Origin of the sequence: Paenibacillus sp. MMO-58 (genome assembly GCF_037146255.1) — a bacterium.
Classification (GTDB): domain Bacteria; phylum Bacillota; class Bacilli; order Paenibacillales; family Paenibacillaceae; genus Pristimantibacillus.
On record NZ_JBBCVY010000007.1, the window covers coordinates 1 to 115,343 of the forward strand.

At 53.3% G+C, this 115,343-nt stretch carries 107 protein-coding genes, 1 pseudogene and 2 riboswitches (1 of these 110 running past the window's edge); of the genes and pseudogenes, 24 read left to right on the forward strand and 84 right to left on the reverse strand.

Annotated elements, in window-relative coordinates; all coding sequences use genetic code 11:
- The 38 genes and pseudogenes from WFJ73_RS20245 to WFJ73_RS20430 form a co-directional block, all read right to left on the reverse strand.
- A pseudogene (locus tag WFJ73_RS20245) lies at window positions 1–399 on the reverse strand (NADH-quinone oxidoreductase subunit C); the annotation flags it as partial.
- Window positions 396–914 (reverse strand): NuoB/complex I 20 kDa subunit family protein, encoded by a 519-nt coding sequence (locus tag WFJ73_RS20250; protein WP_127497877.1) that lies wholly within the window; start codon window positions 912–914, stop codon window positions 396–398. The pseudogene WFJ73_RS20245 and the gene WFJ73_RS20250, both read right to left, overlap by 4 nt.
- The gene (locus WFJ73_RS20255; protein WP_336774778.1) at window positions 899–1,309 is read right to left on the reverse strand and encodes an NADH-quinone oxidoreductase subunit A; all 411 of its coding nucleotides are present in this window, start codon (window positions 1,307–1,309) and stop codon (window positions 899–901) included. Before WFJ73_RS20255 ends, WFJ73_RS20250 begins: the two co-directional genes overlap by 16 nt.
- A 429-nt stretch (window positions 1,310–1,738) precedes the next feature.
- A complete protein-coding gene (locus WFJ73_RS20260; RefSeq protein ID WP_336774779.1) occupies window positions 1,739–3,961 on the reverse strand; it encodes a methyl-accepting chemotaxis protein in 2,223 nt (740 codons plus the stop codon).
- A 207-nt stretch (window positions 3,962–4,168) separates the two neighbouring features.
- Window positions 4,169–6,220 carry a Fe(3+)-hydroxamate ABC transporter permease FhuB gene (gene fhuB / locus WFJ73_RS20265; RefSeq protein WP_336774780.1) on the reverse strand — a complete coding sequence of 684 codons (2,052 nt, stop codon included), beginning with the start codon at window positions 6,218–6,220 and terminating at the stop codon, window positions 4,169–4,171.
- A complete protein-coding gene (locus tag WFJ73_RS20270) occupies window positions 6,220–7,251 on the reverse strand; it encodes an ABC transporter substrate-binding protein (protein WP_336774781.1) in 1,032 nt (343 codons plus the stop codon). Before WFJ73_RS20270 ends, fhuB begins: the two co-directional genes overlap by 1 nt.
- 175 nt (window positions 7,252–7,426) lie before the next feature.
- Window positions 7,427–8,242, reverse strand: a complete 816-nt coding sequence (locus WFJ73_RS20275; RefSeq protein WP_336774782.1) for a tyrosine-protein phosphatase — start codon at window positions 8,240–8,242, stop codon at window positions 7,427–7,429.
- A gap of 143 nt (window positions 8,243–8,385) precedes the next feature.
- Window positions 8,386–8,784 (reverse strand): F0F1 ATP synthase subunit epsilon, encoded by a 399-nt coding sequence (locus WFJ73_RS20280; protein ID WP_132308774.1) that lies wholly within the window; start codon window positions 8,782–8,784, stop codon window positions 8,386–8,388.
- Between the two features lie 24 nt (window positions 8,785–8,808).
- Complete coding sequence (gene atpD, locus WFJ73_RS20285; protein ID WP_336774783.1) at window positions 8,809–10,212, reverse strand: F0F1 ATP synthase subunit beta; 1,404 nt, start codon at window positions 10,210–10,212, stop codon at window positions 8,809–8,811.
- Window positions 10,213–10,251: 39 nt separating this feature from the next.
- Window positions 10,252–11,112 (reverse strand): ATP synthase F1 subunit gamma, encoded by an 861-nt coding sequence (gene atpG, locus WFJ73_RS20290; RefSeq protein WP_336774784.1) that lies wholly within the window; start codon window positions 11,110–11,112, stop codon window positions 10,252–10,254.
- A 303-nt stretch (window positions 11,113–11,415) separates the two neighbouring features.
- Window positions 11,416–12,930: a F0F1 ATP synthase subunit alpha gene (atpA, locus tag WFJ73_RS20295; protein WP_336774785.1), complete on the reverse strand. Its 1,515-nt coding sequence runs from the start codon at window positions 12,928–12,930 to the stop codon at window positions 11,416–11,418.
- A gap of 24 nt (window positions 12,931–12,954) precedes the next feature.
- Window positions 12,955–13,494 carry a F0F1 ATP synthase subunit delta gene (locus tag WFJ73_RS20300; protein WP_336774786.1) on the reverse strand — a complete coding sequence of 180 codons (540 nt, stop codon included), beginning with the start codon at window positions 13,492–13,494 and terminating at the stop codon, window positions 12,955–12,957.
- Window positions 13,491–13,973, reverse strand: a complete 483-nt coding sequence (gene atpF, locus WFJ73_RS20305; protein ID WP_015847363.1) for a F0F1 ATP synthase subunit B — start codon at window positions 13,971–13,973, stop codon at window positions 13,491–13,493. Before atpF ends, WFJ73_RS20300 begins: the two co-directional genes overlap by 4 nt.
- 127 nt (window positions 13,974–14,100) lie before the next feature.
- The gene (gene atpE / locus WFJ73_RS20310) at window positions 14,101–14,325 is read right to left on the reverse strand and encodes a F0F1 ATP synthase subunit C (RefSeq protein WP_015847364.1); all 225 of its coding nucleotides are present in this window, start codon (window positions 14,323–14,325) and stop codon (window positions 14,101–14,103) included.
- A gap of 74 nt (window positions 14,326–14,399) precedes the next feature.
- Window positions 14,400–15,164, reverse strand: a complete 765-nt coding sequence (atpB, locus tag WFJ73_RS20315) for a F0F1 ATP synthase subunit A (protein ID WP_015847365.1) — start codon at window positions 15,162–15,164, stop codon at window positions 14,400–14,402.
- Window positions 15,164–15,574, reverse strand: a complete 411-nt coding sequence (locus WFJ73_RS20320; RefSeq protein ID WP_015847366.1) for an ATP synthase subunit I — start codon at window positions 15,572–15,574, stop codon at window positions 15,164–15,166. The genes atpB and WFJ73_RS20320 overlap by 1 nt, the downstream gene beginning before the upstream one ends.
- Entirely contained in the window at window positions 15,574–15,849 is a 276-nt protein-coding gene (locus WFJ73_RS20325) for an AtpZ/AtpI family protein (protein WP_336774787.1), read from the reverse strand. The genes WFJ73_RS20320 and WFJ73_RS20325 overlap by 1 nt, the downstream gene beginning before the upstream one ends.
- A 188-nt stretch (window positions 15,850–16,037) precedes the next feature.
- Window positions 16,038–17,186, reverse strand: a complete 1,149-nt coding sequence (wecB, locus tag WFJ73_RS20330; RefSeq protein ID WP_336774788.1) for a non-hydrolyzing UDP-N-acetylglucosamine 2-epimerase — start codon at window positions 17,184–17,186, stop codon at window positions 16,038–16,040.
- Between the two features lie 86 nt (window positions 17,187–17,272).
- Window positions 17,273–17,902 (reverse strand): uracil phosphoribosyltransferase, encoded by a 630-nt coding sequence (upp, locus tag WFJ73_RS20335; RefSeq protein ID WP_127497908.1) that lies wholly within the window; start codon window positions 17,900–17,902, stop codon window positions 17,273–17,275.
- A 170-nt stretch (window positions 17,903–18,072) separates the two neighbouring features.
- The gene (locus WFJ73_RS20340; RefSeq protein ID WP_015847370.1) at window positions 18,073–19,035 is read right to left on the reverse strand and encodes an ABC transporter ATP-binding protein; all 963 of its coding nucleotides are present in this window, start codon (window positions 19,033–19,035) and stop codon (window positions 18,073–18,075) included.
- Complete coding sequence (locus WFJ73_RS20345) at window positions 19,032–20,039, reverse strand: ABC transporter ATP-binding protein (RefSeq protein WP_336774789.1); 1,008 nt, start codon at window positions 20,037–20,039, stop codon at window positions 19,032–19,034. Before WFJ73_RS20345 ends, WFJ73_RS20340 begins: the two co-directional genes overlap by 4 nt.
- A gap of 11 nt (window positions 20,040–20,050) precedes the next feature.
- Window positions 20,051–20,989, reverse strand: a complete 939-nt coding sequence (locus tag WFJ73_RS20350) for an ABC transporter permease (protein WP_336774790.1) — start codon at window positions 20,987–20,989, stop codon at window positions 20,051–20,053.
- A gap of 3 nt (window positions 20,990–20,992) precedes the next feature.
- Complete coding sequence (locus WFJ73_RS20355; protein WP_336774791.1) at window positions 20,993–21,925, reverse strand: ABC transporter permease; 933 nt, start codon at window positions 21,923–21,925, stop codon at window positions 20,993–20,995.
- A gap of 261 nt (window positions 21,926–22,186) precedes the next feature.
- Window positions 22,187–23,839 carry a peptide ABC transporter substrate-binding protein gene (locus WFJ73_RS20360; protein WP_336774792.1) on the reverse strand — a complete coding sequence of 551 codons (1,653 nt, stop codon included), beginning with the start codon at window positions 23,837–23,839 and terminating at the stop codon, window positions 22,187–22,189.
- Window positions 23,840–24,354: 515 nt separating this feature from the next.
- A complete protein-coding gene (glyA, locus tag WFJ73_RS20365; RefSeq protein ID WP_336774793.1) occupies window positions 24,355–25,602 on the reverse strand; it encodes a serine hydroxymethyltransferase in 1,248 nt (415 codons plus the stop codon).
- A 23-nt stretch (window positions 25,603–25,625) separates the two neighbouring features.
- The gene (locus tag WFJ73_RS20370) at window positions 25,626–26,228 is read right to left on the reverse strand and encodes a TIGR01440 family protein (protein ID WP_336774794.1); all 603 of its coding nucleotides are present in this window, start codon (window positions 26,226–26,228) and stop codon (window positions 25,626–25,628) included.
- 115 nt (window positions 26,229–26,343) lie between these two features.
- Window positions 26,344–26,802, reverse strand: a complete 459-nt coding sequence (gene rpiB, locus WFJ73_RS20375; RefSeq protein ID WP_336774795.1) for a ribose 5-phosphate isomerase B — start codon at window positions 26,800–26,802, stop codon at window positions 26,344–26,346.
- Window positions 26,803–26,902: 100 nt separating this feature from the next.
- Window positions 26,903–26,983: riboswitch (ZMP/ZTP riboswitch) on the reverse strand.
- Between the two features lie 86 nt (window positions 26,984–27,069).
- Entirely contained in the window at window positions 27,070–27,648 is a 579-nt protein-coding gene (locus WFJ73_RS20380; RefSeq protein ID WP_336774796.1) for a low molecular weight protein arginine phosphatase, read from the reverse strand.
- Window positions 27,649–27,689: 41 nt separating this feature from the next.
- Window positions 27,690–28,202, reverse strand: coding sequence for a manganese efflux pump MntP (locus WFJ73_RS20385; RefSeq protein WP_442955977.1), 513 nt, complete (start codon window positions 28,200–28,202; stop codon window positions 27,690–27,692).
- Window positions 28,203–28,317: 115 nt separating this feature from the next.
- On the reverse strand, window positions 28,318–29,388 hold the full coding sequence (locus WFJ73_RS20390) for an L-threonylcarbamoyladenylate synthase (RefSeq protein ID WP_336774798.1): 1,071 nt from the start codon (window positions 29,386–29,388) through the stop codon (window positions 28,318–28,320).
- A 144-nt stretch (window positions 29,389–29,532) separates the two neighbouring features.
- Complete coding sequence (spoIIR, locus tag WFJ73_RS20395) at window positions 29,533–30,288, reverse strand: stage II sporulation protein R (protein WP_336774799.1); 756 nt, start codon at window positions 30,286–30,288, stop codon at window positions 29,533–29,535.
- Window positions 30,289–30,566: 278 nt separating this feature from the next.
- On the reverse strand, window positions 30,567–31,517 hold the full coding sequence (gene prmC, locus WFJ73_RS20400) for a peptide chain release factor N(5)-glutamine methyltransferase (protein WP_336774800.1): 951 nt from the start codon (window positions 31,515–31,517) through the stop codon (window positions 30,567–30,569).
- A gap of 48 nt (window positions 31,518–31,565) precedes the next feature.
- Window positions 31,566–32,636: a peptide chain release factor 1 gene (gene prfA / locus WFJ73_RS20405; RefSeq protein ID WP_317978711.1), complete on the reverse strand. Its 1,071-nt coding sequence runs from the start codon at window positions 32,634–32,636 to the stop codon at window positions 31,566–31,568.
- Window positions 32,637–32,778: 142 nt separating this feature from the next.
- On the reverse strand, window positions 32,779–33,420 hold the full coding sequence (locus WFJ73_RS20410; RefSeq protein ID WP_336774801.1) for a YcnI family copper-binding membrane protein: 642 nt from the start codon (window positions 33,418–33,420) through the stop codon (window positions 32,779–32,781).
- A gap of 127 nt (window positions 33,421–33,547) precedes the next feature.
- Window positions 33,548–35,167: a copper resistance CopC/CopD family protein gene (locus WFJ73_RS20415; RefSeq protein ID WP_336774802.1), complete on the reverse strand. Its 1,620-nt coding sequence runs from the start codon at window positions 35,165–35,167 to the stop codon at window positions 33,548–33,550.
- A gap of 165 nt (window positions 35,168–35,332) precedes the next feature.
- A complete protein-coding gene (gene ychF / locus WFJ73_RS20420; protein WP_041613695.1) occupies window positions 35,333–36,433 on the reverse strand; it encodes a redox-regulated ATPase YchF in 1,101 nt (366 codons plus the stop codon).
- A 132-nt stretch (window positions 36,434–36,565) separates the two neighbouring features.
- Entirely contained in the window at window positions 36,566–38,836 is a 2,271-nt protein-coding gene (locus WFJ73_RS20425; RefSeq protein ID WP_336775070.1) for a methyltransferase domain-containing protein, read from the reverse strand.
- A 93-nt stretch (window positions 38,837–38,929) separates the two neighbouring features.
- Window positions 38,930–39,340: a hypothetical protein gene (locus tag WFJ73_RS20430; RefSeq protein WP_336774803.1), complete on the reverse strand. Its 411-nt coding sequence runs from the start codon at window positions 39,338–39,340 to the stop codon at window positions 38,930–38,932.
- 90 nt (window positions 39,341–39,430) lie between these two features.
- On the opposite strand from WFJ73_RS20430, the gene WFJ73_RS20435 reads away from it, so the two are divergent.
- Complete coding sequence (locus WFJ73_RS20435) at window positions 39,431–39,574, forward strand: hypothetical protein (protein WP_015847389.1); 144 nt, start codon at window positions 39,431–39,433, stop codon at window positions 39,572–39,574.
- Window positions 39,575–39,650: 76 nt separating this feature from the next.
- Here WFJ73_RS20435 and WFJ73_RS20440 read toward each other — a convergent pair whose 3' ends face one another.
- The 4 genes from WFJ73_RS20440 to WFJ73_RS20455 all read right to left on the reverse strand — a co-directional run bounded on the left by WFJ73_RS20440 (window position 39,651) and on the right by WFJ73_RS20455 (window position 44,127).
- Window positions 39,651–42,011 carry an S-layer homology domain-containing protein gene (locus WFJ73_RS20440; protein ID WP_336774804.1) on the reverse strand — a complete coding sequence of 787 codons (2,361 nt, stop codon included), beginning with the start codon at window positions 42,009–42,011 and terminating at the stop codon, window positions 39,651–39,653.
- 402 nt (window positions 42,012–42,413) lie between these two features.
- Window positions 42,414–42,725, reverse strand: a complete 312-nt coding sequence (gene trxA / locus WFJ73_RS20445; RefSeq protein WP_015847398.1) for a thioredoxin — start codon at window positions 42,723–42,725, stop codon at window positions 42,414–42,416.
- A gap of 64 nt (window positions 42,726–42,789) precedes the next feature.
- Entirely contained in the window at window positions 42,790–43,215 is a 426-nt protein-coding gene (locus tag WFJ73_RS20450) for an RrF2 family transcriptional regulator (protein ID WP_015847399.1), read from the reverse strand.
- A gap of 132 nt (window positions 43,216–43,347) precedes the next feature.
- On the reverse strand, window positions 43,348–44,127 hold the full coding sequence (locus WFJ73_RS20455) for an aldo/keto reductase (protein WP_336775071.1): 780 nt from the start codon (window positions 44,125–44,127) through the stop codon (window positions 43,348–43,350).
- A gap of 246 nt (window positions 44,128–44,373) precedes the next feature.
- Here WFJ73_RS20455 and WFJ73_RS20460 point away from each other — a divergent pair, with 246 nt between their 5' ends.
- The 3 genes from WFJ73_RS20460 (at window position 44,374) to WFJ73_RS20470 (ending at window position 45,595) form a co-directional block, all read left to right on the forward strand.
- A complete protein-coding gene (locus tag WFJ73_RS20460; RefSeq protein ID WP_336774805.1) occupies window positions 44,374–44,583 on the forward strand; it encodes a hypothetical protein in 210 nt (69 codons plus the stop codon).
- 163 nt (window positions 44,584–44,746) lie between these two features.
- Window positions 44,747–44,849, forward strand: a riboswitch (guanidine-I (ykkC/yxkD leader).
- A 78-nt stretch (window positions 44,850–44,927) separates the two neighbouring features.
- Window positions 44,928–45,284 (forward strand): DMT family transporter, encoded by a 357-nt coding sequence (locus WFJ73_RS20465; RefSeq protein WP_336774806.1) that lies wholly within the window; start codon window positions 44,928–44,930, stop codon window positions 45,282–45,284.
- Window positions 45,281–45,595: a DMT family transporter gene (locus tag WFJ73_RS20470; RefSeq protein WP_336774807.1), complete on the forward strand. Its 315-nt coding sequence runs from the start codon at window positions 45,281–45,283 to the stop codon at window positions 45,593–45,595. Before WFJ73_RS20465 ends, WFJ73_RS20470 begins: the two co-directional genes overlap by 4 nt.
- Window positions 45,596–45,711: 116 nt before the next feature.
- Here WFJ73_RS20470 and WFJ73_RS20475 read toward each other — a convergent pair whose 3' ends face one another.
- From WFJ73_RS20475 to WFJ73_RS20505, 7 genes are all read right to left on the reverse strand, one after another.
- Window positions 45,712–47,391, reverse strand: coding sequence for a ribonuclease J (locus WFJ73_RS20475; protein WP_283094408.1), 1,680 nt, complete (start codon window positions 47,389–47,391; stop codon window positions 45,712–45,714).
- 127 nt (window positions 47,392–47,518) lie between these two features.
- Window positions 47,519–47,941, reverse strand: a complete 423-nt coding sequence (locus tag WFJ73_RS20480; protein ID WP_336774808.1) for a hypothetical protein — start codon at window positions 47,939–47,941, stop codon at window positions 47,519–47,521.
- Window positions 47,941–49,005 (reverse strand): histidinol-phosphate transaminase, encoded by a 1,065-nt coding sequence (gene hisC / locus WFJ73_RS20485; RefSeq protein WP_336774809.1) that lies wholly within the window; start codon window positions 49,003–49,005, stop codon window positions 47,941–47,943. Before hisC ends, WFJ73_RS20480 begins: the two co-directional genes overlap by 1 nt.
- Window positions 49,006–49,086: 81 nt before the next feature.
- Complete coding sequence (locus WFJ73_RS20490; RefSeq protein ID WP_336774810.1) at window positions 49,087–49,587, reverse strand: GNAT family N-acetyltransferase; 501 nt, start codon at window positions 49,585–49,587, stop codon at window positions 49,087–49,089.
- Window positions 49,588–49,962: 375 nt separating this feature from the next.
- Complete coding sequence (locus WFJ73_RS20495; RefSeq protein ID WP_336774811.1) at window positions 49,963–50,370, reverse strand: RDD family protein; 408 nt, start codon at window positions 50,368–50,370, stop codon at window positions 49,963–49,965.
- Window positions 50,371–50,587: 217 nt separating this feature from the next.
- Window positions 50,588–52,249, reverse strand: coding sequence for a glutamine--tRNA ligase/YqeY domain fusion protein (locus WFJ73_RS20500; protein WP_336775072.1), 1,662 nt, complete (start codon window positions 52,247–52,249; stop codon window positions 50,588–50,590).
- Window positions 52,250–52,347: 98 nt separating this feature from the next.
- The gene (locus WFJ73_RS20505) at window positions 52,348–53,721 is read right to left on the reverse strand and encodes a sodium-dependent transporter (RefSeq protein ID WP_336774812.1); all 1,374 of its coding nucleotides are present in this window, start codon (window positions 53,719–53,721) and stop codon (window positions 52,348–52,350) included.
- A 155-nt stretch (window positions 53,722–53,876) separates the two neighbouring features.
- Between WFJ73_RS20505 and WFJ73_RS20510 the strand changes: the two genes are divergently transcribed.
- Genes WFJ73_RS20510 through WFJ73_RS20520 form a run of 3 tightly spaced genes read left to right on the forward strand, consistent with a single transcriptional unit; the run spans window position 53,877 to window position 56,997 of the window.
- Complete coding sequence (locus tag WFJ73_RS20510) at window positions 53,877–55,082, forward strand: tetratricopeptide repeat protein (RefSeq protein ID WP_336774813.1); 1,206 nt, start codon at window positions 53,877–53,879, stop codon at window positions 55,080–55,082.
- A gap of 3 nt (window positions 55,083–55,085) precedes the next feature.
- A complete protein-coding gene (locus WFJ73_RS20515) occupies window positions 55,086–55,838 on the forward strand; it encodes a glycosyltransferase (protein ID WP_336774814.1) in 753 nt (250 codons plus the stop codon).
- Window positions 55,831–56,997, forward strand: a complete 1,167-nt coding sequence (locus tag WFJ73_RS20520; protein ID WP_336774815.1) for a glycosyltransferase family 4 protein — start codon at window positions 55,831–55,833, stop codon at window positions 56,995–56,997. The genes WFJ73_RS20515 and WFJ73_RS20520 overlap by 8 nt, the downstream gene beginning before the upstream one ends.
- 260 nt (window positions 56,998–57,257) lie before the next feature.
- Here WFJ73_RS20520 and WFJ73_RS20525 read toward each other — a convergent pair whose 3' ends face one another.
- The 5 genes from WFJ73_RS20525 to WFJ73_RS20545 form a co-directional block, all read right to left on the reverse strand.
- On the reverse strand, window positions 57,258–59,117 hold the full coding sequence (locus WFJ73_RS20525) for a glycosyltransferase family 2 protein (RefSeq protein WP_336774816.1): 1,860 nt from the start codon (window positions 59,115–59,117) through the stop codon (window positions 57,258–57,260).
- 12 nt (window positions 59,118–59,129) lie between these two features.
- A complete protein-coding gene (locus WFJ73_RS20530) occupies window positions 59,130–60,638 on the reverse strand; it encodes a tetratricopeptide repeat-containing glycosyltransferase family 2 protein (RefSeq protein WP_336774817.1) in 1,509 nt (502 codons plus the stop codon).
- On the reverse strand, window positions 60,595–62,742 hold the full coding sequence (locus tag WFJ73_RS20535; RefSeq protein WP_336774818.1) for a tetratricopeptide repeat-containing glycosyltransferase family 2 protein: 2,148 nt from the start codon (window positions 62,740–62,742) through the stop codon (window positions 60,595–60,597). Before WFJ73_RS20535 ends, WFJ73_RS20530 begins: the two co-directional genes overlap by 44 nt.
- A 155-nt stretch (window positions 62,743–62,897) precedes the next feature.
- Window positions 62,898–64,409 carry a DUF6385 domain-containing protein gene (locus WFJ73_RS20540; RefSeq protein WP_336774819.1) on the reverse strand — a complete coding sequence of 504 codons (1,512 nt, stop codon included), beginning with the start codon at window positions 64,407–64,409 and terminating at the stop codon, window positions 62,898–62,900.
- A gap of 9 nt (window positions 64,410–64,418) precedes the next feature.
- Window positions 64,419–64,724, reverse strand: a complete 306-nt coding sequence (locus WFJ73_RS20545) for a DUF6385 domain-containing protein (protein WP_336774820.1) — start codon at window positions 64,722–64,724, stop codon at window positions 64,419–64,421.
- A gap of 362 nt (window positions 64,725–65,086) precedes the next feature.
- On the opposite strand from WFJ73_RS20545, the gene WFJ73_RS20550 reads away from it, so the two are divergent.
- Together WFJ73_RS20550 and WFJ73_RS20555 are read left to right on the forward strand one after the other, a co-directional pair.
- A complete protein-coding gene (locus WFJ73_RS20550; RefSeq protein ID WP_336774821.1) occupies window positions 65,087–65,620 on the forward strand; it encodes a hypothetical protein in 534 nt (177 codons plus the stop codon).
- The gene (locus tag WFJ73_RS20555) at window positions 65,620–66,204 is read left to right on the forward strand and encodes a hypothetical protein (RefSeq protein ID WP_336774822.1); all 585 of its coding nucleotides are present in this window, start codon (window positions 65,620–65,622) and stop codon (window positions 66,202–66,204) included. The genes WFJ73_RS20550 and WFJ73_RS20555 overlap by 1 nt, the downstream gene beginning before the upstream one ends.
- Window positions 66,205–66,280: 76 nt before the next feature.
- On the opposite strand, the gene WFJ73_RS20560 is transcribed toward WFJ73_RS20555, so the two are convergent.
- From WFJ73_RS20560 to cls, 7 genes are all read right to left on the reverse strand, one after another.
- Window positions 66,281–66,826 (reverse strand): glutathione peroxidase, encoded by a 546-nt coding sequence (locus WFJ73_RS20560; RefSeq protein WP_248756681.1) that lies wholly within the window; start codon window positions 66,824–66,826, stop codon window positions 66,281–66,283.
- A gap of 359 nt (window positions 66,827–67,185) precedes the next feature.
- On the reverse strand, window positions 67,186–67,671 hold the full coding sequence (locus WFJ73_RS20565; RefSeq protein WP_336774823.1) for a CcdC family protein: 486 nt from the start codon (window positions 67,669–67,671) through the stop codon (window positions 67,186–67,188).
- A 109-nt stretch (window positions 67,672–67,780) separates the two neighbouring features.
- On the reverse strand, window positions 67,781–68,761 hold the full coding sequence (locus WFJ73_RS20570; RefSeq protein WP_336774824.1) for an aldo/keto reductase: 981 nt from the start codon (window positions 68,759–68,761) through the stop codon (window positions 67,781–67,783).
- A gap of 136 nt (window positions 68,762–68,897) precedes the next feature.
- Complete coding sequence (locus WFJ73_RS20575) at window positions 68,898–70,355, reverse strand: catalase (RefSeq protein WP_336774825.1); 1,458 nt, start codon at window positions 70,353–70,355, stop codon at window positions 68,898–68,900.
- A 138-nt stretch (window positions 70,356–70,493) separates the two neighbouring features.
- Entirely contained in the window at window positions 70,494–71,261 is a 768-nt protein-coding gene (locus WFJ73_RS20580; protein WP_336774826.1) for a winged helix-turn-helix domain-containing protein, read from the reverse strand.
- On the reverse strand, window positions 71,246–71,632 hold the full coding sequence (locus tag WFJ73_RS20585) for a Fur family transcriptional regulator (RefSeq protein ID WP_336775073.1): 387 nt from the start codon (window positions 71,630–71,632) through the stop codon (window positions 71,246–71,248). The genes WFJ73_RS20580 and WFJ73_RS20585 overlap by 16 nt, the downstream gene beginning before the upstream one ends.
- Before the next feature lie 449 nt (window positions 71,633–72,081).
- The gene (cls, locus tag WFJ73_RS20590) at window positions 72,082–73,530 is read right to left on the reverse strand and encodes a cardiolipin synthase (protein ID WP_336774827.1); all 1,449 of its coding nucleotides are present in this window, start codon (window positions 73,528–73,530) and stop codon (window positions 72,082–72,084) included.
- Window positions 73,531–73,684: 154 nt separating this feature from the next.
- Here cls and WFJ73_RS20595 point away from each other — a divergent pair, with 154 nt between their 5' ends.
- Window positions 73,685–75,001 (forward strand): deoxyguanosinetriphosphate triphosphohydrolase family protein, encoded by a 1,317-nt coding sequence (locus WFJ73_RS20595; protein WP_336774828.1) that lies wholly within the window; start codon window positions 73,685–73,687, stop codon window positions 74,999–75,001.
- Here WFJ73_RS20595 and WFJ73_RS20600 read toward each other — a convergent pair whose 3' ends face one another.
- Window positions 75,002–75,967: a nucleoside hydrolase gene (locus WFJ73_RS20600; RefSeq protein WP_336774829.1), complete on the reverse strand. Its 966-nt coding sequence runs from the start codon at window positions 75,965–75,967 to the stop codon at window positions 75,002–75,004.
- A gap of 127 nt (window positions 75,968–76,094) precedes the next feature.
- On the opposite strand from WFJ73_RS20600, the gene WFJ73_RS20605 reads away from it, so the two are divergent.
- Window positions 76,095–76,250 (forward strand): DUF1540 domain-containing protein, encoded by a 156-nt coding sequence (locus WFJ73_RS20605; RefSeq protein ID WP_336774830.1) that lies wholly within the window; start codon window positions 76,095–76,097, stop codon window positions 76,248–76,250.
- Between the two features lie 81 nt (window positions 76,251–76,331).
- Here WFJ73_RS20605 and WFJ73_RS20610 read toward each other — a convergent pair whose 3' ends face one another.
- A complete protein-coding gene (locus WFJ73_RS20610; RefSeq protein WP_336774831.1) occupies window positions 76,332–77,240 on the reverse strand; it encodes a D-alanyl-D-alanine carboxypeptidase family protein in 909 nt (302 codons plus the stop codon).
- Between the two features lie 253 nt (window positions 77,241–77,493).
- Between WFJ73_RS20610 and WFJ73_RS20615 the strand changes: the two genes are divergently transcribed.
- The 3 genes from WFJ73_RS20615 to WFJ73_RS20625 all read left to right on the forward strand — a co-directional run bounded on the left by WFJ73_RS20615 (window position 77,494) and on the right by WFJ73_RS20625 (window position 81,852).
- Entirely contained in the window at window positions 77,494–79,347 is a 1,854-nt protein-coding gene (locus tag WFJ73_RS20615; RefSeq protein ID WP_442955973.1) for an LTA synthase family protein, read from the forward strand.
- Between the two features lie 182 nt (window positions 79,348–79,529).
- Window positions 79,530–80,624 (forward strand): S-layer homology domain-containing protein, encoded by a 1,095-nt coding sequence (locus WFJ73_RS20620; RefSeq protein ID WP_336774833.1) that lies wholly within the window; start codon window positions 79,530–79,532, stop codon window positions 80,622–80,624.
- Window positions 80,625–80,763: 139 nt separating this feature from the next.
- On the forward strand, window positions 80,764–81,852 hold the full coding sequence (locus WFJ73_RS20625; protein WP_336774834.1) for an S-layer homology domain-containing protein: 1,089 nt from the start codon (window positions 80,764–80,766) through the stop codon (window positions 81,850–81,852).
- Window positions 81,853–81,893: 41 nt separating this feature from the next.
- On the opposite strand, the gene WFJ73_RS20630 is transcribed toward WFJ73_RS20625, so the two are convergent.
- Entirely contained in the window at window positions 81,894–82,853 is a 960-nt protein-coding gene (locus tag WFJ73_RS20630; RefSeq protein ID WP_336774835.1) for an aldo/keto reductase, read from the reverse strand.
- Between the two features lie 152 nt (window positions 82,854–83,005).
- Between WFJ73_RS20630 and WFJ73_RS20635 the strand changes: the two genes are divergently transcribed.
- Window positions 83,006–83,389 carry a VOC family protein gene (locus WFJ73_RS20635; RefSeq protein ID WP_336774836.1) on the forward strand — a complete coding sequence of 128 codons (384 nt, stop codon included), beginning with the start codon at window positions 83,006–83,008 and terminating at the stop codon, window positions 83,387–83,389.
- A gap of 109 nt (window positions 83,390–83,498) precedes the next feature.
- On the opposite strand, the gene bcp is transcribed toward WFJ73_RS20635, so the two are convergent.
- The 5 genes from bcp to ggt all read right to left on the reverse strand — a co-directional run bounded on the left by bcp (window position 83,499) and on the right by ggt (window position 88,828).
- On the reverse strand, window positions 83,499–83,960 hold the full coding sequence (bcp, locus tag WFJ73_RS20640) for a thioredoxin-dependent thiol peroxidase (protein WP_248756666.1): 462 nt from the start codon (window positions 83,958–83,960) through the stop codon (window positions 83,499–83,501).
- A gap of 26 nt (window positions 83,961–83,986) precedes the next feature.
- Window positions 83,987–85,060, reverse strand: coding sequence for an asparaginase (locus WFJ73_RS20645; RefSeq protein ID WP_336774837.1), 1,074 nt, complete (start codon window positions 85,058–85,060; stop codon window positions 83,987–83,989).
- Between the two features lie 109 nt (window positions 85,061–85,169).
- On the reverse strand, window positions 85,170–86,024 hold the full coding sequence (locus tag WFJ73_RS20650) for a fumarylacetoacetate hydrolase family protein (RefSeq protein ID WP_336774838.1): 855 nt from the start codon (window positions 86,022–86,024) through the stop codon (window positions 85,170–85,172).
- A 3-nt stretch (window positions 86,025–86,027) separates the two neighbouring features.
- Window positions 86,028–87,215 carry an amidase gene (locus WFJ73_RS20655; protein WP_336774839.1) on the reverse strand — a complete coding sequence of 396 codons (1,188 nt, stop codon included), beginning with the start codon at window positions 87,213–87,215 and terminating at the stop codon, window positions 86,028–86,030.
- A gap of 32 nt (window positions 87,216–87,247) precedes the next feature.
- Window positions 87,248–88,828, reverse strand: coding sequence for a gamma-glutamyltransferase (gene ggt / locus WFJ73_RS20660; RefSeq protein WP_336774840.1), 1,581 nt, complete (start codon window positions 88,826–88,828; stop codon window positions 87,248–87,250).
- Window positions 88,829–89,038: 210 nt separating this feature from the next.
- On the opposite strand from ggt, the gene WFJ73_RS20665 reads away from it, so the two are divergent.
- The 3 genes from WFJ73_RS20665 to WFJ73_RS20675 all read left to right on the forward strand — a co-directional run bounded on the left by WFJ73_RS20665 (window position 89,039) and on the right by WFJ73_RS20675 (window position 90,718).
- On the forward strand, window positions 89,039–89,521 hold the full coding sequence (locus WFJ73_RS20665; RefSeq protein WP_127496138.1) for an Lrp/AsnC family transcriptional regulator: 483 nt from the start codon (window positions 89,039–89,041) through the stop codon (window positions 89,519–89,521).
- Between the two features lie 94 nt (window positions 89,522–89,615).
- Entirely contained in the window at window positions 89,616–90,182 is a 567-nt protein-coding gene (locus WFJ73_RS20670; protein ID WP_336775074.1) for a chromate transporter, read from the forward strand.
- Entirely contained in the window at window positions 90,179–90,718 is a 540-nt protein-coding gene (locus WFJ73_RS20675) for a chromate transporter (protein ID WP_442955978.1), read from the forward strand. The genes WFJ73_RS20670 and WFJ73_RS20675 overlap by 4 nt, the downstream gene beginning before the upstream one ends.
- 65 nt (window positions 90,719–90,783) lie before the next feature.
- On the opposite strand, the gene WFJ73_RS20680 is transcribed toward WFJ73_RS20675, so the two are convergent.
- Together WFJ73_RS20680 and WFJ73_RS20685 are read right to left on the reverse strand one after the other, a co-directional pair.
- The gene (locus WFJ73_RS20680) at window positions 90,784–93,978 is read right to left on the reverse strand and encodes an MMPL family transporter (protein WP_336774842.1); all 3,195 of its coding nucleotides are present in this window, start codon (window positions 93,976–93,978) and stop codon (window positions 90,784–90,786) included.
- Window positions 93,975–94,451: a MarR family winged helix-turn-helix transcriptional regulator gene (locus tag WFJ73_RS20685; protein ID WP_336774843.1), complete on the reverse strand. Its 477-nt coding sequence runs from the start codon at window positions 94,449–94,451 to the stop codon at window positions 93,975–93,977. Before WFJ73_RS20685 ends, WFJ73_RS20680 begins: the two co-directional genes overlap by 4 nt.
- 204 nt (window positions 94,452–94,655) lie before the next feature.
- Here WFJ73_RS20685 and WFJ73_RS20690 point away from each other — a divergent pair, with 204 nt between their 5' ends.
- A complete protein-coding gene (locus WFJ73_RS20690; RefSeq protein WP_041613704.1) occupies window positions 94,656–95,219 on the forward strand; it encodes an FAD-dependent oxidoreductase in 564 nt (187 codons plus the stop codon).
- A 228-nt stretch (window positions 95,220–95,447) separates the two neighbouring features.
- Here WFJ73_RS20690 and WFJ73_RS20695 read toward each other — a convergent pair whose 3' ends face one another.
- Window positions 95,448–96,350, reverse strand: coding sequence for a hypothetical protein (locus tag WFJ73_RS20695; protein WP_336774844.1), 903 nt, complete (start codon window positions 96,348–96,350; stop codon window positions 95,448–95,450).
- Window positions 96,351–96,640: 290 nt separating this feature from the next.
- Here WFJ73_RS20695 and WFJ73_RS20700 point away from each other — a divergent pair, with 290 nt between their 5' ends.
- A complete protein-coding gene (locus WFJ73_RS20700) occupies window positions 96,641–98,389 on the forward strand; it encodes a methyl-accepting chemotaxis protein (protein WP_336774845.1) in 1,749 nt (582 codons plus the stop codon).
- 105 nt (window positions 98,390–98,494) lie between these two features.
- Here WFJ73_RS20700 and WFJ73_RS20705 read toward each other — a convergent pair whose 3' ends face one another.
- The 6 genes from WFJ73_RS20705 to nirB form a co-directional block, all read right to left on the reverse strand.
- Entirely contained in the window at window positions 98,495–100,519 is a 2,025-nt protein-coding gene (locus tag WFJ73_RS20705) for an ABC transporter ATP-binding protein (protein ID WP_336774846.1), read from the reverse strand.
- A 22-nt stretch (window positions 100,520–100,541) separates the two neighbouring features.
- Window positions 100,542–102,290 carry an ABC transporter ATP-binding protein gene (locus WFJ73_RS20710; RefSeq protein ID WP_336774847.1) on the reverse strand — a complete coding sequence of 583 codons (1,749 nt, stop codon included), beginning with the start codon at window positions 102,288–102,290 and terminating at the stop codon, window positions 100,542–100,544.
- Between the two features lie 392 nt (window positions 102,291–102,682).
- Window positions 102,683–103,456 carry a uroporphyrinogen-III C-methyltransferase gene (gene cobA, locus WFJ73_RS20715; protein ID WP_336774848.1) on the reverse strand — a complete coding sequence of 258 codons (774 nt, stop codon included), beginning with the start codon at window positions 103,454–103,456 and terminating at the stop codon, window positions 102,683–102,685.
- Window positions 103,456–104,325: a formate/nitrite transporter family protein gene (locus WFJ73_RS20720; RefSeq protein WP_336774849.1), complete on the reverse strand. Its 870-nt coding sequence runs from the start codon at window positions 104,323–104,325 to the stop codon at window positions 103,456–103,458. The genes cobA and WFJ73_RS20720 overlap by 1 nt, the downstream gene beginning before the upstream one ends.
- A gap of 72 nt (window positions 104,326–104,397) precedes the next feature.
- Entirely contained in the window at window positions 104,398–104,712 is a 315-nt protein-coding gene (gene nirD / locus WFJ73_RS20725) for a nitrite reductase small subunit NirD (protein ID WP_336774850.1), read from the reverse strand.
- Window positions 104,713–104,725: 13 nt separating this feature from the next.
- On the reverse strand, window positions 104,726–107,167 hold the full coding sequence (nirB, locus tag WFJ73_RS20730; protein ID WP_336774851.1) for a nitrite reductase large subunit NirB: 2,442 nt from the start codon (window positions 107,165–107,167) through the stop codon (window positions 104,726–104,728).
- Between the two features lie 344 nt (window positions 107,168–107,511).
- Here nirB and WFJ73_RS20735 point away from each other — a divergent pair, with 344 nt between their 5' ends.
- Window positions 107,512–108,093, forward strand: a complete 582-nt coding sequence (locus WFJ73_RS20735; protein WP_336774852.1) for an ANTAR domain-containing response regulator — start codon at window positions 107,512–107,514, stop codon at window positions 108,091–108,093.
- A 13-nt stretch (window positions 108,094–108,106) separates the two neighbouring features.
- Entirely contained in the window at window positions 108,107–109,165 is a 1,059-nt protein-coding gene (locus WFJ73_RS20740) for an anthranilate phosphoribosyltransferase (protein ID WP_336774853.1), read from the forward strand.
- Between the two features lie 700 nt (window positions 109,166–109,865).
- On the opposite strand, the gene WFJ73_RS20745 is transcribed toward WFJ73_RS20740, so the two are convergent.
- The 4 genes from WFJ73_RS20745 to WFJ73_RS20760 form a co-directional block, all read right to left on the reverse strand.
- Window positions 109,866–111,083: a multidrug effflux MFS transporter gene (locus WFJ73_RS20745; RefSeq protein WP_336774854.1), complete on the reverse strand. Its 1,218-nt coding sequence runs from the start codon at window positions 111,081–111,083 to the stop codon at window positions 109,866–109,868.
- 113 nt (window positions 111,084–111,196) lie between these two features.
- On the reverse strand, window positions 111,197–111,427 hold the full coding sequence (locus WFJ73_RS20750) for a cold-shock protein (RefSeq protein WP_336774855.1): 231 nt from the start codon (window positions 111,425–111,427) through the stop codon (window positions 111,197–111,199).
- A gap of 202 nt (window positions 111,428–111,629) precedes the next feature.
- Window positions 111,630–111,965: a hypothetical protein gene (locus WFJ73_RS20755; RefSeq protein WP_336774856.1), complete on the reverse strand. Its 336-nt coding sequence runs from the start codon at window positions 111,963–111,965 to the stop codon at window positions 111,630–111,632.
- Between the two features lie 58 nt (window positions 111,966–112,023).
- Window positions 112,024–112,722 carry a pirin family protein gene (locus tag WFJ73_RS20760; RefSeq protein ID WP_336774857.1) on the reverse strand — a complete coding sequence of 233 codons (699 nt, stop codon included), beginning with the start codon at window positions 112,720–112,722 and terminating at the stop codon, window positions 112,024–112,026.
- Between the two features lie 191 nt (window positions 112,723–112,913).
- On the opposite strand from WFJ73_RS20760, the gene WFJ73_RS20765 reads away from it, so the two are divergent.
- Window positions 112,914–113,090 (forward strand): hypothetical protein, encoded by a 177-nt coding sequence (locus WFJ73_RS20765; RefSeq protein ID WP_336774858.1) that lies wholly within the window; start codon window positions 112,914–112,916, stop codon window positions 113,088–113,090.
- A 132-nt stretch (window positions 113,091–113,222) separates the two neighbouring features.
- Here WFJ73_RS20765 and yidC read toward each other — a convergent pair whose 3' ends face one another.
- Both yidC and WFJ73_RS20775 read right to left on the reverse strand, forming a co-directional pair.
- The gene (yidC, locus tag WFJ73_RS20770; protein ID WP_336774859.1) at window positions 113,223–114,041 is read right to left on the reverse strand and encodes a membrane protein insertase YidC; all 819 of its coding nucleotides are present in this window, start codon (window positions 114,039–114,041) and stop codon (window positions 113,223–113,225) included.
- The gene (locus WFJ73_RS20775; protein WP_336774860.1) at window positions 114,007–114,336 is read right to left on the reverse strand and encodes a hypothetical protein; all 330 of its coding nucleotides are present in this window, start codon (window positions 114,334–114,336) and stop codon (window positions 114,007–114,009) included. Before WFJ73_RS20775 ends, yidC begins: the two co-directional genes overlap by 35 nt.
- Window positions 114,337–114,709: 373 nt before the next feature.
- On the opposite strand from WFJ73_RS20775, the gene WFJ73_RS20780 reads away from it, so the two are divergent.
- Window positions 114,710–115,343, forward strand: the 5' portion of a protein-coding gene (locus WFJ73_RS20780) for a multicopper oxidase family protein (protein ID WP_336774861.1). 1,460 nt of this gene lie beyond the right edge of the window; only the first 634 of its 2,094 coding nucleotides appear in the window; it begins with the start codon at window positions 114,710–114,712; the stop codon falls past the right edge of the window.

The window sequence follows — 115,343 nt, forward strand, 5'->3', positions numbered from 1 at the left end:
TCTCGCCGCGCGGGCTTCCGCCGCCGCCTTCAGCTTCGCTTCCCGCTCCGCATCCACCGCGCCCTCCGGCGCTGTTCCGCCCGCGTTCGCGGCTTCCTTCGCCGCCGCTCTTGCCGCGCGCGCTTCCGCCGCCGCCTTCAGCTTCGCTTCTCGCTCCGTATCCACAGTGCCCTCCGGCGCTGCTCCGCCCGCGTTCGCGGCTTCCTTCGCCGCCGCTCTCGCCGCGCGCGCTTCCGCCGCCGCCTTCAGCTTCGCCTCCCGCTCCGCATCCACCGCGGTCGCTGGCGCCTCTGCCGGCGACTCCGGCAATTCAGCGGCAGCCTTCACTTCCTCTTCCGACTTTATCTCTTCTTCCTTTAACTCTTCCGGCTTTTGCCCTTCATCCTTCTCCTCGCTCATCGATCCGTCACCCGCTTCCCGGTTTTCGCTTCGTAACGGATTTTTTCTTGCAGCTTGTTAATGCCGTAGATCAGCGCCGCCGGATTAGGCGGGCAGCCCGGTATGTAAACATCGACGGGGACGATCTGGTCAACGCCTTTCATCACTGCATAAGACTTGATATACGGTCCGCCGGCAGTCGCGCAGGAGCCCATTGCGATCACCCATTTAGGCTCGGGCATCTGGTCATACAGACGGCGCAGCAGCGGACCCATTTTCTTCGTCACGGTGCCAGCGACAATCATTACGTCCGACTGGCGCGGCGAGGTACGGAACATCACACCGAACCTGTCAAGATCGTAATGAGAAGCACCGGTTCCCATCATTTCAATCGCGCAGCAGGCCAGACCGAAGGTCAGCGGCCATAGCGAGTTGCTCCGCGCCCAAGCCTTAAGCTGCTCCAGCGTTCCCATAAATACGTTACGTTCCAGCTCCTTGCGTTCTTCCAGCGATATCGACTCTAAACTGAATTCCATTTCAGCACCTTCTTTTTCCAGGCATATAGAAGTCCGATAAACAGCATTGCCGCAAAAATGAACATCTCAACCAGCACAAAAAGGCCGAGCTTTTTATATGCGACGGCCCACGGGTATAAGAAAACGGTTTCCACATCAAAGATGACAAACATTAACGCAAAGATGTAATACCGGATGTTGAAGCGCACTTGCCCCTCGCCGATCGGCTCATTGCCGCTCTCGTAGGTTGTTCGCTTCGGATCATTCGGCTTATGCGGTCTGAGCAGTCTTCCGACGGTCAGCGCCGCTGCCGGGAGCAAGATCCCGAGAAAAATAAAAATCGCCACGACGACATACTGGTTGACGTAATTGTCCACACCATCGCCTCCGTCAAAGCGGACCAGCCGCTTGGTCATTTTTCCTCACAATTATAACAAATGCTTCCACAGCCGTCTATGAAAGAGTTGTTCGACTCCGCCTCTCCGAAGAGCCGGACAAGCCCGTAACGGCGCGGCTTCCCGGGAACCGCGGGACACCCGCCGGACACCCGGTCAGCAAGATACCCGCCTGTCACATTATTAGCTTATGCTCGCCACCCCAAACGATATCCCTCATTTGTCCACAACGATAAGCCCCCTTCACTTCCAGCATCCGTCTCCCGTCAATAAGACCCTTTCAGGGTCTTAACATTCCAATCCAGCTACTCTCACCACCGATAAGAGCCCCGCAGGGTCTTATCCCTCCGCATCTCCAACGTTTCCTCGCTTCCCACCGGCTTTCGATGTCCCGCAACGCAGAAAAAAACAGGAAGGACGCCACCATCAGGCGTCCTTCCTGCTCCACACTTATCTCATCCGCGACTCCGTCAGCTTGAACTGGCCAACCAGCTGCTGCAGGAATTTCGTGATCGACTCTACGCTTTCCGAGGTTTGGCGTACGCTGTCCATCTCACCAATCAGCTCCTGCACCTTGCCCTCCACGTCGGAGGAGACCTTGCGGTTCTCCATGCTGACGAGGGCAATCCGTTCCATCAGGTTCACCACTTCGTCTACAACCTGCGATTTCCGGCTGTCCTCGCTTTGCGCCGTCTGCAGCGTGCTGGCTGCGGCCGCAACCAGCTGCGTGCCTTCCTCGACGACCTTTGTTCCTTCGTCCATCGATGCGTAAGCCTGCTTCGCTTCATCATAGATTTGATGCGTAATCTGATGCACTTCCTCCGTGGAACGGCGGGTCATATCGGCCAGCTTGCGGATTTCCGATGCCACAACGGCAAAGCCGCGGCCCTGCTCGCCAACGCGTGCCGCCTCGATGGAGGCGTTCAACGCAAGCAAATTCGTTTGCGCCGAAATCTCCTCGATAACCTGCAGAACGCCGCGAATCTCTTCAACCGTATGCATAAACCGGCGGATCGTATCATTCGTGTCGCCGACCTTCGTAGAGATATGCTGCATTTTATCCCCAATCCGGTCTACTTCCGATTGCGCCACGGCAATCTGCTCGGCAGCCTGCAGCTCGAGGAGGCGCAGCGTGTCCCTCATCTCGTCGGCGGAATGCTTCGCCATATCGATATCCTTCAGTTGATTGCGGATGCTGTCGATCATATCGCCAACCTTGCGGCTTACCCGCTCCGTCGACTTCGCGGTAACGGCGGCCGATTCATTCATGACATTTTGGCTGGAGAGTACGTCCGATGCGGCCAGCTTCACCTTCAGCATAATCCCCTCGAGCGAATCAATCATGTTGTTAATCCATTTGGCAAGCTCTCTCGTCTCGTCGTTGTCGAACTTGGCAGGCTCAAGACGCTGCGTCAAATCCCCTTTACCCTCCGCATTAATACGAATGAACCGGTTGATTCGCCGCAAATTGCGGACAACCCGGCGGGATTCCTTACGCTGCACGGCACCGGCAACAAACTGTCCGAACACTAAAGTCCATACGCCAGCTGCCGCCGCAGTTACCCATACCGGAGCTGCCGAAGCAAGAACCGCCACCAGCACCGTTACAAGCACGGCCTGAATGAGCGTCTGCCACAGCTGAAGCTTACTGAAACGCCAGCGTATGCTGCGAATCCGGTACACCTCTTCCAGGTCGCCTTCGCACATCATCCCCCATACGTCCGGGCAATGCGGCATCTGCAGCGTTACGCCTTTCCCGATAACCGGGATATGACGGTAATCCGAATAACCGGGGAATTCCACAAACAGGTTGCTGCCGTTATCGATCGTACTTCGGACACCGGGATGAAGCTCGCCCGTAGCCGGGTCGGTGAAGATAATCTCCAGCTCCGTATGCTCCTTGATCGAGACCATTCCCCAGTCGGTCGTAACTCCATCCTTCAAATTCTCGCCAAACGTAAACGTCCGGTCCTCAAAGCGGCTACGCGACAATGCGGTTCCAAGCGCAATATGCTGATTCAGGTGCGGTTTCGCCATGAAAATATAGTTATCGCCCGAGTCCGGATAGACGTGACCGGATTCCCGTTGGATCAGATCCCCCAGCACATCGTTCGGAACCCGACCGCATAACGTCCCTGCATATTCTCCATTCACAACAAGGGGATAGATGAAAAGCAGGGTCATTTTATCGTGAAAAGAAGAGGATCTTGGCCCAAGGCTTAACGTAACTGGATCGCCGTAAGGTCCATACAGGCACGGCCTCGGCTTGCCGCCAGCCTTGACATAGTTAAGACCCGGTTCAATCATGCTGCCGCTGCCATAGACCGTCCCTCTATGTTTCTCGTAGGTGGAGACCAGAACCTGTCCTTCCCGATCAAGCAGGAACAGCTCTGTCCAATCATTCCCACTGGCATATGTACGTTCGAGCAGACGGGTAACGGCTAGCCTTTGTTCTTCCTGATACACCGGTTTACCATCTAATGATACCGCCGTTATCTGCTCCGCCAGCCGCTCGATGTATCCCCAATATTCATTCGCCCAAGAAGTAAGCAGCTCTTTACGCGTTTCCGCAATGCCTTCAAAGATCTGTTCAACGTCTTTCTTCATCCCATGATTCAAACGCCATGAGAACCAAAGCGGCAGTCCTTTTTTTGTACCCAGCCAGTCGAACATGTGCATCCCCCATATCCTGGTCATCTAGTAGTTATGTCATATATACTAACATATGATTTGATAAAATTTGATAGATATGTAAGGTATTTTTCGTCTTTTTGTATAAATTTTTAAACTTTTTTGTTACATAAGCACTAAATGCGTCGAAAAAAGACCGCCCTTAGGCTCATATAACGAACCTCAGGACAGTCTTCCTGCCATAAACTTCTATTTCCTTCCAGAACGATACATCAAATACATAAAATACGGAGCTCCTATGACCGCGGCCACCAGTCCGGACGGCAGCTCTTTGGGAGCAAGCAGCGATCGTCCCACCGTGTCGGCGAGCACCAGCAGCAAAGCCCCGAGCAAAGCCGTTAAAGGAACAAGCTTGCGGTATTTCGGCCCAACCAGCATACGCGTCATATGAGGAGCGATCAACCCGATAAAACCAATCGAGCCTACCGTCGCAACGGCTGCCGCCGCCATGGCAACGCCAACCCCGCCAATGACCAGCCGTGTCCGGTCTACGCGAAGCCCCAGATTCGTTACGGTCGCATCCGAAAATTGAAGAACATCCACCTTACGGGCCAGATACCAGGCGACCGGCAGCAGGACAATCGGCCAGAACACCAACTGCCAGAAATCATCCCAATTGCGAGCGTAGGTCGTACCGGACAACCATACAAGCGCAGATGCCAATGTCAGCTTCATACGAATAACGAGCACCTGAACGATCGCGCTGGCCATCGAAGAGACGGCAAGACCAATCAGGGCGACAACCGACGGATTAAAGGAGCTTTTCCGCCCGAGCAGGAATACGATTACCGCAGCGCCTACCGCGCCAATAAAAGCACCCGCAGGCAGCCATTGCACCGATACCTGCGTAAATACGGCAAGCATCAGCATGGCCCCAACGCTAGCGCCGCCTGTTACGCCGATAATAGACGGATCCGCCAGCGGGTTCCGGACGACGCCTTGCAGCAGCAAGCCGCTCACGGCAAGCGTGGCACCGGCAAGCGCGGCCACCAGCGTTCGGGGGATCCTCATCTCGACAATACGCTGCGTACTGTCTGCCCCATGGCCAAACAAGGCGTTAACGACATCCGTTACCGGAATGCGCAGACTTCCGAAAGCAAGACTGACAATAAGACTCGCAACCAGCAGTAGCGAGAAAATCGCTACCCACCAGCCAAACGGCACTTTCGTAGCGGAACGTCCAGGCGAAGTGCCTGTCTGCGGCGCCCCTTCCTTGCGGGCTTTTACCGTACGCAGGACGAGCCAAGCAAGCCATGGTCCGCCGATAAGCGCCGTTACGGCACCGGCAGGCAGCGGTCCAAGCGAATATTTGAAATGCATCGCAATGGCATCCGAGCCAATAACGATTATAGATCCCCATAGGAAAGACAGCGGGAGCAGCACAACATGACGCTTCGCTCCTAACATCCGCATCAGATGCGGCGCTATCAGGCCAACGAAGCCGATTGGACCAACGACGCTGACGGCCGCTGCGGCTAGCAGCACGGCAATGCCAAGCCCCGTGAGGCGGATCCGTCCAACCTTTTGCCCCAGTGAGGTAACCGTATCCTCATCGAGCTCCATCAGATCCCATTTGCCAGCCAGCAGAAAAGCAAGCAGGAAGCAGCCGATAATCCAGGGCCAGGCATGCTGAACGCCGCCCCAGTCATTTTGCACAAGCGAGCCGGAGCCCCACATGAACAACCCTTGCGTCTTTTGTTCGTGAAATAACTGAAGCACGCCTGTAAAAGCCGCCGCAGTCATCGTAACGATCATCCCGGACAAAGCGAGCCGTACCGGGGATGCCTTCGTACCTCCGGCCATAACAAAGGCCGCACCGGCGGCAGCAATTGCACCGATGAATGTAAGCAGCAGAGGAAAGCCCATTGCAAGACCCGGGAACATAATCGTCCCTACCGTCAGGGCGAGAAAAGCCCCCGCGTTAATCCCGAGCGTACCGGCGGACGCGAGCGGGTTGCGGGTTACATTTTGAAATAACGCTCCCGCCACGGCCAAAGCTCCGCCTGTCAGAATGCCGATTACCATGCGGGGCAGCCGGACTGTCCACAATATTTGATGCTCCAATACGGGAGTGGACTCAAAAATAGCCCGCCATACGGTCTTTACCGGAATAGCAGCCTCCCCAAGTGTCAGGTGATAAGAAGCTAAAGCAAGGAGCAGCAGAAGACCCGCCGCTGATAACAGCAGCGGGCTCCAGATACCCTTACTTGTTTCCTTTGTCGTTTGAAGGTTCGTATTCATTAGCCGAGCGCTTCAAGCGTGCGTTCTACAAGTAGTTTTGCAGACAATGGACCGCCAAACGGCCAGATGCCTTTCATGTCGTACACGCGGTTTTCTTTTGCAAAGTTCAGGTTCTTGTATACTTCATTCTTAGGAAGCAGCTCGCTAAAGACGGTATCCGTCGCGCTTGTTGTGTACAATACGCTTGCGTCCGGCGTCTTGGTCAAGCCTTCGATATCCGTTTCCGAATAGCCGTATTGCTGGAACGTGCTGTCCTGATGCGCATTCTTTAGGCCGATTTTCGCAAGAATCGCCATTGCCATCGAGTTGTCGGTGAACAGACGGAAGGTTGCTACGCCCTCATTGGTCCAAGCTTGCGTGAATACAACCTCTTGACCCTCTTTGCCAGCGCTAGCCAGCTTCGCTTTGGACTCATCGTAATAGCTATGCAGATCAGCCAGTACCTTCTCGCCTTCCGCTTTTTTGCCCAGAGCATCCGCTATAGCCGAGAAGGTTTGCTCCATTTCGCTGTATTGGTCCAGACCGCCATCTTCCGGATAAGGGTTAAAAATAAGAGTTGGCGCAATAGCCGACAGCTGATCGTAGATCGCTTCGTGGCGGAAGTTCACGCCTATAATCAAATCCGGCTCAAGGCTGGTGATCGTCTCGATGCTTGGCTCTTGACGTGTGCCTACATCAACAACCGCTGCATCCAGCTTGGGATCAATTGCTCCGTACCATTCTCCGTAGCCCTTCACATCCGCTACGCCGGCAGGCTGTACGCCAAGCGCGATCAGATCCTCTGCATAGGTCCATTCCAGAACAACGATCTTTTTAGGCGTTCCGGTAATTTTTGTTTCGCCAAGCGCATGCTTGATTGTACGTTCCGCCGTCTCGGCAGCTGCTGTATTTGTGCTTGCATTTGCATTCGCGTTAGAGCTAGCTTGCTCGGATTCCTGCCTGTTATTGCCTGCGTTGTTGCCGCCTCCGCATGCAGCGAGGAACACCATCATTGCCGCAAGAATGAGACCTGTCCATTTCATTTGTTTCATTGCTAAACCCCCAATAAAATGATTATCATTCTCAATAACTACTTTCTCAATGATAAAGATTATCATTATCCAAGTCAATAGAAATGAACCATCTTTTGGGCAGAAAAAATGACCTGTCACCACATGATCATAATTTGTTCATGTCTGACAGGTCATTTATTTATCGCTAAATCTTTTATTTGCCGAACAAGGATTTAATCTTGCCCCAGCCTCCCGATTTTGCTGTCTGCTGCACTAGAGAAGGTTGATCGGATAACTCCCTCGCATTCCAGATCGCCTGCGCATTACGTTCGAAATACCTTCTCCATACCGGCCCAAGCTCGGACTCTATCCGTTCGTAGGCCTCTTTCATCTTGAAACTCCGCCACTCCAGATGATGAGCATCGGAAGAAACTAAATGAATAAGACCCTGCCTGCAGAGCATCAAAGCGGATTTCTCAATCCCTCTTCCGAAGCCTCCCAGCAAGGAATGAGTCGTCACCTGCGCGTAAGCCCCAAGCTCCACCAGCTCAGCCAGACGGTCCGGATTCCGAACCACCTCTGCATTACGCTCCGGATGGGCAATGACGGCACGGACGCCTAGCAAGCGCAGCTCGTATACGACCTGCTCCATCGATTTGGGAACCTGCGAGGAAGGCATTTCGATGAGTACATAAGGAGATTCGCCCATCGGCAGCAGCTTACCGCTTTGCCAGTTGGACAAAAACTCGGAATGGATCCGAATCTCCTGTCCCGTCTGAATCTTCAGAGGGATAGCGAGCTCGCTTAATCTATTGTTCAATTCGGCAACCAGCTCTATTACGGTTTCTTTGTCATTGCTATATTTGCCGTCGTAATGATGAGGGGTCGCAATAATCCCCGTAATTCCTTCAGCAGCCGCGGCACGGGCCATCTGAATCGAATAATTCCAATCTGCGGCACCATCGTCGATGCCAGGCAGTATATGTGTATGTATATCAATCATGCCAGCGCCCCCTGCTCTACCGTTCATCTTATTTCCTCCATTGTGAGAGATTCTTATATTGAAGTCAATGAGACGCAAGTCGGCATTATGACAAAATCATATGATAACAATTGTCGAAATTAAAAAGCCGTTCAAATCTCCTTAGATGAGATTTGAACGGCTTTAAGTTCTTAACGTTCTGTAACGTTGATCCGGTTCGATGCACGCTGCAGAGCAAGCTCTGCGCGCTTGAAGTCGATTTCGTCGCGCTTAGCAGCCAGGCGCTCTTCAGCGCGCTGTTTGGCAGCTTGTGCACGGTTTACATCGATTTCGGAAGCCAGCTCAGCGCTTTCGGCCAGGATGACCACTTTGTCCTTACGGACTTCAATGAAACCTCCGCCTACAGCAAGAACATCAACTTTACCGTCGCGCTTAATGCTGACCGGCGCAATACGCAGCGGTGTTACCAGCGGAATGTGGTTCGGCAAAATGCCGAGCTCGCCCGCGATCCCTTTAACGCTGACCATATTAGCCGTCTCCGCATATACCTTGCGCTCCGGAGTTACGATTTCAACCAGAAAAGTACTCATGTGGATTCCTCCCGCCTTTCGCTATTACAGCGTTTTGGCTTTCTCCACGGCCTCTTCAATCACACCTACATACCGGAAAGCTTCTTCCGGAAGGTCGTCATGTTTGCCCTCGAGAATTTCTTTGAAGCTGCGAACGGATTCTTTAACAGGTACGTATTTACCTTTGATACCTGTGAACGGCTCAGCAACGTGGAACGGTTGGGACAAGAACAATTGAATGCGGCGCGCGCGCGATACAGTCAGCTTGTCTTCCTCTGTCAACTCGTCCATACCAAGGATTGCGATAATATCTTGAAGCTCTTTGTAGCGCTGCAGAATTTTCTTAACGCCTTGAGCTACGTTGTAATGCTCTTCGCCCAGAATTTCTGGGTTAAGGAGACGGGACGACGAAGCAAGTGGATCTACCGCTGGGAAGATACCCATCTCGGAGATTTTACGCTCCAAGTTTGTAGTAGCGTCCAAGTGAGCAAACGTTGTTGCAGGAGCCGGATCCGTGTAGTCATCGGCAGGTACGTAGATCGCTTGGATCGAAGTAACCGAACCTTTTTTCGTCGACGTGATACGCTCTTGCAATTGACCCATTTCAGTTGCCAGCGTTGGCTGGTAACCTACCGCGGAAGGCATACGGCCGAGAAGGGCCGAAACCTCGGAACCTGCTTGCGTGAAGCGGAAGATGTTGTCGACGAACAGAAGTACGTCGCGGCCTTCAGCATCACGGAAGTATTCAGCCATTGTCAGACCTGTCAGGGCTACACGTTGACGTGCGCCTGGCGGTTCGTTCATTTGTCCGAATACCATCGCTGTTTTGCTCAATACGCCGGAATCTTTCATCTCGTGGTAAAGGTCATTACCTTCACGAGTACGCTCGCCTACGCCGGCGAATACGGAGATACCGCCATGCTCTTGAGCGATGTTGTTGATAAGTTCTTGGATCGTTACCGTTTTACCTACACCCGCGCCGCCGAACAGGCCGATTTTACCGCCTTTTGCGTATGGAGCGAGCAAGTCGATAACTTTGATGCCTGTTTCGAGAATTTCCGATTGCGTGGACAATTCGTCGAATGCAGGAGCTTGACGGTGAATCGGAAGGTTAGTTTCCGAAGTTGCGTCGCCAGCTTGGTCGATAGGCTCGCCCAGTACGTTAAATACGCGGCCGAGTGTTGCTGCACCAACTGGAATTGTGATTGGCGCGCCTGTGTCTACGGCTTCCATGCCGCGGACCAGACCGTCAGTTGTGCTCATCGCAACAGCACGAACCAGGTTATCACCCAGGTGAACTGCTACTTCAAGCGTCAGATTAATATCGATGCCGCCTGCTGGGGCTTGTTGAACGATTTTGACGGCGTTCAAAATTTCCGGCAGGTTACCGCGTTCGAACTCCAAGTCAACGACTGGACCCATGACGGATACAACGCGTCCTTTTTTCATGGTTTTCCCTCCTGGTACTTTCTTTTACTTCTATATGCCTTATGCCTGTGCGTTCGCACCGGCAACGATCTCAGAGATCTCTTGCGTGATCGCCGCTTGACGAGCCCGGTTATAGGTCAGCGTCAATTGGTTGATCATTTTGTTAGCATTCTTCGTCGCACTGCCCATGGCTGTCATGCGAGCGCCCTGCTCACTGGCTTTCCCGTCAAGCACCGCGCTGTAAATAAGCGTCTCTGCGTATTTAGGCAGCAGTACCTCCAGAACACCTTCCGGGGACGGTTCGTACTCGTACGAAGTTACCGGACCGTTGTTGCTTACTTCCTGCAGCGGAAGCAAACGAGTTTCTGTCGGGATCTGAGTAATGGCGTTTACGAATTGGTTGTAGCAGATGTACAGCTCGTCGTATTTGCCCTCAGAGAACATTTTGACTGCGTTATAAGCGATCGATTTGATGTCCGCGAACGTTGGCGAATCGGAAAGTCCGATTACCTCGTCGATGATCGGCATATTGCGGCGGCGGAAGTAATCCCGGCCTTTACGCCCGATTACGAACAATACGTACTCATCATTCGATTTGTGCTTCTCGCGAATCGTTTGCGTTACTTTACGAAGGACGTTCGCATTGTAGCCGCCTGCCAGACCACGGTCGGAGGTGATAACGAGGTAACCCGTTTTTTGCACCGGACGCGTTTCGAGCATCGGGTGTTTCACACCTTTGTAGCCAGCTGCGATGCTTGCTACTACTTCCTTCAGCTTATCCGAATAAGGACGGGCTTTGGTCGATGCCTCTTGTGCTCTTCTCAGCTTGGAAGCCGCAACCATCTCCATCGCTTTCGTGATTTGCTTCATGTTTTGTTTACTTTTGATTTCGCGCTTAATATCGCGCATGCCTTTTGCCATTGCATTGTCACCCGCCTTTGTTGCTTTGCCGCTCCGTTGGCGATGGATCGCGTGCTGGGCTATTTGTTACAGGAGTCTGTATTTCACCTTGTCCGCCATTGAATCCGTATCCTTTGAACAACCACCTCGCGGTGAGGATACGGATCCAAAAGCGGCACGTAAACTCTTCGGCTCATACAGACCCTTTCACAAACGCCACGCGTTTGAACCTTCACACAAAAAAGCTAACAAAGCCTGGTGTTAAGCGCCTGCGCCCGTACGAAGACGGGCGCGAGACATTTATTCAGAGGCTTTTTAAGGCTATTAAGCCGTTACAGAAAAGCCTTTTTTGAATTTCGCGATCGCGTCAACAAGAGCTTTCTCGTTGTCGGCAACGAGGTCTTTTGTTGTACGGATGGACTCGCCGATTTCCGGATGGTTGGAATCCAGGAATGCCAGGAATTCTTTCTCGAAGCGCAGAATGTCCGCAACCGGAATTTCGTCCAGATGGCCTTTAACCGCGGAGTAGATCGAGATAACTTGCTTCTCAACCGGCATCGGCTGGTTAACGCCTTGCTTCAGGATTTCCATCGTACGAGCACCGCGGTTCAGACGAGCGAGTGTCGATTTATCGAGATCGGAGCCGAACTGCGAGAACGCTTGAAGCTCGCGGTAAGCCGCAAGGTCCAGACGGAGTGTACCGGCAACCTTTTTCATTGCTTTGATTTGAGCGGAACCGCCTACGCGGGATACGGAGATACCTACGTTAACCGCCGGACGTTGGCCGGAGTAGAACAGGTCGGATTCCAGGAAGATTTGTCCGTCAGTGATCGAGATTACGTTCGTAGGAATGTAAGCCGATACGTCGGAAGCTTGAGTCTCGATGAACGGAAGAGCCGTCAGCGAGCCGCCGCCAAGTGCGTCGCTAAGTTTAGCTGCGCGCTCGAGCAAACGGGAGTGCAGGTAGAATACGTCGCCTGGATAAGCTTCCCGACCCGGAGGACGGCGGAGCAACAGGGACAATTCGCGGTATGCAGCCGCTTGTTTCGACAAGTCATCGTAGATAACGAGAACGTGCTCGCCTTTGTACATGAAGTACTCACCCATCGAGCAGCCTGCATAAGGAGCCAGGAAGAGCAATGGAGCCGGTTCGGATGCGCCAGCTGTTACGACGATTGTGTAATCAAGAGCACCGTGCTTGCGAAGGGTTTCTACAACGCCCGCAACAGTGGATTGTTTTTGACCTACGGCAACGTAGATACATTTCACGCCGTTGCCTTTTTGGTTGATGATTGCGTCGATCGCAATCGCCGTTTTACCTGTTTGACGGTCGCCGATGATCAGCTCGCGTTGTCCGCGGCCAACCGGTACCATCGCGTCGATTGCTTTAATGCCCGTTTGCATTGGCTCATGTACCGATTTACGGTCGATTACGCCAGGAGCTGGGGATTCAATCGCACGGAATTGAGTCGTGTTGATTGGGCCTTTGCCGTCAAGCGGCTGACCCAGCGGGTTAACAACGCGGCCAAGAAGCTCTTCGCCTACAGGCACTTCCATGATGCGGCCCGTACGTTTTACTTGGTCGCCTTCACGGATATCCGTGTAAGGACCGAGGATAACGACACCGACGTTGCTTTCTTCCAAGTTGAGCGCCATGCCTACAACGCCGTTGGAGAATTCGAGCAGTTCGCCCTGCATCGCATTTTCCAAACCGTGTACGCGGGCAATACCGTCACCGACATTGATTACGGTGCCGACGTCAACGACTTGAATTTCGGATTTATATTGTTCGATCTGTTGTTTAATCAGCGTGCTGATTTCATCAGGTCTGATACTCAATTCGTTCACCCCTATCTACCTGCATTAGATTTTAAACGATTTTTGTAAACGTTCCAGCTTGCCGGACAGGCTGCCGTCATACAGACGGTCGCCGATGCGTACTTGTACGCCGCCGAGCAAATCCGGTTTAACGATTTGTTCTGCAACAATTTTCTTGCCGCTCAGCTTGCCGAAGCTAACTTCTACTTCAGCCAGTTCCGAAGCAGACAAGCTATGGGCCGTGTACACAACCGCATGCGCTTGACCAAGCGCTTCGCCGGCGATCTTCGTATACGCATCGTATACATCCGAGATCAGCTCTTGGCGTCCGCGAACAAGAATAAGTTCAAGCGTATGAAGGACAAGGGCGGATACATGATCGCCGAATGCGCCTTTCAGCACAGCGATCTTTTTCTCCGGCTCGATGCTGGGAAGCTCCAGGAATTTGCGCGCGTCAGCATCATTTTTCAGGCCTTGAACAATCAGCTTAAGCTGATCTTCCGTTTCCGATACGATGCCTTGCTCGTTAGCAAGCTCAAACAGTGCTTTAGCGTAGCGCTTCGCTACGACAGTATCCCGGCTCATTTGCTTCCAACTTCTTTCAGGTATTGGTTAACCAATTGCTCCTGGGATTTCTCGTCCACTTGCTTCTCGATAATTTTCGACGCGATTTTGACGGAAATACCGCCAACCTCTTCGCGAAGTGCAGCAACCGCTTTGTTTTTCTCGCTCTCGATATCTTTAACCGCTTCGTCCTTCAGACGAGTGGATTCGGATTTCGCAACTTGAATAATGTCATCGGCTTGTTTCGTGCTTGTAGCCTTAGCTTGCTCAATAATGTCATAAGCTTCTTTACGAGCTTCCTGAAGTGCTTGTTTTTGTTGCTCCAGCTGCTGTTCAGCTTCTTTCTTGCTTGTTTCCGCATTAGCGATTTGCTCTGCAACATACTGTCTGCGTTGTTCCATTACACTCAGCAATGGACCAAATGCGTAGCGTTTCAGCAAGTACAGAAGGATCAGGAACGCAACTAGCTGGATGACAAGACTCGACCATACGATATGCAAAAAACGTCACTCCCTTCTATAGCTTAAAACAATTTCATTCGGACTTACCGCCCCGCTCTATGGGGCTGAACAAAAAGGAAGGCGTGGAGGCAAAGCCACACTCCCCGCCATGTTTATGCTTGTGATATTAGGATTTACCCAAGAAGATGAACGCGAGTACCAGTGTGATAACTGGAAGTGCTTCGACGAGTGCGACACCGATAAACATTGTTGTTTGAAGAGTACCGCGAAGTTCTGGTTGACGGGAAATACCCTCAACTGTGCGACCTACGATCAGACCGTTACCAATACCTGCGCCAAGTGCGCCCAAACCGAATACAATTGCTGCTGCAACTAATGCCAATGCTCCCATTAGAAAAATCCTCCTCAATTTTCGTGAAAATAGTTTTTTATATTTACCGCCGGTATTCCGCCGGTTTGAAGCCTTTAATGCTGCTCGCCATGCTCTTCATGCACAATCGCTTGCGACATGTAAACCATCGTAAGCATACAGAATACGAATGCTTGTATTGCACCTACGAATACGCTGAAACCTTGCCACACGACAAGCGCCGGGATACCCCAAACACCCATTCCGAGGATTACGGCAATCATGACCTCGCCCGCGAAGATGTTACCGTATAGACGCAAAGCAAGCGACAACGGCTTCGATACTTCTTTGATCAGGGACAGAGGCAGGAAGAGCCAATGCGGTTCAACATAGTGTTTCAGGTAATGCTTCGTGTTGAGACGAAGACCCTCGATATGCGTCAGCAGGACAACGATCAGCGTCAGAGCGCCTGTTACTGCAACGTCTGCAGTCGGTGATTTCCACCAAGCGATATGCGCTTCTTCTTCCCCGCCCAAATCAAGGTTCATACCGAAGATTGACGCACCGTGATGCACTTCAGTAACGATACCCAGCGGCAGACCAAGCATGTCGCCGACAAAAATATACATAATCAGGGTGAGACCGAGGATAAGATATGGACGGCCTTTCTTGAGGTCCATAGACGTACCGATAATGTTCTGTACGAATTCGATAACCCACTCCAGGAAGTTCTGAAGCTTCGTTGGATTCGTAACCGAAATGTTTCTCACTGAGAGCCTCGCAAGTACAAAAACAATGATGCTCGTGATCAAAATCATCGCGATAACAGCCAAATCAAATTCGATACCAGCTACATGAACGGTAGGAGAAATATGATCCATTAGTTATTTTCACCCCTTTCATCGGTAGGATTCGACGCCATCAGCTTTCTTCTGGACAAAAATCCCAGTATGAGTGTTGCCAATTGTGCGACAAATAATCCGGCAACAGTCGCTGAAAGCTGAAACGTGTATGTTTGTGTCGCAATCACAACTGCCAACAACGCGACGCACGACCGGGTGAAAAAGCCGATATTCGTCCTTTTCGTACCTTGCACGGCGGCATTCGCTCCGATCTTCGTAACCTTCCAGCCAAGTATTCTTGCGTTTACTAGACTAGCTGCTCCCCCGATCATCAGACCGCCCCACCAGCTCTCGTACTCGGGCAGCACTGCCCAAGCGATACAGCATAGGGACATGAATAAGAAAGTAACTCTTGTAACGGCTTTCAAGTGGGCCGACAAATCGTCCATTATTTCGCTTTGCCTCCCGCAAACGTCCGAATCAGGAATATAACCGTAATGATGCCTACTGCAAGTCCCGCTACCAATCCGATGATGGAATAGTATTCGGTACCGTTTGCAAGATCGGCTTTATGACCGAGCCAGTAGCCAAGCCCCAGACATGCGGCTAGATCGGCCCCAATAGTGCCGACCAATCCCATTGCTCTCCAAGGGTCGTCTCCGAAACTGCCATGATCCGACTTATTCTGATTTTCTTTGGACGGTTGTTCTTTGGATGGATCCATGCAGAATCACTCCAAAACTCTCATTTATTTTATCGAAGCTGTTAAACTTTTGTCAATTCATTTAAATTCAAACATTTAGTGAACAGCGGCCCGAAAATCCTTATAAACAAAGGATTTTTCGAGCTTCAAACCGTACAGTACCACTGTATGCTGTACATTGCTTATCTAGCAGCTGTCCGCTTCAAAAACTATGAACGTTCTGTGAACGGTTCAGGCCGCTCGCCAGTTCTTCCAAAATGATGCAATATCGCCTGGACAATACGCACCGAAGCTTGTCCATCGCCGTAAGGATTGGCAGATTTGCTCATTTTTTCGTACAAGACTGCATCGTTCAGAAGAGCGCGCGCACGGTTGTATACCGTGTCTTCATCCGTTCCGACCAGCTCAAGCGTTCCGGCTTCGATTCCTTCCGGACGTTCCGTTGTGTCCCGGAGCACCAGGGTAGGCACGCCGAACGATGGAGCTTCTTCCTGCAGGCCGCCGGAATCGGTCATAATCATATAAGCATGAGGATAAAAATTATGGAATTCGAAAACATCAAGCGGCTCGATTAATTGAATGCGCGGATGATTGCCAAGAATTTCGTTAGCCGGCTCTCTTACCGCCGGGTTCGGGTGCACGGCATACACGATGGCTACGTCTTCATGCTCGTCGGCGATCCGTTTAACCGCGCGGAAAATGTTGCGGTGCGGCTCGCCAAGCGCTTCGCGGCGGTGTGCCGTCATCAGAATCATGCGCTTGCCCTTCGCCCACTCGATGACCGGATGGGAGAACGACGGGTCAACCGTGTATTGGAAGACATCCGTTGCGGTATTGCCCGTTACGTAAATCGACGCTTCCGATTTGTTCTCCTTGCGCAGATTGCCTGCCGACCATTCCGTCGGGGCAAAATGCACATCCGACAGAACGCCTGCCAGCTGGCGGTTCATTTCTTCCGGATACGGGGACAGCTTGTTCCACGTACGAAGACCGGCTTCAACGTGGCCGACCTGAATTTGCTTCAGGAAGGATGCATAGCTCGCGAGGAACGTTGTCTGCGTATCGCCATGCACAAGCACGATATCCGGCTTCGCTTCGGCGAGAATAGGGTCCAGGCCCTCCAGAACGCGTACGGTTGTCTCGGTCAGCGTCTGGCGGTCCTTCATGACATTCAGGTCATAGTTCGGCTGAATCTCGAAGAAATCAAGCACCTGGTCGAGCATTTGGCGGTGCTGCGCCGTAACGCAGACGATTGATTCGATCTGATCGGCATGCTTGTTCAATTCCAGTACAAGCGGAGCCATCTTTACAGCTTCCGGACGGGTACCAAAAATCGTCATTACTTTCAGTTTAGACAAAACGATTCACTCCTAAAATGAATGGTGACTTAAAGAGCTCAATTAGAGCGATTTGCGACATTCATGCTTCGTAAGCATACTGCTTTTTAGTTTGTACCGAACAGACGGTCGCCGGCATCGCCGAGACCCGGCACGATGTAGCCCTTTTCATTCAAAGCATCGTCGAGTGCAGCGAGATAAATATCGATTTCCGGATGCGCATCCTGTACCGCTTTAACTCCTTCAGGAGCAGCAATCAGGCACATCAGCTTGATCTGGTCGCAGCCGCGTTTCTTGAGCGAGTTGATCGCCGCAATCGCCGAGCCGCCCGTAGCCAGCATCGGATCGATAACGATCAGCTGACGGTTAGCCGCATCCGTAGGCAGGTTAATGTAGTATTCGGTTGGCTGGAGTGTTTCGTGGTCGCGGACAAGTCCGATATGACCGACTTTTGCGGCCGGAATCAGCTTAAGCATCCCTTCGACCATACCAAGTCCCGCACGCAGAATCGGGATAAGCCCCAGCATGCGTCCGGACACCACTTTCGCTTCCGTCGTTGCGACAGGCGTCTCCACCGTAATGGTATCAAGAGGTACGTCTCTTGTAATTTCGTAAGCCATCAGAGTGGCTACCTCGTCAACCAGTTCACGAAAGTCCTTCGTATTGGTATCTTTGTTTCTAATAAAGGTCAGCTTATGCTGAATCAATGGATGGTCGCATATAACCACTTTGCTCATGGAGCGTAATTCCTCCTGTGTGAATAAGTTATTCCTATAGTCTTGGACACAATCCCGTTTATTATATCATTCCGCCCCCTGCGATGCATCCAGAGTTTTATGGCTATATAACGACGGTTTGTCTACAAAAAAGGACGAAACAGATGTAATCTCTGCTTCGTCCTGTAAAATTATACCGATGCGTAGTGGCAGGAAGCAAAATGCCCCTTTTTCACTTCGACAAGCTTAGGTTCAACGGTTTTGCATTTATCCGTCGCCATCGGGCAGCGGGTGTGGAACTGGCAGCCTGCAGGCGGGTTAATCGGGCTCGGCAGATCGCCGGCGAGTACGATACGCTCGCGGGTAGCTTCAATTTCCGGATCCGGAATCGGATTGGCAGACAGAAGAGCACGCGTGTACGGATGCGCAGGGCTGCTATACAGCTCGCTGCTTTCCGCAAGCTCAACGATTTTGCCAAGATACATAACCGCAACGCGGTCACTGATATGCTTAACCATCGACAGGTCATGGGCAATAAACAGATAAGTCAGGCCCATTTTGCGCTGCAAATCCTGCATCAGGTTCACGACCTGTGCCTGGATTGACACGTCGAGTGCGGAGATCGGCTCGTCCGCAATAATAAACTTCGGATCAACCGCAAGAGCGCGGGCGATACCGATCCGCTGGCGTTGGCCGCCGGAGAACTCGTGCGGGTAACGGGTGGCATGGTCCGGATTCAGACCTACCAGATCAAGAAGATCCTCAACACGCCGCTTCCGCTCGGCACGGCTTCCTACCAAGCCATGGATATCAAGCGCTTCGCCGATAACGTCGGTAATGGTCATCCGCGGATTCAGCGACGCATAAGGATCCTGGAAGATCATCTGCATATCCCGGCGCATTTGCTTCAGCTTGGCGCCTTTCATCTTATAGATGTCCTCGCCGTTAAACGTAACGTTGCCGCTCGTAGGCTCGTACAGACGCAGAATCGTACGGCCGGCCGTGGACTTGCCGCAGCCGGATTCGCCAACGACGCCAACGGTTTCGCCTTTGGCGATGGAGAAGTCGATCTCGTTGACCGCCTTCAGAATATTGCCTCCGCCCAGGTTGAAGAACTTGCGCAGATTGCTAACCTTTACTAACGGCTCGCTCATACGGACACCTCCCGTTTCGCAGGCTTCGCGTAAGGATGCGCCATCCAGCATGCCGATTTATGCGATTCATTGCCGTCAACCGGCAGAAGCTCCGGATCATTGTCGACGCAGACGCGCATCGCTTCGTCGCAGCGCGCGCAGAAGCTGCAGCCTACCGGCGGCTTGATGAGATCCGGCGGAGTACCGAAGATCGGAATAAGCGGCTCGTCTTTTTTCTGGTCCAGACGAGGCACCGAGCGAAGCAGGCCTTTTGTATAAGGATGCTTCGGATTTTTGAAGATTTCCCACTTGGTTCCGGTTTCTACTACTTTACCGGCATACATAACGATAACGCGGTCGCAAATATCCGCAACAACGCCAAGGTCATGCGTAATCAGGATAATGGAAGTCCCCATACGCTCCTGAAGATCCTTCATAACGCGCAGAATCTGCGCTTGAATCGTTACGTCGAGCGCCGTAGTCGGCTCGTCCGCAATAAGAAGCGATGGATTGCAAGCAAGAGCAATCGCGATCATCGCACGCTGGCGCATACCGCCGGAGAACTCGTGCGGGTATTGGTTAAAACGTGCCGCAGGGTTAGGAATGCCTACGAGATTCAGCATCTCTACCGCACGGGCGCGGGCAGCCGAAGAGCTCATGCCTTGGTGCTTGATGAGGCCTTCCGTAATTTGACGGCCGATTGTCAGCGTCGGGTTAAGCGAGGTCATCGGATCCTGGAAGATCATGCCCATCTCTTTGCCGCGAATGCTTTCCATTTCTTTCGGCGTCTTGGACAAGATTTCTTGTCCTTTGAACATAATCGAGCCGCTGGTCATCGCAGGCGGACTTGGAATAAGGCGCATTAATGTTTGCGCCGTTACGGACTTACCGCAGCCGGACTCACCAACGATTGCCACGGCTTCGCCTTTGTTTATATGAAAGTTAACGCCGCGTACCGCTTGTACGGTACCGCCGCGAACTTTGAAATTAACACGAAGATCATTCACTTCGAGCAAACGTTCCATAGTTGCACCTCCTACTTTTTCATCTTCGGATCAAGTGCGTCACGCAAGCCATCACCGAAAATATTAAAGCAAAGCATGGTCAAGCTGAGCAAAATTGCGGGATACAGCATACGCCATGGATATACAGTCATCGCCTTGATGGCGTCATTAATCAAAGTACCAAGTGACGCGGCCGGCGATTGAACGCCAAGACCAAGGAAGCTGAGGAATGCTTCCGCGAAGATCGCATTCGGAACCGTCATCGTGATGGTAACGATAATCGGGCCCATCGCATTCGGGATAAGATGCTTGAACATAATTCGAACCGGGTTTGCACCGAGTGCACGCGCAGCAAGAACATACTCTTGATTCTTGAGCTGCATAATTTGACCGCGAACGATCCAGGCCATGTTGATCCAGCCCGTAATACTTAAAGCTAAGATGATGGTGAACATGCTTGGTTCCATGACAACAATGAGCAGGATAACAATAAGCAAGCTCGGAATGGAATATAAAATTTCACAGATGCGGTTAAGAATTTCATCGACTTTACCGCCGAAGTAACCCATGATGCTGCCCATAATAACGCCGACAATCAAATCGACAATAGCAGCGTAAATACCAACCTGAAGCGAGATGCCTGCACCCATCCACGTTCTTGCGAACATATCGCGGCCAAGGCCGTCCGTACCGAACCAGTGATCGCCGGATGGCGCTTGGTTGGTTGCCTTCAGGTTGTTAGTTGAGAAATCATTGCCTGTAAATTGATGAGCAATAGCTTGGCCAAAAATCGCCATCAGGACGATAAGGGCTAATATCCAAAGGCTGATCATTGCCATACGATTGGATTTCAGACGAAACCAGGCGTCCTTCCAAGCCGAAATACTTTCGCGGACAACCGTCTCCGTCTGCTTCTCGTCATGGCTCAGTTTTTCAAAATCATTAGGCTGCAGCGCAGCTTGTTCCTTCATCGATTAGCCCCCCTTCCTGCTGGTCAATTTAATACGCGGATCTACGAATCCGTAAGCGATATCGGTAAGGAAACGCGCCAGCATCAAAATAACGGCATAGAACAGCGTGAGTCCCATAATAAGCGTGTAGTCACGGTTGGTGATACTGTTGACGAAGAACTTGCCAAGACCGCCGATACCGAATATTTGTTCAATAACCACGGAACCGGTAATAATATTTGCCGTCATTGGACCGATGTAGGTGACAACCGGCATTATAGCATTGCGCAAAGCGTGGCGAACTAGAATCACGCGGCCGGACAAGCCTTTGGCGCGTGCGGTTTTCATATAATCCGCGCTAAGCACTTCCAGCATGCTGGAGCGCACAAGTCGCGCTATAAACGCGGCCGGCAGGAAAGACAGCGCAATGACCGGCATAATAAAGTCCGTCGGGTCATTCAAGCCGGCTACGTCGAACCAGCGCAATTTGACGCCAAATACATACTGCAAGAACGGAGCGACAACGAAACTCGGTATCGATACACCAAGTACTGCCAGCAAAATCGTAAAGCCGTCAAGAAACTTGCGGTGGTTAAGCGCAGCAATCAGACCGAACAACACGCCGGCCGCAACCGCCAAAATAATGGCGAAGACACCGATTTGAAGCGAGTAGATAAAACCAGTCTTAATAATATCAACTACAGTAACGTACTGTTGTTTCATGGACATCCCGAGATTAAAGTGAACCAGGTTGTTCAAATAATGCAAATATTGAACGCCCAGCGGATCATTAAGCCCATATTCTTCATTCAAACGCTCTTGAATGGCAGGAGGTATGTTCTTCTCACTTTGGAACGGGTTGCCTGGAATGGCCTTCATCAGAAAAAAAGTGGCCGAGGCCAGTACAAAGATCGATACGATCATGAACAACAGCTTCTGAAGCACATAGCGGACCAAAACGTCATGGCACCTCCTAAAAAGAATGATCACACAAATTGCCATTACCATGGCTATTTGTGATGATTCTTGCATCGTAAGCATGGACTATAAATGAATTATCACCTGAATAGCCTTGTTTAGCGCCATCATGATGATTCATTACTTCGAAAGCAAGCTTTCGAGAATTAAAATGTTTAAACTTCCGAAAGTTAAAAGTGAAAGGGGATATATGCAGCTATCATTGGCCGCATATATCCCTCAATCCGTGCCGAGCTTTAATTACTTCGCTTCGTAGTATCCGCGGTTGTAATCAATGTCGCCTTTGTAGTCGATAAAGATGCCTTTGAAACCAGGCTTAATCATATAAACCGTGCTGTAGTAGTAGATCGGCATAATCGCGCGAGTACCCACTACGATCGATTCAGCTTTGGACATAGCTTCCATACGTTTTGCTTGATCGGCAGTGCTGTAAGCTTCTTTGATCAGATCGTCGTACTGTTTGTTAGCAAAGCCAGTGTTGTTATTGCCGGATTTCGACGAGAACAGGTCGATGAACGTCATTGGATCATCGTAGTCGGCGCCCCAGCCGCCGCGTGCCACGTCATAGTTCAGGTGGTTACGGTTGTCGAGGAATACGCCCCATTCTTGCTTGCTAACTTCGGTTTTGATACCGAGGTTTTTGCTCCACATTTCGGCAATTGCTTCTGCAATCGCTTGGTGCAGTTCGTTGGTGTTGTAAGTTACTTTAACCGTAGGCATTGCAGTCAGGCCTTCTTCTTTCAGACCTTCAGCAAGCAATGCTTTTGCTTGTTCAACGTCTTCTTTGAAGTAAGCGGAGTCTGGATGCTCTGTACGGTAGTCGTCTTTCTCGCCTTTGATGCCCGGAGGAACGATGCCGTAAGCAGGAATTTGTCCGCCTTTTGTTACGTTGTCAACGATATCTTGACGGCTGATTGCCATCGAGAGCGCTTGACGGATTTTTTCGTTATCGTAAGGCTTTTGCGTTGTATTGAACAGGTAGTAGTAGATCGATGCGCTGCCTTGGATTTTGAACTCATCCGGATTGTTTTGCTTCAATGTCGGGAATTGTTCGTTAGGGATCAAGCCAGTAGGCATACCCGCATAATCCAGTTCGCCTGTTTGGTACATGCTCAGCTCTGTATTCGAGTCATTTACTTCAGAGAAGACAACCTTGGAGAGCTTGATGTCGTCTTTTGCATAGTAGTTGTCGTTCTTAGCGATTGTAATGGAGTTGTTCTTTTTCCATTCGCTGATTTTGAACGGACCGTTGGATACCAAAGTCGAAACGTCAGTAGCCCATTGCTCGTTTTCTTTAACCGATTTGTGAACCGGATAGAAGACCGTGAAGGACATCAGACCAAGGAAATAAGGAGTTGGCGAGTTCAGCTCAACTTGCAGCGTGTGATCGTCAATCGCTTTAACACCAACATCGTCAGCTTTCACGCTGCCGTCAGTGCCAGTGTTGTAAGCTTCCGCATTCTTGATGTAGTACAGCTGGTAAGCATATGCGGATGCTGCCGGTTTCAGGTTTGGATCAAGAGCACGCTTCCAAGCGTATTCGAAGTCACCTGCAGTTACTGGATCACCGTTGCTCCATTTCGCGTCATCGCGAATGGTGAACGTGTATGTTTTGCCGTCATCGGAGATTTTCCACTCTTTAGCGACAGCTGGAACAACATCGCCCTTCTCGTCTTTGCGAGTAAGACCTTCAAACAAACCGTTTACTACAGTTGCAGACACTTGGTCTTGGACCTGAGCCGGGTCAAGGGACGGCGGTTCAGTTGCAAGGTTCATGCGGAATACAGAGCCTTCGCTGCTTCCGGACTCTTGCTTAGGTGTACAGCCGACGGCTACGAGAGCTAGTGCAAGCAGTACGGAAATCATGGTAAAGCCATACTTCTTCTTCGACATTTTACTTCCTCCCCTGGATGTTCTCCTCTTGCTTTCTATTGTAATAATCTGACATTACATAATTAAACAATGCGAGAATTAATACGAAACATTGAATAATTATCAATGAACATATGTTCAATCACCCTGTTTTACAAATGTTCAGGCCAAATTAGTACAAAAGTAATGTTAATTAATATACCATTAACAAATATACATAATTTATAATGATTTGTCACGCCCCAGAAATTACATTTCTGAATTTGTCGAATTTTGACGAGTTATGTAGTTTCGTGGAACCCGCTTATATATCATGCTGCATTCGCCTTAACTTAATTCATAACACCAAGGCTTAACGGCTATCGTACTGCTAATGCTTCTCTTTCAAATCATAGAGAACAGATAAATAACGAACAATTCCATTACTTCTATACCTGCTTAGCGAATTTACTATATCTATGGCACAAATAAAAAAAGAGGCTGTTCCCAAGCGGTCGATTGACCTTTGGGAACAGCCTCTTTTGCAACGATAGTTATTAGTATTTCATGTTCGGGTAAAGCGGGAATTGAGCAGTCAGGTCGCGAACCATGCCGGTTGCTTTAGCCAATACCGCTTCGTCTTTCGGGCTCTTCAGCGTCATAGCGATAATTTCGCCGATTGTTTTCATGGCTTTCTCGTCCATGCCGCGGGAAGTTGCAGCCGGAGTACCGAGACGGATACCGCTAGTTACAAACGGGCTTGTTGGATCGAATGGAATCGCGTTTTTATTCGCCGTAATACCGATCGAGTCAAGAACATGCTCAGCGTCGCGACCCGTGATGTTCAGGCTGCGCGTGTCAATCAGCATCAAGTGGTTGTCAGTGCCGCCGGAAACGATGTTAATGCCTTCCGCAATCAGCGTCTCGGACAATACTTTTGCGTTGCTTACTACTTTTTGCGCGTATTCTTTGAAGGATGGTTGAAGCGCTTCGCCAAATGCTACGGCTTTTGCTGCAATAATGTGCATCAGAGGACCGCCCTGCGAACCAGGGAATACCGCTTTATCGATTGCCGCTGCCCAAGGCTGACGGCATAGAATCATACCGCCGCGAGGACCGCGGAGCGTTTTGTGAGTTGTTGTTGTAACAAAGTGCGCATGAGGCACCGGGTTTGGATGCAGACCTGCTGCAACAAGACCCGCGATATGAGCCATATCCACCATGAACAATGCGCCTACGTCTTGAGCGATTTGGCCAAGCTTCTCGAAATCGATTGTACGCGGGTATGCGCTCGCGCCGGCAACGATCAGACGAGGACGGTGTTTGAAGGCCGCTTTGCGAACTTCATCATAGTTGATCGTAAATGTATCTTCTTCTACGCCATAAGCAACGAAGTTGTACAAAAGACCGGATGCGTTAACCGGGCTGCCGTGCGTCAAGTGACCGCCGTGAGCCAGGTTCATGCCAAGAACCGTATCGCCTGGTTTGAGGACGGCAAGGTATACCGCCATGTTTGCTTGCGCGCCGGAGTGAGGCTGAACGTTCGCATGCTCGGCGCCAAAGATTTCTTTCGCGCGTTCGCGTGCGATGTCTTCCACAATGTCCACATGCTCGCAGCCGCCGTAGAAACGTTTGCCAGGGTAGCCTTCTGCATATTTATTCGTCAGGACCGAACCCATAGCTTCCAGAACCGCTTCGCTTACGATGTTCTCGGATGCGATCAGTTCGATGTTGTCGCGTTGGCGCTGCAGCTCAAGGCCCATTGCCTTTAATACTTCAGGATCTTGGTTACGTAAGTTTTCCATTGTGAAAAGCCTCCTAAATATAATTAGTCGCAAGTTCCTGACGTCTGCTCTGACGCCAGGCCGCTGTCTTCCAAGGTGTATACCGCGCGTGCACCGCCAATCAGCTTAGGCCGCGAAAAAGCCATCGTGACATGGGCTGCGCCAATCGACAGGATTGACGGTCTGACCGGAACGGCAACCCGGCGCAGATGCATGCCGATAAAGGTATCGCCGATATCGATGCCCGCATGTGCCTGAACCGTCTCAACCAGACAAGCATTAGGCAAATGCCGGAAGGCGTAAGCGGCCATTGAACCGCCTGCCTTCGGAACGGGAACGGCCGCAACCTCTTCCAGCCCGTACTTGTCCGCTGCCTCGCGGGGAAGGACAAGCGCCCGGTTCAAATGCTCGCAGCATTGATATACCGGATAAAAGCCTACATCCTTCCGGACCGCTTCAATGCCTGCATAGATCTGAGCGGCCGTCTCGACCGTTCCCGAAGTTCCGATCCGCTCGCCAAGCACCTCGCTTGTGCTGGTGCCGATAACCAGCAGCTGGCCGGCTCTCAGTCCTCCCGCTACAACAAGCTCCCGAACAATAGTCTCCACATCGGCTGCAATAGTAATGGTTTCCTTTTGATTGTTCATTGTACATACCTCCTATGAATACAAAGAATGATCACGCGAATCGCTTAAGGATTAATTACACCAATGGCCTGTTAATTAAGCGGTTAATGATAATTCTTGCTTCGAAAGCATGGACCTAAGGATGTACCGTATACTGCTGCTCGATTTCCTTCACTTTCCGGACACGCCCGACATGGCGCTCGCCGTTAGAGAACGGCGTTTCCAACCAGATGCGGACAATTTCCTGTGCAAGACCCGGGCCGATAATACGCTCGCCCATCGCAAGCACGTTTGTATCGTTATGCTCGCGGGTTGCTTGTGCCGAAAACATATCATGCACCAGCGCGCAGCGGATACCCGGAACTTTGTTCGCCGCGATTGACATGCCGATACCCGTGCCGCAAATCAGAATGCCGCGGTCAGCCTGACCGCCGGCCACTCTGTCTGCCACAGGCAGCGCATAATCGGGATAATCCACCGACTGGCTGCAGTCGCAGCCCAAGTCTTCAATTTCATGACCAAGCGATAAAAGAAACGGAACAATTTCATCTTTCAGACGGTAACCCGCATGATCTGCACCAATTGCAATTTTCAACGCAAAACCCTCCTGCTAGTTGTCGAATCATACGGACTTATTATACCTAAAATCCTCAAAAAGACGAAAAAAGAGCATGACATGCTATCACTAGCATGCTGCTCTTTGCCCAGGCGACCGGCCGTATGTTCCGATGCTCCACCGTGGTTACCCACTTCCGTCGCCAGTTACATCGGAAACCGTCTTTGTTACCTTCATGATAGCTTATTCAACCGTGAAAATCAATCAAATATACGCATAAATCGGGCCTATTTCCGGCATGGAATATCATCCCTTTTGAAGCATTCGAAGGAGGGCCTTCAGGCTCTCTTCGATTTCTTTGGCGCAGCTTTCGTACATGCCAAGCGTTCCACCGAACGGATCGGCGATATCGAAGCTTGGGATCCGGCGCTCCAGCTCCAGAAGACGCGAACGCTCCGCTGTCGACAGCTGCTGGCCCAGCACCTGCTTCATATGCATTTCCGTATACAGGCGTTCGAGCTCTTCAATGTCTGCCTGAACAGCCGTATCCTGGTTCACGTATTCCTTGAGCGTATAGGCTTTATCCACGGCTTCAGGGAAGTAGTTGAGCAAGCCGCGTTTGTGTCCGGCTGTCATCGTCAGAATGAGATCCGCCCAAGCAACGGCTTCTCCGCTTAGTGCGCGCGACGAGCCGCGGTGCTCGACCGATTTGCCCCGCAGCGTTGTAGCCGCATGGGACGAGATCGGCAGTCCGTCAATGGTAGATACTCCGGCGGAACGAACCTCCAGCGAAATCCCCTTCTGCTCCGCCATCGTCCTCAGCATGGCTTCGGCCATCGGCGAACGGCAGGTATTGCCGGTACAAACAAACAAGATGCGCGTCATGCTGCATTCCCCTTTCTGGTAAGGCTGATTTCATTGATGTATTAAAATATAAATAAAAGTCCGAAAATGAGCAAGATCGCCCCGCCGAGCGCCTCCCCGTAGCCGCCCAGATTCTCGCTGACCCGGCGTCCGAGCAGCAGTCCCAGTACGGACATCAGCCCGCCGAAAAAGCCAAACAATAACACCGTCAGCAAAATATCGGCTTCGAACATGCCCAATGTCACGCCAACGGAGAAGGAGTCGATGCTGACGCTGAACGCAAACAAGAACGTTCCGACCGAGGAACGGTAGTCCATTGTTTGGGCCGATTCCCCTTTGAGCGAGCTGTAAATCATGTGCCCGCCAAGCAAAAGCAGCAGCACGCCTGCGGCCATCGTCGCAACATGGCCAAGCAGTCCGCTGACAAAATGTCCGGCGTATATGCCGCCAAGAGGCATCAGCACATGGAATAACGCGATAATGCTGCTTAACCGGAGCACATCGCGCAGGCGAATCCCCTTCAGCCCGATTCCGATTCCTAACGAAAAAGCATCCATGCCAAGCGCAACCGCCATAATGAGCAGTGTCGCGAATTGTCCGGCTTGCAAAGTTGCATCAGTCACGCTATCGCCCCCATGTCCACATCCATTCTTAACCAAGATATGCGGACAAGGGGACAAACATACTACTCTATACGCGGACGATGCGATGCCCCGCTGCTTTCGCCAAACGGTTCATCAGAGCAAGACCGATCCCTTCCTCGGAGCAGCCTTCCGCCCAAATGCGCTGCACGCCTTCCGAGTCAAACCGGCGAAGTGCGGCATACAGGCTATGCGCCGCTTGCTCCGGATGCAGCTCGCTGCCGTAACTGAGGACCAGATCGGCCTCGTAAGCGTCTGCTCTCTCGTCGAAAGTCAGAACGCCGGTCTTCAAAGACGCTGTTTTCGAAAGGTTGAGCTGCTCCCGAATAAAGCTTACCGCGTTTGCGGATTCGCCTATAACGATCTGAAGATCACCTTGCGGAGCATAATGCGTATATTTCATGCCAGGCGAGCGCGGGGCCTCCGTTACATCCGGATTCGCTGCCGCAGGAGCATCGATTACCGCCTCGGGAGCTGCGCTATGCAGCTGCTCGGCCGTAATTCCTCCGGGGCGGAGAATACGGATGGTATTCGAATCCTGCAGCTCAATAACGGTTGATTCCAGTCCAACACCCGTCGCGCCTCCGTCTACGATGCCGCTGATTTTCCCGGCCAGATCCTCCAGCACATGCGCTGCAAGCGTAGGGCTGGGACGGCCGGAGCGGTTCGCGCTGGGTGCGGCCACCGGACAGCCGGATTGCCGAATGAGGGCAAGCGCGGCCGGATGGTCCGGCATCCGGATGCCGACGGTCGCGAGCCCTGCCGTAACAAGCGGAGATACCGCACCTGTGCGTACCGGCAGCACGATCGTAAGAGGACCCGGCCAGAATTTTTTCATCAGCCTAGTCGCAAGCTCGGGATAAGGAAGCGCAAGCTCCGCCAGCTGACCTTCATCCGCGATATGCACGATAAGAGGATTATCCGACGGCCGGCCTTTTGCCTTGAATATGCCCTCAACCGCCTTTGTGTTCCGGGCATCGGCACCTAGTCCGTATACCGTTTCGGTCGGAAAAGCAACTAGCTCCCCATCCCTCAGCAGCACGGCCGCTTCCTCCAATTGTCCGGCCAGCGCATCGGCAGGAGCCGCCTCCGCAACCCGCCAAACCTTCGTTGTTGTCATCTCTATCCTTCAATCCCTGCTATTCGAAAGTAATCGTTCCTTATCTAACTGCCCCCATTATAGCATATACGTTCTGAATTGCGGAGCGGCGGCCCTTCGCAGGGCGACTATGCGCCTTGAAAGAACCGCCGCGGGCAGCTTGTATTAGAAAAGGCTTTTCAGCCAGTTGATGAATTGCTCAATGATTTCCAGAAGGAAAAACTTCGCTTTTGGCGCTTCCCCTTGCTTGTTCTCGTCTTGCGATTTTTGAACGGAAGCATCGGATTTGTCTGCTTTGCCGTCAGAAGCTTTTTCAGCCTTTACGTTATCTTTATGGTCGGCGGAAGCCGTTTTTACCGTCTCTGCTTTCGCGGCATCAGCGTCCGGATCGGCTGCAGCGGCTTCGCCCGTTGCTGCGTCAATGAAGCACAGAGGCGGGAACAGCACGCACCACCAGTTTTGGCCTTTGCCTTCGCCAAGCGTAATCAGGAGAGCTTCATAGTTGCCTGCCGGATACACTTCGTTGCTGTACATTTTTGTCGGGAACGGAACCTGGCCAAGCTCTGCATGATAGCTATAATCAAACCCGCGGCTTGTCAGCACGTCGGCGACAATACCTTCGATTTCGCTCATATGATCAAGCACCGTTTGGCGCGCTTCTTCTATCGTTTGCGGACCCGTTACCCAAGTATCCATGGCTTTCACCACGGCATCGCGGACAACACGCTTTACGGCCTGGTCGGCAGGGGAGTCCGAATTTGCCAAGATGCGCAGACGAATGGAATCTTGCGGAATAATCGTATCGACCACAGCCGCATCCGTACGCTGCTGCTCCCAGCTCATCACAAGAACAAACAAAACGATAACCAACAAAGCATAAGATTTACGGAAATAAAAAAGGGAATTAGTGCGGTTGATCATAACACAAGCTCCTCTCGATCGCACCCGTCGGTGCATCAGCTTGCGTTCCGGAACGTATCTATCCGTCATTATGTCCGCGTTCCCGGCTCTATAAACCTAGTAGGAAAAATGAAAATGATAGAGTTGTTTTCATAAGACATGAGGCCGGTGAGGGGAGGGAGTAAGAGCGGCTGCGGCGCGGTTAGGGGGCTATAACGCGATTTTTCCGTGTTGCAGCAGAGTTAACAAAAAACACGCTGCCGGCATCGGATGATGCGCCAACAGCGTGTTTTTAGAAGTTATTCTTTTGTGCGGACAGCGATAACATGCCGCTCGATACCGCCATAGTCGGTAATGATGCGGATGTCGTCCCATTCGCCGACATTCCGCAGCAGCTCCGCAACGTCCTGGGCTTGGCCCATGCCAAGCTCGAAGGCGACAATACGCGGCAGCTGCGCAAGAGAGGGCAGCTGCTCCACCATGCGGCGGTACGGATCCAGCCCGTCCGCCCCGCCGTCCAGGGCGAGGCGCGGCTCGTAATCGCGCACCTCGGGCTGGAGGCCCTCAAGATCATCCGCCGGAATATACGGCGGATTGGACACAAGCACATCGATGCGGATGTCCTCCGCATCGAGTGCCGCCCCTGCGGCGCCGCGCTTCGCAAACGGCGCCAGCAGGTCGCCCTGCACGAACGCCATTTGCCCCGCCGCCTCATGGCGGGCCGCGTTCGAGCGGGCGACCGCAAGCGCGTCCGGCGACAGATCGGACGCGCTTACGCGCCAACGCGGACGCTGCGAAGCAAGCGTCACGCCGATGGCGCCGGTGCCTGTGCCGACGTCAACTACCGTCGGCGCTTCAGCCCCTTCCGGCGGCCACAGCTTATCGGCCGCCTCAAGCACGGCCTCGACGAGCAGCTCCGTTTCCGGCCGCGGAATAAGCGTGGCCGGCGTAACCGTAAACGGCCGGCCGTAGAACCATTCCTCGCCGATGATATACTGCACCGGCTCGCCCGCCGCCTTGCGGCGGATCAGCTCCACCCATTCCGCGGCGTGTTCCGCCGGAAAGGGCTCGCCGAAGTCGCGCAGCATCGTCGACCGCTCGATGCCAAGCACATGCAGCAGCAGCCGCTCTACATTGGAGCGCGGCTCCATAACGCCAAGCTCCGCCAAAAACGAAGAAGCCTGCATGCAGGCTTCCCTAATGGTAAACGACGGTGCGAAAAACGCCCGTTCGTCCTTATGATCACTCATTTTCTCTAACGTCCCTTCTTCGAAGGCCTTAAAGATATCCGAAAATCCTTAGTTAAGCTCTCGCTCCATCAATTCCGCCTGCTCGGCAATCGTCAGCGACGATACGATTTCTTCCATGTCGCCGTTCATAACCGAATCGAGCTTATGCAGCGTAAGACCGATACGATGGTCCGTTACGCGGCTTTGCGGGAAGTTATACGTACGGATACGCTCGCTTCGGTCGCCTGTGCCAACCTTCAGCTTACGCTCGCCCGCATATTTCGCTTCCTCTTCTTGACGGCGGATATCGGAAATCCGGGCACGAAGAACTTGAAGGGCCTTAGCCTTGTTCTCGTTCTGCGATTTTCCGTCTTGGCAAGTCGCCATAATGCCGGTAGGCACGTGAAGCACGCGAACGGCCGACTTGGTCGTATTAACCGACTGACCGCCTGCACCGCTGGAGCAGAACGTATCGATCCGGATATCTTTATCCAGGATTTCAACTTCAACTTCCTCAACCTCGGGCATTACCGATACCGTCGATGTAGATGTATGAATACGACCGCCGGATTCCGTTACCGGGATACGCTGTACGCGGTGCGCGCCGCTCTCGTATTTCATCTTGCTGTAAGCGCCTTTTCCGGTAATCATAAAGATTACCTCTTTGAAGCCGCCGAGATCATTCTCGTTCAAGTCCATCAGCTCGCAACGCCAGCCTTGCGCGTCCGCAAACTTCGTGTACATCCGATACAACTCGTATGCGAACAAAGCAGCTTCGTCGCCGCCCGCTGCGCCGCGGATCTCCACGATAACGTTCTTGTCATCGTTAGGGTCTTTCGGCAACAGGACGATACGGATCTTCTCATCCAGCGCCGCCTTGCGCTCGGTCAATTCGTCAATCTCCATCTTGACCATCTCGCGCATTTCGTCGTCGAGCTTCTCGCCTTGCATAAGCTTGGCATCTTCAAGCTGTTCCGACACTTGCTTATATTCTGTGAAGGCTTCATAAGCCTCTTGTAAATCCGATTGCTCCTTGGAATATTCCCGCAGGCGCTTCGGATCACTGGCTACATCCGGATCGCACAACAGTTCACTTAACTTCTCGTAACGGTCTGCGAGCGCTTGTAAACGGTCCAACACAATGATTCACCTCTATGATTTTCCTTAATGGTATCATTCATTATAGCACAACGGACCCACATTTTCGACTGGTGTATTTGCCTAAGTCGCCCGAAAGGGGCTCCGCGTCTTCCCTAAGGAAAACGGAGCCCCTTCATTATGTTTATTTCTTGTTTTTTCTAGCCGCAAGCACGACGGCAGCCAAACCAAGCACAACCGCGATAATCGATAACGCAAGCGGAAGCGCCGAGTCGGAACCCGAGTCCTTCGAATCGCTTGCATCAGCGGCGGCGCCGGTATCATGGCCGTGTCCGTCGCCTTCCGCGACAGCCGCCGTAACCGTTGTTACGGAAGCCGGCTTATCCGAGCCGTCTGCCCCAACCCACTCGACAACCTTGTTGTCGCTGTAGGTCTGGTAAGCCTTCCATACGAGCTGGGTAGCGTCCTCGTTTACTTTGCCGCTCATGCGGAATTCGGTGAATTCCGTTTCGCTCAGGCCGCCGCCTTCCGCAGCCGTCCAGGTAACGCTTGTTACAACGCCATTGGCATCCTTTTCAAGCTCGCTGGTCCAGCCCGGCTTGGGCTCAACGCGGGAAATAACCGCACCTTCCGCCACCTTAACCTGTACCTTGACGGTGTTAACGCCTTTCTCTTCGCTAGGCACGCGTACCGCGAATACTTGATACGAATTCGCCGGTACGGATGGCGGCTGAACCGTCACGTGGGCGCTTGCCACGCCCGCGAACATCATCAGGCATACGGCCATCGTAGCCGCTATTACCCATTTTTTTATCTGCTTTTTCATCTGATACATCTCCCTTTCTGATCATGAGCCTGTCGTGCGCTTCTCTGAGAAGAGTATATAACCGCGCAGAATGCCTGACATGACTCGAAAGGGCTACCCGGATATGACTATTATGTGTCCGTCCGTTCTAATAATTCCGGAACGCGGTTTCTCGCACAAGCTCATTATCGTCCTGATCCATGACGCGGATCTCGGCCGTCCATTTGGAGGCGTAAGGAAGGAATGGACCTGTCGCCTCATAAGACGCGCTGATGTAGCCCGGGAAAGCATCGTTAGGCTCGCTGTCGTCTTTCACCAGCGGAATATCGATTGGAGCATCCTTCTTGGCATCCGAATGCAGGCGCAGAATAACCGACTTAGGCGCTCCCGACGCCTCCGGCAGCCAGACGTGCAGGGAAACCGTATTGTCCCCGCCAGGTACGTTAGGCGATACGTTAAACGTTACGTGCATATCCTCGCCCATCTGGTGGAAATTATACGGCTCGTTAGGAGGCAGCGGACTCATATAAGTAAACACGGCTGCAATCGCGACGATACAAGCCATCATAACGGCATCCGCCTTCAGCAGGCTTCCGGCCGGGAATCCGCTCTTTTTCATCCGCAGACGCAATAGCGTACCCGTCACAAGCACGGCGACGACAAGAACGACCTTAACGGTTAGCAGTCCGCCCCATGTAGTCAGCCACAAATACGACAGCTTCGGCAGGAACAGCAGCGTCATCGTAACCCCGCTGATTACGAGCACAACAAGGGAGATCAATGCGCCTCGCGAGAAGCTTGCTCCAAAACGCCCCGCTTCCTTCCGGTCCGCGTACCAGACATACAAGAGCACGGCCAGACCGCCAGCCCAGACCGCGGAGGCAGCCAGATGGATAAAGTCAAAAGCAATCGTCAAAATCTTTTGGTCATTTGCCGCCGGATGGCCGATCAGGCTTTCCACGCCAAGCAGCAGAACCACCCACAGGAGACTGACAAACTTCTCTTTGAACCGCTGGGCCGCAAAACCAAGCAGTACCAGGACAATGAGCTCGAGCCATGCCCGTCCGGTAGTTGTATTCGTGAACAACGACCCCCAAGAGGAAATCGGCTGCCCTTTCATCAATTCGTTAACCTGCAGGAAAATATGAACCAATACCGTAAGCAAAAGCGCCCGCATGCCAATCAGGGACAACCGCTTAAAGGCTGATTGCAGCGATTCGCTTGGCTTCCGGATAATGACTGACCATAAAGCGATACCCGTCGCCAGCAGCAGCGCAGCATAATAAAGCACCCGCACGACATACAGCATGTTTTGCTGCATCCCCTTTGAATTGCTTACTTGCGTGGCAAACGTCTCCCCGTCTTTCCAGTCGGGCGGATTGCCGACAACAAAAGCATAAGAGCCGCTGATCGGATGGCCATCCTCCGAAATAATATGGTAAGAAACCGAATAAACGCCGTCTCCAAGCGTAGGAAGAGCTGCCTTGAGGGTTGTTCCGCCGTTCTCGAGAACAGGGTCTTCCGTCTTTATTTTGTTCGACTTTGAATCCACAACTTCCAAGGATCCCGCCCCGGGCTCAACCGCCTCGTTAAAGGTAAGCTCCACAAAAGGCGGCGACTCGGCAAGCTTCACATTCGCGGCAGGAACGGTCTTCTCCAGCGTCGCATGCGCGAAAGCCTGCGGCGCAAGCGTTAATGCCAATACAACAAGCAGCATAACCGCTGCGAGCATTCGTTTCGGTAACGTTGGTAACGTATGTAAGGTCATAACACCATACTCCTATTCTTTAGCTTCCTTCCCATTGTACGACTGCAAGCCGCTTTCCGCATGACTCGTTAGAGCTAGGATTAAGCAAAAGGCATTTCTCGCAAGAACAGAGCAAAGCGGTATTGCTCTCAAAATGAGAACAATACCGCTTTTTTCCCGCTGCTATTAAACGTTGAAACGGAAGTGCATAACGTCGCCGTCCTGCACCACGTATTCTTTGCCTTCGAGGCGCAGCTGGCCTCTTTCTTTTGCCACGTTCATCGTACCGGCAGCAGCCAGGTCCTCGAACGATACAACCTCGGCGCGAATGAAGCCGCGCTCGAAGTCGGTATGGATAACGCCGGCCGCTTGCGGCGCCTTCATGCCTTTACGGATTGTCCAGGCACGAACCTCTTGCACGCCCGCCGTAAAGTACGTATACAGTCCAAGAAGCTTGTAAGCCGCGTTGATCAGACGATTAAGACCGGATTCCTGCAGGCCCAGCTCCTCGAGGAACATCGCTTTGTCTTCGCCTTCCAGCTCAGCGATCTCTTCTTCCACCTTCGCGCTGATTGGCACCACTTGCGCGCCTTCCGCAGCCGCGAATTCACGCACGACTTGCACGAACTTGTTATTATCCGTATCCGCAACTTCAGACTCGGCTACGTTTGCCGCATACAGCACCGGCTTCATAGTAAGCAGGTGAAGATCGCGGATAACCAGCTTCTCGTCATCGGACAGCTCTACGCTGCGCGCAGGCTGGTCGTTGTACAGAGCTTCTTTGACGCGTTCCAGCACTTCCACTTCCAGGGCGATTTTTTTGTCGCCGCCCTTCAGGTTCTTGCGGGAACGCTCGATTTTTTTCTCAACGGACTCGATGTCCGCCAGAATCAGCTCAAGGTTGATCGTCTGGATATCGCCAAGCGGATCCACTTTTCCGTTTACGTGCGTGATGTTCTCGTCCTCGAAGCAGCGCACAACGTGAACGATCGCGTCCACCTCGCGGATATGGGCGAGGAACTTGTTGCCAAGGCCTTCGCCTTTGCTTGCGCCTGCCACAAGGCCGGCAATATCAACGAATTCGAAGGCAGTCGGAACCGTTTTGTTCGGCTGCACGAGCTCAGTCAGTTTGTCCAGACGGTAGTCCGGAACCTCTACCACGCCAACGTTCGGGTCAATCGTACAGAACGGATAGTTCGCGGATTCCGCGCCTGCTTGCGTAATTGCATTAAATAAAGTGGACTTGCCGACGTTCGGCAGACCCACGACACCTGCTTTCAAAGCCATGAAATAAGACACCCCATTTTCCGAAGTAACAATCTCACGTCATTATACCCGATGGCCGCTTACAATAAAAGCCCTAGTACAAGGTAGACAGTTCTTCCAAAAATGGGGCGTTGCCGCCTTTATTCCGCTTTATCAGGTTCGCTTTTTCCGGCATACCGCAATTACGTACATCGGATCGCAGCTCTTGAAGCTCGCAAGCGGCAGCGGTTCATGCCCTTCCGCCCTCAGCAGGTGCTGCTCGGCCCTTCCCAGCGGCAGACCGACTTTTTCCCGCATCCAATTCATCGAGAGCAGCCTGGAATCGTCAACCGGATTTTGCCCGAACATCGCTTCAATGTCGTAGCAGGCAAGCAGTTCGCCCACCAGCTCCGAGGTCCGGTATTCGAAGCGGTGATACTCGTTAAAAGGCTGCTCCTCGTAATAAAGCGGAGGATTCGTTACAGAGCGGTTTGGAGTGGATAAGATAAATAACCCGCCGGGCTTCAGCACGCGGGCCGATTCCCGGATCCACCCCGCCCCTTCGTTTACGTGCTCAATCGTCTCGAAGGATACAACCGCGTCAAAGGATTCGCCCTCAAAAGGAAGCTTCAGCACATCGCCCGTCTCAAAGCGTATCCCTTCTCCGCCGTAATCCCGTTCCGCAAGCTGAGTGGAAGCGGCGTCGATATCGATGCCCACAACCTCCGCAGCCCCCGCGCGCTTCAATAATGCTGAACCGTATCCCGTTCCGCAGGCGGCATCCAGCACCTTCACCCCTCGGACGTAACGGCACGCCAATTCATAACGATACAGATGCTCCTGGTATACATCGGCATACTGCTCCTTCACCTGCCGGTTGACCACAAGCCGTTCGCCGCTGAACACGACATCGTTTTGTTCCTTGAGCAGCTGATCGGGCGCAGCCTGCACGGTCTCCTCCACCGAAGGCAGCGGCAAAGACAGCTCCTCCGCAACCGCCGCTACAGCCGTGCGTTCCTCCGGCTCAGCCTCTGTTACCGCAGCAGCCGGCAGCTCGAGCTTGTCGTTTAAGCCAAGCGTAATAATGCTGCCCGAGGTCAGCCTCCCCTTCACCGGATGCCGGCCGTTTGCCATCCGCTCCAGCAGGCTGAAATCTTCGGCGCTAATGTCCGATCCGGGACGCCCATCCTTCCCGTCATCTATAAGCAGAGTCGATACGGCAGCAAACCCGGCATCCGCGTATAGCTTCCTCACCTGCTCAATGGAATACAGATAAGCAGACTGATGATGGGCATCGTCATTATCCGGCTGCAAATAACGGAGCATAAACGGATAGTAATGACGGTTCAGGAACGTTCCGATCAGCCAGCCGGCGGGCTTCAGCAGCCGTTTCAGCTTCCGCATAGCCTCAGGCGTCCCGCATATGTGGGCGTCCCCTACAAGAATACCGTCTAACGAGCCAGGCTCGAGGCCCCATTCCTCAGGCTCCTCCGAGGCAAACACCCGGATGCCGGCTGCTTCCGCCACCTTGGCCGCTTGACCGTTTTTTTCAACTCCATACAGCAAAGCACCGGGGAACCGGTGCCGTAAGCTGAGCAGCGTCGCTCCGCAGCCGCAGCCGATATTCAAAAACCTTGGACTTCCCGTTCCACCGCCTGCCGCGGATACTTCCTTATCCAGCAGCCCAAGCATATCGGAATGAATGATCAGCGCCTCCGAGGAAGCGAATCCCCATTTCTCGCGGAAAAGCTGATTGTTGCGGGCGAACAGCTGCAGATACATGGCCGAATCCGCCCGGAAGCTGACGCTGCCGTAATGATGGATAAAGGTATCCCGGCAAAGCATTAGCTTATACCCGAGAAGCCTTAACCGCAGCGACAAATCGTCATCTTCGTAATTGCCGATGCCAAACCGCTCATCCATCCCGCCGGCCTTCTCGTAGGCTTCCCGCCGCAGCAGCATGCAGAAGCCGATCAGCTTCAGCCGCTCCTCCATTGGCTGGCTCCCCGTAGACAGTCTCACCGTTTCGGAGAAACGCTCGAGCTCCTCGACGGTCGAATAATGGCTTGGAATCTGCGTCCAGTAATGAGCCGAGTTCGTGACCGGTCCTACCGCCCCGATCGAAGGATCGCTAAGCAAGCTGCGCTTCAGACCGTCCAGCCAACCCGGCGTCACAAGCGTATCGTTATTAAGCAAGAGCAATAGTCCGCCGGATGCGGCCGATGCCCCTTGATTGCAGCCTTTCGGGAATCCGGCGTTATCGTGATTTGCGATCAGAAGGATATCCGGCTCGGCTCTCGCCCAATCGGCCGTCCCGTCCTCCGATCCGTTATCGACAAGGATCAGCTCGTAGCTGCCCGCCGCCGTATGTCGCCTGATGCTTTCCACGCAGGATTTTGTATAATCAAGTCCATTCCTGGTCACCAGGATCATGCTCGTCAGCACCAATCTCTTCACCGCCCGGCACATAGGTTCATGCCATCAGCATATGTAGAAGGAGCCCGGATGCAAAGGCTGTTCGCCTACTGCCCCGCTTCGTTATTTTTTATAGAAAGATAAACCGAACAAATAACCGGCAAGAACATTGAAAATCGCTTCGTTCTTGTCATCGAGAACAATCCGGCTAAAGGTCCCGAATGTGCCTTCGGCGCCGGTATACAACTTGCCGTAATTGACGGCCGCCACATAATTCAGCACCACAATAATTATCGATAACATTAACGTGAACTGCGTTTCCTTGAATCGGAACCCGAATTCGCCTTTGCCGATCAGATGAAGGCTTGCCCCAAAGCCAAATGTAATGCCGAAAAGAACAAACAGGAACTTAGCCGTCACATCCGGATCGCCGTTACGGATCAGAAATTCGTCGCTTGCGTAAACAACAAGCATGGTAAACAAAAGAAAGAGGATGAACACCAGATACTTAAATAACGCTGACTTCTTAACCATTTTCTGCACCCCTTATGTTGTCGAACACGATTGCATGCCAAACCCTCCCCGCGCCCATACTAACAGGGACCAGGAGGTGAAACCTACACGATGGAAAATCAAAGCCACAAAGGCAATTATAAAGGGACAACGGCCATGAAGGCAAAAAACCAAGATATGGCATTTGTCAATGATACGATTGAGGATGCGAAGTCCGTTACGAACTTCTCCTCCAAGAACAAAAAAACGGACTAATCGAAACATAAAGCCCCCGCCTGGAAGCTGCCACGGCAGCAAGCCAAACGGGGGCTTCTTATTTATTGGACTGGCGTCAATTGCGCAGCGGTGCCTCCTGAAGCTCCGCCCTTGTCTGCAGGAAGCGGAAGAAGGCTACGGAAGCGTCGGCCCTGGACACCTGCTTAGACGGCTGGAAATTGCCGTTTGACAGCGTCATAATTTTGAGTCCGACAACAATAGCCGCCTGCCCCTTCTTCTCCGTCTTGTCTGCATCCTTGAAGCTGATATTGAACAAGTCATCGTAATTGGCGAGGGAATTGTACCCAAGCGCACGGACAATCAGCTCCGCCATCTCTTCGCGGTCCACCTTGCCGTCCGGATTAAACGAACCGTCGCCGATGTCGATCAGATTTTGCTGCAGCGCGCTTTCGACGTACGCATAATACTGATTTTTCGTGCCGACATCGGCAAATGAAGCGGATGCCGATGAATCTGCCGACCCTGCGTACAATACCGGCGGACGACCGCTGTTCATAGCCAGCACAAGCATTTTGATCAGCTCGCCGCGAGTTACGATTTCATTCGGACGGACCTTGCCGTCCTTCACGTCAAGCGCTTTGTAAGCCACCATCAGCTCTAGCTGACGCTGTGCCCAATGACCGTCAATATCGGTTGCCTTCGGTTTCTCCAGCTGGGTAACGTCTCCGGTGTCCCGGTTTCTCCAGCTGCCCGATTCCGCATCCAGGAAGATGGATTCATCCAGCTGGCGTGGCACTAACCGGTAGATTAGCTGAGCGTTAGTGTTGGATTCCACATCCGACGGCTGAATCACCCCGGCAGCCAGCAGCGTCTTATATTTCTCAATCGGAATCGGCTGGCCCTGGTACACGTAATTTTGCGTCAAATAATAAGTCAGCTCCGTCCGGTAGTAAGTCATCCACTTCTCAATGGCTTGCGCCGGCGTAATGACCTTAGGCGCGGTCTCCGGGTATTTATACGGGTTGATGCTGGCATCATAGCTGCGCACCGCGCCCGTGTTCGAGTCAATGGATACATTCACGTTGTCGTAATCCGCCGTTGCGCCGTTAATCTTGTGAACGAAGCTGAAATAATACGTATCGATATTCGGTACTTTATCCGGATCGTATTGCGACTTATCGCGATTTACGATATACAGCTCATCCGCCGCCCAAGGAAGCTGCTTCTTCACCGCCTCAATGGCCTTGGCTTCAGCCTGGTCATAGGACAACGCAGGCTTCGCGCTGACGTTCTGGTTGTTCTGATAAGAATAGAAGCTGCTGATGAATCCCGTCCGGCTATTGACTAATGCCGATGCCGAACCGATGGTGTCTTTTCCGTTCTTCAGCTCCCATTCGAGTCGCCAGCTCGCAACCGTCGCACCGGCGGCATCATCCGCGTTCTCGTAATAGCTGGCGCCGGTGTAAACCGCGTTCGAAGGAATAGGGAAAGCTGACAGCACGGCTTGCTTCGCCTGTTCTTCGGTCAGATTCACCGCTCCGGGAGCTTCGCCCAGCGGTTTATCCGCTATCGGCGTCCCCGACACCTGGTTGGAGTCGATGTATCCGCTTTGCACCTCTTTGCCGGTAACCGCATCAATCGCAAAAGCTCCCATATCGTAGCTCAACACCGGCTTGCTTGGCCCCTGCGGATTATACGGGATAATGTATCGCAGCTGCGGCTTTGCCTGCTCGATAAGGTTTTTCTTCGCTTCATCGGCCGTCAGCTTGGCATCCACCTTCGGAAATTGAATCGTATCATCCCACTGCAGAGTGTAACGCAAGACATGTCCTTCGCTGTCGACATCAAGCTCGATATAGTTATCCACGTAAGGAATGTCATTGACAACACGGTCAAACCTGAGCGTGTGGCGCACCTCTCCCGTCAGAGGAGGCAGCTGCTGCGCGCCGTATTCCGGATTGAATTTCACTTGATCCTTATAGGTTGGCGCTACCTCCGACAAGAAGGAATAAGCAATCTTCTGCGCGGCCTCCCGCTCGACCTTCAGCGGGTAAGTAGGCTTTGCGCTCGGATTATCGAGGTAGGTGCTGTAATCAAGAAGCTGACCGGTGTCCGCATTTAGCCGTACATAGATGCTGCCCTTGTTTTTGCCGTTTACCTTGTACACGAAATCAAGACCCCATACGCTGCGTTTGCCGCCAGCCAGCGTATCGGACGAGAGCGAAGCCCCTTGCAGCGCGTATTCCTTCGGGACGCTTACCATCTGCCTGGCGAGAGATTCCGCCTTTTCCTTGGTTACCTTCACATTAACGGGAGCAACCGCGCTTCCATCCGATCCCGCAGCATCTCCTGATACCGATACGGCCGAAGCTGCCGGTTTGTCAGCGCTTTCGGCAAAGGCCGCGGCAGGAAGACTGCTCGTCAGCATAACCGCGGTTGCCAGCACGGCCAGCTTCTTGCGATGATTCATCACCATAACGAACCTCCTATGCTTTTCCATTCTTGTAATCAGCTAAATAGACGCAGCAGCTGCGCCAGAAGTTGCGTCCCATCCCAATATTTTCATATTACCCGAGAACCGCCAAGTTTTTTATCAGCAAGCACCATTTGAACAAAATCTTCCGGAAAACGACGGGAACAACCATTGGCAATTACCTGATTCATAAACGGGTCGTGATGGCCCAGAACTTGATCCAGCAGGCCACACCGCAAGCTCGGCCGCCGCGGAAGCCGGCTTCCGCGATTATTCCGCCTTTTATCGCGCGTACAAAAAGTGCTGGGTCATGCGCCATCTTCCAGAGGTAGTTGCTGCACTGAAAAAAAGCCAGGGACCCGCGTTATACGCAGGTCCCTGGCTTTCATGCTTTACAGCCAAATCTTACAGTTGGCCGGAGATTTTTGCTTTCAGAGCGTCTTTGCTTTGTACGCCGACCATTTTGTCAACGGGTTGACCGTCTTTGAACAGGATCAGTGTAGGGATGCTCATTACGCCGAATTGGGAAGCCAGTTCAGGCTCTTCGTCAACGTTGATTTTCGCGATTGTAGCTTGGCCTTCCAGTTCAGTTGCGAGCTCTTCTACGATAGGGAGCTGCATTTTGCAAGGTCCGCACCAAGGTGCCCAGAAGTCTACCAGAGAAACGCCGTTTTCCACGCTAGTTGCAAAGTTATCTTTTGTCAATGCTACTGCCATTGTCAATCATCCTCTCCAAAATAATATGATAAGGGAATTCCGCCACGTACCGTTTTATTGTAGCCTAATCGCAACCACAAGCGTGAATTTGCTTCAGTACATCGGAAATCGTGATGCCGCTGAAGTAGCCTTCCAGCTGCTTCTCGGCTGTACAGAAGATCCCGAACATCACTTGGTTCATATTCGAGCCAACAACGCAATCCATGCCCGGATCACCCGAGCACCAGCTCGGAATAAAAGAGCCCTGCGCCATGACGCGGTATACATCGCCAAGCGTAACGACATCTGGATCAATTGTAAGCCTGTAGCCGCCTCCTGCGCCTTCTCTTGTATCGACAAAGCCGCTTTTGCGCAATCCGCTCATTACTTTGCGGACGCGCGCGGAGTGCGTGCCTACGTTGTCGGCGATCATCTCACTGCTTGCCATCCGCTCCGGCAGATAGGCTAAATAAACGAGACTGTGTACGGCAATCGTAAATTCGCTGTTCAATGTGAACGGCCTCCCTGTTTAGTACTGTAATAATATCAATTACAGTTAACAATGTCAATAGCAAGGCCGCCCGATTTCCGCCACAGTCATAGGGTGCGACGGCGGCACCCCCCTTATTCGCAAAGCTTGATGCTAGAAATTGAAATTCATGGGGTCAGATCCAAAGCGGCGGCCGACATTTAGGCCATTGATCTTCTCCACCTCTTCAGCGGTAAGTTCAAAGTCGAAAATGTCCGCGTTCTCGATAATCCGGCTCTTCGTAACGGACTTCGGAATGGTGACGACACCGCATTGCAAATCCCAGCGCAAAATAACTTGCGCAGCCGATTTACCGTGAGCTTGTCCGATTTCCTGCAGAAGCGGCACATCGAGATTACCCTGAAGCAGCGGACTCCATGCCTCAAGCTGAATGCCGCGCTCCTTGCAATAGCTTTGCAGATCAGGCTGAGTCAGGTATGGCTGGAATTCCACCTGATTCACCGCAGGCACCACCTCGCAGCTGCCAAGCAGATCATCCAGATGAGGAATCAGGAAGTTGCTGACGCCAATTGCCCGCACATGCCCTTCCTTGTACAGCTTCTCCAAAGCACGATAAGTATCCTTGTATTTACCGGCCACCGGCCAGTGAACGAGATACAAATCGATAACGTCCAGCTTCAGCTTGCGGCGGCTTTCCTCGAAAGCCTTCAGCGTGCTCTCGAAGCCCTGGTTGCTGTTCCATACCTTTGTCGTAACGAATAGCTCCTCGCGCTTCAGACCGCTTGCGGCAATCGCGTTGCCTACGCCTTCTTCATTACCGTAGATCGCCGCCGTATCGATGCTGCGGTACCCTGCCTCCAAGGCATCCGTAACCGCTTGCTCAACCTCTTCGCCTTCCTTTGTTTTGAATACGCCAAAGCCAAGCCAAGGCATCCGAATTCCGTTGTTCAATTCCGTGGTTTGCGTGATGGATGTAAATTTGCTCACAACTCTTCTCCTCCCTCATTCTAAAAATGCTGCTTCTCAGCTCCCCTATTTTACCATTGATCTTCCCCTATGAACAATTAAGCCGCTATCGAATAATTAGCGCGATGTTCCCAATAAACCTGTCATGATGGTGGAAGAGGCGAATACATATGTACGGAATGGCGAATCAGCAGGCGAGGAGGTGTGTTAGGGATGGTGCTGTGGTGGAACCGATGGACTGCCTTCCGGACTGAGGCCGGATCCCGGGCTGATGAAATCGACAGGTTGTATGCGTATTTCAAATCTAACGGGTTAAAATCAAAGGTAACCTTGGATGGCTCCTTAAAACGGCTTCATGTACGCAGCAACGATGAAGCACGCGCCAAGGAGCTTGCGGCTACATTCGATGCCGAGCATTCCTGATAAGCTTTTGATTCAGCCGTAATCCGCTGTTTCATGTTGGCGGCGCCTGTACCGGGGGCAAGCCTCAGTCCTAGCGTGACTGAGAACTTCCTCTGCCTGGGTGCCGCCATTTTTTATCCTTTTCCAAGCCTTGATCTTCGGGGCGAAGTGTGTATAATACAGGTTAGTGGTTTTCTAGGGTTCCGCTGAGCAAGATGCTTAGGTCTGGTCCGAGGGAAAACTCACAGCGATAGCTGTGATCACGGAAGGATAAAAACCTGGGAGTCGCCTGCGCCAGCAGTGTCTCCCAGGTTTTATTTTTGTCTTTTTAAATATTACATCACGTGTAAGGGGGAATATTTTTCATGAAAAAGCAATGGTTTCAAGTTTATGTCGCTGCCGTATTCGAAGTCATGTGGGTCACGGGGCTCAAGCATGCGGACCATGTCTGGAGCTGGGCGGTCACATTTATTGCGATTCTGGTCAGCTTCGTTCTGCTCATTAAAGCAAGCGGCGAGCTTCCCGTCGGCACGGTATACGCCGTTTTTGTAGGACTTGGCACGACCGGTACGGTTATTTCGGAATCCGTCTTTTTCGGGCATCCGCTGCATGCGGCTAAATTGTTGTTTATCGCCCTTCTATTAATTGGCATTATTGGTCTTAAGCTTATTACGCCTGAGCACGGAAGTGCGGGCGAGAAGAAAGGAGCATCCTCCAAATGAACTGGTTAGCTTTGATCTGCGCGGGTCTGTTCGAAATGCTTGGCGTTGTTATGATGAACAAGGTTAACGAGAAGAAGAGCGCAAGAAATATCGCTCTCCTGCTGCTCGGCTTTGGCATGAGCTTTGTCTGCTTGTCCTACGCGATGCAAACGCTCGAGATGAGTATCGCTTATGCCATCTGGACGGGGATTGGCGCTACAGGCGGTGCAATTCTTGGCATGGTTCTGTACGGAGAGCCGAAAAACATGCTCCGGATCTTCTTTATCACCCTCATTATCGGGGCCGTAGTTGGTCTCAAGCTGGTGGCTTAATTGCGGTTAGAATGAAAACAAGGGGCTGTCCCGTAGCTTTATCAGCTAACGGGACAGCCCCTTACGTGTATATATCGGCTCACTAAACAAAAAGAAGTGGACTGGTTAGGTGCCGATTACACTTCCATGATGATAGGAAGGATCATCGGCTTTCTTTTCGTTTGTTCATATAAGAATCGTCCAAGCGCGTCTTTTACGTTTGATTTAAGTGTTGTCCATTGGTTTACGTTATCGCTGATGGATTTCGTAATCGTTCTAGTTACAATTCTGCCTGCTTCCTCAAGCAGTCCTTCCGACTCCCGTACATAGACGAAGCCGCGGGAGATGATATCCGGTCCCGATTTGATCGTCTTGTCCTGCTTGCTGATGGTTACTACAACAACAAGAATGCCGTCCTGGGACAGGTGCTTGCGGTCACGAAGTACAATATTGCCAACGTCTCCGATACCAAGTCCGTCGATATACGTATTGCCAGCCGGCACTTTGCCGGATTTGCGTGCATCGCCGTTTACGATTTCCACGATTTCACCGTTATCCACGATGAACGTATTACCTTGCTCTACGCCAACGGCTTCAGCCAGCTTCTTATGATGAAGCTGCATCCGGTATTCCCCGTGAATCGGGATGAAATACTTTGGAGCCATCAATTGAAGCATCAGCTTCAGCTCTTCCTGGCTGCCGTGGCCGGATACGTGCATGCCTGTTTGCGTGCCGGAGCCGTAAATGACATTCGCTCCGAGACGGAACAGCTCGTCCACCGTGCGTCCGATGCTGCGTTCATTGCCTGGGATTGGCGTTGCCGAAATAATAACCGTGTCGCCTTCCAGAATCTCTACCTGACGGTGATTCGAACGGGCCATCCGCGTAAGAGCGGACATTGGCTCGCCTTGGCTGCCTGTGCAAAGAATAACGACTTGATTATCCGCATAGCGGTTCACTTCGTTCGTCTCGATCAGCATGCCGTCCGGGATATCGAGATAGCCCAGCTCCGAAGCAATCGTAATCATGTTGACCATACTGCGCCCGATAATCGCCAGCTTCCGTCCCGATGCCGCCGCTGCATCCACAACCTGCTGCAGACGGTGCACGTTCGAGGCGAAGGTAGAGACGATCACGCGGCGTTCCGCCTTGCGGAAAGCATCAATGAAGTTCGCGCCGACGATCCGTTCCGATGGCGTAAAGCCTGGACGTTCGGCGTTTGTGCTCTCCGACAGCAAAGCGAGGACACCTTTTTTCCCAATCTCCGCCATCCGGTGAATGTCTGCGTGATAATCGCCTACCGGTGTTTGGTCGAACTTGAAGTCGCCCGTATGGACAACGACGCCTTCCGGTGTATCCAGCACGACGCCGAGGGAATCCGGAATACTGTGGTTCGTCTTGAAGAACGACGCCTTCATCGAACCCAGCTTGAGCTCGGAATCGGAATGAATCAAATGCCGCTCCGTCGATCCGAGTAGTCCGGCTTCCTTCAGCTTTCCTTCGATCAATCCCATCGTAAGACGGCTTGCATAGACCGGCATGCTCAGCTGCTTCAGGATATACGGCAACCCGCCAATATGGTCCTCATGGCCGTGCGTGATGAGCAAAGCTCTGACCTTGTCCTTATTCTCGATGAGGTACGTAATATCCGGCACGATAATGTCGATACCGAGAAGCTCCTCATCCGGGAATTTGGAACCGCAATCAATTACAATAATGTCGTTCGCGTATTGTACCGCGTACATGTTCTTGCCAATTTCGCCTACGCCGCCTAAGGCAAAAATGGTTAGTTTCTTATCCGTTTTATGGTTATTCAAAAATAATCCTCCTATTTATAAGACTGACGACGATTGTTATACTCCAAACATAAAAATCCGAACCAGTCACTTGCCACCATTATAGCACGAAAAAATAACAAAATGGAAATAGGCTTAAATAGCCTTTTTATACCCTGCTGAACTTCCTCCAAGCCGCAATCGCCGCGTTCACGGTTAATCCAAGCGCCACGCCCAGTACTACCGCTGCCAAATTCAATCCGTGTATGAACAATAGCAGCATGCCTGCGCCATAATCATCCTCCGGAAGCGGAAAAACCGCCCCCATCAGATAACCGGTAATCATCAGCATCGGCACCCAAATAACAGGGATAAACAAAGCAAAATACCAATACTTTCGGCGAAAACACCATATAACAGGCAACGCGTATACTGTCGATGTTATTGCAAAAACGATGTACGCCTCATCTATAGCGGCACTATAGCGATAGGCCAGTTGAAAAAAAGTATTCCCGATTACCGCATAAATAACGCTTAAGAGAACAACGAAAAATGCAGCCCGTTGATAGCCGGGTTTTACCTGCGGCTTCATTATCGCTTAATGATCTCCTTGAGTGCCTCTACAAAAGCAGCCATCTCTTCGTCCGTGCCAACCGTTACGCGCAAATATTGATCAATGCGTGGCTGTTTGAAATACCGGACAAGCACGCCGCGTTCGCGAAGCTGCTGGAACAGAACCTCTGCCGCATGCCCCGGATGGGAGATGAAGACAAAGTTCGCTGCCGAGTCGGTCACGATAAAGCCCAGCTCTTTCAATTCCTTGGTCACCGCTTCCCGAGTAGCTATTACCTTCGCTGTGGTCTCTTGGAAATAAGACTCGTCCTCAAACGCCGCTACCGCGCCTGCAAGCGCAAGACGGTCCAGCGTATAAGAGTTGAACGAATTTTTAACGCGGTTCAGCCCGTCGATCAACTCTTCGCTGCCCAGCGCCCAGCCTACCCGCAGACCCGCAAGCGAGCGGGACTTCGAAAGCGTCTGAACGACCAGCAGATTCGGATACTCGTTTACCAGCTTCGCCGCGGACTCTCCGCCGAAATCGATATACGCCTCGTCAATCAGAACCACCTGATCGGGGTTTTGCACAAGCAAGGTACGGATATCGTCAAGCGAGATCAGCATAGCCGTAGGCGCATTCGGGTTCGGAATAACAATACCTCCGGAATCCCGGCGGCTGAATTCGTCAACCGGCAGCTTGAACTGCTCGCCCAGCGGAATAATATCCGCCTTCAGTTGGTAGAATTCCGCATACACCTTATAGAAGCTGTATGTAATGTCCGCGAACGCAACCGGCTTGGCCGGATTAAAGAAAGCCGCAAAAGCAAAAGCGAGCACTTCGTCGGAACCGTTGCCTACAAATACTTGATTCGGGCCAACTTCGAAATATCCGGCGATTTTGCGGACAAGCGCATCGCAGGTTGGATCGGGATAAAGCCTCAAATCGTCGTTTGTTACCGACCGGATGGCCTCCATCACTTGAGGCGAAGGCGGGTACGGATTTTCGTTGGTGTTCAGCTTAATGTATTTTTTGTCCTTCGGCTGCTCCCCAGGAACATAAGGGACTAAAGAAGCCGTAAGCGGACTCCAAAACTTGCTCAATGTTCATTCTCCCCTGTCGTCTTATCATCCTATTGCTTCCAGCATAAATCATTTGGCAGGAATCACCAAATCCAGCCGTTCTTAAATCTTGCGTCCGAGAATAATCAAGTCCCGCTCCACCCCGTCGAGCTCGGCTACCTTCGGAAGGTTCGCCCACTCTTCGAAGCCAAATTTCCGCAGCAGGGCTAGGCTAGGCTCATTATGGCCAAATACAAACCCAAGCAGCGTGCGAAGACCAAGTCCCGGGCTTGCTTCAAGCGCCTTCTGAATCAGGAACGAGCCGATACCGCGCGCGCGGTATTCCTGATCGATATAAATGCTGATCTCGGCCGTTGCGTTGTAAGCCGGGCGTCCATAGAACGACTGGAAGCTCAGCCACGCCAGCATTTTGCCGTCTTCCTCCAGCACCCATAACGGGCGAAAATCCGGTGAATGCTCGTCATACCATCTCATTCTGCTCTCCACCGATACGGGCTCCAGATCAGCCGTTACCTGGCGGGATGCGATAGTAGAGTTGTATATTTCGACGATGCGGGTCATATCTTCTACCCTGGCATCTCGGATCGTAAAATTATTGTTCATAACTAGTTCTCTCCTTGACCTCTTGTTTCCTTTATTTGATTGTACAGCCTGTACGATTTTTGCGCACGTGTAAATAATTCAACCTTCTCCACCCACTAAAAACCAGCATGCAACAAACCCCCGCCTGCCGAACAGTTAAGGCCCTTTAGGGACCTTATCGGGCACTACGAAGGCCAAAACAAAGTCCTTAAGGTCCCCAAAGGGCCTTAAGGGCTTGACGATCTCTCATAATCTAACTAAAAACCCTGCCTACCGCGCAGTTAAGGCCCTTTAGGGACCTTATCGGGCATTACGAAGGCAAAAACAAAGCCCTTAAGGTCCCCAGAGGGCCTTAAGGGCTTGCCGTATACCAGATAATATGGCGATAATGGCCTTTTACTCGTCCCCGTCGTGAACAACAACCGTGCCAGCGATAAAATCGTGAATGGCGCGTTTGTCTTCGCGCATGCCAACCATAAACGCGCTGACAACCGCTGCGATACCGATGGTAACGGCATAGACAAGTCCGCCCACGACATTGCGCAGCAACATCGTGCCGATGCCCGGCGGTCTGCCGTCCAGGCGGCGGATCTGAATGCCGCAAATCTTTTTCCCGATCGTATAGCCGTTCCAAAGAACAGGAATCAGCAAGGAATACAGGAAGGATATAATGTTCGTAAACGAGTTCTCCCTCTCGCCCGAAATGATAAAGGCCAGAATGGTAAGCGGAATGCCGATAATAAGGCCGTCCAAAATATTGGCGCCCAAACGTCTCCAGAATCCTGCGCGGTTAAAAGTATCCATGTTGTTCCTCCCTATTTTTACTCTATTGGCTTATTTGCTTTCTTTAGCCTATTACCACCTATTAGGGCTTATGACTCCCGCTTAAAGCCCGAGCAGTTTACAAGAATGTTCGCCACAATTCTACATTTTCCTTCTCTTTTACCATTTATTATGAAAATCAAAAAAAGCCGGGCTATCCTATACGGACAGCCCGGCTTGCTCGGCCTATGGCGTTTATTTAAGCTTTGGACGGATCAAACGAGCTCTTCAGCGAGACGATCCGGTTGAATACCAGCTTCTCTCCCGTCGAATCTTTAGGATCCACATTGAAGTAGCCGTGGCGGAAGAACTGGAACTTGTCATTGCCCTTCGCATCCTTCATGTTCGGCTCCACAAAGCCTTGCAGCACTTGCTGATTGTTCGGATTGATGCATTCGAGGAACGGCTTGCCTTCCTCTTCCGCTTCGCTTGTAATAAGAGGCTCGTACAGACGGAAGTCCGCCGGCACGGCTTGCGAGGCTTCGACCCAATGGATCGTGCCTTTTACTTTACGGGCATTAAAGCCCGAACCGCTCTTGGTAGCCGGATCATACGTACAGCGCAGTTCGATCACGTTGCCGTCCGCATCCTTGATGACTTCCTGGCATGTAATGAAGTAAGCATGCTTCAGACGCACTTCGTTGCCAGGGAACAGACGGAAGTATTTCGCCGGTGGATTCTCCATGAAATCGTCCTGTTCGATATAGATTTCGCGGGAGAACGGAATTTGGCGCGTGCCCATTTCCTCGTTCTCGGCATTGTTCTCCGCTTCAAGCATCTCTACTTGGCCTTCCGGATAGTTCGTAATAACAACCTTCAGAGGCTGCAGAACGGCCATCGTGCGAAGGGCCTTCAGCTTCAGGTCTTCCCGGATAAAATGCTCCAGCATCCGCTCGTCCACCGTGCTGTTCGCTTTCGCTACGCCAATCTCGCGGCAGAACGCTCGGATCGCTTCCGGCGTATAGCCCTTGCGGCGCAAGCCGCTGATCGTTGGCATGCGAGGGTCGTCCCAGCCGGTTACGGCGCCTTCGTCCACGAGCGCTTTCAGTTTTCTTTTGCTCATCACGGTATTCGTAATGTTCAGACGCGCGAACTCGTATTGCTTCGGCACGTCGACCATTTCGCATTCCGCGATCGTCCAGTCGTACAGCGGACGGTGGTCCGCGAACTCCAGCGTACAAATCGAATGCGTAATGCCTTCAATCGCGTCGCTGATCGGATGCGCGTAGTCGTACATCGGGTAGATGCACCATGCGTCTCCGGTGCGGTGATGATGCGCATGAGCAATCCGGTACAGAACCGGATCTCGGAAGTTGATATTCGGCGAAGCCATATCGATCTTCGCGCGCAGCACCTTCTCGCCGTCCTTGAATTCGCCTGCCCGCATTCTAGCGAACAGATCAAGATTCTCTTCCACGCTGCGGCTGCGGTAAGGGCTGTCTTGTCCCGGCTGCGTCAGCGTACCGCGCATCTCGCGGATTTGCTCGGCAGTCAGGTCGCACACGTAGGCTTTCCCTTTGCGGATCAACAGAACGGCACGGTTGTACAATTCTTCGAAGTAGTCGGATGCAAAACGAAGATCATCCCAGTCAAAGCCGAGCCAGCGCACATCTTCCTTAATCGACTCTACGTATTCCGTATCTTCCTTTACCGGATTCGTATCGTCGAAACGCAGATTTGTCCGTCCTTTGAATTCATCGGCAAGCTCGAAGTTCAAGCAGATCGACTTGGCATGTCCGATGTGCAAATATCCGTTAGGCTCCGGCGGAAAGCGGGTCACGATTTCCTGCACGTGGCCTTCTTTCAAATCTTCGACGACGATGTTTTTGATAAAGTTAGAGGATGATACCTTATTCTCCACTGTGTTTTCCACGGCGACCAACCTTTCCCGTAATTAATGATCTTCCTATCATACACAAAATTACGAGAAAATACACTGTCTACTGCTAGGGAGAAACACTATCCTTTAAATAAAAAGTCCAGTGCGCCAGCGGAATAGAGCAGAACCAGGACGACGAGTATCGGGGCGATGTAACGCACCATAAACAGCCAAATCCAAAACCATGCCGCCGTAAGACCGGCTTCCTCGGCCGCGTTTTTCCAAACCCAGCCCACAAAAATCGTCACGATCAGGCCGCCAAGCGGCAGCATGATGTTCGAGCAGACGAAATCCATCCAGTCGAAGAACGTCTTGCCCCCGAAATCCAATCCGCTAACCGCTCCGCCTACCGACACGGCCGAAGGGATGCCAACTAGGAAGAGAAGCACCGTGATCACCGTAACCGCAAGCCCGCGGCTCCATCCATACCGCTCGCGAATAAAGGCAACCGGCACTTCCAGGAGACCAACTGTCGAAGTTAACGAGGCAACCGCAAGAAGGATAAAGAATAATCCGCCAAAAAGACTGCCCAGCGGCATCGCTGCAAAAGCAGCCGGCAACGCCACAAACACAAGACCCGGCCCTTGGCCCGGCTCGATCCCGAATGCAAAGGACGTCGGGAAAATGATCAAGCCTGCCAGGAAGGCATACAACAGGTCGCCTAGGCCAATCGCCATCGTACCCGCGCCAAGCGATTGTCTCTTATCCACATAAGCACCGTACGTAATCATCGTCCCCATGCCAAGGGAGAGGGAGAAGAACGCATGTCCAAGCGCAACCAGGGCCGATTCGGCCGTCAGCTTGCTGAAATCCGGACTAAGGAAGAATGATACCCCCTCTCCTGCCCCGTCAAGCGTCAAAGCGCGGACTACGAGGACTAGCAATAAAATAACAAGGCCCGGAATAAGAATTTTGTTAAATTTCTCAATCCCGGCCGACACGCCTTTAATAATAACTGCCGCCGTAAGTACCAGCGCCAGAAGCATCCACCATACCGGCTGCCAGCTGCCGATGAAGGCATTGAACTGGCCGGAGTAATCCGTCGTCGTAAACAGTTGTCCCGAGAACGACCGGACTGCGTAATACATCGTCCAGCCTGCGACAACGGAATAGAACGATAAAATCAAAAATGGCGCTGCGATCATGAGGAATCCAAGCGCTCCCCAGCCCTTTTGCTTGGTCAGCCGGTTAAAGGAGGTCGATACGCTGCCGCGGCCGCCGCGGCCGATCGCAAGCTCGGCCATCAGGACCGGCAAGCCAACAGCGAGAAGGCAGACAATAAACATGAGGAAAAATGCCGCACCGCCGTATTTGCCGGTGATATAAGGGAATTTCCACATGTTGCCGAGACCAACCGCGCTGCCGATTGCCGCGAAAATAAATCCTGATTTCGAGAACCGCTCTTCCCCATCCGCAAGCGATGGAGCAGCCGTACTCTTGTTTTGATCAACCATCTTACAAACCTACCTCTTTCCTTGTGTCTTAACCTGATGTTGTTGTTAAAGCCTATTATTTGCTTCCAGTTCGAGAAAAAACCGGAATGGTTATCGTACTATTTTTCATACGTTCATACAAGAACCAAAAGAGTGGAACGGATGGTGAGCGCGCCATGGCAGCACAACCGATTATCGTCTTTCCTCCCGGCGGCTGGCGTGGGATTCCGTCCGGCGTTCGGGGCTGGCTGGAGGAGTTAGCCGCAAAGAGAAAGCTGCTCGCAGTAGCCGATGACGCTCCAAGCGGAATCGAAGCTCTCGCCTTGGAACGGCTGGATGACGTGGAATGGGGTAGCGCCTCCGCTATGGTTATGCATCCTGCCTGGGTGCATATTGCCGTGCCGCTGAAGCCGCACTGCCTGATCGCCATACTGCCCGGCCCGAATTCAAATGAAGAAGAGCTGTGGCTCAAATGCCGCTCCTGGCTATGCGCGTATGCCACGCTTGTCGTCGCCGGTACGGAGGCCTTCTATCTGGAGCAGTGCTTCCGCCGCGGCAGCGTCTTTCTGATGGACGGAATGGACGAAACCTCCGATCTGTTTGCCAGGCAGGCGGTGGAATGGCATTGCGACGGCTTCGAGTCCGACATGCTTATCCGTCTCCAGCAGCGCCATAGAGCCAACTGGCGGAATGAGCTGCTTCAGAAGCAGGAGCAAGAGCAGGCGGCGGGCGGCAAGGCGAACGGCTATGCCGACGGCCTCTTCTTCCATTCGGTCTACCGGTATTTGACCGGCGAAGCCGAATACGCGCGAAAGCTTCTGCTTGCTTCCTTTGAGCAAATGCTTCACGAGGGCCGCAGGGACACGCTTCAGAACGTATACCGGTTCCTGTCGGCCATCGAGCTGGAACAGGGACATGTTCAGGACGCCGTACGGACCTACGGCTACACCGCCCAAGGAGAAACGGAATGGCGCAATGCCGCACAGTTATCCGGTTGGCTTGCTGCCGGAAAGCGGGAGCTCGCCAAAGCCCAGCTATACCGGCTGAATGACGATTACCGCAAAGCGGCTGCTCTGCTGGAGCCGCTTGCGAATGATCCCGAAGCCCGCTCGCTCCTTATCGCTACCTACATTACGATGGGCCGATTAGACAGCGCTCTCTTGCTCGGCAAAGACGGGCTCCGCAAGTCGGCGGGCGAGCGCAGGCAGTGGCAGCATCTGCAAGGAACGGCTCTTCTGCTAAACGGCAAGCGGCATGAGGCCATTCACTGCTTTCTGGCGGCAGGAGAGCACAGGCAGGAGGAATTAAACGGCATGATCGAGCTGGCTGTTATGGATGGCGTTGCGCGGGAGCTGACACGAGGGAATAAGGAGGCTGACTAAAGGATGTTCAGCGGTCTCGGAAAAGGCGGCAGAAAAAAAACGGGCAATAAATTGACCGCCATCATGCAGGTTCGCAACGAAGCCGGACGTTATCTGGAAGCGGCCCTTGCGGATTTGTCCGGCTTTGTAGACGAGATTGTTATCGTGGATGACGGGAGCACGGATGATACGCCCGAGCTCGCAGCTTCGTTCGAGAAGGTTGTGAAGCTGGTACGGAATAAGGATTCGTTGTTTCATAAAGAATGGCTGCTGCGCGAGCAGCTTTGGCGGGCTGCGGAGGAAACCTCGCCGGATTGGCTGCTGGCCGTGGATGCGGATGAATTTTACGAGGACTACGCAAAGGCGGCCATGCGGGAGCTTATTAACCAGGATGACTATGATACCGTTTCCTTCCGGATGTACGATTTCTGGGACTCGGTCACCCACTACCGCGAGGACGACTGGTGGAATCTCCATCAGCGGCCTATGATGACGCTTGTCCGTTACTTGCCCGGCTTTCATTACGCGTATCCGAAGCGGGCGCATCACGCCACCCGGCTTCCGTTTACCTACAACGCTTTGCCCGGCCTCGATACCGACCTTCGGATCAAGCATTACGGCTGGGCGGGAAGCGCTGAGGAGCGGCGGGCGAAATACGACCGTTATATGAAGCTCGACCCGCTGGGGCAATGGGGCAATCTCGGCCACTACGCATCTATTCTGGATCCGAATCCCAGACTGATCCGATGGCACGAGAGGGAGCGCAGCGATGGGTAGGACGATGGCAAAGCCGAATCCCGTAAAGACGGTGACGATTCTGACCCACAGCTATCTGAACGCGTACGGACAGGATTATTCCCGTGTGTTTGGAGGCGGGCTGGAACGGTATGTCGATTTGTTATGCCGGGCAGTCAAGGAGCTGGGACTCACTCCGGTTGTTTATCAGATGACGTATTACGAGGCTTTTGATACCGTGCACGAAGGCGTTCGGGTTAGGGGCTGGCCTTTTGAAGCCAATAAGATTACGGAGGCCTTCGAGCGGATGGCGGAATCCGCGGAAGGCCTGCTTATCTATGCCAGCTGCATCTGGCATCCGATCCGCTACCGCCCGGGAAGCATCGGCATCTGCCACGGCATCAATTGGGACACTCCTTCTATTGCAACCGAGACGAAGGCAGCGATCGCCCGGCATATTAATCAGGCGCTTCGACAGTTGGACCGCGTGGTGTCGGTCGATTCGCATTTTCTGACGTATTGCAGGGCGGTATGCGAATATGAAGATCCAGCCGTTATTATCCTGCTTCCCAATCCAGTGGACACCTTACGGTTTGTTCCCCGGCCGGGTGGCGCCTCCCCTTCCGCAACAGAGGTGCGGGTACTTTTCCCGCGGAGGCTAAGCTTTGAACGGGGACTCGTTGCGATGATGCTGTCGGCGGATGAACTGCTGAGCCGGTATCCGGCTCTGACCGTGGAATTCGCCGGCGAGCTGATTGACGGGTCTATGATGGCGGCGGCCTTTCATTTATGGAAGGAAGCTCATCCTCACCGCGACCGCATCGTCCACCGGACATATACGTTCGAGACGATTCAAGAGGCTTATCATCAGGCGGATATTGCGGTCATCCCAACGTTGTTCTCGGAAGGAACCTCCCTCTCCTGCCTAGAGGCGATGAGCTGCGGTTTGCCCGTTGTCGCAACTAACGTCGGCGGGCTGAACGATCTTATCATCAATGGCGTAAACGGCCGCCTGACCCCTCCTTCGGCAGAAGCCGTCACATCTGCCGTCAGCGAGCTGATCGACCAGCCTAGACTGCGGCGCCGATTAGGCACAGCCGCCCGGCGGGCGGCGCTCGCATTCGATCAGGCGCGCTGGCTCGCCGAGTGGAAGACGATCATCACTGCTCAGCTTGCGAAGGGAGATGTGGAAAAGCGCTGATTACCGTACCGCCGTCCTGCCTGCTATGCTGCATGTTGGGCAGGAGATTCGCCGATCCAAGCTGTTTCTGCGGAATACGGTGTGTAATTTTGCAGTATAACCTTCAAAGATAGGCGAATTGAGGTGGGTTTAAGTGCAATATCCTGCAGAACGCGCAGTGTAATTCCAGTAACCGGGTTATAAATCAGAAATACACTGTATTTCGTGCAATGCAAGAAGCTGTATACGTAAAACAACTGTATAGCACGGAAAAAAAGAGCTTACAGGCTGTATAGCACGGAGGTTATACGCAGCATCAGCTCCCGCTCGCAGAGCAAGGGCGCTGCGAGCGCAGGGACCTGCGCGCCGCTACGGGCGCGCGCCGCAAGCGCTGCCGCGAGCCCCGCAGCGGCGGCTCGCGAGACCCATGGCTGCGCCGCCGCTTCGCGCGCAGCCGCAAACTGCTCCGCCGCGGCGGGCATATCGCCCGCGGCGAAGTGCAATGCGCCCGCGGCAAGCCGCGCGGGCGCCCCGGGCTGCGCTGCCGCGCGCAGCCCCTGTGCCGCGGCCAGCGCGGGCACAGGCGGCGCTGCGCCTAGCAGCGCGCACCATTGCAGCGGCGCCGCGTGAACCGGCGCCGCTGCAGAAGCTGGCGCGGCTGGGCAAAGCCGCAGCCACGGGGGCCATGCACGCACGCGGAGCAGCGCGTGCGCAAGCCCGGCGGGCGGCGGCTCAGCCCGCCCGCCATCCACCCAGGCAAGGGCGGCGAGATACTCGCCCTTGCCTGGGTACGCATCCGGCAGCTGCGCCCAGCGCTGCCTGGCAGCGGCCGGATCGCCCTGCTGCGCGGCGAGCAAGCCGCTCCAAAAAGCCTCCCCCACCGCCAGCCCGGCCATCAGCCGGCTGCTTACCTCGGGCTCAAGCTGAAGTCCGGCGTCAGCCAGCAGCTCCAGCATGAAGCGGCAAAGCCTATGATCGCCGGTGGCTGCCGCGCGGTTGGCCGCAGCCAACCAATGCGTTCTATGATCCGCGTCAAGCATGCCCAGCATAACTAACCTTTCCCATGCTGGCCGATAGACGGGATTAGCCTCAAGCGCAGCCGCATAGGCTTCGGCTGCCCTATTCCAGTTATAGCTGCGTTCCGCTGCATATCCGGCGGCAAGCAACGTCCGGTAGCTGCCGGAGCCGGCGGCGGAAGAGTAATGCGCAGACGGGTTGCCGGCCAAGCCTGCCCGCTCCAGCACCAACCCGGCCTCGCCAGACCGATCCATCTCCATCAGCACCGCCGCGTAAGCTTCATGCAAATCCGGAAAATCGCCATACCTTGTTAGCCCGCTCCGGGCATACCCCTCCGCTTCCTCCAGCCTGCCAAGCGCCCGCAGCGCATGGACCAGCTTCAGCCAAATGTCGGATAAATAACCGGCGTCTTCACCCGCTTCTTCCCCGTTCACCATAGGCTCCAGCCATTCGGCCGCCCGCTCCCAGTCCCCGTAAGTAAAATACTCCGTACCCATCGCATAACGCAGCACCGGATTTTCCGGTTCACGGCTCAAGGCGGCGAGCAGGATCCGTTTATTCCGTTCTTTTTTCCCGCGTCTCACCATAATGGCATGCCGGTACCCCTCATGAAGCACTTCAACCGGAGCAAAACGCAGGGCTTCTTCTCCGCAGGCCGAGACGGCCGTTGCCGCTTCCTCGTGAATTGCGCCGGAGAACCGGATCCTCGGATCGTTTCGGAAAAGCCGGCAGACCGCGTCCGAGATCTCTTCCTCCCCGCTCCTGCCTTCAACCCGGCTCCTCATCTGAATCAAATAGCCGTAGCATTGTTCTGCCGCCAGCAGCCGTCTCCATTCCTCCAGGGGAAGCGGGAGAAGCCGTTCATCCGCATCCAGTACCAGAATCCACGGCCGGGAGGCCTGCTCGATAACAGCATTGCGGGCCAATGCAAAATCATCCTGCCAGGCAATCCGCAGCACTTTTGCACCGTAAGCTTCCGCTATGTCTGCCGTCCGGTCTGTCGAGCCCGTATCCGCCACTATGATCTCCGAGCAATAAGGAGCCGCCGCGGCCAGGCAATCCGGCAGGAATAATTCCTCATCCCGGACAATCATGCACAGCGATATCGGAAGCTTCCCTTCCATCCCGGCCCCTCCTTACCACCCTTCAAATCCGGGCAGCAGCAGGCGGATGCTTTGAACGGCCTGCCTTTCGACAGGGCGTTCCTTCGACTGCTGTACCCGTTCCAAATACTGCTCCGCTCGCGCCCTCCAATGTACCGCGGATGACAGCGTATCTTCCGCCTCATCCTTGCCAAGCCAGCCCGCAAAAGGCAGCCCGCTGTAATCCCCATCGCGCAAAGCATTCGCCTGCGCGGAAAGAGAGTGCCGGAGCCTAGGCTCCTTGTACAGTTCGGCTTGCCATTCCAAATACGCAACCGCGCTGTCCGGGCAGCCGCTAGCCACCATAACCCCGGCCAGCTTCAGCATAGCCGCTTCATCCGGGCAGGCGATCCGCCTTGCCATCCAGGCGGCAAGCTGGCCTTCGCGGCCGGCGGTCCTCATGTATTTGCAAAGCCGGAAAAGCGGCGGGAGCAGGCTGGGCTTAAACCGCAGCGCCCTCATGTATGCCTGCTCCACGCCCTGCTCATCATGCAGTGCTTCATAGATTCGTCCTTGCAAATAAGCCGTCCGGAACGTTCCCATTCCGTCCTCCGTATGGTAGCGTGCGGGCGCTGCTCCTAGCTCCAGCGCTTTTTCGGCGGCTTCCATCGCATTCTTGAACCGTCCGGTACTCGCTAAGCAAAGCGAAACATAATGCCACAAATCCGTATAGTCCGGGAAAATAGCGGAGCCTTCCTTCGCCGCAGTAGCGGCTTCCTCCCATCTGCCAAGCAGCTGGAGACTAAGCGATTCGTATTTCAGCACCAGATGCGCATAAGAGAGCTGCTCAAATCCGGCGGATCGCTTGGCAATCCGGAACGCTTCCAGCGCTTCGGCCGCTCGGTTATTCCGCAAATATTCAACCCCGATATTATAGCGGTGGAACGTATTGCCCGGGTCTTCCGCAAGCGCAAGCTCAAGCAGCTCCATATTGCGCTGCAGCTTGTTTTTCTCCGCCACCACCTGCGTTCTGTAGCCATAATGATGAATAATGACATCCGTCAGATGAAAACGGGCCGACGGGTTTTTCCGCAAAATCGAAAACGAAATCTGTTCATGAATCCGTCCCTCGAACCGGTGGGCAGGATCATTCCGGAACATCCGTAGCACGGGATGGATCGTGGAGCCCTGATCATGGTCGGGCCCAACCTGGTTTCTGATCTGGAGCAGCAGCGCGGACAGTTCCGCGTGGCCGGCATACTCGAGCAGCTGAGGTTTTGTTGCCGCGTCCAGCTGTTCATCCGCGTCAAGGAACAGAATCCATTCCCCGTTAGCCCGCTCTAGCCCTTTGTTGCGGGCTTTGGCAAAATCATGCTCCCACCCGCTCCGGATCACCTGCGCTCCGTAACGCTCGGCTATGGCAATGGTTCCATCGGTCGAACCGGTATCGACGATAATGATTTCGTCGGCTATGCCTAGCACGCTGTCAAGACAGCCGGGCAAATGCTTTTCCTCGTTCTTAACGATCATGCATAAGGAAATCCGCTTCCGCTGTTCCGCCATTCACGCGCCTCCTTTGCCGCCCGTTCCAGCTGGTCTGCCAGCCCATCCACTCTACTCGGAGCAATGCTTCCTGCAGCTTCACCCGGTCCGGCTCCGACCAGCTGCCGTCCCAATTGCGGGTACCGCTATATTCATCCGGCTGAAGAGCTTCAATAGCAAGCTGCAGGCAGGCTGCGGCTGCTCCAAGCCGCGCTCTTTCCGCGTAAACGCCGCTTTTGTCGTTTTCCGCTGAACTATCGAACAAGGATAAGGCTTCGTTGTGCAGCTTTTTCAAATAGAGTAGTTCCCCCAAACGGAAGGATTGCTCCCCTGTCAGACGGCCCTCCTTCTCGTAACGGTCCAGCATCTGTTCAGCGGCGGCATCCACATAACCGTGGTCATAGAGAAGGGTTTCAAAATACGGCTTCAGTCCGTAAAAGCCGCCTGCCAGCCGGTGCGCAAGGCGCAGCATTCCCCGGCTCACCGCCGTTTCCAGCCAGCGGACAGCAGCAGCGAGCTCCTGCTCCTTCGCGATTTTGTTCTGCGGCCCTTGCGCCGCCGGAAGCCAGCCATTTAGCTGCTCCGCCTCGCGGGCAACAGGCCCTCCCCCAAGAACAGCCCGCAATTCCTCCCAGCTGATCTGCACCCCGTCATTCCAGCGGCATAAAGCCCACTCCATGCCTAGCTGAAGGATCTCATGTGAAGGCACTTCTTCTGCGTACGGTTGAACCGCCTGAAGCCAAGTCCGAATTTGTAAAGCCGCCTCCGCATACTGACCGGTCCCGATCAGACAGTCCGCAAACCCTCGTATATCGGACAAAAGGAGCTGTTCCGGCATTGGGTCACCAGCTGCCGTTGACGCGGATGCCGACTGTATCACTTCCCTCCACAGCGGCAAAGCCATACTGTTGGCGCCGATACGGCTTAAGACGCGAGCCATCAGCTTATGCGGCTCCGCACCTTCATCGCCGGTAAAATCGCTTAATCTTTCGCGGATCTCCTGGTCGGACAAGCCAAGCTGCTGAAGGTAATCCGCCCAGGCTGACAAACCCTCTTCCCATCCCGGCTTGGCGCCAAGCAAGGTTTCATATGCCAGCAGGGCTGCTTCAGCCTCCCCTGTCCGCTGCAATACGGATGCCAGGCGAAGCTGTGACTGGTAGCTGCCCGCTCCATTTTCGGAAATATAGGAATGGGGTCTAGAGCCCGCTTCTATGGCAGCTTCATAGGCTGTCCTTGCTTCCACTAGCATTCCTGCCGCCGACAAGCTGTTGCCCTGCAGCAGATACAGGTCCGGGTAATCGGGATACCGGAGTGTCTCCCCCCGAAGCAGCTCGGCAGCTTCCCCATTCCGGGATAGAGCAAGGAGCGTAGTTGCATAATCTCTAACCAGCGTCGGCCGGTACGGAGCGGTTAGAGGCGTGTAGCCAAGCGCTTTGTCGAAGGCCGCCGCCGCTTCTTCCGCATTTCCAAGCTGGCATAGCGTAACTCCGTAATTGTATAGACAAAAAGGGTCATTCGGCCGCTTGGTCAGCTGCCTGGAAATGACCCGTAAATTCCGTTCCGCTTTGGATTTGCGCCGCAGCACATCCGGCATGTACCCGATATGGGCAATGTGAGGAGTGCCGGCGCATAGCGGACCGTCCACATCCATCATGACGCTGCCGCCCTCCATCTCCCGGATACGGACGAGCTGCTCATGAATTTCACCATAATAGGAATAGCCGCGGTCCGCACGGAACAGACGCACGGCTTCGCTTGTCATGCTGCGTCCCGTATTGGAGGCATCGAGCAGATGCTCCATTCGCAGCCGGTAAGCAGACGAATCGGCTTTTCGCAGCGCCTGCCTCAGCGACTGCAAATCGCCTCTCAGCCGTTCATCCGCATCCAGAACCAGAACCCATATGGTGCGTGCATGCTCTAATGCCAGATTGCGGGCGGAGGAGAAGTTATCCTTCCACTCCGCCTTAATCACTCTTGCTCCATACCGCAGGGCAATGTCCACCGTTCCGTCCGTAGAACCCGTGTCGACAACGATGAGCTCATCGGCTATGCCGCGAATGCTGTCCAGGCATTCCGGAAGCATATCCTCTTCATTGCGTACGATGATGTGAACGCCGAGCAACATTTTATAACCCTCCTAAAAAGAATTAGCGCGGTTTTTGCGGTAATTCTTACTTCGTAAGCATACGCCAAGAATTAGCGCTGTTTTGCGGTAATCTCACTTCGTAAGCATACGCCAAGAATTAGCGCGTCTTTTGCGGTAATTCTTACTCCGTAAGCCTACGTGCCTTGGCCATTGAAGTATACGTCGACGGTGGTTGGGCTTCCGGTCGTTGTCGAACGGTAGGCCAGTCTCGTATATTTCAGGAAACGCTGCGGCACCAGCACGTCAACCGAGCCTACCGCGATTCCCGTTACGCTCTCCACGTCGGTATACCAGTTCGTTCCGTTGGCGCTGATCTCAACACGTGCAGTCGCTGCATTCGTTCCCGGACCTTTGTTATAGACAAAGTAAGAATAAGTGCCGAATACGCTGGTCGTAATGGCCGGTACAGCCGTATACGCATCTGCTGTTAGGTTATTCAGGTTCGCTACTTCTTGGAAGCTCTTTTGAGAAATTGAAGTGACGCTGCTTAAAGTACCAGCGGTAATGGTTGCTCCGAGCAACGCAGTCACGGTACCGGCTGTAATTGTTGTGCCGAGGACGGCATTTAATGTGCCACCGGTGATCGTTGCTGCAGACACCGCCACTGTACCTGCGGTGATTGTCGTGCCAAGCACCGCTGTCAACGTTCCCGCTGTGATCGTCGCTCCAAGCAAGGCATCCAACGTTCCTGCGGTTATCGTTGCTCCGGATACGGCTACCGTACCAGCTGTGATTGTCGTGCCGAGAACGGCCGTCAACGTTCCCGCCGTGATTGTTGCTCCTAGCAATGCATTTAGTGTTCCGGCTGTAATCGTTGCTCCCAATAACGCATCTAGCGTGCCCGCCGTGATTGTCGCGCCAGACACCGCAACCGTACCACCCGACAGCGCAACTGTCCCTCCGGAAATCGCCACCGTACCGGCTGTGATTGTCGTTCCAAGTACTGCCGTGATCGTTCCGGCCGTGATTGTTGCTCCTAGCAACGCATCCAATGTGCCGGCTGTAATGGTTGCTCCCAGCAACGCATCCAGTGTTCCCGCCGTGATCGTCGCGCCAGACACCGCCACCGTGCCGCCCGACAGCGCAATTGTTCCTCCGGAGACCGCTACTGTACCCGCCGTAATCGTGGTGCCGAGCACGGCTGTAATCGTTCCGGCTGTAATTGTCGCCCCTAACACGGCATCCAAAGTTCCTGCGGTAATCGTCGCGCCAAGCACAGCATCCAATGTCCCCGCCGTGATCGTTGCGCCAAGCAACGCATCTACCGTACCGCCCGTAACTGTTGCGCCAGATACGGCGACTGTGCCGCCGGATACTTCGACCGTACCGCCGGAGATCGCCACCGTCCCCGCCGTAATCGTGGTGCCAAGTACAGCGCTGATCGTACCGCCCGTAATCGTGGCGTCTACCGTTCCTCCGGACAGGGCCACCGTTCCGGTCACCCCAACCGTGCCGCCGGAGATTGCCACTGTCCCGGCCGTAATCGTTACACCCAGAATACTGCTGATCGTACCGTCTAGCATTACGGTAACCAGATTACCGCTTGTGTCCACGGCCAGCGGCCGCGCCGTATCCGTACTGTCTTTGCCAAAGATTAAAGTGCGTAAATTATCCGGATTCGGATTAAATGTCGAAAAGTTTGGCATTTCTTCCCATCACCTATTTTCTCTTAGAAAATGAAATTCATGAACCGGAGTCATCTGGGCTCGCTGCGCCTGATAATACACCTGGATTAAAGTTGGAGCCCCTGGCTGCTGCGACCTTATCGAGAGTCTTGTAAAATGCATAAATCTCGACGGAGTCATAATAGCCATGCCACCCGGCTCAACAACGCTCTCGTAGTCGCTTGCGAAATCCACTCCGTTCGGGCCAACCTCCAGACGTACAACGGCTGCATTTCCCCCCCGATTCAGTACTGCGTAAGAAAACACCAAGTCCAAAGCCGTGTCTTGTTTGGGCATTGGGACGAATTCATCCGAGGTCGCAGCTTCTTCATACTCAATGGATCGGAAACTTTGACAACAGCTGCCGTCTTTGCCCCTGCGGCAAACACGTCTTCGGGGGATATGGCGTTTTCTGGGCTTTAAAGGCTTTTTGCGGCAACGGCGTGGTCTTCTATGTTTGCATCCTGCTGCTTTTCCCATTTCTCCTCTTCTCCTCGATGTCCATGCTTCCATTACTTTATGTGTAAACGAATTTGTCGGCGGCGGCGATTGACGCCTGTGGATTCACCTAACTTCCGCCTCATCGGTAAATCCCCATGCGAATCCGGCTTTTCCACCATATAATGTGGCAAGCATTTCGATACAAGAGGTGGGGACAATTGACGAATTACTCCGTATTCAACAGCGAGAACAATCCGCTTTATATTTTGCTGAATAACCGCTACAGCAGTCCTGCCATCGTGGCTCCTCCTGAAGAAGACGCTGCTGCAAGCGGCCGGTTTTTTATGGTTACTTCGGCTAGCACGGCCGTAGGCGCGGGCTCCAACTTATTGATTCAGATATTCAATCCAAACGGTAGCGGAAGATCGCTGTATCTTTCAAAAATTAGCGGCGGGGTGAGTGCGGCAGCAACGGTGAATCTTTATTCGGGAGGTACGGTCACGGGCGGGACAACGCCAACTCCGTTTAACATGCAGCTAGGGAACACGACAACAAGCGTGGCTACCTCACGGGTAGCAACCGGCAGCGTATCGGGCACACCAACGCTGTTCTATACCACTCTGCTGGCGGCGGGGTTGTTTGAGGTTGCTTTTGCAGAAGGACTTATTGTAGCGCCTAACCGTTCAGTCACCATTTCCGTTGGTACCGGTGCCATTACGGCGGCGGCCAATATTTCGTGGTGGGAGTTTTAATGCCGAATAACCCGATATTCGACGGCTCCAATGGGCCCTTGTACGGAGCGGCAACCAACTCCTACACGCAGCCCGGATCCGAAATTCCGGCTCAGTCCGGCACTTCCGTACAAGCTGGCGGCTCCTTTAGCATAAGTGCCTCCAACAGCCTGTCCTTGGGGGCCTTAGGGGGAAGCGTAAACATTTCAATCCGTTTAGCCAATCCGCCGGGCGGCGGTAAAACCGTGTACCTCGGACAGATCATCGGGTACACAAACATTTCGTTAAGCCTGCTCTCGAGCTTTTCCGCGCAAGTAACGGTCTACAGCGGCGGAACCGTCGCTTCTCCAACGACCGTAACGCCGGTCAATCTTAACTTGGGAAGCGGGACGTCCAGCGTTGCTTCCGTTACCACCTCCATTAACGCCGTAACGGGCGGGACGGCTTTTACTCTTTATCCGCTGCAGCCGGGGCCGTTCTCCTTTTCCGTTGGCGGGGGCGTCGCGGTACCGCCGGGACAGACTTTAACCGTTAACGTAGTAGGCTCTTTGACCGTACTTGGCCTGTTGGGGGTCTGCGCGGAGGTCATCTGGTGGGAGGTTTGAGCTGCACAGCAAAAAAAGCCCATGCGGCCTTATGCGGGCAGCACGAGCTTTTCATTAACGCCGTATGGGATTACAATTACAGCAGTTTTTGAATATCTTCGACCATATTCAGCGGCTCGTCCGTCGATTCGAACCGTTTGATTACATTGCCCTGGCGGTCAATAAGAAACTTCGTGAAGTTCCATTTCACGTCATTGCCTTCCAAGTAATGAGGCAGCTTCTCCGACAGGAAAGCATGAAGCATTTTGCCGCTTGGCTCCGAGGTGTCAAAGCCGTGGAACGGAGCCTGCTCCGTCAAATATTTGAACAATGGATGAGCCGATTCCTCGCGGACATCCGTTTTCGCAAACAGCGGGAAGGATACGCCATAGTTGATCTGGCAGAATTCCTGCACATCCGAGTTCGATCCCGGCTCCTGTTCGCCGAACTGATTGCTCGGGAAGCCCAGAATTTCGAGTCCTTGATCCTTATATTGCTCGTATACCTTCTGCAGATCGGAATACTGAGGCGTGAAGCCGCATTTGCTTGCTGTATTTACGATGACCAGCACCTTGCCCTTGTAATCCTCCAGACTAACACGCTGCCCTCTAATTGTATCTGCTTCAAATGAATAAACGCTCATGATGAATCCTCCTCTGAATAAAAATGGTTTGATCAAAATTAAATTGTATACAATTTATATCACATTCCGATACCCTGTGTCAAACATTGTGCTGACCATTACGGATACAAATTTAAGAGGAAATTTCCCTCTTGCAGCTACCGCTCCACATCAACGCAACGGGCAATCAACCCAATAAGTCTGGTTTTTCCTCTTAAAGCTACCCTCTCCACCTCAACACACCGGGCAACAAAGCCAATAAGTCGGTTTTCCCGTCTTACAGCACTACAGCACGGAAGGACCTTGTCCATGAATCGAAAATAAACGACCGCTTGATTGCGGTCAAAAAAAGGGCGTGCACGCGGCACGCCCCCTACTCCTTACATTTCTGCCTTTTGCAATCGCATATAGTCGCCAACCATGGCGAAACGCCACGGGAGAATCATCCCAAACGCGAGCAGATAGAACAAAGCCCCCGTCTGCGGGATTGACATATATTGCTCGACTACGCTGTGCAGCGCTAGCCGGATTGCCAGCAAGGTCAGCATGATAAAGATAAACGCCTTGGAACGGCGGACGAATATATCGGATTCGACTCTCTCAAGACGTGTCGTGACGATCAGCGGGAACGAGAAGATTAAGAGCCCCGTGCCGAAAGCCGATAACCCCCACAGCCAGTGAATATGGGTAACCGGAAAAGCAAACATGATAAAGCCCGTCGACATGCCAAGCGGCGGGGCGATGATTTTACGCAGGCTCGTCGGCTGTTTGCCCGCCCGCATGCGAAGAATGATAAGCGTCAGACCGGCACAAACCGAAAAAACGATGGACGCCACTTGAATGAGATGTGTATTTGCAGATAGCATCGTTATCTATCCTCATTTCAAAATAGGTTAGCTACATCCATCGTACTGCAAAATTTTCAACAGTGCAAACCTTCCGCGCTCGCAAGTTTTTGCCTGTCGAACGATCCAATTAGTACGATCCGCGGATAAACGGATGAACCTGTTCCTTATAGAATGCCGCAAGGCGCTCACGCTCTTCAACCGTAAACGAAGGCACTTCCAGAGCCGCAAGATTATCCTCCACCTGACGGACGTTGCGGAAGCCCGGGATCACGCAAGTGACGGCTTCATGATCAAGCAGCCAACGCAGCGAAGCACGCGTCATATTGCCGCGGCCGTCCTCAATCCAGCGCAGCTGGTCGGCCAGCTCAACGCCTTTGGCAAAGCCTAGTCCGGCAAATGTCTCCCCCACGTTAAACGCTTCGCCGTTCTCGTTAAAGCGGCGGTGGTCATCCGCTTCGAAAGTGGACGATGCCGTGAACTTACCCGTCAACAGACCGCTAGCAAGCGGCAGGCGAACCAAGATTCCCACTCCGCGCCGATGCGCTTCATTGAGCAGCTCAAGCGGCTTCTGGCGGAAAATATTATAGATAACTTGAAGCGCGCGCACATTCGGCTGCTCCAGGCAGAAGAGCCCTTCCTCCACCGATTCCACGCTTACGCCGTAATGACGGATTTTGCCTTCCTGCTGCAGCTTGTCCAGCACCTCAAACACGGTTCCATCCTTCAGGATCGACATTGGCGGGCAATGGATCTGGTACAGATCAATCCGTTCGCGCTCCAGACGCTTCAGGCTGGCTTCGCAATAAGCGCGGACCGAAGCCTCCGAATAGGTCGCCGGATCATGAATATCTCCCGCGCGGCAAAATTTCGTCGCAATATAAATCTCATCCTCGCGCCCTTTGGTAGCCTGCGCGAGCAGCTGCTCGCTGTGGCCGTCGCCGTACACGTCGGCCGTATCAAAGAAGTTGACGCCTTTATCGATGGCAGCCTCAAGCGCCAAGAGCGATTCCTTATCGTTGACGTTGCCCCAGGCACCGCCAATCGCCCATGTTCCGAAGCTGATCTCGCTAACTTTCAATTCCGATGAACCTAACCCGCGATATTGCATCCTCTCACCTCTCGTTATGTAATCGTTTACGAAGATTAAGTACAGTATAACAAAAGTTTATACTTTCTTATAATTCAAAAATAACGGCCGAAGCTCAATCGTCAATCGATTGGCTTCGGCCGTTGGCTTTCTATGATTAACGCTGGTGCTGCATATATGCGTTGATATCTACGCCAAGCCCTTTCGAAAGGCGGATACCGAATTCCACGTTAGCGCGGAAGAAGTTGCATACGGCACGCAGCTGGATATTTTCGCTTGTTTGCTTCAGGTCGTTGACCAGGTTGCTGACCAGATTGTCCCTCTGCTGCGGGGACAGTGACATGTAGCGCTCGCCTGCCTGCGTGAAATCGTCGGTCTTGTCGATCTTCTGACGTCCGGCATAGCCATGCAATGGCGCGTTGCTGTCCTTATACTCGGGAACTTCCTGCGGGCTTCCGGAAGAGCTGTTTGGCTCAAAGTTAACGGTTGAAGGGTCGGCCTTCATCGTCATCGCGCCATCACGCTGATGGTTGCGAACCGGCGCGTAAGGGCAATTGACCGGTATATGAAGATAGTTGGCCCCAAGACGGTAGCGCTGCGCATCCGGGTACGAGAACAGACGGCCTTGGAGAAGCTTGTCTTCCGAAGGCTCAATGCCTGGCACTAGCGCGCTAGGCGAAAAAGCAGCCTGCTCGACTTCGGCAAAATAATTGTCCGGATTGCGGTTCAGCTGCATGGTGCCGACAAGCTGCAGCGGATACATATCCTCTGGCCAAATCTTCGTTGGATCAAGCGGGTCGAACGAATAACGGTCCAGATGCTCAACCGGCATCAGCTGCACATGCAGATCCCATTCCGGATATTGGCCCAGTTCGATGGAATCGTACAAATCCCGGGTCGCGTGGTTAAAGTCTTTGCCTTGCATCTCGCCGGCTTCGGCAGCCGTTAAGTTGCGGACTCCCTGCTTCGATTTCCAATGGTATTTCACGTACGTTGCTTTACCCTCATCATTTATCCACTTGAACGCGTGAACGCCAAAACCGTCCATTTCGCGGTAGGAAGCAGGGGTGCCGTCATCGGAGAATACCCAAGTGAGCATATGGGTCGATTCCGGCGACAGCGTCATGAAGTCCCAATAACGCCCCGGCTCTTGAATATTCGTGCGCGGAGAAGGCTTAAGCGAATGCACCATATCCGGGAATTTGATTGCATCGCGGATGAAGAAGACCGGCAAATGGTTGCCGACGATATCCAGGTTGCCTTCCTCCGTGTAGAACTTCACCGCAAAACCGCGCGGGTCGCGCGCCGTCTCCGGCGAACCTGTTCCGTGAATAACGGTGGAGAACCGGATAAACACATCCGTTTCTTTGCCCGCTTCCCGCAGGAACACAGCCTTTGTATGGGCACTCATGCTGTTGGTTGCCCGGAATACGCCATGCGCGCCAGCCCCGCGCGCATGCACCACGCGCTCTGGAATACGTTCGCGGTCAAAATGGGCGATCTTCTCGATCAGATGGTAATCCTCCAAGAGTGTCGAGCCGTGTTGTCCGGCTGTTCTGGAGTTTTGATTATCGCCAACTGGCGTGCCTTGATTAGTCGTTAAACGGTTGATCATATCGGTACCTCCGGATTATTTATATTTAGACTTGATCTAAATCTTATAATCCTATTGTACGTTTACGGATCAACCCTGTCATGAACGTTGGATGAAAACCTAATGAAGAACAGATGAAGAAGGTCCCTGCACTCCCTCTCAATTGCCCCGTTCCTCTACCAGCCGATAGCCGACTCCGCGAACGGTCGCGATATAATGAGGCGCTACCGCGCTGTCCTTCAGCTTGCGGCGGAGCGTCTTGATATGCACATCCACGACATTGCTTCCCCCGAAATACTGGCTACCCCAGACCGCGTCAAACATCGCTTCGCGCGTGAGCACCGCTCCGCCCGAGGTCAGAAACATAAGTAAAAGATCATATTCCGTCTTGGTCAGCTCAATCCGCTCGCTGCCGCGAAACACCGTCATTTTCTTCAGGTCAACGGTCAGATCCTTGAACCGGTAGCTGGACAGATCGGGAGCCTTCCACTCGCCGAGCATCCGGTTGATCTGGTTAAGGGCCTCCTGCGGATTCGAGGGCCATACGAGCAGCTCGGCATGTTTCGGGATAACCGCTGCCATAACACGGGCATCCTCGTGGACCAGATACAGAAGGGATGCGCCGTTAATGGGAGAAGTTTGCGTCATCGCCGCATGAAGGGCATCTACGGCATCCGGAATAAGCGGATGCGGAGTGGCATCGTAAATAATCAGCTCCGGCTGCAGGCTGCTGACGAAGGCCTTGTTCAAATCGTGGAGCGAGAACAGATCGAAGCATTCCGCCGTAAGCAGATGCAGAAGGCTGTTCATCCGCTCGGGAAAAGGACTAACCGTCATAATCCGCTTGGTCAGGGAACATGCCTTCCCCTCCATCGACTCGCCGGATGGCGCCCCTTCCATACGGTTATCTTCTACTTGCTGGCGCATAATTCGCATACCCCCTCTAATACAACGTGTGCATCCTGAACTTTAAACTTTGTTTCCGCTGCGATTTTCTTCATCCATTCCTGGGGCAGCTCGGTCAACACTTCCTCTACGCGCCCGCACTCTTTGCACATAATATGATGGTGATCGTCCATTCTGGCGTCATAGCGGCTGACGGCCTCGCCTAGCTTGAGCTCCCGGATAAGTCCGGCGTCGGTTAAATAACGGAGCGAATTGTATACCGTTCCGTACGCAAAGCTGACGCCTTTGTCGCGTAATCTTTCAATAATATCCGCTGCTGTCGGGTGATCATGAGACTCCTGAATCGCCTCGAGAATCGTTTTGCGCTGTACGGTTAAATTTATCTTGGTCATCATTATTCATTCCTTCAATACAAGTTAATTTAGACTAAGTATAAATCTAAGGGATAGGAAGATCAACCGGGACTCTCTGCCTATATGCGCTATTCTCCCGCTTTAGAATGAGTAGCCAAACTTTACGAAAAATAATTATCAGAATATTTACAAAATTGAAATAATAGTTTATGATAGACCTACACCACACGAGAGGGGATAGACCATTGAAGTAAGTTAGCGAAGCATGTCCTCACTATTTCCGGGAAGGAGATCGCAAGGTAAACCGGACATGCGGGAACTCAAATTCGTCTCTTGTCACTTAGACCCGATCAATACTTATTCGTTAGCAAGATTAAGGCAACGCAAGTTGTAGAATGGAGCGTTACGAAATTGAATAATTGCGATTCAGAAAGGTAAAGGGATTCCGGTTATCATTGATAAGCGGAATCCCTTTTTGCGTGCGTATTTTATAGAATAGGCGATAACAGCCGGGCGATGGACTCTTTGAACTTGTTCATCAGAGGCCGCTTCAAATAATCCTCGAAGGTTAATTCATGACAATCCTGCAGGTCAAGATCAAACAATCTCTCCAGCTCGCCTGCCGTTGCGCTGTCATAGATAAAGGCGTTCATCTCGAAGTTCAGCTTAAAGCTGCGGTTATCGATATTGGCCGTACCGACGGAAGCAAGCTGACCGTCAATGACAAGCGTTTTCGCGTGCAGGAAGCCCCGTTCGTAAATGTAGCATTTGCCGCCCGCGGCGAGCAGTTCGTTCAAATAAGAATGGGTCGCCCAATACACGAAGAAATGATCGGGCTTGCCCGGCAGCATGACCTTCACTTCAATCCCCGACATAGCGGCCGTCTTGAGCGCGGTCATCAGACTCTCGTCCGGGACAAAATAAGGAGTCTGCAGATAGATGCTTTTTTTCGCGAAATAAATCATCTTGATGTAAGCATCCTTAATCTGCTGGGATTCCGAATCGGGTCCGCTTGCCACGACCTGCATGCCGATCGTCCCTACTGCTTGGAAGTGGCGCGGGAAGTAATGATAATCCAGCTCCACCATTCCCGCGGAAGCCAGATTCCAGTCCATCAGGAACTGCGCCTGCATTTGCAGAACGGCACGTCCCTCCAGACGCAGATGCGTATCCCGCCATTCGCCGAAATACTTGTCGCGGCCCATATACTCATCCCCGATATTAAAGCCCCCGATATAGCCGATCCGCCCGTCAACGATTACAAGCTTGCGATGATTCCGGAAATTGATCTTCAAATTAAGATAAGGTATACGAGACGGAAAAAAGGCTGCTGCCTGCCCGCCCGCTTCCCGCAGCTCCTTGAAAAACTTCCGCGGCAGCCCCTTGCTGCCGATATGGTCGTACAGGAACCGAACCTGTACCCCCTGCTTCGCTTTCTCCACCAGAGCCTGGATCAGGCGGTTGCCAAGCTTATCGTCACGCACAATGTAATAGACAAGGTGAATATGATGTTGTGCGGACTCGATATCGCGCAGCAGCGCATCGAATTTGCTTTTCCCCGTTGTAAAGATCTGCACCGCATTGTTTTGCGTATACAGGGAATAGCTGCCCACCAGATTCATGTGAATCATGCTCTGATAGTTAATCGTAGCGGGATCGTTAAAAATGATATGCCGCTCCTCCAGTTGAAGCTTCTGAGCTTCAATGGAATCTTCAATAATACGCTGGCTTTCGAGCAACATCTTGTTCAGCTTCCGCTTGCGCAGCCGCTGCCCGAGAATAAGATAAAGCACGAATCCGACCCCTGGCAGGAAATACAGCACCATCAGCCAGGCCCACGTCGATCTTGCATCCTTTCGCTCGAGGAAAATAACGGTCAATGCCAGCAATATATTCAAGACGATAAAGACCGTGGAAACATCCTGTAAGACATTCATAGCTAGACGAGCCCCTCAATATATGGATAAAAACATTAACTAGAGCATACCTCAAGCAGGAAAGATGTTCAAACCTTACACAAACATTCTTATTAAGAAACAAATATGTTACAATTTTCAGAAAAAAAGTGCGGGCGGCATAGGAGGAAGAACCATGGATTTACGCAAATTTCGATTAGACGAACCAGCGCTCGGCACATTCAGCGAAGAACGAGACGAATACGAACGGGATTATGCAAGGCTTATTCAATCCCCCGTTTTCCGGCGGCTGCAAGGCAAATCGCAGGTGTTTGGCGCCGGATCGGGCGACTATTACCGGACGAGATTAACCCATTCCCTCGAGGTATCGCAGATTGCGCGGGAAGTGGCCAGGCGACTGGGGAAGCAGTACCCTTTTCTGAGCAAAAAAGAGCATCCCGGCCTCATCATGGATCCGTCCGTCGTGGAAATCGCCGCGCTTGCCCATGATCTCGGGCATCCGCCGTTTGGCCATAAAGGCGAGGAGGTGCTGAACCGCCTATTGCTCGAGGAGCATGGCCTCGCCTACGAGGGCAACGCGCAAAACTTCCGCATCCTCATGTTTCTGGAGAAACGCGCCGGCAGCGGCAGCGGCCTGGATCTGACGGCAGCCGTGCTGCTTGCCATAAATAAATACCCTTATTCCCTTGACGAACCGGGTAGGCTGAAGGGGCTGTACAGCTCCGAATGGCATGCCATTCACCATATCCGCCAGCAATGGGCAATGCCCGTGGGCTGCTCCACATTGGAAGCTCAACTGATGGATCTATGCGATGACATCGCTTATTCCACCCACGATATTGAAGACGGCATCCGTGCCGGCAAAATTCAAATGAACCGCACGTTCTTTGAGGATCAGCGTCTGATCGACAATCTGGTGCAGGAAATCGTGGAAGATCAAGGCAACATGGACGTGGGCTGGGATCAGGTGGATATTCCGGCGATGGTCAAGCGGGTGCTTGCCGCTTATCTGCTGCAATGGGAAGAGCTTTATGCCCTGTACGATCATGAATCGTCCAGAACGCGCAGGGAGATGAAAGCGCGGTGGGTCAGCGTATTTGCCGGGCGCGTCGGGATTATCGAAGATCCGGTAAAAGGCTGGAAGAAGGTAACGTTCGTGCTGGATGGCCAGCAGGATATCGACCTGCTGCGCACGATGGAAATATTGAAGAAGCTTGCGTGGGTAACGCTGATTAAGGATTTCCGCGTACAGCGGCTGCAAATGCGCAGCGAAATCATGATCCGCCGTCTGTGGGACAGCTTCAAAAGGCCCGAGCAAGGCCGCTTGATTCTGCCGCCGGACTGGGTGGCAAGCTTCGAGCAGCACAAGCACAATTGGACCTGGGCCCGCTTTATCGCGGACTATATTTCCGGCATGACCGATGCGTATGCGGAGAAGGTCTATGCCGAGCTGTACGCGAGCAAATCCGGTTCGATTTATGAAATGGACTAACTATTCCGCAGGATTCAGCACGGCGTTTTGCGACAGCGACGTAATGTAATCGAAGAACCGTTCCGGCTCCACGTCATAAACAAGGCTTACGGGCCGTCCATCCGCTGTCTCGACTGTTCGGCCTTGACTAGGGCCGTCAGCGATGACAGCGCTGTGGACGGTCTTCATTTCAACTAGGCTTGGATCGCCTACGACCGCTGTCGTCAGAACATCCCACAAGTAATAAGTGGAGTTCGTTTCCATAAAGACAAGCGGCGGACATGCGGCATAACATTGCCCCACGAAGTCCAGCCCGGCATGCTTCCGAAGCGAGGCCCAGCGGTTGCGCACCGGCACGGTAAGCGGCACTTTATTGGTACTTTCCAGCGCTACGAGCTCGATCTTGATTCCGCTGTTCCACACGCGATCTACCGCTTCCGGATCCCAGAAGGCGTTCCATTCCGCCGTACCGTCATGCTCCGGCTCCTGAACGTTCCCTTTTTCATTAAAGGTACCGCCCATCCATACCAGCTTCTCGATCTTCTTCTCAATCTCCGGCGCTTCGTCAAGCGCTCTCGCCAAGTCCGTCAGAGGACCGGTGAACAGCAGCGTCACTGGCTCATCGGACGCCAGAAGCTGCTGAATCATATGCTTATGGGCAGGCACTCCCGCCTCGCGCGTACGGATAACGCCAGGTTCGTTCAAAATCGGCAGCGCATCAACAAAAAACGTATGCATCCGCCATTCCGCCGGAAACGGATTGCGTCCTCTCGAATTCGAGCGGGCAACTTCCACTTTGCCGCTTGTTCCCGTCACCCCAAAACGGTCGATGATTTTGCGGCTTGCCGCCATCCCCGGCTCCAAATATCCGTCTGCCGGAATCACTGATACTCCGATCAATTCGACATCCTTCATCTGAAGAACGAGAAATAACGATACAAGATCGTCAACCCCCGCGTCATGATTAAAATAAAGCTTTTTTCCCATTGTTGTTCCATCCCTTCATAAGTATAAAACGGGTTTGCGTTTGTCCATCCTAAGTAAGGAGCCCAAGCTCTCTAACCGGCCCGAAATGGCCACTTGGGCAAATATTCTTTAAGGATGGTGATTTTCCATGGCTAAAGATGTACTGTGCGAAGTAAACTCCTGCAAGTATTGGGCAGCAGGCAATCATTGTGCCGCAACTTCGATTTATGTAGTGAATAACCGTTCCAATCAAGCAAGCAACTCGGATGAAACCGACTGCAAAACGTTTGAGCCAAAGATCTAAAAGAACGGGTAACGGCGCGCAGCTCTCTGCCGTGTATGAAATACACGCATTGTTCGCTGAGCGCCGTCCCATTCGGCTCTATTATTTTGATACCGGAACCGCGTTATAATACTCCTCCAGAGTCAGCCCTTTATCGTCAATCTCCTTAGCCAGCTCCTTGCCTACATAGCGGAGATGCCAAGGCTCGTATTTGTAGCCTGTAATGGCGTCCTTGCCTTCCGGATAACGGATAATGAAGCCATATTCCGGCGCATGATCCGCCAGCCATTCCGCTTCGGGAGTACCGCCGAAGCAGTCCGTCGCGGCACATTTGCCGTCGCTGCCGGATACGTCAATCGCAAGACCGGTCTGATGCTCGCTTGTACCCGGGAATGCGCTGTAAGTTAATGCTTTCTCCATGCCGTCTTTTTTCACGTAATTATTGAAAAGCGTCTTCTGCGTTGCTTGCGAACGGTAAGCCGAGACGCCGGCCAGGTAAATGCCGTCTTTCTCCGCGCCGGCAAACAGGTCTTCAAGAGCCCCCGCTGCTTCCTTGCGCATTTTGCGTTTTTCGATTTTCTCGCTGAACGTAAAGCGAACATCCGGATAAACAAGATCCTTCGGCTCGTAGTTGTCAGGCAGCTTGTATTGCTTGTCCACCAGCACGGCTACACTTGCAGGCTGAGCGACAACCGCATAGCCGTCCTCTTCTCCCGCCGTAGCAATTGCAGGCTTGTCAGCCGGTGTATTAGTAGGCTTGTCCGACGGTTTCTCGGACGGCGTACTAGAAGGTGTGTCGGTTGGTGTATCAGTAGGCTCGTCCGAAACGGCAGGCTCATCCGATGCCGTAGGTGAAGGTTGTTCTGAATTCTGGCTATTAGCCGCTGTCTCTTCCGGAGCCTCGGCCGTCAAATTTTCGTAGCGGATAAACAGAATGACTGCAATAGCAACCACGCATACCGCCAGAAAAGCTAATCCGCGTCTTTTTCGTCTTTGTACGTTTCTTCTCATGCTGCTCTCCTTATTCTTGCTTGTTTTTGTTTAGGAACGTGTACGTTCTTTCCTCTCTACTATAAACGAATAGACTCGATAATGTCTTAAAAAGTTGCAACATTTGTTTACGTCATTTTGCCATCCCTGGCAGACTGCCTTGACTTTGACATTCCTCTTCCAGCCAAGCATAATGATTACAATAGAGATATAAGATATCATGGAACAGGCTGCTTAGTGAGAAGCCTGTTTTATTGTGAAGGGCGGCGAAAAAGTGTCAAATCTAGCACCAAAAAGGCTTTTCAGCAAACGACCCATTCTCGCATTCTCACTGATTGTTCTTCTTAAGAGCTTTCTAACCTGGATGGTCGTCTTTGGTGGTCCTAACTGGACAACTCTGCTCAAGGAAGTCCCGTTTGCGTTAATTGTGTTCTGTCTGATTGAATGGTTCGCTACCAAACGAAAGCTCGTCTATTATTTAAGCGCTAACCTGCTTATGACCGCCATCCTGTTTGCGGTCCTTATGTATTACAAATATTACGGCGTTATCGTTACCTACTCAGCCCTCAATCAGGTCAATCAGGTTACGGCAGTCAGCAACAGCGTTTTCTCTCTGATGGACCCTTACTATCTGCTAGTCTTTATTGATATTGTCGTCATGGGTTATTATTTGATCCGGCGCCGGAAGGGACAGTACTGGAAGGCGGCCAGCCAAAAACGCGTCAGCAGAAGCGTGCTTGCTGCCTTGTTTGGCGTTTCCCTTGCGCTTTGCCTGTTTAACATTTTGCCGAACCGCGCTAGCATGAACGAAATCGTCAAAGCGGAGCAGATGGGCATTCTTAATTACGAGGCTTATACGATTTTATCCAATAAAAAACAAGATCTCGTTAATCCGTCCGAAATTACGCAGGCCAAAATTGATGAAATAAAACAGATTCAAAAGCCGACTTCGCCTAAGCTGTGGAATGCGGCCTCCGGCAAAAATCTGATCATTATCCAGATGGAATCGTTCCAAAACTTCCTTATCAATCTGAAGATCGACGGCCAGGAAATTACGCCTAACATGAACAAGCTGGCCAATGAAAGCTACTACTTCAACAACTTCTATCAAGGTGTTGGACAGGGCAATACGTCGGATGCCGAATTTGTTGTTAATACTTCTTATTATATACCGCCAAACGGCGCGGCTACTCAGGTCTATCCGAAGAAAGAGCTGCCAAGCCTTCCGAGACTGATGCAGCAGCATGGCTATGATACGGCAACCTTCCATACGAATGTCGTGGAATTCTGGAACCGAAGCGAGCTGTACAAGGCGCTTGGCTTTAACCGGTACTATGACAAACAGTTTTTCGGCGACGAGGATTCCGTCTTCTTCGCGGCCTCCGACGAAGTGCTGTATGCGAAAACCGCAGCTGAGCTGGAGAAAATGGATCAAGGCGACAAGCCGTTCTATGCGCAGGTCATCTCCATGTCATCCCATCATCCGTTCACCATTCCGGAACGAAAGTATAAGATGGAGCTTCCGAAGCGGTACGAGAATACCTTCGTGGGCGATTACATACGCGCCCAGAACTATGCGGATTACGCGCTCGGCTTGTTCATTGACGATCTGAAGCAGCGCGGCATTTGGGATAACAGCGTGATCGTGCTATACGGCGATCATCTTGGACTGCCGATTTACTCGCTGGACCGCGATGACAAGGAATTAATGAAAGAGATTTACGGGCATGACTACGGCTCTGCCGATATGATTAACATTCCGCTTATTATTTCCGCCTCTGGCATTACCGAACCGGAAGTATTCAATCAGCTTGGCGGCCAGGTCGATATTTTGCCTACGGTTGCGAACCTGTTAGGTTTCCCGCTGGACGACCAGATTCATTTCGGTCAGGATATCCTGAACAACACGTCGGTTAACCTGCTGCCGCAGCGTTATTATCTGCCGACCGGATCATTCGTCAGCAGCGATGAGCTGTTCCTCTCCGGCAGCGGCTATGAGGACGGCACGCATCTTCCGCTCTCGGGAGCAAGCACCGTCTCCCTTGACTCGGCGGACGATTTCAACCGCGCGCTGGAGCTTCTGAAGTTATCCGACAGCTATGTCAGCCAGCTTCCTAATTGGAAATGATTCGACACAAAAAACCGATCCCTTAGTTATTAAGGATCGGTTTTTTTGCGCTCTGGTTCCAAGGATTTATTTTAGCTGTTCCCAGCCTAAATCTACTAATTTTCTCTAGTACAATCCTCTCGCATCTGATAGTATCAGTAAGGGTCTATTTCCAAAATTCTTACATAAGAGAGGAATACGAAATGAAAACTTTTTCCCGTAGTTTTATTGTTTTCTTGGCGGCCGTTGTACTGCTCGCCCTTCCGTTCCAAGCTTCAAAAGTAAGCGCCGCTTCCGCTGAAGATACACTGGGTACATACTTCCCGGTTGATATCGACGACCATTGGGCTTATGACGAGCTTGATAACTTCGTTAACGCTGATCTGCTCAAAGGCTCCGCCGACTCTGACGGCAATACGTTGATCAAACCGGATCTGTCCGTCAGCCGTGCGGAGTTCGTAGCCATTCTGGTTCGCGCTCTTGGCTTGACTACCACTGAAACAGGCAAAACCTTTGCTGACGTTCCTGCAGGCAAATGGTTCTCCGAGCCGATTCGGATCGCAAGCTCCCTCGGTATCGTTAACGGCTTGACCGAAACGACCTTTGGTCCTAACGAACTGATCAAACGCGGCGAGATCGCTACCATGGTTGTCCGCGCATTCGAATCCTCCGTCAAGTTTGAAGGCGAAGCGAAGACATTCTCCGACGTACCCGAATACTTCGCAACTCCGTTTATTGCGAAAGCAAGCCAAGCGGGAATCGTTCGCGGCGCTACCGCAACAACGTTTAAGCCGTACGCCAACGCAACCCGCGCTGAAGCTGTCGTAATGGTTCAACGCGCGCTTGATCTGCAAGCGAGCAACCTGCCTGAAGACGCGGCTCTTACCGCTCTGATTGATGAATACGAGGCAAAAGAAACAGAGGTTGTTAACTCGCAGGACTTCGCTAAACTTGGCGACGTTCTGGATAAATATATGACGGGTTACGCTAAAGCTGAAAACGCCTTTGATTACCAGGATTATTCGGAGCTGGCCAAGGAAGGCTACACCCTTACTTTGGAAAAGCTGACTCCGCAAAAATATGAAATCGTATCGAAGACAGACCGTTTCGCCACCATTCATGCAACGGGCAGCACGTACAAAGTAACGGTTAAAGGCAAAACCGATGCCGATACGCAAACGCAAACCGTTCCAAGAGACGGCCATTACCTGCTCAAGAAAATGGACGACAACAGCTGGAAAATCTATCTCTTTGCTTCCGATGCTGACGCATCCGGCACTGGCGAAATCACGGAATAAGGAACGAAGAAGGCTTGCGGATACCCGCAAGCCTTCTTTTTTTGCATGCCAATTATTCTCTCTAGTACTAAAACCTCTCATCTGGTAGTATCAGTATGGGTCATTTTTACAATATCTTTACATAAGAGAGGAATATGAAATGAAAGCTTTTACCCGCAGTCTTATTGTTTTTCTGGCAGCAGTACTTCTGCTCGCACTTCCGTTCCAAGCATCCAAAGCTAGCGCTGCTTCCGCGGAAGACATCCTGTATGCTTATATCCCGATGGATATCGACGAGCATTGGGCTTATGAAGCGCTCGACAACTTCGTGTCGGCGGATCTGCTCAAAGGCTACACGGACTCCTATGGCGATACTTATCTGAAGCCCGACTTATCCATCAGCCGCGCGGAATTCGTATCCATTCTGGTACGAGCGCTTGGTCTGGCAACCGAAGAAGCAGGCAAATCCTTTACTGATGTTCCTGCCGGCAAATGGTACTCCGAGCCAATTCGGATCGCAAGCTCCCTTGGCGTTGTGAACGGTCTGACGGATACAACCTTTGGGCCTGATGAACTCGTTAAACGCGGCGAGATCGCAACGATGGTGGTCCGCGCTTTCGAATCTTCCGTCAAATTTGAAGGCGAAGCGAAGTCCTTCTCCGACGTACCGGAATACTTCGCAACACCTTTCATTGCAAAAGCAAGCCAAGCCGGCATTGTCCGCGGGGCTACCGCAACAACCTTTAAGCCTTACGCGAACGCGACTCGCGCGGAAGCCGTTGTTATGATTCAACGCGCGCTTGATTTGCAGAAGAGCGAACTTCCCGAAGATGCCGTGCTTACCGCCGTTATTAACGAGGAAAACGCTAAAGAGGCGGAAGCCATTAATGCGGGGGAATACGGCAAGCTTGGCGGAATCCAGGCGCAATATTATACCGGATATCAACTGGCAGCCAGCTTCTGGGACGGCGAGGACCTCGCTGCTTTAAAAGAGCAGGGCTATAAATTGGCATTCGAGCTGACTGCGCCCGCAAGTTATGAAGTCGTCTCCAAATCGAACCGTTTTGCCGTTATTCATACGACAGGCGGCAAGATCAACATGAAATTGGAAGGCACGGACATGACGCATACTCAGGTCATACCTACGGATGCCACTTACTATCTGAAAAAAATGCCGGACAACAGCTGGAAAATCTATTACATGTATGAAGACGATCCCGAATATAACGAAGATGAATTCGGATTGTAATAAGGATCAAGAGGCTTGCGGATATCCGCAAGCCTCTTGTTTTATATGACGTATGACGAGTCCGGCTCAAACAAACGGCTGATCTGCTCATAATCCTCGCGGGTCAGCTTCCAGCGGGAAGCGGCGGCATTTTCCTGTACCTGGAGAGCCGTCTTGGCACCGGCGATAACCGTTGTAACCGCCTTGTTATAGAGCAGCCAATTGATCGCAATCTGGCTAAGCGGCTTGCCGATGGACCTCGCGATTCCTTGCAGCAGCTCCACCTTGAGCACATTCCCCTCGAACTGGCCGCGTTTGTAGAGGTGATTGCCATAGGAGCGGATATCGTCATCCCGGAACTTCGTAACCGCGCTGAATTTGCCTGTGAGCAGCCCTTGCGCCAAAGGACTGTACGGGATAAAGCCGAGCTGCTGCTTCTCGGAATAAGGAAGCTCGGCATACTCGACTTGCCTTTGCAGCAGGTTGTAAGGGGACTGAAGCGAGACGACGGAGGCAACGGACTGTGCCGCCACAAGCTGATGAACGGAGAAATTCGATACGCCGATGCTGCGGATTTTGCCTGCCTGGACAAGCTCGTTCAGAACCGAAAACGTCTCCTCGATGGGCACCTTGCCTTTAGGATCCGGCCAATGCACCTGATAAAGATCGATATAATCGGTATCCAGCCGAAGGAGGCTGTCATCCACCTCGCGGATAAGGCTTGCTCCGGACAAATCGATATCGACCTGGTAACGGTCATCCCAGACGAGACCGCATTTGGTAGCAATAATTACTTTATCCCGTACGGATTTGAGCGCTTTTCCCAGCACTCTCTCCGATTCCCCGAATCCGTATACCGGTGCCGTATCGAAAAAGGTAATCCCCAGATCGATGGCTTTATCTATCGCCTGCCGGATCTCCTTCTCCTCTACAACTCCCCAGCCGTTTCGGCCCGCAGCCCATGCTCCAAAGCCAATAACCGACGGGTAGAGCTCACTTGCGCCCAGCCTTCTTGTCTCCATTCCTCTGCCTCCTTTTATCCGCCAACCTTTATCATATAATACCTATTTATTTACTTGGAATTATTTCTCATTATACTCTCCCCCTCGTTGCTTGACAATGATAGAATGAATGCCTATGATGGGGTCAACCTAGAGGAGAAGGAGCAATGCAAATGGCACGCAAACGCGTCGATCACGTTGGAATCATGGTAAGAGATATGGAGGCAACCATCCGCTTCTACGAGGAGTTTGTGGGATTGACCCTAAAAGGCCGTCTGACTCATACAAACGGCGTTATTGAACTCGCTTTCCTTGGCTTCGGGGATTCCGACGAGACGGAGATCGAATTAGTCCAGCATTATAACGGCGAGCTGCCCGTTGAAGGACGCGTTCACCACTTTGCGATTTACGTGGATGATGTGGATGCGGAATTCGCACGTTTGAAAGAGACAAGCGTAACGTTTATCGATGACGAAATTACAACGCTGCCTAACGGCTACCGTTACTTCTTCATCAGCGGTCCGGAAGGCGAACGAATCGAATTCTTCCAGCGTTAATACATACCAGATTAAACGGTTTCGCCGTCCTTAGGCGGGGGAGCGCGGTTAGAATTGAAAAAAGCCTCCATTTCCATCATTTGCGGATTTGGAGGCTTTTTTTCCTTGCTTATTTTACCGCTTCAAGCACTTCAAGAACATGGCCGTCTACCGATACGCTGCGCCATTCGCGCGCCAGTACGCCGTTCTCGTCGATTAGGAACGTCGAGCGCTCGATCCCCATGAACGTTTCGCCGTTCCAGGAACGCTCCTTCCATACGCCGAACAACTCGGAAACTTCATGCTCCGTATCGGCCAGCAGGGGGAAAGGGAGCTGGAAGTCGTTTATGAAGGTGTCATGCGACGCCAGGTCGTCCGGGCTGATGCCGATAACCTCCGTATTATACGATTTGAACTGCCCGTTGTAATCGCGGAAATCGCAGGACTCCACCGTGCAGCCCGGCGTATTATCCTTCGGATAAAAATAAATCACCAGCTTTTTGCCCTTGTAGTCGGACAGCGAGATATTGTTGCCTGTAGAAGCCGGCAGGGTGAAATCCGGTACAGCTTGTCCTACTTGCGCTTGCGCCATAAATGAACACCTCTCCTCAAAACGTTTTATACGCCCAGTTTACCACGATTAGCCACAAATTCGTAGAACAGCTGCTGCTCCATAACGAAGGATTGAATCTCTTCTTTGCCAAGCGGCAGCGAGTATGCCAAAGTCAGCTTCATAAGCGCGGCTTCGATGGACATGTTCTCGATAAAGACCGCTCCCGCTTCCTTCAGAAGAATAGACGAAGCATACATCGCTTCGCTGCTGTCTTTGAGCGGACATAGATACAGGTCAACTCCTTGCTCCGCGCAATATTCGGCAAACTTCAGGAGAGAATGAGAATCCGCCCCGCTTGCATTAGCCGTTCCGGAGTGGAACAGGTCATGCAGCACGGCTTTTGGTTTATGTACGGAGAAATCGTAATACGAATAATTCAGTCCCGGAAAAGGACGGATATACAGCATGCCGGACTGGATGCCTTCGCCATCCTCCAGCCACGGACTGCTCTCCGGCTGACGCGCGCGGAGCTCATCATGAGCAGGGTTAAACGGATGGTCGTAACGGAGCAGTCTTCCGCCTGTCATGGTGCCGTAGGGCACGCTGTAAGGGCTGTCGAACTGGTCGGTGAACGACTCGCATTGCGTAATGCGGCTGCCGAGATAAACGACCGATTCCCCTTTATCATTGCGGTAAATGACAAACACGCCCGGCGCCGCATCCTCCGAAATAAAGTCTACTGCCGCCGCAAAATTGCTCAGACCGTTCGCCCGTTCGTCGCCAAGCGGATAATTGCTGGCCACAAGGACCAGCGGGATCGTCAGGTCGCATAAAACAAAGCTGAGAAGCGCCGCCGAAAAGGCAAGCGTGTCCGAGCCATGCGTCACAATAATACCGTCGAACTTGGATTGATCCACGGCCCTGATCGCCGCAATCAAGGTGTTCCAGTCCGACGGCACGATATTTTCACTCAATATATTCATCGGTTGAACCGTTTCCAGGTTCGCATCCCGCTTCAGCGCGCTCGCCATGTAAGCATCAATCAAATGGTAAGAGCCTGCTTCATTCACCGAAATCGCGCCGTTATCGTTCTTGCTGCCGATTGTTCCTCCGGTGAACATCACAAGTATTTGGCTCATCTGTAACTCCCTCTCCGTTTCAGCAATTGGCATATGGTTCCAGTACTCAGTCGTCCCCATATGCACCCTAAATCATACTAAACCGGACTTGAGGCTTGCAAGCAAACGATTAACGAACCCCGCTCCGCAGCGGCGATAGGCCGTTGATCCGGCATTCGACGAAATCGCCGCTCCGAATAACGGCCGCACCCGGCGTACCGGTCAGGATAACGTCTCCCGGCAGCAGCGTCATCACCTGCGAGTGGAAGGCAATCAGATAAGCAGGCGGAAAAATCATATTCGCCAGCTTGGCGGCATGGGCCAGCCCGCCGTTATGCCACGTCTCCACCTGAAGCTCCGTCAACTCTCCTGCTTCATCCGGCGTGATCAGCTCGGAGCCAAAGGTAAAGAACGTATCAAAGCTTTTCGCCCGGGTCAAATACCGCATATGCCGGGCATGAATATCTGCCGCCGTCGTATCGATTGCCGCCGCAAAACCCGCGATGGCAAGCAGCGCTTCATCTTCCGATACGTTCCGGCAGGTCCGCCCGATAATAATCGCCAGCTCCGCTTCGGCCGTTACCCGCTCGGATTGGGCAGGCAGCACAATATCCCCGCCGTCGCCGATCATGGACGTATCCGGCTTCATAAAGCTGACCGGCTCTTCTTCGCGAAGGACAGCAAGCTGACTCGCATCCGCCGTGTAATTCATGCCGATTCCCCATATTTTGCGGGGATGGCGGTACAGCGGCGCGGGGCTTGCTTCCAGGGCCGGAATGACCGGCAATGAAGCCAACTTCTCTTGACCGCCTTCGTTATACCAGGCCGTCAGCTCCGCCAGCTGGCCGCTTGTGATCAAGCTAAATACATCCGGCTGCCAATCTGAACCCATGACGCGATTCAGCTCCGCCAGCGTTACATATCCATCGGGCACAGCTATGCTGCCCTGCTCTAATCCGTCATGCACAATCGTTGCCAGCTTCATCGCCTACCGCCCCTTCTCGAATTGTTCCGCCCAGCGCAGCAGCTTAAGGTCCTGTTTCGCGCCTGCTATCACCGACAACGCGATTGGCGCGCCGTCAACCTCGCCCGCCGGAATCGTTACCTGCGGAAGCCCCGACAGCCCTGCTATGCAGGACAGCTGCATCGTGCGGAACCGTCGTTCTTCAACGGCCGGCCCATGAATCGTCCGGCTTGGAGCGGTGCCCGGGATCGTAGGAATGATGAGTAGCCCATCGTCGCCAAGCAGCTCCCCCAACCGTTTCCGGATAATTTCCCGCAACGCTCCGTCCCTCTCGGCTTCCGCGCCCGTTATCGTGCTTGCCGAAGCAAATCTCGCACCAATGCTTTCGCCAAACACCGGCTTCTCCCTAACAATCCATTCGCCATGCGTTTGCCAGATTTCCCGCCCTTGCGTCGTGCGGAACGAATGGCTCCATGCTTCCAGACCTTCCGGCGCGACCGAGCGCCATTCCTGCATCATGCTTTTTGTCTGGACAAGCTGTATGCAGACGCTCTCCAGCGCCTTGCGGCAGGAAGTCTCAGCCTTCTCCCACGCTTCCTCGGCAAAGATCAACCTGCGAAAATCCTGCCCCGGCGTTTCCTCAACGCTACTTCCGGCCAACAAGACTTCGCCCACTTGACGCAGCAGAGAGATGTCCCTTGCCATCCAACCGACGGTATCGTAGCTTGGAGCTAGCGGAATAACCCCGTCAATGGAAACAAAGTTATGCGACGGCCGGAATCCGTAAATCCCGCAATAAGCGGCAGGCACGCGGACCGAGCCGCCCGTATCCGTGCCAAGCGCAAAGTCGACCGCGCCAGCCGCCACCGCAACCGCCGAGCCGCTGGACGAGCCGCCCGGGATCCGGTCCGGGGCCTTCGGATTAACAGGCGTGCCGTAATGTTCGTTTTGACCGTTAATGCTGTACATCAATTCATCGGTATGGGTTGTGCCGGTGAGGCGCGCGCCCGAAGCCAGCAGCTTGCTGATCGAGGAGGCCGTCTTCTCCCAAGGCGAATGCGTACGCAGCCAATCCGGATTGCCGGCCCCGCTCGTGTACCCTTTTATCGCAAATACATCCTTTACCGCAAATGCCAGGCCGCCAAGCGGTCCCTCTCCGACCGGCGGCAGCTCAAGCTCCGGCTGTACAAACGCGTTGTACGTATCGATCATGGAATAATCCCTCCCTCTTTTTTTCGATCCGCCTACCAGCCGATGGCCGATCCGTCACAACGCGGGTCGGCGCCTCCGCTTAACAGTCCGTCTTTATTTATCGCAATAGCATGAGCATGCCCCATTATTCCATCGAAATCAGGCAGCCTGCGGACAAGATGCCCCGCCTTCTCCAGCTTCTCGGCCGTCTCTTCCGAGATCCGACCTTCCAGCTTCAACTCCTGCGTAGGCGCTCCCCAAGTACGTCCCCATACAAAACGCGGCTCGCTGACCGCCTGCAGCGGATTCATGCCGAAGTCGATCATCCGCGTCAGCATCAGCGTCTGTGTCTGCGGTTGTCCTTCCCCACCTTGCGTGCCGTACAAAAAGCCCGGTTTCCCGTTCAGGCAAGCCATTGCCGGCATCAGCGTATGAAAGGTCCGCTTGCGCGGCTCTAGCCGGTTAATATGGTTCGGGTCAAGCGAGAAGAACGAACCGCGGTTCTGCAGCAGCACTCCCGTATTACCCGCGACAACACCGGAACCAAATTCAAAGTATAAGCTTTGGATAAAAGAAACCGCGTTGCCGTCCTCATCCACAACGGCCGCATACGCGGTATCGCTGCCGACCGGCTGGCTGTTGATGTCCATGGCAGCATCCTTTTTAATCGAAGCCGCTAGCTCAACCGCATATTCCTTGCTGAGCAGCCGGTCAAGCGGAACGGCCGAGAAGACGGGATCCGTCAAATACCGGTTGCGGTCGCGGAAGCTCAGCTTCAGCGCCTCCGTCAACACGTGATAATACTCATAAGATCCATGCCCCATGGCCTTAAGATCAAACTGCTCAAGGATTTGCAAAGCCATAATGCCGGTGAAGCCCTGCGAATTCGGCGGCACCTGATAAATATCGTAACCGCGATAGGAACCGCGGACCGGCTCTACCCACTCGCCGCCATGCGCGGCGAAATCCTCTACCGTCAACAGCCCGCCTTCGGCCTGCAGAAACCGGGCAATCTCGGCGGCGACTTCTCCATGGTAGAAAGCGTCCCTTCCTTTTTCCGCAATGATGCCTAACGTTGCCGCAAGCTTTGATTGGACAAACCTTTCTCCAACCGGAATTATGCCCCCGCCCGGCATATAGATCTCAGCCGTAGTCGACTGCTCTCCCAGCATGGCGGCATGCTGCTTGGTATGTTCATATTGATCGGGTGACATCGGGAAGCCCTCCGACGCATACGAAATCGCCGGCTCCAGCACTTCCGCAAACGTTAGACGGCCGTACCGGTTCTGTACCGCATACCAGCCGTCGACCATGCCGGGCACCGTAATGGCGCTGCGGGGTCCTCTTGTCGGAATTGATTCCACATCGGCAAAAGCTTCAATGGCTGCTTCAGCTCCCGACCGGCCGCTTGCGTTATAAGCCCGCACTTCCCCGTTCGATGCATGATAAGAGAGGAAAAAAGCATCTCCCCCAACGCCCGTCATATGCGGATAAACAACCGCCAGACACGCGCTGACCGCAACCGCCGCGTCAAACGCATTGCCTCCCCGCTCCAATACGCGGGCGCCTGCCGCCGTTGCCAAGTGATGCGGACTAACAACCATCGCTTTTGTACCCGTAACCGGCTTCTTCATCCCCATGCCACCTCGTAAGTCAGGTTTATTAACATTATAGATTCAACATAACACGCCCCCATGCCACCGGCAACGAAAAAGAAAGCCCACCCTGCATTTTTTGTTGATGATGAACAAAAAACGCTATATATTTATGCATATGGTAATGAATCTTTCGATTTTACATACCTTTTGCATATACAGGAGCTATAGAGAGGAGATAGACTAAACATGCAGCACCGCACTTCGAGTCCAATCGAGAACGTACAGATCGACGAAATCGATCGCAAAATTATTTCTGCCCTGCATCAGAACGGCAGAATTTCTTACACCGACCTGGCCAAAGACATCGGCTTATCCCGCGTCGCCGTGCAGGCCCGCATCAATACGTTAATGGAAGAGGGCGTCATCGAGCGGTTCACCGCCGTTATTAATCCGGAGAAAATCGGCATTACGGTCAGCGCTTTTTTTAACGTGGAGGTAGAGCCCAAGTATCTTCATGAAGCTGCGGACCGCTTAGCCGACGAACCGGTTGTGACCAGCCTTTATCATATGACGGGCCCTAGCAAGCTGCATATGCACGGACTGTTTACGAGCAATCAGGAAATGGAGACCTTTATGCGGGAGAAGCTGTACCCGCTGCCCGGCATTATGGGCGTCGACTGCCAGGTGCTGATTAACCGATACAAAAGTCGGATGGGAATGAGGCTGTAATATGGAAACAACAACGTCTTTGGAGCCGGGAACCAACCCGCCTCAGACCGGAAGTCCTTCCGGCTTAACCGACTACGGCCATATCGCATGGGCCATGGTCAAAACCGGTGTATTAGGCTATGGCGGCGGACCGTCGGTTATTCCGCTTATCCGTTATGAAGCCGTTACCCGCTATCGTTGGATCGATGATGATGAATTCGCCGAGATTTTGGCGCTGGCTAACGCCCTCCCGGGACCTATCGCCACCAAAATGGCCGCCTACCTCGGCTACCGACGCAAGGGCTGGCTTGGCGCAGTAGTCTCCGTTCTAGCCCATATCCTGCCTTCGGCCATCGCCATGATTGCGCTGCTGTCGGTGGTGCAGTATCTAAGCGATTCGACTGTCATTCAAGGGATGATCTCCGCCGTTATTCCGGTCATTGCCGTAATGCTCGGGGTTATGGCTTACGAATTCGCGAACCGTGCCGTCAAAGGGCTAGGCAAATGGATGGGCTTTGCCATGTTTGGGGTCGCCTTTCTCCTTCTGCAAATTATTAATATTGAGGATGCGATCGTTATCGTCGCCTTTCTTGCGTACGGAGCGGTCCATTTCAAGGCGGCCGGCTGGGTTGCCAAGTGGAAAAACAAACGGCGCGCGCGCTCTGAAGGAGGCGGCGAATAGTGGACTGGCTCGACCTTATTATCGGCTTCTTCGTTGCCAACGTCCTTGGGTATGGCGGCGGTCCTGCTTCCATCCCTCTGATGTACAACCAGATCGTCACGCATTACGGCTGGACGAACGATGCCGAATTCTCGAATATCCTTGCGCTGGGCAACGCCTTGCCTGGACCCATCGCGACCAAGATCGCCGCGTTTATAGGCTATGATGTTGCCGGCTGGCCCGGCCTGGTCCTCGCGCTTGCGGCTACGATAGTACCTTCCGCCGTAGCGCTTATTTTCCTGCTTAAGCTGCTGCAGAAGCACCGCCAATCCCCGATTGTTAAAGGGATGACGCTGCTTGTCCAGCCGGTTGTCGCTATCATGATGGTGCTGCTTACCTGGCAGATGGTCGATACGTCGATTCATTCCACCAACCTGTGGCAGACGCTTGGCATTGCGGCCGTAGCTTACTGGCTGATGGAGCGTAAAAAAGTCCATCCCGCGATCGTCATCTGTATCGCCTTTGTCTACGGCGGGACGGTGCTGGCGCATATCTAATACAACGGAGCAAACCACAAGCAAAAGCGGCTGCGCCAGGGTTATCCCCGGCGCAGCCGCTTTTTTTACATATCATTAGAATGGGTATGAACCTCTTGCCCTCTCAAAGGGACATTCCGCTCTCCATCCTCTTTCATAAACGGCCAGTAATTCGCTTTGCCGAACATCCGCACCATGACCGGAATGAACAGCGGCAGCATCACCAGCGCGTACAGGAACAAGCCGCAGAGCACGATTGTGGCGATCTGCAAGAGCGACATAACCCCCGAAGGAAGCATCGCCGCAAAGGTACCGCCCAGAATCACGGCTGCCGACATAATGACGGTGCCCATGTTTTTCATCGCGGCCAGAATCGCTTCGGTTGGGGACAGCTGATCGCGGTACTCCTTGAAGCGGTCCATCAGGAAGATGCTGTAGTCGATACCCAGCGCAACCAGCATAACAAAACCGAAGAACGGAACCGCCCAGCTGATGCCGGTATGCCCCAGCATCCGTACGAAGATAACTTCGGTGATCGCCATCGACGTGTAGAACGTCACGAGCAGCGAAGCGATCATATACAGCGGCATAATGATGGAACGGAACAAGATAATGAGAATAATCGCGATGCCGATAATCATGAGCATAACCGTGCGGGAATAGTCCGCGTTCGAAATATTGCTCAAATCGTTGTTCATGCTGGAGACGCCGCCAACCGCGTAAGTGACATGGCCGTCATAAGGAGTCCCTTGCACGCCGCGCCCCACTGCCGCTTCCAGATCATCAATCCGCGACATCGTTTCCTCTTCGTACGGGTTGCCGCTGAAGACGACGTCAAACTTCGCCGAGTTGCGGTCTTCGGATAAATAAACGTTCAGCGCTTGCTGGAAGTCGTCGTTCTTAATCGCTTCATCCGGGATAAACCAGCCGGTCATCTGCTTATTCGGCGAGGATGACAGCTCATTCAGATACCCTTTTGCCGAAGACAACCCGTCCGTCACCTGCGTCAAGCCGTCGACGCTTTGATCCAGTCCGACCGTCAGTTGACCAAGCTGCCCGTTCAGCTCCGTAAAACCGGACTGCAGCTCCTTCTGTCCGTTCGACAGCTGATCCAGACCCTGCGTAACGCCAGGCAGCTTCGAGACGATCTGGCCTTGGCCGTTCGCCGCCTGCTCAATGCCTTTTTGCAGATCGGAAATACCGTTTGCCAGCTTGGCGAGTCCCGCCGCAAGCGCCGCTTGCCCGTCAGCGGCTTGCTTGTAGCCGGCATTTGCTTTGTCCAGCCCGCCGCTTACGCCGGTAAGCTGTGCATTAAGCCGGGACATCTGCCCGCTTAGACCGGAAGCTTCCTGCCCAAGCTGCTTCACGGAGCTTAATGCTTGCTGGTAAGCCGCATCCTCCGCGAGCTCCGGATGGGTTGCGCTAAGTCCCGAGATGCCTTGCTCAAGACTCGACAATCCGTCCGCAAGCTTCGCCTGCTCGGATGCAACCGACTGGTAAGCCTGCGTAAGCTGCGTTAATCCCGTGCCCGCCTGCTGGTAGCCCTTCAGCAGATCCTGGCTTGCAGCCGCAAGCTGATCGGCGCTTGCTCTGGCCTGCTTCAGCCCAGCCGTTAATTCTTTGGCCCCAGCGGAACCGTCCTGCAGACCGCGTTCAATCTGCTTCAGCCCGGTACCGAGTTGGTCGATGCCGCTCTTCAGCGCATTGGTGCCATCCACCAGCTTGCCGGCGCCGGCTGCCGCATCGTTCAGCTTTGGCCCGTTTTTGCTCAGCTCGGAGCTGGCATCGGAGAGCCCGGAGCCGATTTTTCCAAGCCCGTCATTGCTTTGCCCAAGTCCGTCTTCCAGCGTTCCAACTTGGCCCGACACGAGAAAATCGTCCATCGCTTCGCCGGTCGGGCGCGTTGCGCTGCGAACGACTTTTACGCCGTCAACCTTGCCCAGCTCGCGGCTAATCTGCTCAAGCGCCGCAAGTCCGTCAGAAGTATCGAGCGGTTTATCGGATTTCATGACAACCGTCGTTGGCAGCGATTCGCCGGGACCAAAGCTGTCCGCAATAATGTTAAACGCCTTGACCGAATCGTATTTGTCGCCAATCTCGTCGAGCGAGTTAAACGACAAGGAACCTTTGTATGCCGTAAGGAAAGGCACAACCAGCACCGCCAAAATAACAAGCGCCCAGATCGGACGTTTCAGCGAGAAGCTGCCAACTGCTCCCCACAAGCCGCTCGGCTTATGCTCCAGCGAGCCTTTCGAAGGCCAGAAGAGCTTTGGTCCAAGCGTCGCCATAAAGAACGGTACGACCGTAAACAAGGCCAGAAGCAGCACGGCGATCCCTACGGCTACCGCCACCGCGGAGCGGTATAGAATAAAGGTCGAGAAGCCAATGGAGGCGAAGCCGACCAGAACAGCCAGGCCGGAGAAGAGTACCGTTCTGCCTGCTGTTTTGTAAGTAGCTACAATCGATTCCGGAATATGGCCGCCGCGGTGCGACAGCTCTTCCTTAAACCGGCTGATCAACAAAATGCAGTAGTCCGTCCCGATCCCGAACAACACGGCAACGAGGAAAATCTGAGTAAAGTTGGAGAGCGGGAAGTCCATGTATTTGACTAGGAAAGCAACGATGGACTGCGTCACCATGTAAGTAAAACCAACCGTTAGAAGCGGCACAATCGGCGCCACTGCCGAACGGAACACCACGAACAGAATGATAAGAATAAAGCCGACGGTAATAAATTCGGTTTTCTTCAGCCCTTCCTGCGAGCTTGTGACAACGTCCTCCGAAATAAGCCAGTTGCCGGTGTAATAATGCTCAATCTTGACGTCTTTAAGCGCGTCGTACAGATGATCGCGGACCTGCGCGAGCTCCGCACCGTCCAGGTTCACGTTGACGAGCGCCAACACGGTGGAACCGTCTTCCGACACCATTTGCTTCGCCAGCTCCGGCGTATCGAAATGCGTTGTCAGCGAAGTGATGCGCAGCTCGTCTTTTTCCTCCTTCAGCTTGGTAATGCCGCCTTGTATGCTGGCCAGATCATCATTCGATAATCCGCCGTCCTTATGAAAGACGAGTACCGTAGAGGCACCGCCTCCCCCGGAATCCTTCGTGCCGATCGCCTTCTCCATATCCGCAGCGATTGTGGAGGAATAGCCGTCCGGCACGTTCACCTGCCCTTTCTCGCGAACGAGGTCCTGCATATTCGGCGCGCTTAGCATAAGCACCGCCATTACAGCAATCCAGACAACAAGCAGAATCCATCTTGCTTTGATAACCGTCTTCATTTTCTCTCTAACTCCTCTCCATCTCCCAGCGGCTGTGACATAACCATGGCCAGCTTTTCATAAGTCTCAATAAACGCAAGTGCTTCCTTCTCGTTGAAATGCTTCAGGTACTTCGCAATGACTTCCTGAATTTTGACTTCAACCGCATCGGCCATCCGCTGGCCTTCTTCCGTCAGCCGAAGCAGCGTAACGCGGCGGTCCTTCTCGTCGGGAATTCTCTCCAGCAGCTGCTTATCGAATAAGCGCGTAATGATGGCGGTAATCGAGCTTTTGCCTACGCAGAAGGCATCAGCAAGCTCGGTAGACGTACACACCCCCATGGTGCGCAAATAACGCAGCGTAGAGGATTGATCAAAAGTCAGATCCTCCGGCATCAGGTCGCGGAACATCGCGGTCAACCGGCGGTGCACCGTAAAATGCGCCCCTTCATAACGCCTAATGATCTGCCCCAGCATATCGTTGTTTATAACCATAGGTGTATCCCTCTCGTTAATTCATTTAGTTTCATAGTAGAACTATTCGACAGTAGAACTATAACAAAAGGATTAGTCGTCAGTCAACTCAGATAAAGCCAACAATTTGATAATTTTATGAAAAATATGGAACGATTGCTTGTCCCGCCGGCCGGATTTATAATATTGGTGAAACTTACTAATGTTACGTAGGAGGCTGGAATGATGTACGATATCATCGTTATTGGCGCCGGTCCTGCCGGTGCAAGCGCAGCAATCTTTACGGCAAAAGCAGGCAAGCAAACCTTATTGCTCGAGAACAACAAAGGCATGACCAAGCGGGCGTGGTTCGAGAACTATTACGGCATTACCGAGATTGGCGGCCCCGATCTTGTGGATACAGGCAAGAAGCAAGCCGTTCGGCTTGGCGCAGAGCTAAAAGAAGAGACCGTTACGGGCGTATCGCCAATCGAAGGCGGCTTGTCCGTCGTAACGGACCAAGGCACGTACGAGGCGAAGCATGTGCTGCTGGCAACCGGCGCTTTGGTGGATCTGGCGGAGCACATTGGCGTAGCGACCAAACCGGGCACGGAGCCGCGCATCAAAACCGTGGCGGATGTAGACCCGGCTGGCCGCACCAACATCCCTGGCGTTTGGGCAGCGGGTACGGTTGCAGGCGTTAGCGTGCATGCGGTTATCACCGCAGGCGACGGCGCCAAAGTGGCAATCAACATCATCAGCGAGCTGAACGGCGAGCGTTACGTTGACCACGACGTTCTGAAAGCCTAACTAAGCGAAAAAAGGACGGAGCAGCTTCTGCCCCGTCCTTTTTTTTGTGCGCTTTGCACGTGGTGGTTGGCGCGCGCCACTGATGTGCGACTGGTGCTGTAACACCATGCTAACCCCACTGTAACAAGGTTTTTTCCTGCTATATCCACCCTCCACCCTCACCAGCCACAAGCAAGACAAAAAATGCGGTACGCGCAATTCCTGCGCGTACCGCATTCCATATTTCTATTATGCCGTGGTTGAGCTCGAAGCCGCCGGCGCTGCCTCTTGGCCAGCTTCGCCTTGCCGCTTGCCTTCGTGGCCGCCGCCGAAGTGGGCGCCGCCCTCAAAGGCGCCGCGTCCGCCCTTAGGCGCTTCCCACTCGCCGTTTACTTGCTTCGTTACCCTATCCGTGACCGCTTTCAGCTTCGCATCGTACTCCTCCTGCGTAAGCTTGCCGCTTGCGAGTGCCTCGTCAAGCTTGGCTTTTACCGCGTTTGCTTCAAGGTCAATCACGCTTTGCAAGCTTACGCCTTGCTTGTCCGCAATAGCCGCGAGTGTCTGACCATCCTTCAGTGCCGTCTCAAGCTCCGCCGACGTTATTCCGAGCAGCTTGGCGAGTGCTTCTTTATTGCCAAATGCGAAAGCACCGCCATGCCCTTGCCTTTTGCCCGCAAAGCCTTTCCCGGCTGCCCCAAAACCTTTCGAATCAAGCACCTTTTCGGCAATAGCCGAACTATCCGGCTTCTTAACCGAATCTCCCTCTGCCGCCGATCCCTCTTTCTTCGGCATAGCCGCTGCTGCTGCGTCAATCCATTCCACCAGCTTCGTTTTCAAGTCCTCCCGGCTGATGCCTTGCGCTGCCCCAATCTCCGCCAAGGTAGACGTCTCGAGCTTGGTCTTCAGCTCTTCCGCAGACAGCTTCAAATAGTCCGCCAGCTTGCTCTCCAATCCGGCCAGCTGGGCAAAGCTGCCGTGCTTGCCGGCAAACTTCCCGTGCTTATCCTGCTGCCCTCCGGACGGCGATGCCTGGTCCGATGCTGCCGACGAAGCCGATGCAGACGAGTCAGTGCCGGCCGCGTAAGCCAATCCCCCTCCAAGCGCAAGGGTAAGGGCCATCAGGCTTGCCGCGATTGCTTTGCTTCTACGCATAATATTCCGCCTTTCCATCCAGGATTTTCAATTGCGCTTCCATTGTATCCCTCTTCTATGAACAGATTTTGAACATCGCTAGTTTTTGGCGCTTTGCCAAAGATTAGAATTGTCTCAGAACTAAACTCCGGGTGCCCATACGCCGAAAAAAGGAGTAAGTACCGATGCCAAATACTTTTCTAACATGGCCCCGCGAACTTATTTAATATTTGGCTGTTACAGTTGGTCAAAGACCAATACAACTTTGCTCCCGCAGCCGATCAACTACATAAAGAACGAGGGATTAAGAAATGTTCACGAAGAGAAAAACCAGTTTAGCGCTCGTCAGCTCCATTGTGCTTGCCCTTCTATTTCTAGCTACGATCGGAGCAATGGTATCCATTACGAGCAGCAACCAGAAGGACGCCTACTTCGAAGAAATGTCCCGCACGGTCAAGACTCTTGGCAATATTACGAGCGCCAAAATCGACCTTATCACCTCCGCGCAGGAGCAGCTAAAAAACGGAAAAACGCAGGGCTCCACGGACTTTTACAACTTATCTTTATTTCTGGAGGCCATGAACTCCAATGACCAAGTATCCAACGTCTATGTTCTGCAACCGGACAAGCATGAAAAAGACGGCAAAACTTATCTCACCACGCTGCAAGGCACCGGTGCGTTAACGCAAGCCGGCATTACGCCGGGCACCCCGTACGCTCTCTCCCCGGCATTCGCAAAGGGCTACGATAAAGCCATGAAAGACGGCTTCGCCAGAGTAGCTACCTACGAGGATGAGATGGGGAAATGGGTCTCTTACCTCATGGCGATTAAAGACAACTCCAATAAAACCGTCGCGGTATTTGGCGTCGACTTCGATTACGACAACGTGCAAGCCGAGCTCGACCGCCGGATGTGGCAGGTTATCAACATCGGGATTATCTGTGATGTAATAGCCATTATCCTCATTGTAGTGATCGTGCGATATGCGATTAGGCCTCTGAAGCGTCTCAGCCAAGTAGCCGCCCTTGCCGCAAAAGGCGACCTGACCGTCACGGTACCGGTCACTACGGGCAACGAGATCGGACAGGCTTCCCATGCCTTTAACGAAATGATCGCCAGCCTCCGTCAGCTGGCCAGCCATATTCGGTCTACCGCCGGTGAAGTAGCAGGTTCCTCCTCCATCATGCAGGAAAGCGCCGAGCAGACTTCGCGTGCTACCGAGGAAGTCGCTCACGCCATCCAAGAGGTTGCCGCCGGAGCGGATACGCAGCTGCAGAGCTTCCAGGAATGCCAGCGCGCAATGAACGAGATGACCGTCGGCATCCAGCGGATTGCGGAGTCCTCCTCTTCCGTATCCGAATTGGCTGCCGACGCTTCCGAGCTTGCCAATGCCGGCGATACGGTTATTAACCGGACAATCAACCAAATGCAGGTTATTGAGCAAAATGTCAGCGAAACGGTAACCGTCATGCAGGAGCTGCAGCAAATGAACAATCAGATCGGCTCCATTCTCGAGATGATTGGCGAAGTATCCAAGCAGACGAACCTGCTCGCTCTTAATGCATCTATTGAAGCAGCCCGTGCAGGTGAGCATGGCAAAGGCTTTGCCGTTGTTGCCCAGGAGATCCGCAAGCTGGCCGAACGCTCGAAGGAGTCCTCGGATCAGATCAGCGAAATCCTGAGCGGCATCAGCAGCCGGACAAGCGAAGCCGTTGTCTCGATGGAAAAAGCAGCCGAAGGCGCCCGCGAAGGCAGTTCCGTCTCCCATCAGGCAGGCGAATCGTTCCGTTCCATCCACGAGGCTATCCGCCAGGTATCCGCGCAAATTCAGGAAGTGTCCGCGGCATCCGAGCAAATGTCGGCAGGCAGCGAGGAGATCGCGGCTTCGCTTGATCAGCTGGAGCATATCGCCGAAGCATCCTCCATCCAGTCCCAGCGCGTAGCCGCCGCTTCCGAAGAGCAGCTCGCTTCCATGCAGGAGGTTGCCAGCTCCTCCGCTCAGCTGCGTAACCTGGCAGGCGAACTGAACAAAGCGATCGATACCTTCAAGACGGAATAAAAAAAAGCAAGCAAAAAAAGCACCTCCATCGAGCCAACCGGCTGCATGGAGGTGCTTTTTGCATGACCGGAATCGGGGAGAACCCTTCCCCTATCCGGCCTTCGATTAGGATGCGGTAACAGCCGAGCCTTGCTGCAGCTGATACATTGCGAAATATTTGCCGCGGTGATCCATCAGTTCGTCGTGATTGCCCCGTTCGACGATGCGGCCGCGGTCCAGCACCAGAATCTGATTAGCCTGGCGGATTGTCGATAAACGGTGGGCAATAACAAACGTCGTACGGCCCTTCTTCAGCACATCCAGCGCTTCTTGAATAATGGCCTCTGTCTCTGTATCGATGCTTGCCGTTGCTTCGTCAAGAATCAGGATTGCTGGATCGTAAGCGAGTGCCCTGGCGAACGAGATCAGCTGGCGTTGGCCGGCGGACAGCGTACTGCCCTTCTCGATCACTTCCGCATCGATGCCGCCAGGAAGCTGCGCGAACATGTCGTAGGCGCCAACGTCGCGGAGCGCCTGCTCCACCCGCTCCCGGCTGATCGCCGGATTGTTGAGGCTGATGTTCGAAGCAATGGTACCGGTGAACAGGAACGGATCCTGCAGAACGATGCCCATATGCTGGCGCAGATGCTGCTTCGGAATATCCAGCACATCTTTGCCGTCGATAATGATGCTGCCTTCATTGGAATCATAGAACCGGAACAGCAGGTTCATAATCGAGCTTTTGCCGGAGCCCGTATGGCCAACGAGCGCCACCGTATCGCCTTGGCGAGCGGTGAAGGAGATATTTTTCAATACATACTCATCCTTCTTGTAGGCGAACGAAACGTTATCGAATTTCACTTCGCCCTTGTAACGCTCCATCTTGCCCGGTTCAACCTCAACGCCCGGCTGATCCATCAGGGTAAACACCCGCTCCGCGGATACCCTTGCCGTCTCCAGATTGGACAGCTGGTTCACGACGCCAACGATCGGCTGGAACATCCGGTTCATCAGATCGACGAACGCATACAGCACGCCAACCCCGATGGCAGCGCCGAACCAGTCGCCCCAGAAGAACCAGATCACGATAAGGAAGATGATGTTACGAACGACGTTGACCAGGTTATGCGACGTAATCGAGTTCAAGCTCAGCAGCTTGTTCTGATACGTAAAATAATGCTCGTTCAGCTCGTCGAATTCTTTAAAGGTCTCTTTCTGACGGCGGAACGCCTGGATAATCGCCATCCCTTGGATGGATTCGTTGATCATCGCGTTAATCTCGCTCAGCTTCGTCCGGATAATCCGGTTGTAACGGGCCGCAAAGCGTCGGTACAGATTAATCCAGACGAGCAGGATCGGCACCAGCGGCAGCGCGAACAGCGCAAGCCTTGGATCCAGCAGGAACAATGCTCCGTAGATCGCCGTCATGTATACGATCGCGGAGAAGAAGTTCGCCAGTACCGCGACATACAGCTCGCGGATCGCCTCCGTATCATTCGTAATCCGGGAGACGACCTGCCCGGCGGCCAGCGTATCGAAGTAGTTTACCGGTAGCCGCTGCGTATGGGCGAATACGTCATTGCGCATGCGCCGGACAATCCGGTTCGCGGATGTTTGCAGCAGGAGCCGCTGTCCGTAAGTGAATACCGCGCCAAGCACAAGCAGTCCGACATAGAGGCCGGCAAGCTTCATCAGGCTTGGAATTTCCGGCTTGTAGAACTGATACAGCTCCTTAGCCGAAATCAGAGCAACCGGGAATGCGGCATTCTCTCCAGTTGTTTTGTCGGTGACGGTCATCTGGCCGTCCGTCACCTTGCGCACGCCTTCCACTGCGGGGAGGGTACCTTCATACCAGTAAAATTTTCTGCCGGCCTGAAGCAGGTGCACCTCGGCGCCTTTAGCCTCGCCGGCTGCGAAGTGGTCTTCGCGTTTATACCATTTATCTTTATAAGAGACCGCGTACGGCTCATCCGCCGCAACCTCGTACCAGCTCTTCTCGATGCCGAGAATATTCTGATCGATCATCCGCTTTGCGATAAACGGCCCCGCCAGCTCCGCGCATACGGCCAGCAGGAGCAGAACTAACGCTCCGATGATCGGTTTTTTATAAAGCATGGCGTATTGAAACAATCGTTTACCTGTTTGACCCATTGTTCGTAAACGCCTCTCTTTCCTATGATTCAATCAGCGACTCCAGCTGCTGCCGCTCATACTGCTCTCTGTACCAGCCATCCTGCTTCACAAGATGATCATGGGTACCCTGCTGAACAATACGTCCTTCGTCCAACACGATGATGTGGTCAGCATGCTGCACCGCGGATAACCGGTGTGTCGTGATCAGTGTCGTTTTGCCGGCGCGTTCCGTCCGGATGCCTTCGATAATCTCGGCTTCCGTCCGTCCGTCTACCGCGGACAACGCGTCGTCCAGCATCAATATTTCCGGATCGGCGATAAGCGCACGGGCGATGCTGACCCGCTGCTTCTGACCGCCGGAGAGCGCAACGCCCTTCTCGCCGACCATCGTTTCCAGCCCGCCCGGCAGGAATTGAATATCCTTGGCGAAGGATGCCCTTGCAAGGGCACGCTGCATATCCTCTTCCGTCGTTTCGCCTTTCTTGCCGAACATAATATTCTCGCGAATCGTCTTCGAGAACAGAATCGGCTGCTGCGGCACGTAGCCGATCCAGCCAAGGAGCCGTTCCATCGGCAGCTTCTCAAGCGGCTGGCCGGTAATCTTGATCTCGCCGGCGCCAACCGGATATTCGCGCAGCAGCTGCTTGAGCAGCGTTGTTTTGCCGCTGCCCGTGCGGCCGACGATACCCAGCGTCTGGCCTTGGCGCAGACTGATGTTCACGTCGCTCAAGTTGTCTACCACCGACGACGGATAACGGAACGTCACATCGCCAAAAGCAATCGTTGCCGGCGAGGTCACGTCAATCGTATTCTCCGCATCCTGCACATCCGGCTTGTAACCAAGCGTTTCTTCTACCCGGTCAAGCGAAGCGTTGCCCCGCTGCATAATGTTGATCAGCTCGCCGATCGCGAACATCGGCCAGATCAGCATCCCGAGGTAGACGTTGAAGGAGACCAGCTCGCCGAGCGTAATCTCGCTGTGGAATACGAGATAGCCGCCATAGCATAAGCCGATCAGATAACTGAGGCCGACCAGTATTTTGATCGTTGGCTCGAAGAGCGCATCGATCTTGGCCACCTCGATATTTTTCTGAAAGACCTCATCGGTTTTCTTGCGGAATTGATCCTGGTTTGCTTCTTCCTGCACGAAAGCGCGGATAACCCGTACCCCCGATACCGATTCCAGCACCTGGTCGTTCAATTCGCCAAAAGCGTCCTGCGACTGCATAAAGCGCTCATGGATTTTACCTCCGAAATGCTTCATCGCAAGCGCGATGAACGGCAGCGGCAGAAGCGCTGCCAGCGTCAGCTTAACGCTGATTAGCGCCGCCATAATGCCAAGAATCGTCAGCATGAAGAAAGTGGAGTCAATCAGCGTCAGAATGCCGAATCCGGCTGTTGTAGCAACCGCATTCAAGTCATTCGTGGAACGGGCCATCAGGTCGCCCGTCCGGTTCCGTTCATAGAAGGTTGGCGACATCTTGAGGAAGTGACGCATCAGCCTTGATCGGAGCAGCCGCTCCAGAACGAAGGCACCTCCGAACAGCTTATAATGCCACACGTAAGTGATGGCATAGCCGACCACCGTTACGGCGATCCAGCCCGCCACGACCTGCATAAAGCCCGTAGCGTCCAGCCTGCCCTGATGAATTCCGTCAATCGTATGGCCGATCAGCCAAGGCGGAATGACGTCGAGAAAGCCCGTGATGATCAGCAGCACGCAGGCTAGCGTATATCTTTTCCAATTCATTGCGAAAAACCATCGAAGCTTCTTAAGTACGATAAACATAGTTTCTGTTAGACACCTCCCGTTTCCATCCAAGCATCTTCCCCCACAAAACCATAAAAAAAGAAGCGCACCGTAATGACGATACGCTTCTTCCAAGGCAGCAATCGGGCACAAGTTGGCCCGCTGCATCAAAAAAGGCGCACGGTTACGGTTACGTAACCATGCGCCTTTGATTCTAATGGGATACCCCTAAAGATCAAAGAGATTCGACGCGCGGATGGATTACGCTCATAAATTTAGTATGCATTTGGTTAAATTGTTGATGAACGCCTACAATTGGATTCATGCCGTAATCCTCCTTTCGATTTGTTTAAGATATTTGTCACTTTACCATCCGAAGAAATAACTGTCAATCCGTTTTTTTGTAAAACCTCGCCTATTTTGGTGAATGATCACATAACCCAGGCTTCCGCCTGCTGCTCCGCCAGCAGAAGCTGCTCGCGGACCCTGACCACTTCTCCCACAATGATCAGCGCCGGGTTGACCACTTTAAAAGACACCGCCAGCTTATGAATGTCAGCAAGCGTTCCCGTAATTACCCGCTGCTTGCTTGTCGTGCCGCGCTCAATAATCGCAACCGGCGTAGCTGCTGCCTTGCCGTGCTTCAGCAGCTCCTCGCGGATGACGGCGAGCTGGCTGACGCCCATATAGATCGCCAGCGTATCCACGCTATGCGCAAGCAAATCCCAGCGTACCGGCTCCTGGTCGCCGTGGCAGCGATTGCCGGTCACGCAGGCGAAGGACGCCGCCTTTCCGCGATGCGTCAGCGGAATCGCCGCGGAGGCCGCCGCTCCTATGGCCGACGTAACACCCGGCACGATCTCCCATTCGATGCCGTGCATCGCCAGCTCCAGCGCTTCCTCGCCGCCCCGCCCGAAGACAAAGGGGTCGCCCCCTTTCAGGCGGACGACCGTCTTCCCTTGCTTGGCGTAAGCGACAAGCGCTGCATTAATCTGCTCCTGTGGCATCGCATGCGCATTAGGCGCTTTGCCGCAGTATACCCGCTCCGCATCCGGGCGGGCGTAAGCGAGCAGCTCTTCGTTTACGAGCCGGTCGTACAGGATCACGTCCGCCAGCCCGATTCGCCGCATCGCCTTCACCGTGATCAGCTCCGGATCGCCGGGGCCCGCTCCAACAATGTATACCTTGCCTGCCGCCGCCCGCATTACAGGCCGCTTTTCTCGGCAGCAAGCGCCGGCTTGGCAGGAAGACCCGACTTTGCGGAAGAGGAAGTGCTTTCGTAGTCTTTCGCCTTCTTGTTATGCGACCAATAGAACATAAAGCCGGTAAACAATGCACCGCCAACAAAGTTGCCAAGCAGCACCGGAATTTGGTTCCACAGCCACCAGTCCGCTACCGATACGTCCGCGCCAAGCATCATGCCGGCAGGGATGACGAACATATTAACGACCGCATGCTCGAAACCTTGCTCGAAGAACATCAGAATCGGCAGCCACATCGCAACGATTTTGCCTAAAGTCGATTTAGAGGTCATGGCCATGACAACGCCAAGCGTTACCATCCAGTTGCACAGGATCGCCTTGATGAACACGAGAATGATGCCGTCGAAGCCCATTTTTTGATAACCCAATGTCTTGGTCTCGCTGACTTGAATCAGCATTTGGGCTAGCGGATTGGACATATCCGTTCCCATCTTCGTAACCGCCATGCCGTATAAAGCCGCATATACCGCGCAGCCGATCAGGTGGCCGATAATGACAAGCCCATAGTTGGCCAGCATGCGGGATACGGAGGTTTTCCGTTTAAAAACCGATAGAGGAATAAGCGCAAAGCTGCCGGTCACCAGTTCAAGCCCCAAAAGGACGATGATTACAAAGCCAATCGGGAAGATAATAGCCCCCGTTAATGGGAGTGAAGTTTGCGTTGTTGCCGTATAGGCGAGCGTTGTCGCAAAGGCCAGGATGCCGCCGCCCAAAAACCCCCTCATCAGCATTTGCGGGGCGCTCATTTCCGCCTTTGCCGTGCCTGCTTCCACCATCGATTCCAGTACTTCAGCCGGTTTCACGTAGTCCATATTCCATTCCTCCTATAATAGCCCGTGTACGGGCTATCGTGATGATTCATACTTCGAAAGCATCCACCTGCTCTACAAGGTGATAAAGATCTCGCCGCTGCCCGGGTCAATCTCTGTCTCAAACGTCTTGATGCAGCCGTCATCCGGCTCATGCACGCGTCCGCTCTTAAGGTCAATCTTCCAGTCATGCAGCGGGCAGTGTACGGCCGTGCCGCACACCATCCCTTCCGATAACCTGCCGCCCTTATGCGGGCATTTGTTCTCGACTGCCTTCACGCTGCCGTCTGCCAGGCGGAAAATCGCAACGTCCGTGTTGTCGATCTTCACCGTACGAGAGCCCAATACGTCGATATCCGTCAATTTCGCTACAAGCACCTTTGTCACCATATAGTAGCTCCCCCTATCCTTGCACCGGCTGCGGAGTGGATAATTGCTCGAAGTTTTTGCGCAGCTCTTTGTTCTCTACGATTTCTTTCCATGGGTCCGATGTGTAGCTAAGCGTCTTCTCCAGACGCTCCACCAAGGCCAGACGGTCTTCCCGCTTCTCGAGCGCTTTCTTGACATGGTCCAGGCCAACGCGTTCAATCCATTGAGCGGTACGTTCGTTCCATGTCGCATTCTCGCGGTAATATTGCAGGTAAGCCGAGGACCATTCCATCACTTCATCCTCCGTCTTCACCGTACAGAGCAGCTCGGTCGCACGGACATGGATACCGCCGTTACCGCCTACGTGAAGCTCCCAAGCACCGTCGATCGCGACAATGCCAAGATCCTTAATCGTTGCTTCCGCGCAGTTACGCGGACAGCCGGATACGGCTAGCTTTACTTTCGCCGGAGCCGTCATTCGCTCGTAGGTTTTCTCCATCCGGATCCCCATTGCGATCGAGTCCTGCGTACCGAAACGGCAGAAAGTGTTGCCGACGCAGGTTTTTACCGTGCGCAGCGTTTTGCCGTAAGCATGGCCGGAAGGCATATCAAGCTCTTCCCAAATCTTCGGCAGATCCTCTTTCTTCACGCCCAGCAGGTCAAGCCGTTGCCCGCCGGTGAACTTCACCATCGGAACGTCGTACTTCTCTGCGACGGTAGCGATTTTGATCAAGTCGGCCGGCGTGGTTACGCCGCCGTAAACGCGAGGCACAACCGAATAGGTGCCGTCCTTCTGAATATTCGCGTGGTAGCGCTCGTTCGTGAAGCGCGATTCCTTCTGATCCTCGTATTCCCCTGGCCACAGCATGCCGAGGTAGTAGTTCAACGACGGACGGCATTTGGTGCAGCCTCCTTCGTTCTTCCATCCCAACACGTTCATGACTTCCTTGACCGTCATGAGGCGCATTTCTTTAATTGCAGCAACGATCTCGTCACGGGAATGCTCCGTGCAGCCGCAAATACCTTCCTTCACCAGAACGCCCGCCGCATCGCCGGCGTACAGCTTCAGCAAGCCTTCCACTTGAGGCTTGCAGCCTCCGCAGGAAGCGGAAGCTTTCGTGCAGCCTTTGAGACTGGCCATCGTATTGCAGCCTTTATTCTGAACGGTATCGGCAATGGCGCCCTTCGATACGCCGTTGCAGCCGCAGACGATTTCATCATCCGGCATCGCAGCCAGCCGGTCCGCCGCGGAGGAGGCACCTCCGCCTGCCGCAGGCGAGAAGCCAAGCAGCAGCTCCTTCTCCTTGCCTTCAATCGATTCGCCCTTCTTCATAATCGAGAACAGCTCGGCACCGTCCGATGTATCGCCAAACAGTACGGCTCCTACAAGCTTGCCGTTCTTGATCACGATCTTTTTGTACGTGCCCGCTACATCATCCTGAATACGAAGAGCCCTAGTGCCCGGCCCTTCGTTAAATTGGCCAGCCGAGAATACGTCAACGCCGGATACCTTAAGCTTCGTTGAAGTAACGGAGCCTTGGTAGCCTTCCGTTTCTACGCCGGCCAGCAGCTTCGCCAGGACGGCGCCTTGCTCATACAGAGGAGCAACAAGGCCATATGCGATCCCCCGGTGCTCGGCGCATTCGCCTACCGCGTACACATCCGGAATATTCGTCCGCATGAAGTCGTCAACGATAATCCCGCGGCCGACTTCAATGCCGGATGCCTTCGCTAACTCAATGCTCGGGCGGATCCCCACCGCCATCACGATAAGATCCGCTTCAACCTCGCTGCCGTCCGCGAATTGCAAAGCCTTCACGCGGCGTCTGCCCGTAATGGATGCCGATTGCTTGCTGAGCAGGAATTTCATCCCTTGCGCTTCGAGCTCGCGCTGCAGCATCCGTGCCGCCGGCTCATCCAGCTCGCGGTTCATCAGAATGCCGTTGATATGAACAACGTGCACGTCCATTCCCAGATTCAGCAGCCCGCGCGCCGCCTCTAGTCCAAGCAGGCCGCCGCCGATGACGGCTGCTTTTTTATATTTTTGGGAAGTCTCCTGCATAATCTCGGTATCGCGGATATCCCGGAAGCCGATTACGCCCTCCTTGTTCGCGCCCGGCAGAGGCAGCATAAACGGATTCGAGCCCGTTGCCATAATAAGCACGTCATAGTCCGCTTCTATCCCCTGCTGGGAGAACACTTTTTTCCGCTTCGTATCAATCTTCGTGACCGTATGCCCGGCATGCAGCTGAATATGATTGTCCGCGTACCAGTCCCAGTCGTTAATGATGATATCCTTCATGTCCGTCCCGCCCGCAAGTACCGAGGATAACATAATCCGGTTGTAGTTCGGGTACGGCTCCGCGCCAAAAATCGTAATGCTATATGCATCCGGAGCGAGCTTGATCAAATGCTCGATTGCCCGTACCCCCGCCATTCCGTTGCCAACCAGCACCAATTTCTTCCGATCCGCCATTGTCATTCTCCTCTCCACTCTCTCTAGCTCTTAATCTGTATGGAAAAATAAAAAAAGCCTGGCTTCGGATTCCGCGAGGACGCACTAGTGCATTCCCGCAAAAGACGAAGACAGGCTTCATTGCCGCTTCAAATGAATACGCCATTGTATTCATGAAAGTTTGGATTGTAGTACCGCAAAGCCTGAAGCCTTGTCGGTGTGTTACCGCTACTATACAATGGCACGACAATCATGTCAACATACTTGACATAAATAATGAACATTTGTGCGTATCGACAGTTTCATACCCTTCATGTTATATATAATAACAAATGATTTCGTTCGTAGGGGAAGAGGAGGATGACATGCGTTCTCTGTTAGTGATCGATAATCCCGGAGGAAAAGCTGAAGCGCTGCCGCTGGAGCAATTGCTGGAGAGATACGGTTATTCCGTATTGTATGCAAGCTCGGATGAGACGGCCAAAAACCATCTGCCAAAAGCCGATGCGGTCATTTTTCATCTGCCGTTAGGCGAAGTGAAGGCATGGGGCAACCGGCTTCTGCAGCGGAAGAGGCTTCCTATGCTCTGGTGGTGCAGCGCGGATACGGCAACGATGTCCGCCGCCTTTTGCGAGGATGATCTGCCGATCGACGGTATTCTCACGCCTTCAATGAGCGAGCAGGAGCTCCACTGGGCGCTTCACTTCGGCTCGAAGGCGAGCTTCGAGCGGCAGCAATGGCTGAACGAGCGAAAGCAACTAGAGGCGCGGCTGGAAGAACGGAAGTGGATTGACATGGCGAAGGGTATCCTATGTAAAATAAAGCAGGTATCCGAGGCGGAAGCTTACGACCTGCTGCGCAAGCAGGCGATGAATGAGCGGAAGCGGATCGTGGATGTGGCGACATCCATCGTGAAAGTCTATCAGCTGCTGCAAGAGCAGAAATAAAGGGGTGCTGACGATGTTTACTACACTATTAAAAGAAGTCGGCCGCGGAAAAAGAGGCGCCAGGGACTTAACCTATGAAGAGGCGCTGGAAGCGGCCGACTGGATCATGAGCCGGAAAGCGACCCCTGCCCAGATGGGCGCCTTTTTTATTGCCGAACGGATTAAGATGGAAAGCGTCGAGGAGCTGGAAGCGTTCGTGAACGTATGCCGGAACAGCGCCTACCGTGCTCCCATTCAAGAAGGACTGGACTGCGCGGGGCCTTACGACGGACGGGTAAAAACCTTCTTCGCTTCCTTCGCTACGGCCTTCCTGCTTGCTTCGGCCGGTCTTCCCGTTACGCTGCACGGCGCGAAGTCGCTGCCGCCGAAATGGGGCGTAACGTTGCTGGATATGCTCGCCGAGCTAGGCATCGGCAAAGCTCAGCTTATGCGGGACCGCGTCGTGCAGGCGGCTAAAGCAACCGGCGTGTTGTTCGTCGACACCGAGGAATGGTGCCCGCCGCTGGGTGAGCTTCGGGGCATCCGCGAAGAGCTTGGCATGCGTACAGTGCTGAACACCGCGGAGAAGCTGATCGATTTCTCCCACTCGCCGTACCTTGTCTTTGGCGTTTTCCATAATACCGTCTTTGATCGGATGAGCAAGCTGCTCACCGACTTGAAATACCGCCGGGCCCTTATCGTGCAAGGGACGGAAGGCTCGGAAGATCTGTTTATCGAGCGCCCTACCCGCACCTATATCGTAGAGAACGGCGAAGCACGGCTGCATGTCATTGATCCGGAGGAATTCGGCTTGGAGGCAACGCTGCCGGAGAAGACCGAATGGAGCGCTGCCGAGCAGATCGAGACCGCCCAGGCCGTCCTGCAAGGCAAAGCCCATATCGGCTACGTGAACCAGGTTTTGCTGAATGCAGCGGTTCGGCTCCGTCTGGCTGATCGTGCCGACTCCGTCGAAGAAGCGTTATACCAATGCAAAGCGCTGCTCGACAGCGGGGCTGCATGGGAGCGTTACGCAGCTTGGCGCAGCAGCCTGCTCAGCGAAGGAACACCCTCCCCAATCGGCAGCGTGAAGTAATGTAACATACGCGCTGGCGCTGCAGTTGGCAGCCTCCCCTCCTCTTTACCTAAGATGACATAATCAAGAGCTTCTGAAGGTCCGAACGGCCTGTCGGAAGCTCTTTTTCTATATCCTTAGCTACGTCCAACGCAGCCTGAAGCTAACGCTAATGGTAGGTTAAGGTCCCTAAGGACTTTAACCTACTAGAAAAGTCGCAAGAGGCGGCGGATTGCTGCAGTTAGAGACGGCTTAAGGTCTCTAAGGGACCTTAACGACCAGGAGAGGCAGCTAGTTTTCATGGTTAAGACCCCTAAAGGGCCTTAACCTGCCAGTAATGTCCAGTCAGAGACGGCTTAAGGTCCCTAAGGGACCTTAAAGGCCAGGAGAAGTAGCAAGTTTTAATGATTAAGGTCCCTAAAAGGCCTTAACCTACCAGAAAAGTCGCAAGAGGCGGCGGATTGCTGCAGTCAGAGACGGCATAAGGTCCCTAAGGGACCTTAAAGGCCAGGAGAGGCAGCTAGTTTTCATGGTTAAGACCCCTAAAGGGCCTTAACGCAACTTAGCACCCCCCGAAGCGGCATAAACCAAACCGCCACAGGCGAGATGATAAGGCCCTGCGAGGGCGTTAAACGCCCGCACCAGGGCAAAAAAGGGCCGATAAGACCCCAACAGGGGTCTTATCGGCCCTACAACTGCAGCTATGCCTTAACCGGCCGCCCTAGCGCGAGCGCGCCCGGCGAACGAGCAGCACATAGCTAAGCACAGCCGCGGTCTCCGCCGCGGCGATAACTATCCCCATCGGCAGCGCAGCTTTGCTGCCGCCAAGCCCAACAAGCGGCGCCATGCAGGCGCCAAAAACAAAGGACAGCAAGCCAAGCAGCGCCGATGCGCTGCCTGCTGCCTGCTGCTGGTTTTGCATGGCAAGCGAGAAGCTTGCCGTCTGCACAATCCCAACGCTGGCGACCACAAAGAATAAAGGCACTAACACGGCGAACAGCCCCCAGCCAGCTATAATCGAAACGAGCAGCGCCAACCCACCCGCAAATGCGAAGCTAAGTCCGGCAACAAGCAGCTTCGGCGCGCTCACCTTGCCGGCAAGACGCCCGGCGATTTGGCTGGCCGCGATAATGCCAAGCCCGTTAACGGCGAAGCACAAGCTGTAGCCTTGCGGCGAGACGCCAAACAGGTTCTGGATCACAAACGGCGAGCCCGAGATGTAGGCGAACATCGCCGCTACCACAAAGCCCTGCGTAAGCGCGTAGCCCATAAATACGCGGTCCGTCAGCAATCCGCGGAATTTCGTCAGCATATTGCGAGCCCCGCCTTGCGAACGGTTCTTTTCCTGAAGAGATTCCTTCATCCCGAACCATACCGCCGCAAGCATAACCGCGCCAATCACGGTCAGAACCATAAATACGCCGCGCCATTCCGTCCATTTCAGAATTTGTCCCCCGGCAATCGGAGCCGCGATTGGGGCTACCCCGTTCACCAGCATCAGCATCGAGAAAAACCTTGTCATTCCCGCTCCCTCGAACAAATCCCGGACAACCGCGCGCGAAATAACGATTCCCGCCGCGCCGCCAAAGCCCTGCACGAAGCGCAGCAGGACAAAGGTCTCGATGGAAGGCGCCGCCACGCATAGAATCGAAGCCGCAATATAAACGATAAGTCCAATTAACAAGGGCCTCCGCCGGCCCCTGACATCGCTGATCGGCCCAATAAACAGCTGACCCAGCGAAATGCCCAGCAGGCAGGCCGTTAAGCTAAGCTGGGACATCGACGTCCCCGCGCCGAAATCATTCGCAAGCTCCGGCAAAGCCGGTAAATACATATCGATGGACAGAGGAGCAAACGCAGACAATGAGCCAAGCAGCAAAGCCATCCACAAGACTGCTTTTGGTGCCTGTGTCTGCGCGGATTCCTTATCTTTTCCCATTAGACAACCACTCCAGCACCGTTTTATCGGAACAATTCTAATGACGATTCCCATCCCTGTCAAGGAAACAAAAAAAGAGGATGCCCCCATGGGCACCCTCTTGCGCGATCCAACTATTCGGCCGTATTAACGACAGCACTCAGCTTAACGGAATCATTCAAATTCACGATCAAAGGAAGCATCCGCTCCCCGCTGATCATAGGAGATTGGCACAACACGCAGGTCGGCGTCTGGTCAAAAGAGAAGTTGGCCCGCATCCAGCCATTGCAGTCCTCGCTTGCGCATGACCAAACTTTCGTGATGACCTCCGGAATATCTTCCTGAATTTTTTTTCTGTTATACATAGGTATGTATGCCTCCTTCTACAGGTTAATCTGGTACGGACTCCATAACCTCCGTCACTTTAGAGTGCCTATAACCGCCGATTTCATACATAAAATTTGTAAGCGGCAGAGCAGGCGCAAAAAAAAACTCCCCCGCCTCCGTCAGGAAGCGAAAGAGCTTGAACTATGTAGGGTTAGAACGCCGTTTTCCCTGGCACTACATTTATAGCTTATAGCCGAATTCATTCGGGATATATTCAATGCAGGAAACCGCCGCAAACGTCAGCTTTTCCCCTGCCGCATCGTATTTAACCGTATCGGCCGCAACCGAATACCAGATCTTCAGCGTTGGGCGACCGTCGTCGTAAGTCCGGAAAATAAAAACATTCAGCTCCTGCTTCCACTTCAGGATCTCTTCTATTCCGGCATGCTTTGGCGTATGCACGTCGAATTGCCACTGCCCCGCTTCATGCGTCACCTCGTAAGACACCGATTGCTTGGATGAATCCACAAAAGTCCTGCCGCCTACGGCGTGTTTGATGAGTAACTGTTCTTTCATGGTTGAACCCTCCTAAAAAGCATATAGCTCTCTTTCAGCCACATTTCGCAAGCATGCCTTACGGCAGATCAATCAACATCACAAAGGCGGATTCTTCGGCGGACAACACAAAATCGGGCTCGAATTCCGCGCGAATCGAATCTTTGGGTCCCATCGCAATGCCATTTACGTTCAGATTTCCTTCCAGCACCATAACAAAAGCGCGGCGTCCGGTTTTCTGATTGAAAAAGATCCTTCTGCCCGGCTGCAGCCGGCCCAGATAGATCGTCAAATCCTGATTGATGCTTGCCGTATCCCCTGCGCCATCCGGCGTCACAACCGGCAACAGCGCATTCTGCAGCTTCGCTTCATCGTAGCTCGCCATTTCGTAGGAGGGAGCGAGCCCCCGTTCTTTCGGCATAAACCACAATTGCAGGAAGGTGCCTTCCTCTGTATCTGAATCGTTGTATTCCGCGTGAATAATTCCCGTTCCCGCCGACATGCGCTGAACTTCGCCAGCCGATGTTACTTCGATATTGCCAAGGTTATCTTCATGCTTCAGTCTTCCCGTCAACGGAATCGTCACGATCTCCATCTCGCTGTGCGGATGCGCGCCAAAGCCGCGCCCCGGTGCGATCGTATCATCGTTTAATACGCGCATGACGCCAAAGCTCGAGTTGTCGGGATCGAAGTACTCCCCAAACGAGAAGCTCATCGCGCTGCGGAGCCATCCCAAATCGACAGAATGGCGGGCACTTGCCGGAAAATGTTTCATCATCGAAAAAACGCCTCCTTTTTCAATCAATATTCCGAGCCATATCCTCCTTTTATTGTAACCTCGGGCAGACAGGTATACCAAAAAAATATACCGGACGGGCTCGTGCAAAGATCTTATGTAATCGTAATGGTATGTGAAAATATAGGGCAAGCTAACGGCAGGAGCTAAAAAAAAGGGAGTGTGAACGGGCGATGGCGGGCAAGGATGATCTCGTTACGGAGAGAGATATCGATCCGAAATTCGGCTTATTTACAGAGGAGATGCCGCAAATCGTCTTGCCGGATGCAACAAGTAAACTGATCGATAGGTATCCGAAAAAGGGCGCAACGGCGCCGCCTCCCAGCGGACCGGCTGACGGCTCGCGGTAAGGAGCTATATCAAGTATAACATTTACGGAGTGAGGTAAACAGCCCCTTACGGCGAAATACCGTCAAATACGGGAAAATAAAAGGACGCATCGGCCTGTACAAACAGGCCATGCGTCCTTCTGCTTTATCTCATTATTTTGCCGAAACAGCCGGTGTATCGTTGGCCCCCGCTGCTGGCAGCGTCGGGTAAAGCTTCTTCGACACAAGCGTCTGGATAATCATAAACGTTCCCCCGACAACCCAGTACAGCGGCACCGCAGCCGGAGCGCTGAAGGAGAAAATCCCCATCATGACCGGCGAGAGCAAGCCAAGCATCGCCATTTGCTTCTGCTGGGCAGAGTCCACGCCAATCTGCGATACGCGGAACTGCACGTAATAAATCGCTGCAGCTAGGAACGGCAGAATATGATCCGGCGTGCCGAGTTGGAACCATAGGAACGAATGCTGGGCAAGCTCCGGCGTCATCTTGATCGCATAATAGAGGCCTGTCAGGATCGGCATCTGAATCAGCATGGGCAGACAGCCAATCGCCATCGGATTAAACTGATGCTTGCTGTAGAGTTCCATGGTTTCTTTTTGCAGCTTGGCCTGGTTCTCAGGCGTCTTCTCTTTGTACTTTTCTTTCAGCTTGTTCAGCTCCGGCTGAATAACGCTCATCTTCTGCTTCATGCCTTGCTGGCCTTTATACTGCCGCAGCATGAGAGGCAAGAGGACGACCCGCACGAGCAGCGTCATCACGATAACGGCCATGCCGTAGCTGTCGCCAAAGAAAGAAGCAATGTGCTGAATCAGATAGGAGAACGGGAAAACGACATAGTGGTTAAAAAAGCCCGGCGTGTCGGAATCAATCGTTCCTTTTGCGCCGCAGCCGCTGACGATCACAAGAATCGCGATGGCTGCGAGAATTCTGTATTTTTTAGTAAAAGCGGTGAATGCATTGTTTTTGCTCATAATAGCCTCCTCGTTTGTGTGCGTGCTCTGTAATCTCCACAAACGAAGCGCGACAATCCGCTAATTCACCATCCGGTGCTTCTTTACGCTTAATCCTTCGGGCCAGCCAATGCTGGATCCTCTCCAGCCTGCTGATGACCACGACAATCGGAACAATCGGCTCCCATACAACCCGCTTCTGCAAGGTATTAAACTCCGCGTCAACGCTCTGATGGGCGAAATACGCCAGATAAGCCATCGAACATAAAATACTGATCGAGAAAAAATACGGGATTAAATCCTGCAGCTCTAACAATGCATTCACCTCCTTAAAAGAATTGATGATTAGTTAGCGGCTATCATATGCCGCTTATAAGCAATCTTACTTCGTAAGCATTAGCTAAAGAATTGATGATTAGTTAGCGGCTAACTTATGCCGCTTGTAAACAATTCTTACTTCGTAAGCATTTAGCTAGAGATCTCCAATACGGCTACAGCCGGCAAACGTTTCTTCTCCCGGCCCAAAGTCCAGTTCGAATCCATTCTCAGGACGGTTAAGGCGGTTATCCGCCCGCGCTACAATGAACTATGACTATATTATCACATCGCGGACAGGATAGCTTCCCTGGCTTCTTGGAATCCGATGTACTATTTTCCGCGGCAATGTCCGGGACGGAGGAATCGATTGTATGTACTTTGCAGCTATTAGCGTGGCAAGGGGCTTCCTGCTTCTTACCCTGCTGCTCGCCTGGATTGCCGGCAACAAGGCGTCCGCCCTGCTATTCAGCGGATCAGAGGCGAATTTGAACCGAAAAGCACGTAAATTAATAACCTGGGCCGTCTTCTTGTCCATCTCCTCCGCGGGTGTTCTTGCAGGCATCATCTGGCTTATGGCGGTTACGGATTCCGTCTTCTGGCTGGACCGCCTGCTCGTCCCGCCCCTCCTTATTGTTCCGATGCTGATGATATGGCTTGGCGCGCTGCCCCGCCTTCGCCGCATTCGTCAGGCGACCATGCGCAAGTCGGATGCGCCGCTTGATGTCAGACTGCTGAGCCGAGCTTCGCAGCCCGCGCTTGTTGCGCCTTACCAATTCGTAGCGCTTGGCTCTCTGACCGGCATGTATTGGACGTTTACGACCTCGATTCCGTTTGACGTCATGAACGGAACAATCCCGCTGGTACTGCTTCTTATCGCCGGCATGGTCCTATGGCTGACCCATCTTAACCGCAGTTCAAGAGTCAGCCTGACGGGAACAAAGCCGGTTAACCGTCCCCTGATGCGGTTCCTGCGCAGGATGGCCGTATTGGCGGTTGTCCTGGCAA

Bases quoted from the DNA above. Each gene is read 5' to 3' on its own strand.
- WFJ73_RS20620 (WP_336774833.1), top strand. From the start codon at position 79,530: ATGAAAACTTTTTCCCGTAGTTTTATTGTTTTCTTGGCGGCCGTTGTA.
- WFJ73_RS20685 (WP_336774843.1), bottom strand. From the start codon at position 94,451: ATGGTTATAAACAACGATATGCTGGGGCAGATCATTAGGCGTTATGAA.
- WFJ73_RS20750 (WP_336774855.1), bottom strand. From the start codon at position 111,427: ATGTATAACAGAAAAAAAATTCAGGAAGATATTCCGGAGGTCATCACG.
- WFJ73_RS20515 (WP_336774814.1), top strand. From the start codon at position 55,086: ATGTTCAGCGGTCTCGGAAAAGGCGGCAGAAAAAAAACGGGCAATAAA.
- trxA (WP_015847398.1), bottom strand. From the start codon at position 42,725: ATGGCAGTAGCATTGACAAAAGATAACTTTGCAACTAGCGTGGAAAAC.
- WFJ73_RS20255 (WP_336774778.1), bottom strand. From the start codon at position 1,309: ATGACCAAGCGGCTGGTCCGCTTTGACGGAGGCGATGGTGTGGACAAT.
- WFJ73_RS20410 (WP_336774801.1), bottom strand. From the start codon at position 33,420: ATGAAAAAGCAGATAAAAAAATGGGTAATAGCGGCTACGATGGCCGTA.
- WFJ73_RS20555 (WP_336774822.1), top strand. From the start codon at position 65,620: ATGCCGAATAACCCGATATTCGACGGCTCCAATGGGCCCTTGTACGGA.
- WFJ73_RS20700 (WP_336774845.1), top strand. From the start codon at position 96,641: ATGTTCACGAAGAGAAAAACCAGTTTAGCGCTCGTCAGCTCCATTGTG.
- WFJ73_RS20735 (WP_336774852.1), top strand. From the start codon at position 107,512: ATGCGTTCTCTGTTAGTGATCGATAATCCCGGAGGAAAAGCTGAAGCG.
- WFJ73_RS20435 (WP_015847389.1), top strand. From the start codon at position 39,431: ATGGAAAATCAAAGCCACAAAGGCAATTATAAAGGGACAACGGCCATG.
- cls (WP_336774827.1), bottom strand. From the start codon at position 73,530: ATGAATGTCTTACAGGATGTTTCCACGGTCTTTATCGTCTTGAATATA.
- WFJ73_RS20260 (WP_336774779.1), bottom strand. From the start codon at position 3,961: ATGTTCGACTGGCTGGGTACAAAAAAAGGACTGCCGCTTTGGTTCTCA.
- WFJ73_RS20755 (WP_336774856.1), bottom strand. From the start codon at position 111,965: ATGAAAGAACAGTTACTCATCAAACACGCCGTAGGCGGCAGGACTTTT.
- WFJ73_RS20545 (WP_336774820.1), bottom strand. From the start codon at position 64,724: ATGCCCAAACAAGACACGGCTTTGGACTTGGTGTTTTCTTACGCAGTA.
- WFJ73_RS20585 (WP_336775073.1), bottom strand. From the start codon at position 71,632: ATGACCAAGATAAATTTAACCGTACAGCGCAAAACGATTCTCGAGGCG.
- upp (WP_127497908.1), bottom strand. From the start codon at position 17,902: ATGAGCAAAGTGGTTATATGCGACCATCCATTGATTCAGCATAAGCTG.
- fhuB (WP_336774780.1), bottom strand. From the start codon at position 6,220: ATGAATACGAACCTTCAAACGACAAAGGAAACAAGTAAGGGTATCTGG.
- WFJ73_RS20665 (WP_127496138.1), top strand. From the start codon at position 89,039: ATGCAGCACCGCACTTCGAGTCCAATCGAGAACGTACAGATCGACGAA.
- WFJ73_RS20385 (WP_442955977.1), bottom strand. From the start codon at position 28,202: ATGGCGGTTGCGCTTGGCATGGATGCTTTTTCGTTAGGAATCGGAATC.
- WFJ73_RS20535 (WP_336774818.1), bottom strand. From the start codon at position 62,742: ATGTTGCTCGGCGTTCACATCATCGTACGCAATGAAGAGGATATGCTT.
- WFJ73_RS20630 (WP_336774835.1), bottom strand. From the start codon at position 82,853: ATGGAGACAAGAAGGCTGGGCGCAAGTGAGCTCTACCCGTCGGTTATT.
- WFJ73_RS20635 (WP_336774836.1), top strand. From the start codon at position 83,006: ATGGCACGCAAACGCGTCGATCACGTTGGAATCATGGTAAGAGATATG.
- cobA (WP_336774848.1), bottom strand. From the start codon at position 103,456: ATGCGGGCGGCGGCAGGCAAGGTATACATTGTTGGAGCGGGCCCCGGC.
- nirB (WP_336774851.1), bottom strand. From the start codon at position 107,167: ATGGCGGATCGGAAGAAATTGGTGCTGGTTGGCAACGGAATGGCGGGG.
- WFJ73_RS20345 (WP_336774789.1), bottom strand. From the start codon at position 20,039: ATGGAACGTTTGCTCGAAGTGAATGATCTTCGTGTTAATTTCAAAGTT.
- atpE (WP_015847364.1), bottom strand. From the start codon at position 14,325: ATGGGAGCATTGGCATTAGTTGCAGCAGCAATTGTATTCGGTTTGGGC.
- WFJ73_RS20595 (WP_336774828.1), top strand. From the start codon at position 73,685: ATGGATTTACGCAAATTTCGATTAGACGAACCAGCGCTCGGCACATTC.
- bcp (WP_248756666.1), bottom strand. From the start codon at position 83,960: ATGGCGCAAGCGCAAGTAGGACAAGCTGTACCGGATTTCACCCTGCCG.
- WFJ73_RS20350 (WP_336774790.1), bottom strand. From the start codon at position 20,989: ATGAAGGAACAAGCTGCGCTGCAGCCTAATGATTTTGAAAAACTGAGC.
- WFJ73_RS20530 (WP_336774817.1), bottom strand. From the start codon at position 60,638: ATGGCGGAACAGCGGAAGCGGATTTCCTTATGCATGATCGTTAAGAAC.
- WFJ73_RS20760 (WP_336774857.1), bottom strand. From the start codon at position 112,722: ATGATGAAACATTTTCCGGCAAGTGCCCGCCATTCTGTCGATTTGGGA.
- WFJ73_RS20250 (WP_127497877.1), bottom strand. From the start codon at position 914: ATGGAATTCAGTTTAGAGTCGATATCGCTGGAAGAACGCAAGGAGCTG.
- prmC (WP_336774800.1), bottom strand. From the start codon at position 31,517: ATGAGTGATCATAAGGACGAACGGGCGTTTTTCGCACCGTCGTTTACC.
- WFJ73_RS20505 (WP_336774812.1), bottom strand. From the start codon at position 53,721: ATGGTTGATCAAAACAAGAGTACGGCTGCTCCATCGCTTGCGGATGGG.
- WFJ73_RS20520 (WP_336774815.1), top strand. From the start codon at position 55,831: ATGGGTAGGACGATGGCAAAGCCGAATCCCGTAAAGACGGTGACGATT.
- nirD (WP_336774850.1), bottom strand. From the start codon at position 104,712: ATGGTGACAAAGGTGCTTGTAGCGAAATTGACGGATATCGACGTATTG.
- glyA (WP_336774793.1), bottom strand. From the start codon at position 25,602: ATGGAAAACTTACGTAACCAAGATCCTGAAGTATTAAAGGCAATGGGC.
- WFJ73_RS20670 (WP_336775074.1), top strand. From the start codon at position 89,616: ATGGTCAAAACCGGTGTATTAGGCTATGGCGGCGGACCGTCGGTTATT.
- WFJ73_RS20605 (WP_336774830.1), top strand. From the start codon at position 76,095: ATGGCTAAAGATGTACTGTGCGAAGTAAACTCCTGCAAGTATTGGGCA.
- WFJ73_RS20415 (WP_336774802.1), bottom strand. From the start codon at position 35,167: ATGACCTTACATACGTTACCAACGTTACCGAAACGAATGCTCGCAGCG.
- WFJ73_RS20470 (WP_336774807.1), top strand. From the start codon at position 45,281: ATGAACTGGTTAGCTTTGATCTGCGCGGGTCTGTTCGAAATGCTTGGC.
- WFJ73_RS20690 (WP_041613704.1), top strand. From the start codon at position 94,656: ATGTACGATATCATCGTTATTGGCGCCGGTCCTGCCGGTGCAAGCGCA.
- WFJ73_RS20440 (WP_336774804.1), bottom strand. From the start codon at position 42,011: ATGGTGATGAATCATCGCAAGAAGCTGGCCGTGCTGGCAACCGCGGTT.
- WFJ73_RS20560 (WP_248756681.1), bottom strand. From the start codon at position 66,826: ATGAGCGTTTATTCATTTGAAGCAGATACAATTAGAGGGCAGCGTGTT.
- atpB (WP_015847365.1), bottom strand. From the start codon at position 15,164: ATGGATCATATTTCTCCTACCGTTCATGTAGCTGGTATCGAATTTGAT.
- WFJ73_RS20320 (WP_015847366.1), bottom strand. From the start codon at position 15,574: ATGGACGATTTGTCGGCCCACTTGAAAGCCGTTACAAGAGTTACTTTC.
- WFJ73_RS20610 (WP_336774831.1), bottom strand. From the start codon at position 77,240: ATGAGAAGAAACGTACAAAGACGAAAAAGACGCGGATTAGCTTTTCTG.
- WFJ73_RS20745 (WP_336774854.1), bottom strand. From the start codon at position 111,083: ATGGGAAAAGATAAGGAATCCGCGCAGACACAGGCACCAAAAGCAGTC.
- WFJ73_RS20765 (WP_336774858.1), top strand. From the start codon at position 112,914: ATGGCGGGCAAGGATGATCTCGTTACGGAGAGAGATATCGATCCGAAA.
- WFJ73_RS20495 (WP_336774811.1), bottom strand. From the start codon at position 50,370: ATGGATACTTTTAACCGCGCAGGATTCTGGAGACGTTTGGGCGCCAAT.
- WFJ73_RS20430 (WP_336774803.1), bottom strand. From the start codon at position 39,340: ATGGTTAAGAAGTCAGCGTTATTTAAGTATCTGGTGTTCATCCTCTTT.
- WFJ73_RS20695 (WP_336774844.1), bottom strand. From the start codon at position 96,350: ATGCGTAGAAGCAAAGCAATCGCGGCAAGCCTGATGGCCCTTACCCTT.
- WFJ73_RS20540 (WP_336774819.1), bottom strand. From the start codon at position 64,409: ATGCCAAACTTTTCGACATTTAATCCGAATCCGGATAATTTACGCACT.
- WFJ73_RS20280 (WP_132308774.1), bottom strand. From the start codon at position 8,784: ATGAGTACTTTTCTGGTTGAAATCGTAACTCCGGAGCGCAAGGTATAT.
- WFJ73_RS20490 (WP_336774810.1), bottom strand. From the start codon at position 49,587: ATGAACAATAATTTTACGATCCGAGATGCCAGGGTAGAAGATATGACC.
- WFJ73_RS20510 (WP_336774813.1), top strand. From the start codon at position 53,877: ATGGCAGCACAACCGATTATCGTCTTTCCTCCCGGCGGCTGGCGTGGG.
- ggt (WP_336774840.1), bottom strand. From the start codon at position 88,828: ATGAAGAAGCCGGTTACGGGTACAAAAGCGATGGTTGTTAGTCCGCAT.
- WFJ73_RS20580 (WP_336774826.1), bottom strand. From the start codon at position 71,261: ATGCGCCAGCAAGTAGAAGATAACCGTATGGAAGGGGCGCCATCCGGC.
- WFJ73_RS20710 (WP_336774847.1), bottom strand. From the start codon at position 102,290: ATGTTTATCGTACTTAAGAAGCTTCGATGGTTTTTCGCAATGAATTGG.
- WFJ73_RS20720 (WP_336774849.1), bottom strand. From the start codon at position 104,325: ATGGACTACGTGAAACCGGCTGAAGTACTGGAATCGATGGTGGAAGCA.
- WFJ73_RS20275 (WP_336774782.1), bottom strand. From the start codon at position 8,242: ATGAACGGTAGAGCAGGGGGCGCTGGCATGATTGATATACATACACAT.
- WFJ73_RS20680 (WP_336774842.1), bottom strand. From the start codon at position 93,978: ATGAAGACGGTTATCAAAGCAAGATGGATTCTGCTTGTTGTCTGGATT.
- spoIIR (WP_336774799.1), bottom strand. From the start codon at position 30,288: ATGATCAACCGCACTAATTCCCTTTTTTATTTCCGTAAATCTTATGCT.
- WFJ73_RS20525 (WP_336774816.1), bottom strand. From the start codon at position 59,117: ATGGAAGGGAAGCTTCCGATATCGCTGTGCATGATTGTCCGGGATGAG.
- WFJ73_RS20380 (WP_336774796.1), bottom strand. From the start codon at position 27,648: ATGACGCGCATCTTGTTTGTTTGTACCGGCAATACCTGCCGTTCGCCG.
- WFJ73_RS20645 (WP_336774837.1), bottom strand. From the start codon at position 85,060: ATGAGCCAAATACTTGTGATGTTCACCGGAGGAACAATCGGCAGCAAG.
- WFJ73_RS20705 (WP_336774846.1), bottom strand. From the start codon at position 100,519: ATGGGTCAAACAGGTAAACGATTGTTTCAATACGCCATGCTTTATAAA.
- WFJ73_RS20390 (WP_336774798.1), bottom strand. From the start codon at position 29,388: ATGACAACAACGAAGGTTTGGCGGGTTGCGGAGGCGGCTCCTGCCGAT.
- yidC (WP_336774859.1), bottom strand. From the start codon at position 114,041: ATGAGCAAAAACAATGCATTCACCGCTTTTACTAAAAAATACAGAATT.
- WFJ73_RS20650 (WP_336774838.1), bottom strand. From the start codon at position 86,024: ATGAAGCTGGCAACGATTGTGCATGACGGATTAGAGCAGGGCAGCATA.
- WFJ73_RS20300 (WP_336774786.1), bottom strand. From the start codon at position 13,494: ATGAGCCGGGATACTGTCGTAGCGAAGCGCTACGCTAAAGCACTGTTT.
- atpD (WP_336774783.1), bottom strand. From the start codon at position 10,212: ATGAAAAAAGGACGCGTTGTATCCGTCATGGGTCCAGTCGTTGACTTG.
- WFJ73_RS20625 (WP_336774834.1), top strand. From the start codon at position 80,764: ATGAAAGCTTTTACCCGCAGTCTTATTGTTTTTCTGGCAGCAGTACTT.
- WFJ73_RS20455 (WP_336775071.1), bottom strand. From the start codon at position 44,127: ATGCCTTGGCTTGGCTTTGGCGTATTCAAAACAAAGGAAGGCGAAGAG.
- WFJ73_RS20570 (WP_336774824.1), bottom strand. From the start codon at position 68,761: ATGCAATATCGCGGGTTAGGTTCATCGGAATTGAAAGTTAGCGAGATC.
- WFJ73_RS20655 (WP_336774839.1), bottom strand. From the start codon at position 87,215: ATGATCGATACGTACAACGCGTTTGTACAGCCGGAGCTTGAGCTGCCG.
- WFJ73_RS20325 (WP_336774787.1), bottom strand. From the start codon at position 15,849: ATGGATCCATCCAAAGAACAACCGTCCAAAGAAAATCAGAATAAGTCG.
- WFJ73_RS20740 (WP_336774853.1), top strand. From the start codon at position 108,107: ATGTTTACTACACTATTAAAAGAAGTCGGCCGCGGAAAAAGAGGCGCC.
- WFJ73_RS20480 (WP_336774808.1), bottom strand. From the start codon at position 47,941: ATGAAGCCGCAGGTAAAACCCGGCTATCAACGGGCTGCATTTTTCGTT.
- ychF (WP_041613695.1), bottom strand. From the start codon at position 36,433: ATGGCTTTGAAAGCAGGTGTCGTGGGTCTGCCGAACGTCGGCAAGTCC.
- WFJ73_RS20465 (WP_336774806.1), top strand. From the start codon at position 44,928: ATGAAAAAGCAATGGTTTCAAGTTTATGTCGCTGCCGTATTCGAAGTC.
- WFJ73_RS20565 (WP_336774823.1), bottom strand. From the start codon at position 67,671: ATGCTATCTGCAAATACACATCTCATTCAAGTGGCGTCCATCGTTTTT.
- WFJ73_RS20575 (WP_336774825.1), bottom strand. From the start codon at position 70,355: ATGATCAACCGTTTAACGACTAATCAAGGCACGCCAGTTGGCGATAAT.
- WFJ73_RS20460 (WP_336774805.1), top strand. From the start codon at position 44,374: ATGGTGCTGTGGTGGAACCGATGGACTGCCTTCCGGACTGAGGCCGGA.
- atpG (WP_336774784.1), bottom strand. From the start codon at position 11,112: ATGGCAAAAGGCATGCGCGATATTAAGCGCGAAATCAAAAGTAAACAA.
- WFJ73_RS20270 (WP_336774781.1), bottom strand. From the start codon at position 7,251: ATGAAACAAATGAAATGGACAGGTCTCATTCTTGCGGCAATGATGGTG.
- WFJ73_RS20600 (WP_336774829.1), bottom strand. From the start codon at position 75,967: ATGGGAAAAAAGCTTTATTTTAATCATGACGCGGGGGTTGACGATCTT.
- WFJ73_RS20340 (WP_015847370.1), bottom strand. From the start codon at position 19,035: ATGAGCGAGCCGTTAGTAAAGGTTAGCAATCTGCGCAAGTTCTTCAAC.
- WFJ73_RS20370 (WP_336774794.1), bottom strand. From the start codon at position 26,228: ATGAACAATCAAAAGGAAACCATTACTATTGCAGCCGATGTGGAGACT.
- WFJ73_RS20360 (WP_336774792.1), bottom strand. From the start codon at position 23,839: ATGTCGAAGAAGAAGTATGGCTTTACCATGATTTCCGTACTGCTTGCA.